104 protein-coding genes (1 of these 104 running past the window's edge) are annotated in these 115343 nt (G+C 71.3%); 48 read left to right on the plus strand and 56 right to left on the minus strand.

The features are described from left to right. Nucleotides 1-1107: alanine racemase (locus tag FXF51_RS42105; RefSeq protein WP_411268422.1), on the plus strand; the 1107-nt coding region annotated here is incomplete at its 5' end. On the opposite strand, the gene FXF51_RS42110 is transcribed toward FXF51_RS42105, so the two are convergent. Continuing rightward, entirely contained in the window at nt 1067-4348 is a 3282-nt protein-coding gene (locus FXF51_RS42110) for an ATP-dependent helicase (RefSeq protein WP_148440382.1), read from the minus strand. The genes FXF51_RS42105 and FXF51_RS42110 overlap by 41 nt on opposite strands. Then, nucleotides 4342-7635 (minus strand): ATP-dependent helicase, encoded by a 3294-nt coding sequence (locus FXF51_RS42115; RefSeq protein WP_148440383.1) that lies wholly within the window; start codon nt 7633-7635, stop codon nt 4342-4344. Before FXF51_RS42115 ends, FXF51_RS42110 begins: the two co-directional genes overlap by 7 nt. A 249-nt stretch (nt 7636-7884) precedes the next feature. Between FXF51_RS42115 and FXF51_RS42120 the strand changes: the two genes are divergently transcribed. Then, entirely contained in the window at nt 7885-8541 is a 657-nt protein-coding gene (locus tag FXF51_RS42120; protein WP_148440384.1) for a class I SAM-dependent methyltransferase, read from the plus strand. A gap of 79 nt (nt 8542-8620) precedes the next feature. Next, nucleotides 8621-9247, plus strand: coding sequence for an NUDIX domain-containing protein (locus tag FXF51_RS42125; RefSeq protein WP_148440385.1), 627 nt, complete (start codon nt 8621-8623; stop codon nt 9245-9247). A 3-nt stretch (nt 9248-9250) separates the two neighbouring features. Here the strand turns inward: FXF51_RS42125 and FXF51_RS42130 are convergent, their stop codons facing one another. The 9 genes from FXF51_RS42130 to FXF51_RS42170 all read right to left on the minus strand — a co-directional run bounded on the left by FXF51_RS42130 (nt 9251) and on the right by FXF51_RS42170 (nt 19078). Then, nucleotides 9251-11998 carry a CDP-glycerol glycerophosphotransferase family protein gene (locus FXF51_RS42130; RefSeq protein WP_148440386.1) on the minus strand — a complete coding sequence of 916 codons (2748 nt, stop codon included), beginning with the start codon at nt 11996-11998 and terminating at the stop codon, nt 9251-9253. Nucleotides 11999-12206: 208 nt separating this feature from the next. After that, nucleotides 12207-12521, minus strand: coding sequence for an MGMT family protein (locus FXF51_RS42135; RefSeq protein WP_148440387.1), 315 nt, complete (start codon nt 12519-12521; stop codon nt 12207-12209). Further along, the gene (locus FXF51_RS42140) at nt 12509-12880 is read right to left on the minus strand and encodes a hypothetical protein (protein ID WP_148440388.1); all 372 of its coding nucleotides are present in this window, start codon (nt 12878-12880) and stop codon (nt 12509-12511) included. Before FXF51_RS42140 ends, FXF51_RS42135 begins: the two co-directional genes overlap by 13 nt. A gap of 47 nt (nt 12881-12927) precedes the next feature. Next, nucleotides 12928-14082: a S8 family serine peptidase gene (locus FXF51_RS42145; RefSeq protein WP_148440389.1), complete on the minus strand. Its 1155-nt coding sequence runs from the start codon at nt 14080-14082 to the stop codon at nt 12928-12930. Beyond that, on the minus strand, nt 14076-14876 hold the full coding sequence (locus tag FXF51_RS42150; protein ID WP_148440390.1) for a hypothetical protein: 801 nt from the start codon (nt 14874-14876) through the stop codon (nt 14076-14078). Before FXF51_RS42150 ends, FXF51_RS42145 begins: the two co-directional genes overlap by 7 nt. A gap of 158 nt (nt 14877-15034) precedes the next feature. Further along, the gene (locus tag FXF51_RS42155) at nt 15035-16258 is read right to left on the minus strand and encodes a S8 family serine peptidase (RefSeq protein ID WP_262380186.1); all 1224 of its coding nucleotides are present in this window, start codon (nt 16256-16258) and stop codon (nt 15035-15037) included. Continuing rightward, nucleotides 16246-16965, minus strand: coding sequence for a hypothetical protein (locus FXF51_RS42160; RefSeq protein WP_262380187.1), 720 nt, complete (start codon nt 16963-16965; stop codon nt 16246-16248). The genes FXF51_RS42155 and FXF51_RS42160 overlap by 13 nt, the downstream gene beginning before the upstream one ends. Before the next feature lie 38 nt (nt 16966-17003). Beyond that, nucleotides 17004-18185: an adenylyltransferase/sulfurtransferase MoeZ gene (gene moeZ, locus FXF51_RS42165; RefSeq protein ID WP_148440391.1), complete on the minus strand. Its 1182-nt coding sequence runs from the start codon at nt 18183-18185 to the stop codon at nt 17004-17006. 44 nt (nt 18186-18229) lie between these two features. Continuing rightward, nucleotides 18230-19078, minus strand: a complete 849-nt coding sequence (locus FXF51_RS42170) for an alpha/beta fold hydrolase (RefSeq protein ID WP_262380188.1) — start codon at nt 19076-19078, stop codon at nt 18230-18232. 204 nt (nt 19079-19282) lie between these two features. Between FXF51_RS42170 and FXF51_RS42175 the strand changes: the two genes are divergently transcribed. From FXF51_RS42175 to FXF51_RS42185, 3 genes are all read left to right on the plus strand, one after another. Next, the gene (locus tag FXF51_RS42175) at nt 19283-19588 is read left to right on the plus strand and encodes a hypothetical protein (RefSeq protein ID WP_148440393.1); all 306 of its coding nucleotides are present in this window, start codon (nt 19283-19285) and stop codon (nt 19586-19588) included. A 491-nt stretch (nt 19589-20079) separates the two neighbouring features. Continuing rightward, nucleotides 20080-20427, plus strand: a complete 348-nt coding sequence (locus FXF51_RS42180; RefSeq protein WP_148440394.1) for a hypothetical protein — start codon at nt 20080-20082, stop codon at nt 20425-20427. A gap of 434 nt (nt 20428-20861) precedes the next feature. Continuing rightward, entirely contained in the window at nt 20862-21188 is a 327-nt protein-coding gene (locus FXF51_RS42185; RefSeq protein WP_148440395.1) for a hypothetical protein, read from the plus strand. A gap of 1022 nt (nt 21189-22210) precedes the next feature. On the opposite strand, the gene FXF51_RS42195 is transcribed toward FXF51_RS42185, so the two are convergent. Next, nucleotides 22211-22528 carry a hypothetical protein gene (locus tag FXF51_RS42195; RefSeq protein WP_148440397.1) on the minus strand — a complete coding sequence of 106 codons (318 nt, stop codon included), beginning with the start codon at nt 22526-22528 and terminating at the stop codon, nt 22211-22213. 472 nt (nt 22529-23000) lie between these two features. Then, on the minus strand, nt 23001-23912 hold the full coding sequence (locus tag FXF51_RS42200) for a Ku protein (protein WP_148440398.1): 912 nt from the start codon (nt 23910-23912) through the stop codon (nt 23001-23003). An 82-nt stretch (nt 23913-23994) separates the two neighbouring features. On the opposite strand from FXF51_RS42200, the gene ligD (FXF51_RS42205) reads away from it, so the two are divergent. The 5 genes from ligD (FXF51_RS42205) to FXF51_RS42225 all read left to right on the plus strand — a co-directional run bounded on the left by ligD (FXF51_RS42205) (nt 23995) and on the right by FXF51_RS42225 (nt 27228). Next, a complete protein-coding gene (ligD, locus tag FXF51_RS42205) occupies nt 23995-24876 on the plus strand; it encodes a non-homologous end-joining DNA ligase (RefSeq protein ID WP_262380189.1) in 882 nt (293 codons plus the stop codon). Then, nucleotides 24873-25745, plus strand: coding sequence for a non-homologous end-joining DNA ligase (gene ligD, locus FXF51_RS42210; RefSeq protein WP_148440400.1), 873 nt, complete (start codon nt 24873-24875; stop codon nt 25743-25745). The genes ligD (FXF51_RS42205) and ligD (FXF51_RS42210) overlap by 4 nt, the downstream gene beginning before the upstream one ends. A 44-nt stretch (nt 25746-25789) precedes the next feature. Further along, nucleotides 25790-25996 carry a hypothetical protein gene (locus FXF51_RS42215; RefSeq protein ID WP_148440401.1) on the plus strand — a complete coding sequence of 69 codons (207 nt, stop codon included), beginning with the start codon at nt 25790-25792 and terminating at the stop codon, nt 25994-25996. Between the two features lie 290 nt (nt 25997-26286). After that, complete coding sequence (locus tag FXF51_RS42220; protein WP_185100948.1) at nt 26287-26907, plus strand: TetR/AcrR family transcriptional regulator; 621 nt, start codon at nt 26287-26289, stop codon at nt 26905-26907. A gap of 87 nt (nt 26908-26994) precedes the next feature. Continuing rightward, entirely contained in the window at nt 26995-27228 is a 234-nt protein-coding gene (locus tag FXF51_RS42225; protein ID WP_148440403.1) for a DUF3107 domain-containing protein, read from the plus strand. A 416-nt stretch (nt 27229-27644) separates the two neighbouring features. Here the strand turns inward: FXF51_RS42225 and FXF51_RS42230 are convergent, their stop codons facing one another. Then, the gene (locus FXF51_RS42230) at nt 27645-28289 is read right to left on the minus strand and encodes a ferritin-like fold-containing protein (protein ID WP_148440404.1); all 645 of its coding nucleotides are present in this window, start codon (nt 28287-28289) and stop codon (nt 27645-27647) included. Nucleotides 28290-28640: 351 nt separating this feature from the next. On the opposite strand from FXF51_RS42230, the gene FXF51_RS42235 reads away from it, so the two are divergent. Then, a complete protein-coding gene (locus tag FXF51_RS42235) occupies nt 28641-30530 on the plus strand; it encodes a DEAD/DEAH box helicase (RefSeq protein WP_222871707.1) in 1890 nt (629 codons plus the stop codon). Between the two features lie 100 nt (nt 30531-30630). Here FXF51_RS42235 and FXF51_RS42240 read toward each other — a convergent pair whose 3' ends face one another. After that, a complete protein-coding gene (locus tag FXF51_RS42240) occupies nt 30631-31197 on the minus strand; it encodes a GNAT family N-acetyltransferase (RefSeq protein ID WP_148440405.1) in 567 nt (188 codons plus the stop codon). Between the two features lie 82 nt (nt 31198-31279). Here FXF51_RS42240 and FXF51_RS42245 point away from each other — a divergent pair, with 82 nt between their 5' ends. Together FXF51_RS42245 and FXF51_RS42250 are read left to right on the plus strand one after the other, a co-directional pair. Beyond that, the gene (locus tag FXF51_RS42245) at nt 31280-32170 is read left to right on the plus strand and encodes an alpha/beta fold hydrolase (protein WP_148440406.1); all 891 of its coding nucleotides are present in this window, start codon (nt 31280-31282) and stop codon (nt 32168-32170) included. 13 nt (nt 32171-32183) lie between these two features. After that, a complete protein-coding gene (locus FXF51_RS42250) occupies nt 32184-33080 on the plus strand; it encodes an oxygenase MpaB family protein (protein ID WP_187414881.1) in 897 nt (298 codons plus the stop codon). Here the strand turns inward: FXF51_RS42250 and FXF51_RS42255 are convergent. From FXF51_RS42255 to FXF51_RS42270, 4 genes are read right to left on the minus strand one after another with little or no spacing between them, the layout of a single operon-like run. Continuing rightward, a complete protein-coding gene (locus FXF51_RS42255) occupies nt 33037-34215 on the minus strand; it encodes an MFS transporter (protein ID WP_187414882.1) in 1179 nt (392 codons plus the stop codon). The genes FXF51_RS42250 and FXF51_RS42255 overlap by 44 nt on opposite strands. 16 nt (nt 34216-34231) lie before the next feature. Next, nucleotides 34232-35107: a RecB family exonuclease gene (locus tag FXF51_RS42260; protein ID WP_148440409.1), complete on the minus strand. Its 876-nt coding sequence runs from the start codon at nt 35105-35107 to the stop codon at nt 34232-34234. Nucleotides 35108-35135: 28 nt separating this feature from the next. Then, entirely contained in the window at nt 35136-35846 is a 711-nt protein-coding gene (locus FXF51_RS42265; RefSeq protein WP_148440410.1) for an MBL fold metallo-hydrolase, read from the minus strand. A 40-nt stretch (nt 35847-35886) separates the two neighbouring features. Further along, complete coding sequence (locus FXF51_RS42270) at nt 35887-36546, minus strand: DUF6758 family protein (protein ID WP_316247666.1); 660 nt, start codon at nt 36544-36546, stop codon at nt 35887-35889. A gap of 41 nt (nt 36547-36587) precedes the next feature. Here FXF51_RS42270 and FXF51_RS42275 point away from each other — a divergent pair, with 41 nt between their 5' ends. Continuing rightward, nucleotides 36588-36986 (plus strand): NUDIX hydrolase, encoded by a 399-nt coding sequence (locus FXF51_RS42275; RefSeq protein WP_148440411.1) that lies wholly within the window; start codon nt 36588-36590, stop codon nt 36984-36986. A 2-nt stretch (nt 36987-36988) separates the two neighbouring features. On the opposite strand, the gene FXF51_RS42280 is transcribed toward FXF51_RS42275, so the two are convergent. Both FXF51_RS42280 and FXF51_RS42285 read right to left on the minus strand, forming a co-directional pair. Beyond that, nucleotides 36989-39985 carry a hypothetical protein gene (locus tag FXF51_RS42280; protein WP_148440412.1) on the minus strand — a complete coding sequence of 999 codons (2997 nt, stop codon included), beginning with the start codon at nt 39983-39985 and terminating at the stop codon, nt 36989-36991. A gap of 339 nt (nt 39986-40324) precedes the next feature. Then, nucleotides 40325-41311, minus strand: coding sequence for a CPBP family intramembrane glutamic endopeptidase (locus FXF51_RS42285; RefSeq protein WP_148440413.1), 987 nt, complete (start codon nt 41309-41311; stop codon nt 40325-40327). A 99-nt stretch (nt 41312-41410) separates the two neighbouring features. Between FXF51_RS42285 and FXF51_RS42290 the strand changes: the two genes are divergently transcribed. Beyond that, entirely contained in the window at nt 41411-42100 is a 690-nt protein-coding gene (locus FXF51_RS42290) for a hypothetical protein (protein WP_148440414.1), read from the plus strand. Continuing rightward, nucleotides 42097-42645 carry a DUF6529 family protein gene (locus FXF51_RS42295; RefSeq protein ID WP_148440415.1) on the plus strand — a complete coding sequence of 183 codons (549 nt, stop codon included), beginning with the start codon at nt 42097-42099 and terminating at the stop codon, nt 42643-42645. Before FXF51_RS42290 ends, FXF51_RS42295 begins: the two co-directional genes overlap by 4 nt. Here the strand turns inward: FXF51_RS42295 and FXF51_RS42300 are convergent. Continuing rightward, nucleotides 42635-43567 carry an HpcH/HpaI aldolase/citrate lyase family protein gene (locus FXF51_RS42300; protein WP_148440416.1) on the minus strand — a complete coding sequence of 311 codons (933 nt, stop codon included), beginning with the start codon at nt 43565-43567 and terminating at the stop codon, nt 42635-42637. The two genes, FXF51_RS42295 and FXF51_RS42300, sit on opposite strands and share 11 nt — an antisense overlap. Nucleotides 43568-43605: 38 nt before the next feature. On the opposite strand from FXF51_RS42300, the gene FXF51_RS42305 reads away from it, so the two are divergent. Then, nucleotides 43606-43983: a hypothetical protein gene (locus FXF51_RS42305; RefSeq protein WP_148440417.1), complete on the plus strand. Its 378-nt coding sequence runs from the start codon at nt 43606-43608 to the stop codon at nt 43981-43983. Here the strand turns inward: FXF51_RS42305 and FXF51_RS42310 are convergent. After that, complete coding sequence (locus FXF51_RS42310; RefSeq protein WP_148440418.1) at nt 43958-44932, minus strand: EamA family transporter; 975 nt, start codon at nt 44930-44932, stop codon at nt 43958-43960. The two genes, FXF51_RS42305 and FXF51_RS42310, sit on opposite strands and share 26 nt — an antisense overlap. 96 nt (nt 44933-45028) lie before the next feature. Between FXF51_RS42310 and FXF51_RS42315 the strand changes: the two genes are divergently transcribed. Both FXF51_RS42315 and FXF51_RS42320 read left to right on the plus strand, forming a co-directional pair. Further along, nucleotides 45029-46240 (plus strand): magnesium transporter MgtE N-terminal domain-containing protein, encoded by a 1212-nt coding sequence (locus tag FXF51_RS42315; RefSeq protein ID WP_411268423.1) that lies wholly within the window; start codon nt 45029-45031, stop codon nt 46238-46240. Continuing rightward, nucleotides 46230-46790 (plus strand): DUF1003 domain-containing protein, encoded by a 561-nt coding sequence (locus tag FXF51_RS42320; protein ID WP_148440419.1) that lies wholly within the window; start codon nt 46230-46232, stop codon nt 46788-46790. The genes FXF51_RS42315 and FXF51_RS42320 overlap by 11 nt, the downstream gene beginning before the upstream one ends. On the opposite strand, the gene FXF51_RS42325 is transcribed toward FXF51_RS42320, so the two are convergent. Next, the gene (locus tag FXF51_RS42325) at nt 46759-47241 is read right to left on the minus strand and encodes a MarR family winged helix-turn-helix transcriptional regulator (RefSeq protein ID WP_148440420.1); all 483 of its coding nucleotides are present in this window, start codon (nt 47239-47241) and stop codon (nt 46759-46761) included. The genes FXF51_RS42320 and FXF51_RS42325 overlap by 32 nt on opposite strands. 159 nt (nt 47242-47400) lie before the next feature. On the opposite strand from FXF51_RS42325, the gene FXF51_RS42330 reads away from it, so the two are divergent. After that, nucleotides 47401-48537 (plus strand): Mrp/NBP35 family ATP-binding protein, encoded by a 1137-nt coding sequence (locus tag FXF51_RS42330; RefSeq protein ID WP_148440421.1) that lies wholly within the window; start codon nt 47401-47403, stop codon nt 48535-48537. An 80-nt stretch (nt 48538-48617) separates the two neighbouring features. Here FXF51_RS42330 and FXF51_RS42335 read toward each other — a convergent pair whose 3' ends face one another. The 4 genes from FXF51_RS42335 to sigE form a co-directional block, all read right to left on the minus strand. Next, on the minus strand, nt 48618-48986 hold the full coding sequence (locus FXF51_RS42335) for a sec-independent translocase (protein WP_148440422.1): 369 nt from the start codon (nt 48984-48986) through the stop codon (nt 48618-48620). Nucleotides 48987-49145: 159 nt separating this feature from the next. Then, nucleotides 49146-50963, minus strand: a complete 1818-nt coding sequence (locus FXF51_RS42340) for a S1C family serine protease (RefSeq protein ID WP_187414884.1) — start codon at nt 50961-50963, stop codon at nt 49146-49148. A 165-nt stretch (nt 50964-51128) separates the two neighbouring features. After that, nucleotides 51129-51656 (minus strand): anti-sigma factor family protein, encoded by a 528-nt coding sequence (locus FXF51_RS42345; protein ID WP_148440424.1) that lies wholly within the window; start codon nt 51654-51656, stop codon nt 51129-51131. Nucleotide 51657: 1 nt separating this feature from the next. Next, nucleotides 51658-52290, minus strand: coding sequence for an RNA polymerase sigma factor SigE (sigE, locus tag FXF51_RS42350; RefSeq protein WP_148440425.1), 633 nt, complete (start codon nt 52288-52290; stop codon nt 51658-51660). 172 nt (nt 52291-52462) lie between these two features. On the opposite strand from sigE, the gene FXF51_RS42355 reads away from it, so the two are divergent. Continuing rightward, nucleotides 52463-53101, plus strand: coding sequence for an O-methyltransferase (locus FXF51_RS42355; RefSeq protein ID WP_148440426.1), 639 nt, complete (start codon nt 52463-52465; stop codon nt 53099-53101). An 88-nt stretch (nt 53102-53189) separates the two neighbouring features. Here FXF51_RS42355 and FXF51_RS42360 read toward each other — a convergent pair whose 3' ends face one another. Both FXF51_RS42360 and FXF51_RS42365 read right to left on the minus strand, forming a co-directional pair. Continuing rightward, nucleotides 53190-54593, minus strand: a complete 1404-nt coding sequence (locus FXF51_RS42360; RefSeq protein ID WP_187414885.1) for a leucyl aminopeptidase — start codon at nt 54591-54593, stop codon at nt 53190-53192. Between the two features lie 81 nt (nt 54594-54674). Next, nucleotides 54675-54842 carry a DUF3117 domain-containing protein gene (locus FXF51_RS42365; protein ID WP_020545024.1) on the minus strand — a complete coding sequence of 56 codons (168 nt, stop codon included), beginning with the start codon at nt 54840-54842 and terminating at the stop codon, nt 54675-54677. 159 nt (nt 54843-55001) lie between these two features. On the opposite strand from FXF51_RS42365, the gene FXF51_RS42370 reads away from it, so the two are divergent. Further along, nucleotides 55002-55796 carry a PaaX family transcriptional regulator C-terminal domain-containing protein gene (locus FXF51_RS42370; protein WP_262380192.1) on the plus strand — a complete coding sequence of 265 codons (795 nt, stop codon included), beginning with the start codon at nt 55002-55004 and terminating at the stop codon, nt 55794-55796. A 78-nt stretch (nt 55797-55874) separates the two neighbouring features. Then, entirely contained in the window at nt 55875-58133 is a 2259-nt protein-coding gene (locus tag FXF51_RS42375) for a polysaccharide lyase 8 family protein (RefSeq protein ID WP_222871709.1), read from the plus strand. Here FXF51_RS42375 and FXF51_RS42380 read toward each other — a convergent pair. From FXF51_RS42380 to FXF51_RS42405, 6 genes are all read right to left on the minus strand, one after another. Continuing rightward, nucleotides 58090-58611: a DNA-3-methyladenine glycosylase I gene (locus FXF51_RS42380; protein WP_262380199.1), complete on the minus strand. Its 522-nt coding sequence runs from the start codon at nt 58609-58611 to the stop codon at nt 58090-58092. The genes FXF51_RS42375 and FXF51_RS42380 overlap by 44 nt on opposite strands. Before the next feature lie 29 nt (nt 58612-58640). After that, nucleotides 58641-59390, minus strand: a complete 750-nt coding sequence (locus FXF51_RS42385; RefSeq protein WP_148440429.1) for a hypothetical protein — start codon at nt 59388-59390, stop codon at nt 58641-58643. Between the two features lie 94 nt (nt 59391-59484). After that, entirely contained in the window at nt 59485-60069 is a 585-nt protein-coding gene (locus FXF51_RS42390) for a TIGR00730 family Rossman fold protein (protein WP_148440430.1), read from the minus strand. A gap of 11 nt (nt 60070-60080) precedes the next feature. After that, nucleotides 60081-60878, minus strand: a complete 798-nt coding sequence (locus FXF51_RS42395) for a TIGR00730 family Rossman fold protein (protein ID WP_148440431.1) — start codon at nt 60876-60878, stop codon at nt 60081-60083. Between the two features lie 228 nt (nt 60879-61106). Then, nucleotides 61107-62162, minus strand: a complete 1056-nt coding sequence (gene dapE, locus FXF51_RS42400; protein ID WP_148440432.1) for a succinyl-diaminopimelate desuccinylase — start codon at nt 62160-62162, stop codon at nt 61107-61109. Continuing rightward, nucleotides 62162-62995: a 2,3,4,5-tetrahydropyridine-2,6-dicarboxylate N-succinyltransferase gene (locus FXF51_RS42405; protein WP_148440433.1), complete on the minus strand. Its 834-nt coding sequence runs from the start codon at nt 62993-62995 to the stop codon at nt 62162-62164. The genes dapE and FXF51_RS42405 overlap by 1 nt, the downstream gene beginning before the upstream one ends. Between FXF51_RS42405 and FXF51_RS42410 the strand changes: the two genes are divergently transcribed. Continuing rightward, complete coding sequence (locus tag FXF51_RS42410; protein WP_262380193.1) at nt 62994-63845, plus strand: hypothetical protein; 852 nt, start codon at nt 62994-62996, stop codon at nt 63843-63845. The two genes, FXF51_RS42405 and FXF51_RS42410, sit on opposite strands and share 2 nt — an antisense overlap. A gap of 5 nt (nt 63846-63850) precedes the next feature. Here FXF51_RS42410 and FXF51_RS42415 read toward each other — a convergent pair whose 3' ends face one another. The 3 genes from FXF51_RS42415 to fdxA form a co-directional block, all read right to left on the minus strand. Next, nucleotides 63851-64510, minus strand: a complete 660-nt coding sequence (locus tag FXF51_RS42415) for a DUF4178 domain-containing protein (RefSeq protein ID WP_262380194.1) — start codon at nt 64508-64510, stop codon at nt 63851-63853. Between the two features lie 93 nt (nt 64511-64603). After that, complete coding sequence (gene dapC, locus FXF51_RS42420; RefSeq protein ID WP_148440434.1) at nt 64604-65674, minus strand: succinyldiaminopimelate transaminase; 1071 nt, start codon at nt 65672-65674, stop codon at nt 64604-64606. A 95-nt stretch (nt 65675-65769) separates the two neighbouring features. Then, on the minus strand, nt 65770-66096 hold the full coding sequence (gene fdxA, locus FXF51_RS42425) for a ferredoxin (protein ID WP_080047500.1): 327 nt from the start codon (nt 66094-66096) through the stop codon (nt 65770-65772). 106 nt (nt 66097-66202) lie between these two features. Here fdxA and FXF51_RS42430 point away from each other — a divergent pair, with 106 nt between their 5' ends. From FXF51_RS42430 to FXF51_RS42465, 8 genes are all read left to right on the plus strand, one after another. After that, complete coding sequence (locus tag FXF51_RS42430) at nt 66203-66439, plus strand: hypothetical protein (RefSeq protein WP_148440435.1); 237 nt, start codon at nt 66203-66205, stop codon at nt 66437-66439. 11 nt (nt 66440-66450) lie between these two features. After that, complete coding sequence (locus tag FXF51_RS42435; RefSeq protein WP_262380195.1) at nt 66451-67524, plus strand: ABC transporter substrate-binding protein; 1074 nt, start codon at nt 66451-66453, stop codon at nt 67522-67524. 102 nt (nt 67525-67626) lie between these two features. Beyond that, nucleotides 67627-68403, plus strand: coding sequence for a class I SAM-dependent methyltransferase (locus tag FXF51_RS42440; protein WP_148440436.1), 777 nt, complete (start codon nt 67627-67629; stop codon nt 68401-68403). Between the two features lie 226 nt (nt 68404-68629). Next, nucleotides 68630-70660, plus strand: coding sequence for a hypothetical protein (locus tag FXF51_RS42445; RefSeq protein WP_148440437.1), 2031 nt, complete (start codon nt 68630-68632; stop codon nt 70658-70660). A gap of 4 nt (nt 70661-70664) precedes the next feature. Next, on the plus strand, nt 70665-72485 hold the full coding sequence (locus FXF51_RS42450; RefSeq protein ID WP_148440438.1) for a UvrD-helicase domain-containing protein: 1821 nt from the start codon (nt 70665-70667) through the stop codon (nt 72483-72485). 117 nt (nt 72486-72602) lie between these two features. Next, entirely contained in the window at nt 72603-74378 is a 1776-nt protein-coding gene (locus FXF51_RS42455; RefSeq protein ID WP_262380196.1) for a sigma factor-like helix-turn-helix DNA-binding protein, read from the plus strand. Nucleotides 74379-74398: 20 nt separating this feature from the next. Then, nucleotides 74399-75769 carry a cysteine--tRNA ligase gene (gene cysS / locus FXF51_RS42460; RefSeq protein WP_148440440.1) on the plus strand — a complete coding sequence of 457 codons (1371 nt, stop codon included), beginning with the start codon at nt 74399-74401 and terminating at the stop codon, nt 75767-75769. Between the two features lie 82 nt (nt 75770-75851). Beyond that, nucleotides 75852-78338 (plus strand): penicillin acylase family protein, encoded by a 2487-nt coding sequence (locus tag FXF51_RS42465; protein WP_148440514.1) that lies wholly within the window; start codon nt 75852-75854, stop codon nt 78336-78338. A 9-nt stretch (nt 78339-78347) separates the two neighbouring features. Here FXF51_RS42465 and FXF51_RS42470 read toward each other — a convergent pair whose 3' ends face one another. Beyond that, nucleotides 78348-78758, minus strand: a complete 411-nt coding sequence (locus FXF51_RS42470; RefSeq protein WP_148440441.1) for a hypothetical protein — start codon at nt 78756-78758, stop codon at nt 78348-78350. A gap of 75 nt (nt 78759-78833) precedes the next feature. Between FXF51_RS42470 and FXF51_RS42475 the strand changes: the two genes are divergently transcribed. Continuing rightward, the gene (locus tag FXF51_RS42475; protein WP_148440442.1) at nt 78834-79727 is read left to right on the plus strand and encodes a hypothetical protein; all 894 of its coding nucleotides are present in this window, start codon (nt 78834-78836) and stop codon (nt 79725-79727) included. A 37-nt stretch (nt 79728-79764) separates the two neighbouring features. Here the strand turns inward: FXF51_RS42475 and FXF51_RS42480 are convergent, their stop codons facing one another. The 3 genes from FXF51_RS42480 to mshB are packed head-to-tail and all read right to left on the minus strand — an operon-like array spanning nt 79765 to nt 81611. Next, entirely contained in the window at nt 79765-80259 is a 495-nt protein-coding gene (locus FXF51_RS42480; RefSeq protein WP_187414887.1) for a flavin reductase family protein, read from the minus strand. 9 nt (nt 80260-80268) lie between these two features. Then, nucleotides 80269-80694, minus strand: a complete 426-nt coding sequence (locus FXF51_RS42485) for a DUF6113 family protein (RefSeq protein ID WP_148440443.1) — start codon at nt 80692-80694, stop codon at nt 80269-80271. A gap of 11 nt (nt 80695-80705) precedes the next feature. After that, entirely contained in the window at nt 80706-81611 is a 906-nt protein-coding gene (mshB, locus tag FXF51_RS42490; RefSeq protein ID WP_148440444.1) for an N-acetyl-1-D-myo-inositol-2-amino-2-deoxy-alpha-D-glucopyranoside deacetylase, read from the minus strand. Between the two features lie 33 nt (nt 81612-81644). On the opposite strand from mshB, the gene FXF51_RS42495 reads away from it, so the two are divergent. From FXF51_RS42495 to FXF51_RS42505, 3 genes are all read left to right on the plus strand, one after another. Continuing rightward, the gene (locus tag FXF51_RS42495) at nt 81645-83708 is read left to right on the plus strand and encodes a S9 family peptidase (protein ID WP_148440445.1); all 2064 of its coding nucleotides are present in this window, start codon (nt 81645-81647) and stop codon (nt 83706-83708) included. A gap of 130 nt (nt 83709-83838) precedes the next feature. After that, nucleotides 83839-85227 (plus strand): alpha/beta fold hydrolase, encoded by a 1389-nt coding sequence (locus tag FXF51_RS42500; RefSeq protein WP_148440446.1) that lies wholly within the window; start codon nt 83839-83841, stop codon nt 85225-85227. Between the two features lie 111 nt (nt 85228-85338). Further along, nucleotides 85339-86175 (plus strand): class I SAM-dependent methyltransferase, encoded by an 837-nt coding sequence (locus FXF51_RS42505; RefSeq protein ID WP_148440447.1) that lies wholly within the window; start codon nt 85339-85341, stop codon nt 86173-86175. A gap of 406 nt (nt 86176-86581) precedes the next feature. On the opposite strand, the gene FXF51_RS42510 is transcribed toward FXF51_RS42505, so the two are convergent. Continuing rightward, entirely contained in the window at nt 86582-86950 is a 369-nt protein-coding gene (locus FXF51_RS42510; protein ID WP_148440448.1) for a nuclear transport factor 2 family protein, read from the minus strand. Between the two features lie 75 nt (nt 86951-87025). Here FXF51_RS42510 and FXF51_RS42515 point away from each other — a divergent pair, with 75 nt between their 5' ends. Continuing rightward, nucleotides 87026-89836: a helix-turn-helix transcriptional regulator gene (locus FXF51_RS42515; RefSeq protein WP_148440449.1), complete on the plus strand. Its 2811-nt coding sequence runs from the start codon at nt 87026-87028 to the stop codon at nt 89834-89836. Nucleotides 89837-89874: 38 nt separating this feature from the next. On the opposite strand, the gene FXF51_RS42520 is transcribed toward FXF51_RS42515, so the two are convergent. After that, complete coding sequence (locus FXF51_RS42520) at nt 89875-90498, minus strand: LysE family translocator (protein WP_148440450.1); 624 nt, start codon at nt 90496-90498, stop codon at nt 89875-89877. A gap of 83 nt (nt 90499-90581) precedes the next feature. Between FXF51_RS42520 and FXF51_RS42525 the strand changes: the two genes are divergently transcribed. Beyond that, complete coding sequence (locus FXF51_RS42525) at nt 90582-91910, plus strand: PLP-dependent aminotransferase family protein (RefSeq protein WP_148440451.1); 1329 nt, start codon at nt 90582-90584, stop codon at nt 91908-91910. Between the two features lie 7 nt (nt 91911-91917). Here the strand turns inward: FXF51_RS42525 and FXF51_RS42530 are convergent, their stop codons facing one another. From FXF51_RS42530 to FXF51_RS42540, 3 genes are read right to left on the minus strand one after another with little or no spacing between them, the layout of a single operon-like run. Continuing rightward, nucleotides 91918-93681 carry an ABC transporter ATP-binding protein gene (locus FXF51_RS42530; RefSeq protein ID WP_148440452.1) on the minus strand — a complete coding sequence of 588 codons (1764 nt, stop codon included), beginning with the start codon at nt 93679-93681 and terminating at the stop codon, nt 91918-91920. Further along, complete coding sequence (locus tag FXF51_RS42535) at nt 93681-95369, minus strand: ABC transporter ATP-binding protein (protein WP_148440453.1); 1689 nt, start codon at nt 95367-95369, stop codon at nt 93681-93683. Before FXF51_RS42535 ends, FXF51_RS42530 begins: the two co-directional genes overlap by 1 nt. A gap of 49 nt (nt 95370-95418) precedes the next feature. Then, nucleotides 95419-96600, minus strand: a complete 1182-nt coding sequence (locus FXF51_RS42540) for an MFS transporter (RefSeq protein ID WP_148440454.1) — start codon at nt 96598-96600, stop codon at nt 95419-95421. Between the two features lie 45 nt (nt 96601-96645). On the opposite strand from FXF51_RS42540, the gene FXF51_RS42545 reads away from it, so the two are divergent. The 6 genes from FXF51_RS42545 to FXF51_RS42570 all read left to right on the plus strand — a co-directional run bounded on the left by FXF51_RS42545 (nt 96646) and on the right by FXF51_RS42570 (nt 104471). After that, nucleotides 96646-100110, plus strand: a complete 3465-nt coding sequence (locus FXF51_RS42545) for a nitrate reductase subunit alpha (RefSeq protein ID WP_148440455.1) — start codon at nt 96646-96648, stop codon at nt 100108-100110. Further along, nucleotides 100110-101690 carry a nitrate reductase subunit beta gene (narH, locus tag FXF51_RS42550; protein WP_148440456.1) on the plus strand — a complete coding sequence of 527 codons (1581 nt, stop codon included), beginning with the start codon at nt 100110-100112 and terminating at the stop codon, nt 101688-101690. Before FXF51_RS42545 ends, narH begins: the two co-directional genes overlap by 1 nt. Then, nucleotides 101687-102241 carry a nitrate reductase molybdenum cofactor assembly chaperone gene (narJ, locus tag FXF51_RS42555; RefSeq protein ID WP_148440457.1) on the plus strand — a complete coding sequence of 185 codons (555 nt, stop codon included), beginning with the start codon at nt 101687-101689 and terminating at the stop codon, nt 102239-102241. The genes narH and narJ overlap by 4 nt, the downstream gene beginning before the upstream one ends. A gap of 14 nt (nt 102242-102255) precedes the next feature. Further along, nucleotides 102256-102969: a respiratory nitrate reductase subunit gamma gene (gene narI, locus FXF51_RS42560; protein WP_222871710.1), complete on the plus strand. Its 714-nt coding sequence runs from the start codon at nt 102256-102258 to the stop codon at nt 102967-102969. Further along, on the plus strand, nt 102966-103589 hold the full coding sequence (locus FXF51_RS42565) for a phosphotransferase (protein WP_148440459.1): 624 nt from the start codon (nt 102966-102968) through the stop codon (nt 103587-103589). The genes narI and FXF51_RS42565 overlap by 4 nt, the downstream gene beginning before the upstream one ends. Nucleotides 103590-103664: 75 nt before the next feature. Next, the gene (locus tag FXF51_RS42570) at nt 103665-104471 is read left to right on the plus strand and encodes an SDR family oxidoreductase (protein WP_148440460.1); all 807 of its coding nucleotides are present in this window, start codon (nt 103665-103667) and stop codon (nt 104469-104471) included. Between the two features lie 2 nt (nt 104472-104473). Here FXF51_RS42570 and FXF51_RS42575 read toward each other — a convergent pair whose 3' ends face one another. From FXF51_RS42575 to FXF51_RS42590, 4 genes are all read right to left on the minus strand, one after another. Next, nucleotides 104474-105148: a phosphotransferase gene (locus FXF51_RS42575; protein WP_148440461.1), complete on the minus strand. Its 675-nt coding sequence runs from the start codon at nt 105146-105148 to the stop codon at nt 104474-104476. A gap of 9 nt (nt 105149-105157) precedes the next feature. After that, entirely contained in the window at nt 105158-105697 is a 540-nt protein-coding gene (locus tag FXF51_RS42580; RefSeq protein WP_148440462.1) for a DUF305 domain-containing protein, read from the minus strand. Nucleotides 105698-105758: 61 nt separating this feature from the next. Then, on the minus strand, nt 105759-106595 hold the full coding sequence (locus tag FXF51_RS42585; protein ID WP_148440463.1) for a DUF1996 domain-containing protein: 837 nt from the start codon (nt 106593-106595) through the stop codon (nt 105759-105761). 20 nt (nt 106596-106615) lie between these two features. Then, nucleotides 106616-108307, minus strand: a complete 1692-nt coding sequence (locus FXF51_RS42590) for a discoidin domain-containing protein (protein WP_148440464.1) — start codon at nt 108305-108307, stop codon at nt 106616-106618. Between the two features lie 300 nt (nt 108308-108607). Between FXF51_RS42590 and FXF51_RS42595 the strand changes: the two genes are divergently transcribed. Together FXF51_RS42595 and FXF51_RS42600 are read left to right on the plus strand one after the other, a co-directional pair. Further along, complete coding sequence (locus FXF51_RS42595; protein ID WP_148440465.1) at nt 108608-109597, plus strand: LacI family DNA-binding transcriptional regulator; 990 nt, start codon at nt 108608-108610, stop codon at nt 109595-109597. 121 nt (nt 109598-109718) lie between these two features. Then, a complete protein-coding gene (locus FXF51_RS42600) occupies nt 109719-110705 on the plus strand; it encodes a YncE family protein (RefSeq protein ID WP_148440466.1) in 987 nt (328 codons plus the stop codon). A gap of 60 nt (nt 110706-110765) precedes the next feature. Here the strand turns inward: FXF51_RS42600 and FXF51_RS42605 are convergent, their stop codons facing one another. Beyond that, complete coding sequence (locus FXF51_RS42605; RefSeq protein WP_148440467.1) at nt 110766-111953, minus strand: RtcB family protein; 1188 nt, start codon at nt 111951-111953, stop codon at nt 110766-110768. Nucleotides 111954-112226: 273 nt separating this feature from the next. Between FXF51_RS42605 and FXF51_RS42610 the strand changes: the two genes are divergently transcribed. After that, the gene (locus tag FXF51_RS42610; protein ID WP_148440468.1) at nt 112227-113078 is read left to right on the plus strand and encodes a hypothetical protein; all 852 of its coding nucleotides are present in this window, start codon (nt 112227-112229) and stop codon (nt 113076-113078) included. 9 nt (nt 113079-113087) lie between these two features. Here the strand turns inward: FXF51_RS42610 and FXF51_RS42615 are convergent, their stop codons facing one another. From FXF51_RS42615 to FXF51_RS42625, 3 genes are all read right to left on the minus strand, one after another. Then, entirely contained in the window at nt 113088-113411 is a 324-nt protein-coding gene (locus FXF51_RS42615; RefSeq protein WP_148440469.1) for a cupin domain-containing protein, read from the minus strand. A 74-nt stretch (nt 113412-113485) separates the two neighbouring features. Then, on the minus strand, nt 113486-114259 hold the full coding sequence (locus FXF51_RS42620; RefSeq protein ID WP_148440470.1) for an SDR family NAD(P)-dependent oxidoreductase: 774 nt from the start codon (nt 114257-114259) through the stop codon (nt 113486-113488). Then, nucleotides 114256-115343, minus strand: the 3' portion of a protein-coding gene (locus tag FXF51_RS42625) for a DHA2 family efflux MFS transporter permease subunit (protein WP_148440471.1). It continues 304 nt past the right edge of the window; only the last 1088 of its 1392 coding nucleotides appear in the window; its start codon lies beyond the right edge, outside the window; the stop codon is at nt 114256-114258. The genes FXF51_RS42620 and FXF51_RS42625 overlap by 4 nt, the downstream gene beginning before the upstream one ends.

Genomic DNA, 115343 nt, shown 5'->3' on the forward strand with positions numbered 1-115343 from the left:
CCGGGCCGCCGGTTACGTGCCGATCGCGAACCCGCTCGCATGATCGGCTCCCGGGTCCTGACGGCCGCCGCCGCTCTTCCCGAGGTCCCCGCCTACCTCTATGACCTGCCGGCGCTGGACGAGCACGTGGCGGCCGTACGGCGCGCGCTGGGGCCCGTCGAGCTGTACTACGCGGTCAAGGCCAACCCCGACGCCGAGCTGCTGCGCGTGCTGGCCGGGCACGTGGACGGGTTCGAGGTGTCGTCGGCGGGCGAGCACGCGCACGTGAGAAGGCTGTTCCCGGGTGCGCGGGTGGCGCTGGGCGGGCCCGGCAAGACCGACGCCGAGCTGCGCCTGCCGCACCACCGGATCCACGTCGAGTCGCCGAACGAGCTGCGCCGCCTGATCGGCACGGGGCTGGAGGCGGACGTGCTGCTCAGGCTCAACCCGGACCTGCCGGTCGAGGGGGCGGCGCTGACGATGAGCGGGCCGTTCGGGATGGACGAGGACGCGGTGGCGCAGTGCCTGCCGCTGTTCGGGGACCGCGTCCGGCTGCGCGGACTGCACACCCACCTGGCCAGCGGGCTCGACGCCGGGCCGCTGCTGGGGCTGGCGCGGCGGTTGCTGGACCACGCCTGGGAGGAGGTCAACCTGGGTGGCGGGATGGCGGTGTCGTACGAGACGCCCGAATCCCGCTTCGACTGGGAGGCGTACGGAAAAGGGCTGGCCGAGCTGGGACGGGACAGAAGGCTGCGCATCGAGCCCGGCCGGGCGCTGACCGTCTACTGCGGCTACTACGTCACCAGAGTGGTGGACGTGAAGCGGGTGCGCGGCCAGGCGTACGCGATCCTGCTGGGCGGCACCCACCACCTGCGCACGCCCGCGACCAAGGGCCACGACCAGCCGTTCACCGTGCTGCCTGCGGGCAGGCCGGACGTGGCCGGCGAACCGGTCACGCTCGTCGGCCAGCTATGCACCCCGAAAGACGTTTTCGCCAGAAATATCGTGACCTCGGTGGGTGTGGGAGACACGGTGGTGTTCGAGATGGCCGGGGCCTATGCCTGGAACATCTCGCACCACGACTTCCTCATGCACCCGAAGCCGGCTTTTCACCATCTAAGAGCCTGACCTTCTCGATCAGCGCCACCAGGCCGTCGGCGTCCAGCAGGTCGACCGGGCGGACGGTGCGGTTGGCGCGCACGTAGTGGAAGGCCGCCCCCACCTCCTCCAGCGGCACCTCCGCCAGATGCGACCAGGCCAGCCGGTACGCGGCGAGCTGCACGGAGGCGGCCTTGGCGGCCTTCTTGCCCCTCGGCGGCTGCCCGGTCTTCCAGTCGACGACCTCGTAGCCGCCGCCGGGCCGCTCGAAGACGGCGTCCATGCGCCCGCGCACCAGCCGGTCGGCGATCATGGTCTCGAACGGGACCTCCAGGTCCACCGGCCGCCGGTCGGCCCACTCGCTCTGCTCGAACCGCTCCTGCAGCTCCGCCAGCCGCACGTCGGCCTCTTCGACCTCCTCGTCGTACAGCTCCAGGTCGTCGATCAGCCGCTGCTGGTCCCACCGCGTCTCCAGCCACTTGTGGAACGAGGTGCCCCGGCGGGCCAGCGGCGCGGGCTTCTTCGGCACCGGGCGGCGGATCTTGCGGGCCAGCTCGCGCGGGTCGGCGGCCAGCGTGACCAGCGAGGACACGGTCAGCTTGGTCGGCAGCTCGACCGTGGTGGCGGGCTTGCGCCGGTGCAGCTCGCGCTCGCGCAGCAGCAGGTCGGTGTCGCGCTGCCAGGCCCGCAGCCGCTCCTCCTCGTACGCCTTGACGGGCTCATCCTCGTACGGGCCCAGCGTGCCCGCCAGCGCGTCCTCCACGAGCTGGGCGCCGTCGAGCACGGACTCGTAGCGCAGCCCCTCGGGCTCGACCGGCCAGGTGGCCTGCGCGGGCTCGGCCAGCAGCGGGTTCGTGGCGCCCTCTTCGAGGTCGTCCGCCCAGAAGGAGATGCGGTCGGCGGTGTCGCGGATCTCCAGCAGGAAGTCGGACGGCTCCAGCGGCTTGGTCGCGCTGCCCCAGCGGTAGCCGGAGGCGATCAGGTGGTAGTGGGCGCGGGTCACGGCCACGTACGCGAGCCTGCGCTCCTCCATCAGGTCACGCTCGCGGCAGTGCTCGTCGAACGCCGCCAACTCCTCCTTGCTCAGCCCGGACAGCCGGGGCAGGTCGGCGGCGTCGCCGCGCAGCGGGTACGGGAGCTTGCGCGGGTTCTCCGTCCACCGGCTGTTCATCACCGGCGTGGCGGGGAAGATGCTGCCCGTCGCGATCGTGCCCTTCGAGCTGACGAGCTGCGACAGGCCCGGCACCACCACGACCGGCCACTCCAGGCCCTTCGAGGCGTGCACGGTCATCAGCTTGACGCTGTTGCTCTCGCCGACCCGGCCCGCCTCCAGCCCGAACTCCTCGCTCTCCGCCGCCTGGAGGTAGGCCAGGAACGCGCCCAGCGTCGGATCCTCGGCGTCGCCCGCGAACCTGGAGGCCGCGTCGAGGAACGCGTCGAGGTCGGCCCGCGCCGCGAACGCGCCCACCGTGCCGCTGCGCGCCGCCACCTCGATGTCCAGGCCCAGCCTGCGCTCCACCTCGCTGATCAGGTCGGGCAGCGGCTGCGCGGTGTGCGCGCGCAGGTGCCGCAGCTCCTGGGCGAGCGCCACCAGCCTGGTGCGGGCCAGCGGCGAGAACGGCTCCAGCCACCCCTCCCTGTCGGGCAGCTCGTCCAGGGCGTCCACCAGGCTGCCGCGCTCCTCGGCCAGGTCGGCCACCACCTGGTCGAGCGGGTCGTCCTCGCGGTGGCTCTCGCTCAGCTCGCGGGCCAGTGTCCGGGCGTGCTCGCCCAGCACCCGCAGGTCGGCGGGGCCGATCCGCCAGCGGGGCCCGGCCAGCAGCCTGGCCAGCGCGTCGCCCGCCGTGGGGTCGTACAGGACGCGCAGGGTGGCCACGATGTCGTTCACCTCGGGCACGGTCAGCAGGCCGCCCAGGCCCACCACCTCGACCGGGATGTCGCGCTCCTCCAGCGCCCTGCGCAGGGCGGGGAACTGCGAGCGCTTGCGGGCCAGGATGGCGACGTCCTGCGGCTGCAGGGCGAGCGTCTTCTTGCGCTCCTTCTCGCCCCACGGCATGCCGTCGGGGGCCGTCTCCTGGCCGAGGAGCTTGGAGACGCCGTCGGCGATCCACTTCGCCTCGTCCTCGGCGGTCTCGTGGAAGGCGCAGGTGACGCGGCCGCGCTCGACCCGGTTCGGGCCGGGGATCAGCACCGGGACCTCGCGGGCCTCCATGCGCAGCGCGAGCTGGACGCGGGCGGCCACGTCGAGCACCCGGTCGCCGTTGCGGAAGCTGACGCTGAGCTGCCGGACCGGCGCCTGGTCGCCGGCGGCCGTGCGGAAGTCCTTCGGGAAGCGCCGCAGGTTGCCCGCAGAGGCGCCGCGCCAGCCGTAGATGGACTGGCACGGGTCGCCCACGGCCGTGACGGGATGGCCGCCGCCGTAGAGCGAGCGCAGCAGGACGAGCTGGGCGTGGCTGGTGTCCTGGTACTCGTCGAGCAGGACCACCGAGTAGCGGCCCCGCTCGATCTCGCCGACCTCCTTGTGGTTGGCGGCGATGCGGGCGGCCAGCGACATCTGGTCGCCGTAGTCGATGACCTCGCGGGCGCGCTTGAGCCGCTCGTACCGCTCCACCAGGGGCAGGAGCTGCTCCCTGGCCGCGTGCACGCTCAGCGGCTTGCGCTGGGCCAGCGTCGTCCGGCCGGGCAGCACGGCGTGCCTGCCCTCCAGCCACTCCCCCACCCGCCGCACGTCGGCGGCCGAGCGCAGATGCTCCGACAGCTCGCCCGCCAGCTCCAGCAGCGCGGCCGTGACCGACGGCGGGCCCAGCTCGATCCGGTCCATCGGGCCGTCGTACATCGCCACCACCCGCGAGGCGAGCTGCCACGACACGGCGGGCGTGACCAGCCGCATGGTCGGCTCAAGCCCCTCCCGCAGGGCGTGGTCGGTGACCAGGCGGGCGGCGTAGGCGTGGTACGTGGACACGGTCGGCTCGTTGTCGAGCGTGCCCGGCTCGACCAGCCCGGCCTCGGCCAGGCCGTTGAGCCTCTCCCTGACCCTGGTGGCCAGCTCGGCGGCGGCCTTGCGGGTGAACGTCAGGCCCAGCACGTTCTCCGGCTTGACCAGGCCGTTGGCGACCAGCCAGACCACCCGGCCCGCCATGGTCTCGCTCTTGCCCGAGCCGGCGCCCGCCATGACGACCATCGGCTCCAGCGGGGCCTCGATGACCGTCGCCTGCTCGGGGGTGGGCGGGAGGATGCCGAGCTTGCCGGCCAGTTCGGCGGGGGTCAGCACACCTGGCCCCCGTTGTCGTTGACCGGGCAGCTCGCCCTGGCCGCGCAGGTGCGGCAGCCGTCGTTCACCTTGGCCTGGAAGAACGGGCCCGACATGCCGACCGCCACCGTGTCGACCAGGTCCTTGGCCCAACCCGGGTTCTTGTCGTCGGCCAGCGCGCCCTGCGACTGCTCCAACGCGTCGTTCTTACCCGCCGCCTTGCCGAGCTGCACCAGTGCCGCGCCGCCGGGCTCGGTCATGCCGTGCCTGGCGAACGCGCCCAGCAGCGCCGCGAGCTGGTAGACGCCGAGCTGCGGATGGCGGTCCAGGTCGCCCGCCTTCGGCTTGGAGCCGCCCGTCTTGAGGTCGATGATCACCGCGCGGTTGTCGGAGTCGCGCTCGACCCGGTCGACGCGGCCCTTGATCTGGACGCCCTCCGACACCATCGCCGTGAACGCCTCCTCCAAAGCCACCAGCTCGCGCGGGTTCTCCTTGTGCCAGCGCAGGAACTTGCCGATCATCTGCTCGGCCACCTGGCGCTGCTTGCGGTTGTACCAGACGCCGCCGAAGTCGAGGTCGTTCCAGATCTGGTCGAGGCGGTCGCCGAGCAGGTCCTCGCTGGGCAGGTCGGTGGCCGCCAGGACGGCCAGCGCGTGAATGATGTTGCCCAGGCCCTGCGCCGTGCTGGTGCCCGCCGCGCCGACCGCCGTCTCCAGCAGCCAGCGCAGGCCGCACTTGGTGAAGCTCTCCACCGCCGACGGCGAGATGCTCACCACCCCGTCCGGCCAGCTCAGCGGACGGTCGTCGGAGATCGGGGTGAGCGCGTACCAGTCGTTCGGGTGGGCGCCCTGCACCCCGGCGGCGGCCAGCCTGGCGAGCTGCTTGGCCGCCTCGTGCCGCAGCCTGCGCGGCTTCGTCGGATCGGTCACCGCGCTGCGCAGATCGGCCACCAGGGCGGACATGTTCAGCCAGCGCGCCCTGTCGTCCACCGTGGCCGATTCCACCGCGCCCGGCATCAGCTCCGACAGGAACCTGGACGGCCGCTCGTCGGTGTCCTCGCCGCCCACCGCCGTGACCACCAGCCTGCGCCTGGCCCTGGTCGCCGCCACGTAGAAGAGCCTGCGCTCCTCCGCGAGCATCTTGGACACCAGCGACGCCTTGTTCGGCTCGCCGCCCTCCACCACGTCGATGAGATCCTCGATGCCCAGCAGCGACCCGCGCAGCCGCAGGTCCGGCCAGACGCCCTCCTGGACGCCCGCCACGACCACCACGTCCCACTCCAGGCCCTTGGCGCGGTGGGCGGTCAGCACCCGCACGGCGTCGCCGTCGGGGGCGCGGTCGGCCAGCGTGTCGCCGGGGATCTCCTGGGCGGCCAGGTCGTCGATGAACACCTCGGGGCCCGCCATCGGCATCCGGTCCACGAACCTGGCGGCGTGGTCGAACAGCGCCACCACCGCGTCGAGGTCGCGGTCGGCCTGCGCGCCCCTGGGGCCGCCCGACAGGCTCAGCTCGCTCCAGCGGCGGGCCAGGCCGCTCTCGTCCCAGATCGTCCACAGCAGGTCCTCCGCCGTGCCGCCCTGGCGCGCGGCGTCGCGGGCCGCCGCCAGGAGCTTGGCGACGCGCTCGGCGGGGAACGCCACGTGCGGCTCGACCCGGGTCAGCTCGCGGATGTCCTTGACGGCGGCGACGAGCAGCTCGCCGGACGAGCGCGCCTTGAACGGCAGCCCCTCGACCTCCTCGGCTATCCCCCCACCCGCCTCCGCACCGGGGCCGGCGGCCCGCTCACCCGCGTCCGCCTCCTGGTCGGCGGCCTCGTCCGGGCTGGCGGTGTCGTCCGGGCTGATGGCCTCGTCGGCGGCCGCGCCCATGGCCTCGTTCTCGGCGATCTTGAGTGCGCGGCGCAGGCGGCGTACACCGATCATGTCGGTGCCCCCGAGCGGCCCCGTCAGCAGTTCCTCCGCCACCCCCTCGTCGAGCTCGGACGGATCCAGCGCCACCCGCAGCATCGTCAGCAGCGGACGCACGCCCGGCTCCTGCGCGATCGGCACCTCGTCGCCCGCGATCATCGTAGGCACGCCGGCGTTGGTCAGCGCCCGCCGCAGCAGCGGCACCTGCCGCCTGGCCGAGCGGACCAGCACCGCCATCCGGTGCCACGGCACCCCGTCGATCAGGTGGGCGCGGCGCAGCGTGTCGGCCACGATCGCGGCCTCCTGGCTGGTGCTGTCGGCCAGCAGCACCCGCGTCTCGCCCGGGTCGGCGTCCAGCGGCGCGACGAGGTCGCGGTGGCCGTGGCGGTGGTCGGGCCGATGGTCGGGCCAGTCGTCAGGGTCCTGGCCGGGCTCCCGGGTCGGCGCAGGGGCGACGGGCAGCTTGGCCGCCACTCGCCGCGAGGCCTCCAGCAGGTCGGCCCCGCTCCTGCGGCACACGCGCAGCGCCAGCACGGGCGCCTCGCGGCCGTCGAGTGTCCTGAACCGCTCGGGGAACTTCATGATGCCCTGGACGTCGGCGCCCCTGAACCCGTAGATCGACTGGTCGGGGTCGCCCACCGCGACCAGGTCGCGGCCGTCGCCCGCGAGCTGGGTCAGCAGCAGCTCCTGCGCCGGGTCGGTGTCCTGGTACTCGTCGACGAACACCACGTCGTGCGCCGCCCGCTCGCGCTCGCGCACCTCGGGGTCGGCCAGCAGCGCGGTGGCGGCGCCGACCAGCTCGGCGTAGTCGTAGGTCTCCTCGGGGGCCAGGTCGAACCTGTCCTGGTAGCGCTCGGAGAAGCGCCCGGCCGCCGCCCAGTCGGCCCGCCCGTGCAACCGGCCCAGGGCGATCAGTCGTTCGGCGTCGAGCCCCCGCTCGTTGGCGCGCGACAGGAAGTCGCGCAGCTCCTCGGCGAAGCCCCGCGTCTTGAGCGGCTCGCGCAGCGACTGCGGCCAGTCGGGCGCGCCGCCCTCCAGCTCGCCGTGCAGCAGCCGCCGGATCTCCAGGAGCTGCTCGGGGCCGGTGAGCAGGCGCGGCGGCGCCTTGCCCGCCAGCACGGACTCGCGGCGCAGCAGCGCGTACGCGTAGGAGTGGAAGGTCATGGCCACCGGCGTGCGCGTGGTGCGGCGCAGCCGGCCGGTGACGCGGCGGCGCAGCTCCTCGGCGGCCTTGCGGCTGAAGGTGAGGATGAGCACGCGCTCGGGGTCGACGCCGCGCCGCTCGATCCTGTCGACCACGCTCTCCACGATGGTGGTCGTCTTGCCGGTGCCGGGACCTGCGAGAACGAGGAGGGGGCCGCGCTGGTGCCCGACTACGGCACGTTGATGCTCATCGAGCACAGGAGGCACATCGGGCCCCCCGCTGCCTCTTCGCACCAACCGCCAGGTCTGAGCACTCACAGCACTAGATTCCACCAGACCACAGGGGTAGATCGTGCCGACTTGCCCGGTCTCCCCTAGCGATCCGCCTACCGTATCGAGGCAAAAGTCAGATTTTCTTGCGACACGCCGGGCACTTTGTTCGCCAGGAGCTTCACGGGTACCGCGATATATCTTGACTTCTCCTCCTCGCGACATATCGTGTTTCGCATGACCGACAAGGGTTACAAGGGCATCAGCATGGAAGGCGCGCTCGCCCGCTGGTACGACGCCAGCAACGCCAAGGCCGCCTCCCGCTACGACGAGCAGGTCGCCATGGTGCGGCAGCGCGCCCCCAAGGGCGCCAAGGTCCTGGAGGTGGCCCCCGGCCCCGGCTACCTCTCGATCGCCCTGGCCGCGACCGGCGACTACACGGTCACCGGCCTCGACATCAGCGAGACGTTCGTCTCCATCGCCCGGGGCAAGGCCCTGGCGGCCGGCGCGCCGGTGGACTTCCGGCTCGGGAACGCCTCCGCCATGCCGTTCGACGACGACACCTTCGACTTCCTGATCTGCTGCGCCGCGTTCAAGAACTTCTCCGACCCGGCGGGGGCGCTGCGGGAGATGCGGCGGGTGCTGCGGCCCGGCGCGGGCGGGCTGATCCTCGACCTGCGCAAGGACGTGTCCAAGCAGGCCGTGGACGCCGACGTGGCGCGGATGCGGATGGGGATGGTGTCCAAGCTGTTCACCAGGCTCGCGCTGCGGTCGTTCCTGCCGAGGCGGGCGTACACGAAGGCCGAGTTCGAGGCGCTCCTGTCGGGGGTGGGCTTCGGCTCGTACGAGATCAGGCAGACGCCGCTGAGCCTTGAGGTCGAGTTGCGCAAGTGACTTCGGCGATCCGGCCACGTACGGAGCGTTCGGGCTTGTAACGTAGGGTCAACATTTCCCTTGCGCGGGGGTTGATCGCATGCGCTGGCAGGTCCACTCCGAGAGGTCGGTCTATCGCGATCCGTGGCTCGACGTGCGGATCGCCGACGTGGAGTTGCCCGACGGGCGCCATCTCGACCATCGGCTGGTCCGTACGGCGCCGGGGGCGGGGGCCGTCGTCACCGACGACAAGGGCCGGGTGCTGCTGATCTGGCGCCACCGCTTCATCACCGACAGCTGGGGCTGGGAGATCCCGCTCGGCCAGGTGGACGAGGGCGAGTCGCCGATGGCCGCCGCGGCGCGGGAGGTCGAGGAGGAGACCGGCTGGCGTCCCGGGGCCCTGCGGCCGCTGCTGGCGGTGCAGCCCGGCAACGGGTTCTCCGACGGGCTCAACCACATCTACCGGGCGCACTCCGCCACCCGCGTCGGGGAGCCGGCGCATCCGTGGGAGGCGGAGCGGGTGGAGTGGGTGCCGCTCGCGCACGTCCGCAAGCTGATCGGCACCGGCGACATCGCCTGCGGCACCAGCATCTCGGCGTTGCTGCACGCCTACGTCGAGAGCCTGCCCGACGACGTCGTGCTCAGGACGTCGGACCTGGGCTTCCTGTACGACTACGACCCCGGCAAGGTCTATCCCTTGCCGGGGAACCTGCCCGACCTCTTCTGAACCTCAGGAGAAGAGCCGGTCCACCACCCTGGCCGTGGCCTTGCCGTCGTCGCGAGGGGCGAAGGTGGCGCGGAAGGCGTCGTAGCGGTCGGCGTGGGCCGCCGCCACCTGGTCGATCGAGCGGAGCGCGTCGACCACGTCGGCCGACGTGGACAGCAGCGGACCTGGCGCCTGCTCGGGCAGGTCGATGTAGAGGCCGCGCTTGGACGAGTACTTGGCCAGGTCGTAGCCGTACAGGACGATCGGCTTGCCGGTGCAGGCGAAGTCGAACATGACCGAGGAGTAGTCGGTCACCAGGACGTCGGCCACCAGCAGCAGATCGGCGATGTCCGGATAAGTGGTGACGTCGCGGGCGATCTCGGGGACGGCGGGCATGGCCTGCATCGGGTGGGCGCGGACCAGGATCTCGTGGTCGGCGCCCAGCGCCTCGCGGGCCTTGGCCAGGTCCAGCTTGACCATGGCGTTCTTGCGGTCGTAGTCGCGCCACGTGGGCGCGTACAGCACCACGCGCTTGCCCTCGGCCAGCCCGAGCCGCTCGCGCACCGCCGCGGCGCGGGCGTCGCGGTCGGGCGAGTTGAGCACGTCGTTGCGGGGCAGGCCGCTCTCCAGGATCTCGCCCTTGTAGCCGAACGCCTTGCGCAGCACCGGCGTGGCCCACGGCGACTGCGACAGCAGCAGGTCCCAGCCGCGCACCTCGGCCGCCTGGCGGTGCCAGATGGGCGGCCTGGGGTCGCGCTGCATGTGCGGCTGGTCGTTGCCGATCAGCTTGGCGGGGGTGCCGTGCCACGTCTGCAGCACCACCTGGTCCTCGCGCGCCCTGAACCAGGCGGGCAGGAAGGAGTTGGTGACGATGTGGCGGGAGCGGGCCAGCGCCTCGTGGTGCTCGCGGCTGCCCGCCCGGATGACGGTGGCGCCGCCGGGCGGCACGAAGGCGCCGTCCTTGACGATCCAGAGGTGTTCGCGGTCGTCGCCCCTGCGCAGCCGCTCCTCGTAGATGGCGCGGACGCTGTCGGCGTAGTGGCGGCCGTCGTTGACGACGTACACGGTCGTGTCGCGCAGCGGCTCGGTGCGCTGGGCCGGGTAGAAGACGCGGCGCAGGACGTGGGTGCCCGCGACGCCGCGCTCCTGCGCGGGCCTGTCCTCCTCCACGGTGATCACCGGCACGTCGAAGCGGGTCGAGATCATGCGGAAGACGTGGCCGGCGAGCGTGCGCGGCTCCTCGTCGAGGCCGCCCAGGGCCGCGTGGTCCATCCGCAGCGGGACGATCTCGCCGGACGGGTGGCGCAGCGACATGTTCCAGGTGCCGGACGCCAGCGGCACGGACTCGCCGAAGCGGTCCATGGACCCCGGCTCCACGCGTACGGAGAACGCGTCGCCGGAGCGCTCCATCGGCAGCAGGTAGGACAGCCCTGACCGGTGGCGCAGCGTGAGCGTGCGCGGGCCGGGCGCGTCGGGGTAGTGGCCGCTCAGGACCAGCTCGGAGCCTTGCCAGACGGCCGAGGTGAGCACCGGGCGGATGCGGTGCGCCGAGACGACGACGCGGTCGCGGCGGTCGCCGAGCACGGTGATCTCGCGGTCGCCGACGGGCGTGCGGGTCTCGACCAGGTCGGCCAGCATGACGGAGGCCGCCGGGTCGCCCTTGGGCTCGACCCAGAGCCGCCGGCCGTCCTTCTCCTGGAGCAGGGCGGGCACGGCCAGGCCGACCACGACCTGGGTGCCGTCGCCCGACGGGGTGAACTCGGCCGCGATGCGGTGGCCGCCCAGCCGGGCGTGGCCCTTGGTGACCTGCCGGCCGGGCAGGTAGATCTTCAGCTCCAGCCGCTCGCCGTCGAGCGTCACGCCGGTCAGCTCGGCCCTGTTGGGCTGGAGCACGACCTGCAGCGCCCGGTCTGAGGTCCAGACGGGGCGCACCCACCAGCCGGGCTTCAGCTTGAGCCCCGCGGGCCGCTCGGGCCGGCCGATCGAGGAGCCGCGCAGCAGGCCGGTGGCCCGCGCGCCCCGGCTCCAGAACACGATCTCGGCGCGCCACGTCGTGGCGTCGGGCACGGAGGGGCGGTGCCGCATGTGGCGGCGTACGCCGGACACCACGCCGCGCACGGCGCCGCGCCAGCGCAGCGGCCACGGGCTCAGCTCGGCGGTGAAGCCGGACCAGTCGTAGTTGCAGCCGGGCTCGCGCGCGCCGTGGGTGGCCTCGGGGGCCAGGACCCTGCGGGTGCGCAGCCGGATCGGCGGCAGCCAGCGGGGCCCGCGCAGCACGACCGTGGCCATGTTGAACCTGCGGCTGCGCACCGACAGGCCCGCCAGGTAGGCGAAGCCGCTCACCCGCAGCTTGCCGTCGGCCCACACGATGTCGTCGATGTGGGTGACCGGCACCAGGTCGGAGCGGCGCAGCCGGTAGAGGTCGGGCGGCAGCTCGTCGCGGAAGGGCAGGTCGGCGTACCAGCTCAGGCCCTTGCGGATGCGCTTGGACGGCTCGGCCGCCGCGGTGACCACTTTGGTGAGCGTCTCGCCCTCGACGAGCTCCTCGTCGGGACGGTGCTCGATCAGGTGGCAGATGACGCGGCGCGCGACCGGCAGGTCGCGCTTGACGCGCGCGTCGACGCCCTTGAGGTAGGGGCGCACGAGGTCGAGCATTTCCCGCCGTCGCGGGGCGCCGCGCTTGACCGCGAGGTCGATGCGGGCCCCGAGGGGGCCGCTGAGCACCTCGGTGTCGAACGCCGCGTCGCGACCGCCTGGGCCGACCGCTCGCATGACCGCTTCGAAAGGCTCGCCACGATCGCAGAGATCCTGGACAGCCTTCAGGCGGTCGGCGAGCGAATCGCCGCCCTGGCTTCGGGCTGTGACGCCGGTGGCCATAGGGGTGGCACCGCCTTTCGGGCCGCCATCAGTGTTCTGCCCATGGTAATGGGAGTCACATGTCACAGAATCGCCCGTTCGGCGAAAGTGCAGGTCAGCTGGGTTACTGAAAATCCCCTGAACGCCCGTCCCAGCGTGCCAGGCGCATGTCCGCACGTTCGCCGCGCAGCGGGGTGCCTTCCTCGCGCCAGTGCGCGAGGCATCGTCGCAGGTGGTCGGGGGCGGCGGCGGTGCCGTCCGCGTGGACGACGCGCCACCACGGCACGCCGCCTCCCCACGTGCTCATGACCTTGCCCACCTGACGGGGGCCGCCCTCGCCGAGGTACTCGGCGATGTCGCCGTAGGCCATGACCTTGCCGGGCGGGATGCGCTCGACCAGGTCGAGCACCCGCTCGGCGAACGGGTTCACGGGCTCCATGCGGCCGGCCCCGCGTCGATGATCTCCTCGAACCTGCCGATCTCAACCGTGCCCGCCGCCGCGCCGCCGGCCGCCGAGACCTCGATGACGCCCTCGTTCAGCAGGTACTCCTCGCCGTCCTCGCCCATCAGCCGGCCGCCGAGCGCGGTGGACAGCCGCAGGAGCTGCGCGACCTGCCAGTCGGAGCCGGGCTCGCCGACGAGCTGGCCCTCCCAGCGCGCCACGGCGTGCACGCCGCCCCGGTGACCGGTCACGATCTCCTCGGAGTCGCGCAGCTCGAACCCGGCCGGCGCGATGGCCTTCGCGAGCTCCGCGAAGGCGAGTGGTGACTCACGCACCACCCGCAGCTCGTATCCCATGGAGCGGGACCATAGCGGATCTTCCCGCCGAACGAGAATCGGCTTCATCACTCCTGCTTGCGCTGGTTGAGCACGATGATGGCGCCGCAGAAGGCGACCAGCGCGACCAGCACCCCGCCCCCGTACAACCACAGCCGCAGCGGGTCGGGCCCGGGCCGCGACGGCACCGGGGAGTCCTCGCCCTGGCCGAAGTGCTCCATGCCGGGCGCGATGCTGCGCTTGGCGCCGGTCAGCCGCTCGGCGACGTTCAGCGCGGCGGCGGCGTCCACCACCCCGAAGCCGGTCTGGTCGTCGTACCCGGCGGCGGGCCGCCCCCTCGCGCTGGACGACAGCGCCTGGGCGACCTGCTCGGGCGCCAGTTTCGGGTAGCGCGACTTGATCAGCGCCGCCACGCCCGCCACCAGCGCGGCGGCCGAGCTGGTGCCCTCGGACAGCTCGTAGCCGCCCTCCCGCTTGAGCACGGGCACCCCGACGCCGGGCGCGGCGACCAGCACCGACAGGTTGTCGCTGCTGAACGTGGCCCGCCTGCCCTGCTTGTCGGTCGCCGCCACGCCGATGACGCCCGGGTAACCGGCGGGGAAGCTCCAGTAGGAGGTGCCCTTCTCCTTGGTGTACGGGGTCAGGCCGTCGTTGCCGACCGCGGCCACGAGCACGACGCCCTTGCCCAGCGCGTACGAGACGGCCTCGCGCTCCGACCGCAGCGGCCCGTACGAGCCGATCGACATGCTGACCACCTGGGCGCCGTGGTTGGCGGCGTACCGCAGGGCGCGGGCGAGCGGGCTCTCGGCCGCCATCCCCTCCGCCTCGACCGGCGGCACGGCGAAGCCGGGCTCGTCGTCGATCACCATGGGCAGCGACAGGACGCGCGCGCCAGGAGCGACGCCGATGAGGCCGTCGTCCGCGCCGGACGCGGCGATCAGCCCCGCCATGGCGGTGCCGTGCCTGCCGGGCGGCAGCTCCCGCTCGATCGTGCCGGAGGTCATGTCGGGGCCGCTGTCCACGCGGCCCTTCAGCTCCTTGACCCCGGTGTCCACGGCGCTGTCGACGACGGCGACGGTGACGCCCTCGCCCTTGGTGACCGACCACGCCTGCTCGACGTTGAGCGCGTCCAGGACCCATTGCTGCTGGTCCCTGACAGGGTCGGGAGCGGTTCCCGAGAACGCGAGTATCGCGGCGGTGAGCACGCGCACGGCCGTCAGCACACGTTCCCCTGAGTGCAGGGCGGCACCTTGGGCGGGTCCGCCAGGAAGTAGGCGATCTGGTTGCCGATGGACTTGGCGGCCGGCCACAGCTCGCTGTGCAGGATCTCCTCGGGCGGGATCGCGGCCCTGGTGCGCCCGTCGGCGTAACCGCCCGTCGAGAACACCAGGTACGGGCCCGCGCCCACCCAGCCGGTGCGCTGGCGCTGGTCGGGGCCGAAGCGCTCGCTCACCGTGCCGGGGAAGGAGACCGGCAGCACGCCGACGCGGTCGTCCTGGGTCAGCTCCTCGCCCGCCGAGATGCGCGACGCCTCGTCCTTCAGCACGGCCACGCCGACCGTGAACACGAAGGAGGCCGTCTGGTCCATGTACGTGGCGCGCAGCATCGTGACGCAGCCGTGGCTCTGCAGCACCCCGGCCACCGAGGCGTCCGCGGCCTTGCCGCAGTCGGTCTCCGGGGCGATGCCGATCCGCCTGGCGTACTGCTGGGCGCGGTCCAGCCCGAGATACTTGACCTCCTCGGGGAAGACCCCGGTGGCGGGCCAGGCCTGCCAGCGCCGGGCGATCTCCTCCTGCTTGTACTGGTTCTGCTCGTCGGGTGTCAGCGGGCGCGAGCGCGTCTCGGCGAACAGGCCGACGGTGCCGAGCAGCACCACGACGGCCGAGACGGCGATGATGACGCCGAGCAGCGCCACGAAGAGGCGGCGGTACCTGATGCCCTGCCGCAGGGCGAGCAGCTCGGCTCGTTCCCTGGCGGCCGTGCGCCTGCGCGAGTCCGCCGCCGGCCACGAGCGCACGCGTGATCGGCGGCCGGTGGGGGCGCCGAGCGGATTGCTCCGCCCTTGCGTGGCTTCTCCCCCGGCGCGCGGTAGCCCTGAGGTCGACCTACGTGCCTTCACCACCGCCTCGTTCCCGCAATCGCTCCGTGTCTATTTCGTCCCCGTAAGGAGCCGGATCATGCCTGTTGTGAGATGTGCACCCGTCGCACGCGTCTGACCAGGATGAATATCACCGCCAGGGCGGCGAGCGCGCCGGCGGCGGCTCCCCCGGCGATCGCCGCGTACGTCGTGATCCGCCGCTCGTCCCTGACGACGACCTTCACCGGCCCGGCGGGCCCGCCCGCGACCGGCAGGGCCGGATCCGCGGCCTGCGTGCCGGTGGCGGTCTCGGTGTGGCCGGCCAGCCTGGACGCCTCGGCGAGCGCCCTGGCGGCGTTCACGACCCCGAACCCGGTGGCGGTGTCGTAGCCGCCGGGCGGCCGGTCGCGCGCGCCGCCCGCCATGGCTCGCGCCACGAGCGGCGGCGACAGGTCCGGATATTTGGCCTTGATGAGGGCGGCGACCCCCGACACCAGCGCGGTCGCCTGCGAGGTGCCCCTGCCCACCCAGTACTCGTCGCCGGGGCCCGCGCCCATGATGTCCACGCCGGGGGCGGCCACCAGCACCGAGGAGTTCCAGTTGGAGAACGAGGCCCGCCGCAGCCGCCGGTCGGTCGCCCCGACCGAGACGACGCCGGGGAAGGCAGCCGGATAGGAGTAGGGCGCGAAGTCGCCGATCACCCGCCGGTCGCCGTCGTTGCCCGCGGCGGCGACGAGCACGACGCCCTTGGAGATCGCGTAACGGATGGCCGCGCGCTCCTCCCTGGTCGCCAGCTCCTTGGAGATCGACATGTTGATCACGTCCGCCCCCTCGTCGACCGCGTACCTGATGCCCCGGGCCACCACGTTCTCGAAGCGCTCGGCCGAGTTGAACTCGCGGAAACCCGGCTCCTCGTCCTCGAGGATGACCCTTACAGACAGTACGTCCGCCGCAGGCGCGACGCCGATGATCCCTTGTTTATTCCCGGGGCCGTGACCGTGCCCGGCGATCAGCGAGGCCATGTACGTACCGTGCAACCTGCTCGGAGGCGTGCCGGGCGGGTTCGCGCCCGCCGTGAAATCCTTGCCCTCGCGAACCGAGCCGCTCAGGTCGCGGTGGCCGGGATCGACGCCGGAGTCGAGCACGGCCACCGTCACACCGGCGCCCGTGCTGGTCCGCCAGGCCTGGGTCAGCGCCAGCGTCCTGATCACCGCCTCCTGCCCGCCGCGTACGTCGTCGGCCCGCGCCGGCGCCGCCGCGAACAGCAGCATCCCCGTCGCCGCGACCGCCACCACTCGCCTGCCCGCTCTCAGCACTGCCACTCCCGGGAGCCGCAGTCGGGCATGGCGGGCGTGCTCAGCTCGGTCAGCACGCGCTCGGCCAGCTCGGTGGCGAAGGCGAAGATGGCGGGACGGGGCTCGCCCGCCGCGTCCGCCGGCCGGCCGTCCACCTGACCGGCCGTGGTCAGGACGAGGTACGGGCCCGCCTGCCGTACGGAACCGGCCTGCCGCACGCCCGCCGTGAACCGGTCGGACAGCGTGCCGCGGAAGGCCAGCGGGCGCAGGCCGGGAGAGGGTTTGCCGGTGTCGGAGAAGGCGGACTTGGCGCGTGCGGCGCCCGGCTCGTCCCGGAGCGCGACCACGCCGACGGTGACGAGCACGCCGCGCAGGGCGTCCACGTACGTGGCCCGCAGCACGCCCTTGCAGCCGGCCCCGCGCAGGGCCTTGACCGCCTTCGGATCGACCGAGTCGCCGCATGAGGTGCGCGGTGAGATGCCGATCCTGCTGGCACGTTCCCGCCCGCCCTGCTCGGCGGAGTACGGCAGTGTGGCGGGGAAGATACGGCCGGTGGGCCAGGTGCGCCAGCGGCCGGCCACCTCGCGCTCGGCCGCGGCCCGCAACTCGGCCGCCGTGGGGCCGCGGGTCAGCTCCGTGCCCGCCGCGCTGCCCGCCACCCCGGCGGCCACCGCGCAGATCAGCGTCAGCGCGGAGGCCACCACGAGTGTCGGCCACGGGCGGGCGGAGTTCACGGCAACGACCTTAACCGGGGCGTCCCGGCCGAAACCCCTTAATAGCTGGGCAGGCTCGGATCGACGGTCTTCACCCAGCTCAGCACGCCGCCGCCGACGTGCACCGCGTCGGCGAAGCCCGCGTTCTTGACGACCGCGAGCGCCTCGGCGGAACGGGCGCCGGACTTGCAGTGCAGCACGATCTTCTTGTCCTGCGGCAGCTTCTCCAGGGCGGAGCCGTTGAGGAACTCGCCCTTCGGGATCAGCGTGGCGCCGGGGATCGAGACGATCTCGTACTCGTTGGGCTCGCGCACGTCCACGACGTAGATGTTCTCGCCGCGGTCCATCATGCCCTTGAGCTCCAGCGCGGTGATCGTGGAGCCGCTGGCGGCCTCGGCGGCCTCGTCGGAGATCGCGCCGCAGAACGCCTCGTAGTCCTCGAGCAGCTCGGTGACCGTCGGGTTCTTGCCGCACAGCACGCACTCGGGGTCCTTGCGGACCTTGACGTCGCGGTACTTCATCTCCAGGGCGTCGTAGATCATCAGCCGGCCGACCAGCGGGTCGCCGATGCCGGTGAGCAGCTTGATGGCCTCGTTGACCTGGATCGAGCCGATCGACGCGCACAGCACGCCGAGCACGCCGCCCTCGGCGCACGACGGCACCATGCCGGGAGGCGGGGGCTCCGGGTAGAGGCAGCGGTAGCAGGGGCCGTGCTCGGCCCAGAACACGCTCGCCTGACCGTCGAAGCGGTAGATCGAGCCCCAGACGTACGGCTTGCCGAGCAGGACCGCCGCGTCGTTGACCATGTAACGCGTGGCGAAGTTGTCCGTGCCGTCGACGATGAGGTCGTAGCCGGAGAAGATCTCCATGACGTTCTCGGTGGTCAGCGCCGTGTTGTGGATCACGACGTCGACCAGCGGGTTGATCTCACGGACCGACGCCGCGGCGCTCTCGGCCTTCAGCCTGCCCACGTCGGACTGGCCGTGGATGATCTGGCGCTGCAGGTTGGACTCATCGACCACGTCGAAGTCGATGATGCCGAGGGTGCCGACGCCCGCCGCCGCCAGGTACATCAGCGCGGGCGAGCCCAGGCCCCCGGCGCCCACACACAGCACCTTGGCGTTCTTCAGCCGCTTCTGCCCAGCCATGCCCACGTCGGGAATGATCAGGTGGCGCGAGTAGCGGCGCACTTCGTCGACGGTCAGCTCATCGGCCGGCTCGACCAGCGGTGGCAACGACACTTTTCTACGCTCCCGTTTCAGGGGGTCTTATCTCGTAGTGAAACCTAGCCCGGCAGTGGGGCATTCCCCAATCGAGTCTCACCGATCAGACGGCGTGCTTCCGCCGCCACGACCTGTGGCGTCTCCATCATCGCCACGTGCCCCGCCGTCGGCAGCAGCACCAGCCTGACCTGCCGGAACGTACGGTACGCCTTCCTGGCCATGGCCGGGCGGACCAGGCGGTCGTGGCGCCCGTGAATGATCAGCGTGCGGGCCCGCACCATCGCCGCGTGGTGCCACAGCGTCTGCTTGCGGCGGAAGTACTCGGCCACGATGCCCCGGGCCGAGCGGATCATGGCCTCACCCGAGTACGGCAGGTCGTCGCGCCGGCGCTGCTCCTCGATGGCGTCGCGCAGGCGCAGCGGGTGCACGGCGTCCATGTTGGCCCAGACGACGGCCATGGAGGCGGTGATGCGCTGCTCGGCGGGGATCAGGCGCAGCCGGGAGGCCACCCACTCACCCAGGACGGGCACGGCCGCCGCGGCGACGCGGATCGGGCCGTACCGGGGCAGCAGATCGGGCAGGGCCGGGGAGATGAGCGTGAGCGAGCGGACCAGCTCGGGCCGCGTGGCGGCGACCTTGACGGCGACGGCGCCGCCGAGCGAGTTGCCGAACAGATGGGCCGGTCCTGTGTGCTCCAGCAACTCGATGACCGCTTTGGAGTGGCCCTCTATCGAGTAGTCGCCGTCGGCGGGCGCGGGCGAGAACCCGGCGCCGGGCAGGTCGAGGGCGTGGCCGGTGACCGTGTCCTTGAGCTCGCCCATGAGGTCGGTCCAGTTGGTGGCGGAGCCCGCCAGCCCGTGCACGAACACCGCCTGTTCGGCGGGGCCGTCCGGAGTGGATCGTACGTGCACCGAGCCGATCATTCGTCCTGGCCAGTGTGGGATCGGCGCCGCGCTCATCTCGTCTCCCCCTTGTCGCTCTTCGAACGTCTCTTCCCGTTCATCAACGATAACCATCGCCTCCAGAAGGGGTCTGGATTCCGTACAGACCGGTTATTTGCCGGAGGTTTCTGGCAGCAGGGAGATACGTCACACACGTGCACTGGGGGTACCGCCATGCTCACGTCCCGTATCGTCGCCGCCCTCGTGGCCGTGGTGCTCGCCACGGGCGGGCTCGCGGCCGTCGCCCCAGCTCCGGCGGACGCCGCCGCGGGGTGCACGTACCGCGTCGTGCGGATCAAGACCCGGCTGAACGTACGGGCCGAGCCGCGGGGGCGGATCGTGGACAAGCTGTATCCGGGGGATCGGACGTGGGGAAGCTGCAGGAAGGCTGCCGGGGCGTGGCGGCGGATCCACGGGACGGAGATCGGGCGCAGAGGCTTCTCCTTCGGCCGCTACCTGAAGAAGATCGGCAGACGGTAGGCATACGACACCCCAAGAGTGGGACAAAAGCCGCTTCTGATCGTTTAGCACCGCTACTCTGGGGAATCAACAGGACACCGATTGTGACGCTGCATTTCTTCGCGCGTCACCAGGGGGCTTTTATCTTCGCCCTCTCCACGTGCTTTTTCATGGCGGGCATTTCCTTTTCCGCGCCTGAGCACTGCGCCGCCGTATTCGTCGCACCACCTTCGCCGACATCCACGGATGCGCCCGGCGAGCCGCTCACACCCACCCGCCCACCCCCTCCATATGCGGCACAATCGGACATATCCTCTCATTTCATTTGATAAATGTTTAATGCGAGCAATAAGATTGTTAATGCAGAGCAAAATGGAGGCGTATCTGTTTGCCCGCGCACCGGCCCGGAAATGTCTTTCGGTGGATGAGCCTTCAGCAGCCGTCCAAGATCTGTTTCCTGGCAAACCGGAAACGCCGAAAACGGGGCAATCGATCCTTCAGGGGGAAACACAATGCCCAAGCTCAAGAGTGTCATCGCAGGCCTCGCCATCAGCACGGCTCTGACCGGCGGCATGGTGGGCGCGGGCGCGGCGACGACCGCGGCCAGCGCGACCACCCAGTTCAGCACCGGCACGTCCATCCGCACGGACGACGGCTGGGGCTGGGGCCGTCGTCACCACCACCACCACAACCGCCACCACAACCACCGCTGCGGCCGCGGCGGCCACCACGGCGGCGGCGGCTGGGGCTGGGGCTGGGGCGGCCGTCGCCACCACCGTGGCCAGGTCTGCATCGTCATCCGCAACCACAACCACAACGACAACGGCGCCCGCCACCACGAGGGCGGCGAGCGCTGGTAATTGACCGTGCGTCAATGGCGCTAGGAGTTCTCGGGGGCGGCCTGATTTACCGTCGCGGCTGGGCCTGAGGTTCATTTCTCCTCGTCTCCACGGCAACCTTGGTGAGGGCTCTCCCGGCATCGGCCGGGGGGCCCTCGCTGCGTCGTATCCCGGCTCGTTCGCGGGCCGGGATTTCGGCGTTCGGGGGGTCGGGATTCCGACCTTCGGCGGCGCGGCACTCCGGCGCTTGGCGGGCCGGGATTCCGACGTTCGACGGCCGGGATTCCGGCGGCTCGGCGGCCGTCGGCGAGGCATGCTTTATGCACGGGTTTCGTAACGGGAAAAAACGGACAATTCCCGTTTGTCGCCCTTTAGGTGGGAAATATGCCCTGTGTGGATGACTTGCTACTCGTCATCCGCAACGGGGCAATCGAATCCTTTAGGGGGAAAACGCAATGCCCAAGCTCAAGAGTGTTATCGCAGGCCTCGCCATCAGCACCGCGCTGACCGGCGGCGTGGTGTCCGCGGGGGCGGCCACCACCGCCGCCAGCGCAGACGCCGCCACGCAGGTCAGCACCGGCACGTCCGTCCTCGCGGGCAACCACTGCGGGTGGGGCTGGCGTCGCAGCTCCTGCGGTCGCGGCTGGGGTTGGGGATGGGGGTGGAACCGCGGCAAGCGCTGGGGCCACCGCCACCACGGCCACGGTCGCGTCCGGATCGTCATCGTCAACAGGAACTACAACAACAACGGTCACCATCACCGGGATCGTGATCGGTGGTAGAACCTCTGGCTGACGAGCGCGCCGATGGGTGATGAGCTCGGGCCGTAGTTCGGGGAGTGCCTGTGTTCACCGGGACGCCGGTGGATGCGGGCACTTCTCATGTTCCGGCCCTCGCCCCGACCTCTGGCTCCTGCGCCGCGGACGCGCTCATGCCGGCGGCCCACCCGCTCCCAAGCCCGTCACGGCGCGACCCGGCGCGACCCGGCGCGACCCGGCGCGACCCGGCGCGAGGCACTGGCCCGGCACTGACTCCCCGACTGCTCTGGCACCGCACAGCAGGCACCGGTCAAGGGACTCTGCACGCGACACCTCCCCTGCGCCGCGCCACCACACCCCGCCCGCCGCAGGCCAACGCCACGCTGCGCCACCCCGCCCCGCCCACCGCACGCTGCGCCACGCCATGCCGCCATGCCATGCCGCCACGCCATGCCGCCACGCCACGCTGCGCCACGCCATGCCACGCTGCGCCACGTCATGCCGCCATGCGCCACCGCGCCATGCACCACGCACGCCCGCGCCGTCGCCGCGCCACGCTGCTCTCTCCGCCCGTGCACCGCGCTCGCCCGCGCCATGTCACCGCGCGACCGTGCCACGCCACAGTGCCGTACCCCCACGCGCCCCACCACGTCCCCGCGCCGCGCTGCCGCGCCACGCCGCATTGCCGCGCCACGCCACGCCGCGCTACGCCGCCGTGCGACCGGCCACCGCGCGACCGTGCCAACGCGCCACGCTGCGGTGCGGTGCGCCCCCGACTCCGTGCCGTCGCGCCGCGCCTCGATGCCGCTCGCCATGCGCCGGCCCCCCGCACGCCCACGCCCGCACGGCCGCACGGCCGCACGGCCGCACGGCCGCACGGCCGCACGGCCGCACGCGAGCGCATATCCCGCCCTTTACCCGCCACAATCCCCCGTCCAAAAGCCGACCAGAACCGCAACGAGGGCCCTCCGGCCATTCGCCGGAGGGCCCTCGCAGAAAGCGCCACGAGACGAGGAGAAATCCTGCGCCATTAACGCCCGGTCATATCAGTCCGTGTTGGTGTCGTCAGTAGTCCGACGCTCCGACCGCGGCTCGTGGTGTTGCGGGTTGCGGTTGTAGTTCTTGTTGTAGACCTTGATCTTCACGCGCATGCGGTGGTGGCGGTGGCCACGGTTGCCCCAGCCCCACCCGCAGCGGCGCCAGCCCCAACCGCAGTGGTTCCCGGCAAGGACGGACGTGCCGGTGCTGACCTGGGTGGCAGCGTCGGCGCTGGCCAGAGTGGTGGCCGCACCAGCGCTCACCACACCACCGGTCAGGGCGGTGCTGATGGCGAGGCCTGCGATAACACTCTTGAGCTTGGGCATTGCGTTTTCCCCCTAAAGGATCGATTGCCCCGTTCTCACCGTTTCCGTATTATCCCGAAAACGGCTTCTGGATGTTCCGTGAAGAGCCATCCACGATGTGTCATTTCCGGCAGATGGGCGGGCAAACAGGCACGACTCCTTTTTGCTCTGCATTAACAATCTTATTGCTCGCCTTAAAGATTTATCCAATGAAAAAACACTACTTATCCGCATATGTCCCTTTCGGCCCCTACTGCCCCCACCGAAGCCCCGGCCCGCCATCCGACGACCGGACGATTCCCGGGGCAACAAGCTCACGACGAGGCGATCGCCGGACATACGGCGTTGCTGAAGGACACGGCCCGCGAGTTCAGCCGCACGGTGCCGGCCCCGTACAAATGCGTCATCCGACTCCCACCCACAGCGGAAAGCCAGGCAGACCTCTGGCTGGAGAGGTCGCGGCGCGCGTTCTATCTGTGGGCCTGAGAACCGATCAGGCGGACTTGCGGGTCTTCCGCTTGGGCGCGGCCTTCTCGTCCTGCTCCTTCGACTCCTTGGAGTCCTTGGAGTCCTTGGAGTCCTTGGCCGCCGGCTTGCCCGCCGCCTTCCGCGGTTTGGCGGACTCGCCGCCTCGCTCCCGCTTGGCCGCCTCCACGCTCGCGCGCAGGGCCGCCATGAGGTCCACCGCGGGCCCGGCCTCTTCCTCCTCGCGGGCCGGGATGACCTCCTTGCCCGCCACCTTCGCCTCGATCACCTGCTGCAACGCCTCGCGGTAGGTGTCGTGGTACTCGGCCGGGTCGAAGTCGGACTCCATGGTGGTGATCAGGGACTCGGCCATCTTGAGCTCCTGGGCGCGGACCTCGATGTCCTCCTCCAGGAAGGCGAACTCGGGCGCGCGGATCTCGTCCGGCCAGAGCATGGTCTCCAGGACGAACACGCCGTCCCTGACGCGCAGCGTGGCCAGGGACTCGCGCTGCCGCAGCGCGACCTTGACCACGGCGACCTGCCCGGAGCTCTCCAGCGCGTTGCGCAGCAGCACGTACGGCTTCGCGCCCTGCGCGTCGGGCTCCAGGTAGTACGACTTGGCGAAGTAGATGGGGTCGATCTGCTCGGCCGGCGTGAACTGCAGCACGTCGATCCTGCGGGACGTGCTGAGCGGCAGGTCCTCGAAGTCCTCGTCGGTGAGGACGACGATCTCGCCCGAGGCCAGCTCGTAGCCCTTGGCGATGTCGGCGTAGGGCACCTCTTCGCCGTCCTGGGTGCAGACCCGCTTGTAGCGGATGCGGCCGCCGTCTTCGCGGTGGACCTGGTGGAACGTCACGTCCTTCTGTTCGGTCGCCGAGTAGAGCTTGACCGGGATCGTGACCAGCCCGAAGGAGATCGCGCCCTTCCAGATGCTGCGCATGGGGCACCCCTCAGCTCTCAACCGGCCCGGCAATGGGCACATACCCGTCATGGGGCAACCAATGCCATACCCAATCGAACCGATGCTGGCCGTACCTGGGGAACTACCGTCCGAACGCGATCAGTACGGCCTCGAGGTCAAGTGGGACGGCATCCGCGCCCTCATCCATCTTGACGGTGGGATGAGGGTGACGGGGAGGCATGGAGCCGAATACACGCGGAGATATCCGGAAATTTCCGGGTTCGGGCTGAAGAACGCGATCATCGACGGCGAGGTCGTGGCCCTCGACGAGCAGGGCAGGCCCAGCTTCGAACGGCTCCAGCGGCGCATGCACATGATCGACCCCGAGCCGGTCATGCTGGAGCTGTACCCGATCACGTACGTGCCGTTCGACCTGCTCTACCTCGACGGCATGCCACTGTTCGAGCTGTCCTACCGCGACCGCAGGGCGCTGCTGGACGAGCTGGACATCGGCGCGCCGCCCTACTTCCCCGGCGAGTCCGACCTGCTCTCGGCCACGTCCCAGCAGGGCCTCGAAGGCGTGATCGCCAAGCGGCTCGACTCCCCCTACCGGTCGGGCGTCCGCTCACCCTGGTGGATCAAGGTCAAGAACCTGGCCACCCGCGAGGTCGTGATCGGCGGCTGGAAACCCGGCAAGGGGCGGCGTTCCGGCGGGGTCGGCTCGCTGGTCATGGGGATGTTCACGGACAGCGGGCTGACGTACGTCGGCCACGTCGGCACGGGCTTCACCGACGCGGTGCTGGACGAGCTGTACCAGTTGCTGCGACCGCTGGAGATCCCGCGCAGCCCGTTCTGCAACGAGGTTCCGTGGAGGAATCGGTGGGTTAGGCCGGATCTGGTCGGGGAGGTGGCCTACACGATGTGGACCGACGAGCAACGGCTGCGCCACCCCGTGTGGCGCGGTCTGCGCCCCGACAAGCTCCCCGCGGAGGTGACGCGATGAAAGTGCCGGTCAAGGTCGACGGGCGCGAGCTCACCCTGAGCAACCTGGACAAGGTCCTCTACCCCGACTACGGCTTCACCAAGGCCGAGGTCATCGACTACTACAGCCGGATCGCCCCCGTCCTGCTCCCCCACCTGCGCGGCCGCCCCCTGACCGTCAAGCGCTACCCCAACGGCGTCGCCGGCCAGTCGTTCTTCGAGAAGAACGCCCCCGACCACACCCCCGGCTGGGTCAGGCGCGTGACCCTGCCCGCCCCCGGCAGCACCAAGAACCGCGAGACCATCGACTTCGCCGTCGTGGAAGACCTGCCCACGCTCGTCTACTACGCCAACCTCGCCGCCCTGGAGCTGCACGTGCCGCAGTGGCGCGTGGACGAGGACGGCCAGGCGCTGCCGCCCGACACGCTCGTGTTCGACCTCGACCCCGGCGCGCCCGCCACGATCGTCGAATGCACCCGGGTGGCCGTCCTGCTGCGCGACGTGCTGAAGCAGGAGGGCCTGAGGGCCCTGCCGAAGACCAGCGGGAGCAAGGGCATGCAGTTGTACGCGGACTGGGACTGCCGCGAGGAGCCGTCCGCGTACGCCAAGAGGCTGGCCCAGCTCCTGGAGAAGCAGCACCCTGACCAGATCGTCAGCGTGATGACGAAGAAGCTGCGGCCTGGCAAGGTGTTCATCGACTGGAGCCAGAACAACCCGGCCAAGACCACCGTCGCCCCGTACTCACTGCGGGCCAGGGAGCAGCCGACGGTCTCGACCCCGCTGACGTGGAAGGAGGTCGAGAGCTGTGAACACCCCGACGACCTGGTGTTCACCGCGCCCGACGCCCTCGCCAGGGTGGAGAAGCGCGGCGACCTTTTCGGCCGGGCGTAGGCTGGGTCCGTCCGCACCGAGAGGGGGACCTGAACATGTCGGAGATGGACATACGCGGGGACGAAGGCCCTTACGCCGACGAGGAGGAGGAGAGGTCGATCGAGACGCCGGAGGCCGACGCGGCCGAGCAGCGGCGCGAGGTGCTCCAGACCGTGGGGCGGCTGCGTCGCGAGCTGCCGCTGGACGTCGACCCGGCCGACGCGGCCGATCAGGACCGTGTGGTCGATCTCGACGACGACGACTACCGCTGAGCCGTTGCGCGGGCGACTTCTGCCGGACGCCGGTCTCACACGAGATCGACGTAGGCCGGACGCCGGTCGTAGGCCCAACGCCGCTCCGGCGCGAGGGTCGTGTCGGCGCGGCGCCCGTTCGATGCCGGTTCCGTACCGGCCCGATGCCCGGCTCGGCGCCGATGACCTGCACTGGAGCGGTCCCGCGCCGGCGACCGCCGCCGACGCGTGACCTACCGGCACGTAGGATGTGCGCTGCGTGGGAACGCCTGACACCCACAGCCCGCCTGACGAGATCAATGGAGACCCGCGTGACCGCAACCCCGGATGCCAAGCCCCGGGGCACCCGGCTGCCCCGACTGGCCCGACGCCGGCAGCTCCTGAGCGCCGCGCAGGAAGTGTTCGTGGAGAACGGCTATCACGCGGCCGCCATGGACGAGATCGCCGAGCGGGCCGGGGTCAGCAAACCGGTGCTCTACCAGCACTTCCCCGGCAAGCTGGAGCTCTATCTGGCGCTGCTCGACCTGCACGTCGACGACATGGTCAACCGGTGCCGCGAGGCGCTGGCCTCCACGCACGAGAACAAGCTGCGCGTCCAGGCCACCTTCAGCGCGTTCTTCGACTTCGTCTCCAGCCAGGGCGAGGCGTTCCGCCTGGTCTTCGAGTCCGACCTGCGCAACGTCGCGCCGGTGCGGCAGCGGGTGGAGCGTTCGCTGCGCGAGTGCGCCGAGATGGTCAGCGAGCTGATCCAGGAAGACACCGGGTGCACCAGTGACGAGGCGCACCTGCTCGGGGTCGGGCTGGTGGGCATGGCCGAGGTGAGTGCCCGCTACTGGGTGACCACGCAGGGCTCGATCCCGAAGGACGCTGCCGAGCAGCTCATGGCTCGGCTGGCGTGGCGGGGCATCAGCGGATTTCCGCGTACGGCATAACCCGTTCGCTTGGCGCGATCATCGGCCCTCTCGGGGGGCCGACCGGCGACGATGGGAGTGAGCAAGCCCGTCGACTAGGGAGCCACGATGGAAGTCAAGATCGGCGTACGCTCCGTACACCGCGAACTCGTTGTCGAGACCGACCTCAGCGCCGAGCAGGTCGAAGAGGAGATCAGGAACGCCCTGTCCGTCGATCGCGGCGGTGTTTTCGCGATCACCGACGTGAAGGGCAGGCGGGTAGTGGTGCCGGTGGCATCGCTCGGGTTCGTCGAGATCGGCGAGGACGAGTCCAGGCCGGTCGGCTTCGGCGGCACGCTCTAGCGGCCCGGCGGGGCGGGGGGTACGGCTGACGCGCCGTACCCTTCACGAGCGTCGCCCTTCTGACGAGCGCCGTTCTGTCCCGAAGCGCCGTTCTGCACGGGCGCTGCACGGGCGCCGCTCCTCACGGGGCGCTGCCGGGCGCTGCGCGAGCCGTCGTCGTGCCCTGTACGGGACGTGGCGGCGCGTCAGGGGCGGGATGAGGTCAGGCGGCACCCGCGGGGCCGCCGAGGCCGGATGACCGCATCGCACCTCGGGTCGGAGGCCGGGCAGCGAACGCCCTCCCTCCGCAGCACGGCCCGGGTGGTCCAGCGATTCGGTCCACATCTCGTCAGGGAACTGCCGTAGCGGCGCGAGGCCCTCATGACGGCACGCTACAACCGTCGCGTGCCCGCGCGCCGCCCGATGCCAAGACCCGTTCAGATGCCCATGGCCGCCATGCGCTTGTTGTGCTCCTCGGTCAGCTTGGCGAAGAGCCGGGAGATGTCCGTCTGGCCCTCCTGCTGCGACTCCATGAGCAGCAGGGCGAGCTCCGGCCGCGCGGAGGCGACCTGCTGGCCCTGGCTCAGGGCCTCGCCGACCAGCCGCCGCGCCCACAACGCCAGCCGTCCGGCCGCCGCGGGCTCGGCCTCGATGCCGGCCCTGACGCGTTCGACGGCGAACTGCGAACGTTCCTCGTCGACCAGCACCTCGTCCACCAGCTTGACGATCGACGGGTCGAGCAGCCTGGCCGCCTCGCGGTAGAAGTCGAGCGCGATGCCGTCGCCCACGTACGTCTTGACCAGCGCCTGGAGCCAGTCGGCCGGCTTCGTCTGGGTGTGCCAGGCGTCGAGCGCGCCCACGAACGGAGACATCGCCGCGCCGGGATCGGCGCCGAGTTCGGCCAGCCGGTCGCGCAGGAGGCGGAAGTGGGCGTACTCGGTCACGGCCAGCTCACTAAGCGCCGCCCTGTCGGCGAGGGAGGGCGCCAGGGTGGCCGCGTCCTCCGTCATGCGCGCGTACGCGCTGAGCTCCGCGTAGGCCAGCACACCGAGCAGGTCGACGACTCCAGAGGACTCCTTCATGGAAGGCAGCGTACTTCGCAGAATCTACGGGAACATACGCAAGCTCGGTCAGCGTTGTGGTATCGAGTACACTGCTCTGTGAAAGTGCGACCGCACTGTGTTAATTCGGGGGAATCCCCCGATTACCCCCCGATTCCCCGGGTGCGCGGTCGCTGATGACGCGAGAGGGCTGGCTCTACCGCGAGGACCCACACAACGGGGGCGTTTTCCGCCCGTCGGTCCCGGCAGGCCCGCCTTCATTTGAGACTGAGGCAGGCCACGCTGACGACTTTCCGAGACCTCGGAGTCACACCAGAGATCGCCGATGCCCTCGAGACCGAGGGTATCGTCACACCGTTCCCCATCCAGGAGATGGCGCTACCGCTCGCGCTGAGCGGCCAGGACCTGATCGGCCAGGCGCGCACGGGCACGGGCAAGACCTACGCGTTCGGCATCGCGATGCTGCAGAGCATCGGCAAGCCGCGCAAGAACCGCAAGAAGCCCCGCGGGCTGGTCATCGTGCCGACCCGTGAGCTCGCCACGCAGGTCAGCGAGGACCTCGTGACCGCGGCGGGCAAGCTCGGCTCAAGGGTCCTCACCGTGTACGGCGGGCGCGCGTACGAGCCGCAGATCGAGGCGCTCAAGGCCGGGGTCGACGTCATCGTCGGCACCCCCGGCCGTCTGCTCGACCTGGTCAAGCAGAAGCACCTCGACCTGAGTCAGATCACCACGCTCGTCCTCGACGAGGCCGACCGGATGCTCGACCTGGGCTTCCTGCCGGACATCGAGCGGATCTTCAAGCTGATCCCCGAACAGCGGCAGACGATGCTCTTCTCGGCGACGATGCCGGGTGAGATCGTCGCGCTGTCGCGCAAGTACCTCAACCGCCCGACGCACGTACGCGCCGAGCACGAGAGCGGCGAGGGCGAGGCCACGCCGCAGGTGCGCCAGATCGTGTGGCGCACGCACCGCATGGACAAGATCGAGATCTTGTCGCGGCTGCTGCAGGCCGACGGCCGCGGGCTCACCATGGTCTTCTGTGAGACCAAGCGGGCCTGCGACATGGTCGCCGAGCAGCTCGACACGCGCGGCTTCGCGGTCGCGGCCGTCCACGGCGACCTCGGCCAGGGCCAGCGCGAGCAGGCGCTGCGCGCGTTCCGCAACGGCAAGATCGACGTGCTGGTGGCCACCGACGTGGCCGCCCGCGGCATCGACATCGACGACGTCACCCACGTGGTCAACTACGACTGCCCCACCGACGACAAGACCTACGTGCACCGCATCGGCCGTACCGGCCGGGCCGGGCGCACGGGCATCGCGGTCACGTTCGTGGAGTGGGAGGAGCTGACCCGCTGGAAGATGATCAACCAGATGCTCGGGCTCGACTTCGCCGAGCCCGAGGAGACCTACTCCACCTCGCCGCACGTCTACTCCGAACTCGCCATCCCCGAGGGCACCAAGGGCGTCCTGCCGCATGCCTCGCGTTCGCGCGCGGGACTGTCGGCCGAGCGCATCGAGGACCTCGGCGAGACCGGCCGGACCCGCACGCGTGGCGGGCGACGCCGTGAGGAGCGCGAGGAGCGCCCTGCTGCCCGTACGCCCCGCCAGCGTCGCCGCACCCGCGGCGGCAGGGAGCTGGCGGAGGCCGGACCCGTCGAGAGGCCGGAGGTCGAACTCGTGAACGCCAAGACGGAGGAGACTCCGGCGATCTTCACCGCGGACGAGATCCAGGCGGCGGCCGAGCCCAAGCGCGCCCGTACGCGCAGGGGCGCCGCTTCCTCAGCCATCGAGCAGGCGCTCTCCGACGCCCCTGAGGCGGCGCCGGTCAAGCGCACCCGCTCGCGCAAGGCCGAGGCCGCCGTCGAGGAGACCGAGGCGCCGGCCGCCACGCGCAGCCGTACGCGGCGGGCTCCCGCCGAGGAGACCGTGACCGAGCCAGCGCCTGTTACCGGGCCCGTGGCCGAAAGTCGTACCGAGAATGTCGCCGAGAGTGTGGAGGAGGCGCCGGTGAGGCGTACGCAGTCGCCCGTCGCTCAGCCCGAGCCCGAGCCGAGTTTCCTGGCGTCGCCGCCTCCGCCGGTGCGCAGGGAGCCGGAGCGCATCATCCCGGCCAGCCCGTTCACGGTGATCTTCCAGTCGCCGGATCTGGCGACGGACGACGACGACATCGCGCCGTCGGCCGCGACCGAGCGCAAGCAGCAGCGCCGCCAGTCCCGTGGCGGTGGCCACGGTGGCGGCGGCAACCGGCGTCGCACGGGCTGACGTCCGGCCGGTAGGCACGTCCAGAGGGGCGCGCACCCATGCGAGGGTGCGCGCCTTTCGCATGCCCGGGTGTGCGCCCCCGCGCGGGCGCACGCCCGCGTCACGTCAGCGTGCGCCGCATGATGGGCCGGGTCGGCGACCGTCGCTCGACCTCCTCGAACCCCGCACCCTCGAACAGCGCCCGCCACCCGTAGTACAGCTCTTCGGCCCCCACCCGCTTCCCGGAGTCCTTCGGATACCCCTCGACCACCCGAGCCCCTTGCGACCCGGCATACTCCACGGCCCCTTCGAGCAGGGCAGCCGGCAACCCGCGCCCGCGCCCCTCCCGCCGCACGTAGAAACAGGTCACCGACCACACCCCCTCCTCCCCAGGGGAGGCGGGCCGCACGACGGGGGAGCGGAGCAGCCGTGCGTGCTCCTCACGCGGCGCCACGGCGCACCACCCCACCGGAGCCCCCGACAGGTACGCGAGCACCCCAGGCGCCCTCTCAGAGCCCTCCACGAGCCCCTGGAGCCGCTCCCTCCGCCCGTCGGCGGGTGTGTCGCGGAATTCCGGCCCTGGGAGCCGGAACCACATGCACCAGCAACCGGAATAGGCGCCCCGTGGCCCGAAGACCGTCCGCACGTCGTCCCACGAGGTGGCGGGCCGAATCTCGAGATCGCGCATACCTCACAACTCCTCAGAACTCGCACCAGCGTAGTGGACATGCCGGTGTCGAGGCGCTGACCTCTGGGTATTGTTGCCCCACGTGAGTACGCCGCGATTCCTCGACCTGCCTCCTGGCGTCACACCGCAGAAGATCGAGACGTCACAGGGCACGTTCGCGGCCCTGGAGGCCGTTCCGGTCAGCGGTGTGGTTGAGCGCTGGCCCGCGCTCCTGGTTCCCGGGCTGACGGGCAGCAAGGAAGACTTCATCGCGGTCCTGATGACCCTGGCGCAGTCGGGCCGCCGGGTGGTGGCGATCGATCTGCGCGGCCAGTACGAGACTCCCGGCCCCGACGATCCCGCCGCCTACACGTGCGCGGCCCTCGGGTCCGACGTGGACGCGCTCGCCCAGGTCATCGGCGCCGGCGACCCCGTGCATCTGGTGGGGCACTCGTTCGGCGGGCTGGTGGGCAGGGAGGCGGTGATCGACGGGCGCACCCGGTTCGCCTCGTTCACGTTGATGGGCTCGGGCCCCGGGGCGATCGAGGGCAGGCGGGCCGGCAACGGCAGGAAGATCATGGAAGAGGTGCCGTCGCTGGGCCTGGAGGCGATCTGGCACGCCAGGTTCGAGCCGGAGGCGCTGGCCCAGGACGTGTCCGACGAGATCCTGCGGTTCCTGCGCAAGCGCCTGCTCGCCAACTCCCCCACGGGCCTGTCGTGCATGGCCGAGCAGGTGCTGTCGATGCACGACCGCACCGACGAGCTGCGTCAGATCGAGGTGCCGACCCTCGTGCTGTACGGCGAGCACGACGACGGCTGGCCGCCCGAGTCGCAGTCGGAGATGGCGGCCAGGCTGGGCGCCGAGTGCGTGGTCGTGCCCGGTGCGGTGCACTCCCCGTCCGTGGAGGCGCCGGAGACGACGGCGGCGGCTCTGGTGAGGTTCTGGAACGCGGCCGAGAAGCATTTCTTGGACATCAGGTCCAATACGGTGTAACCATATACTTACTATGGAAGAACTCGCCGTCCAGCCGCCGCGGAGCGCGACCTGGCAGGTGCACCTCGACCGCTCGATGTGGGTGGGCGGGGTGCGCGGCCTCATGCTGCAGGCGCTGCACCCGCTGGCCATGCTGGGCGTCTGGCAGAACTCCAACTTCCAGGACGACCCGTTCGGCCGCCTGCGCCGCACCGCCGACTTCGTGGGGCGGGTGACGTTCGGCAGCCCGCGCGAGGCCGACGAGATCGGCAGGCGGGTGCGCGGCATCCACAGATCGCTGCGCATCCGCGACCCCGAGACCGGCAGGACGCACCGGGTGGACGATCCGGAGCTGCTGCTGTGGGTGCACTGCGCGGAGGTGTCGTCGTACCTGGAGGTGGCCAGGCGCGGCGGGCTGGGGCTGAGCGAGCGCCAGGCCGACCGCTACCTGTACGAGCAGCGCAAGAGCGCCACCTACGTGGGCCTGCACCTCGACGACGTGCCCGGCTCGTGCGCCGAGATGGACGCCTACTTCAAGGGGATGCGGCCCAGCCTGCGGGTGACGCCCGAGGCGGCCTCGACCGTGCGGTTCCTGCTGTGGCCGCGGCTGCCGCGCGAGCTGCGCCTGCTGTCGCCGGGCAAGCCCGTCTACTTCCCGTTCGGCGCGCTCTGCTACTACACGCTGCCCGGCTGGGCCAGGCGGATGTACGGCGCGCTGCCCGAGGTGCCGGGCGCGGCGGTCACGGCGGCGCTGAAGGCGTTCAGGCTGGGCCTGAACTCCCTGCCCGAGCCCGTGCACGACCGGGCCTTCACGCCCGGCACCCGGCGGATGCTGCGGGCGTCCAGGGACCGCCTGGGCGCGGCGGGCTACGACGTCGGCAAGGGGCTCAAGGGTGTGACCGATCCTCGCCGCTGGCCGCGCGGCGCCTGACCGGCAGCAGCACGGCCCCGGCCAGCGCCGCCGCGGACGCGCCCGCCATGAGCCAGGCGCCGCCGCCCAGCCCCGCCCGTTCGAACAGCACGCCGAGCAGGGCCGACGCGGTGCCGGCGCCGACGTACCTGGACGCCTGGAAGACGCCCACGGCGGCCCCGGTGTCGCGCCGGTCGGCGTGCACGAACACCAGCGAGTTCAGCGCGAACTGGGTGAAGGCCGCCGACACGCCGAGCAGCGCCGCGGCCACCAGCACGAGCCACACCGTACGCGCGGGCACCATCAGGCAGGAGCCGGCGAGCAGCAGGGCCGAGCCCGACACCAGCAGCACGCGCAGCCCGGCCCGCCTGGCCAGCGACACCGCCAGGGGCGTGGCCACGATGCCGAGCCCTGCCAGCGGCAGCACGAGCAGCCCCGCCACATGCGCAGGCAGCCCCGCCGCCGTGCGCGCCCACAGCGGCACCGCGAAGAAGGCCAGGTAGAAGACCACGTTCCCGAGCGCGAACTGCCCGCAGGTGGCCAGCAGGCCGCCGCTCAGCCTGGGCAGCATCGCCTCGCGGGCCCCGTCCACGCGCACCTTGGGCATCCAGCGCAGCGCCGCGGCGAGCGCGACGGCGGCGAGCGGCACGTTGACCAGGAAGATCGCCCGCCATCCCCACGCCGCGACGAGGAACCCGCCGAGCACGGGCCCCGCGGCGGCGCTGGCGGTGAGCACCATCGAGATCGTGGCGATGACGCGCGGCGGCGGCCTGCCGTCCTCGCCCGGCATCACGGCCTGGATGACGGCCATGCCCGCGGGCATCGTCGCGCAGCTCCCCAGCGCCTGCAGCAGCCGGACGGCCACCAGCACCGGGTACGACGGCGCCAGCGCGGCCAGCACCCCGGTGACGCCCATCGTGACCAGCCCGGCGCAGAACACCAGCCGCGGCCCGAACCGGTCCGCCAGCGAGCCCGTCACCGGCGGCACCCCGATCCCGACCAGGTAGAACCCTGCCGCGAGCCAGGTCACCGCGGCGATCCCGACGTGGAACTCGGCCTCGATGTCGGCCAGCCCGACGGAGATCATGGACGAGTTCAGCGGGTTGAACAGCGAACCCAGCGCCACCACCGCCGGTAACCGGCCCACAGGTTTCACATAGGGTGCATAACCGCTATTCGGCCAGACCATCCCAGGGCTGGCGTTCCGGACCGGCGGCCAGGCCCTCGGGGCAGTGGCGGCGGAAGTCGCACCAGGAGCAGATCGGCCCCGGGCTGGGCGCGAACAGCTTGTCGACGTCGGCGGGCACCTCGGCGGGGCCGACGGTCTGCCGCTCGCCGGCGGGGCGGCGCGGCCCCGGCCGCTCGCCCATGGCGGCGCGGTAGCGGTCGTCGGCCTCGGACGCCTCCATGGCGACCTCTTCTGCCCTGCTCAGGTGCCGGGCCAGGGACTCCTCGGTGTGCCGCCACTCGACGATCTCGCCGGTGGGCAGGTGGTGCAGCTCGACCGCGCGGCACGGGGTGCGCATCATGCTGGACGCCGCCACGGCGTAGACCGCCAGGGCCAGCGAGGAGCGGGCGTCGTCCTGGGTGAGCGGGCGGCGGCCGGTCTTGTAGTCGACCACGACCAGCTCGTCGCCGCGCCGGTCGAGCCGGTCGATGCGGCCGGACAGGGCGATGACCTTGGTCCGCGTGGCGACCGTGCGCTCGACGCCCACCGGGTCGTCGGACGGATCCAGAGTCGCGACATATCCGGACACGAGGTCGCGGGCGCGGCCCAGCCAGCGCCCCGACTGCTCCGCGTCCCTGAACCCCTCGGTGATCCACCCGTTCGTGAGCAGGATGGACGCCGTCAGCGGGGTCCTGCGGTCGTACGGCTCCCGCCACCAGCCCGCCAGCGCGTTGTGCACGCTCGCACCCACGCTGTTGTGCGCCCACGCGGGCCCCTTCGACGGCTGCGGCCGGTCGAGGTAGGTGAACCGGTAGCGGCGGCGGCAGTCGAGCCAGGTGTTCAACCGCGACGGCGTGCACGAGTAGAGCCGCCGCGGCATCCCTTCCAGCGGTAGCTGGCCCTGCACCTCAGTCGTCGCCCAGCTTGATCCCGGAGATCCTGGTGCCGTCGGTGAGCGGGCCCTCGCTCTCCGCCTCGGTGTCGACGCGGGTCAGCGAGCCGGAGACCCAGTCGTCGAAGTGCGGCTCCAGGTCGCCGATGGTGACCTCGTCGCCGTGCGCGGCCAGCACCCGCGTGTCGCCGGGCAGCGTGAACAGCCGCCCGCCGATCGAGGTGAGCTGGTCGGCCAGGGCGGGATACTCGCCGCCCAGCTTGCCGGGGCCGTCGGCCTGGAGTGCCTTGCCCGTGAACACGGCCCCGAGCGCCTCGCAGTAGAGCGAGACGCCGCCAGGCGAGACGCCGGGCGTCTCCATGACGTCGAGCTGGACGTCGGCCACGCCGAAGATGCCGTCGTCCTCCATGTCGATGTCGGGCCAGGTCTCGCGCCAGGTCTCCCGCCACAGGGGCTTGTCCTTGGGGTGCAGGGCGACGACTGCCTCATCCCTGCTGGCCACCTCGATCGCGGCACCCACGTGGTCGGGAAGGCCCGCCGTGCAGATGACGGCCAGCACCTCCCGCTCGCCGACCTGTTCCAGGATCTTGTCGGCGTCACGCGAGGCGTCGATGACGATCACCTCGTCGTCGTCACCCACGATCCAGGTGTTGTTCTCGACCTTGTGCTCGGTGCCGTCGATGTCGACGACTCCCTCGGTCACCACTCGCTCGATACGCGCTGTCACGCCTCCGCACTCTAGTCCGTTCCCCTGACAGCGCGAATCGCTAATCTTCGAGTCTCGGAGAAAACGCCCCGAAAGGGACGTCCAGCTCGTGATCGCGGACGTCGAGCAGCGACAGCTCGGCGAGCGCGATCATGCAGCCCGCGTCGGCCGGCCAGGCGATCGCCCACAGCCAGTTGCCCATCGCCTCGCCCGCGTAGACGGCCCGGTCGCTCTGGCCGTCCACGCACCACAGCGCGGTGGGATGGCCCAGCACGGCGATCTTCGCGTTCGGCGGGCCCGAGTCGAACCCCTCGCCGGGGTCGGGCCCGTCGAGCCCGGCGAACGCGGCGCCCAGCCCGATGCCCGGTTCCTCGGCGATGACGAGGAGGTCCGCCGGCCCTTCCATCAGCGATGGCCCGGTCAACGCGACCAGGCTGGCGCGCGCGCCGGTGCGCTGGTCGCCGACCTCGCCGAAGCCGGTCACCAGCCAGCCGGCGGGCAACGGCCATGGCAGCCACACGGGCACGACGGAGCTCTTGCGTATTGCCTCGAGCGCGGTGCTGGTCGGCGGCCACGGAGGCTGATACGGCAGGACATCGCCGTGCGAGTCACATCTGAACGCAGACGACCAGGCGCTCGGCCCGTGAAGCGGGCCAAAGCACCGTGGACAGGTTGGAGCCGCTCTCACAACTACCCACGGTGCTTTCTCCGGCACGGCCACGTCAAGGCCGGTGACCGTTATCCCGTCGTAATCTTGGTCATGTGCGCGTAAATTGTGTCGGCGCGATCATTTTCGACGCCTTCGACCGCCTTCTGCTCGTGCAGCGGGGCCGCCCGCCCGGCAAGGGATTGTGGTCCGTTCCCGGCGGGCGCCTGGAGCCCGGTGAGGACGATGAGGCCGGCGTGCGGCGTGAGGTGCTGGAGGAGACAGGGCTGCACGTGACGGTCGGCCGCCTGGCCGGCGTCGTGGACCGGCCTGGGCCCGGAGGGGTCACGTACGTGATCCGCGACTACCTCGCCACCGCGTCCGCGGGGACGCCCATCGCGGGGGACGACGCGGCGGACGTGCGCTGGTGCGACCAGGCGGACCTGGAACGGCTGCCGCTGACGGACGGCCTCCTGACGGCCCTCACCGAGTGGGGGGTGCTCCCCCGGCCGTAGGACTACCTGTTCGAGGTCAGGCTGGAGGTCCACAGGATCAGGTGGTCGGCGCTGTACGTCGTGGACCGGCCGAGCGCCACGACCTCCGCCCCGTCCAACGCGACCGCCGACAACCACTGCGTGCCCTGGCCCGCCAGGCGGTCCCTGGTGAGCGCCACGCGGTTCCACGACAGCCCGTCCTGCGACGTCCAGGCCGCGCTGTCGCCCTCGCCCGGCACGCCGTGCCAGCCGACCGCCACGAGGCCCTCCGACGCCGCCGCCAGGTCGTACACGGCCGCCGCCTGGTCCGCGGGCAGCCACGCCGTCTCCCAGCTCTCGCCGTCGTCCTCCGAGACGGCGGCGAACGCGCGCCGTGACCCGTTCGTCTGCGCTGTGCCGATCGCCACGAGCTTGCCCTGGTACGAGGTGATCCGCCGGAGCCCGGCCGAGGTGGTGTCCGGCGGGGACACGCTGTCGCGGGCGGTCCAGTTGACGCCGTCCGCCGAGTACCAGACCACCGTGCGCTCCTGGTCGGCGCCGCCCGAGCCGCCCACGGCCACGTACCCGTCGCCGCTGGCGACGGCGTCGTGCACGCGCACGCCGACGCCGCCCTGCGGCAGCTTGTTCGACCGGGTGTACTTGCGCATGTCGGGCGTGAACCACATGGCGGCACTGACCGTGCCCGCCTGGTCCTTCGACTCGCCGGCCAGCACGTAACCCTCCTTGCCCGCGGTCACCACGTCGGTGCGCAGGTAGGGCTGGTCGGAGCGGCGGGCCAGATCGCCCGTGACGCTGACCCGCTTCCAGCTCTCACCGTCCGTGGAGGTGACGAGGAGGGGGTCGGTGACGCCGACGTTCGGCTCGGTGCCGCCGACCGCCAGCCAGCCGCGGCCGCCGTGCGTGACGTCCTCCAGCGTCTGCCTGCCGGTGCCGCCCAGGCTCATGGACTTCCAGCTCTGCCAGTTCTTGACCGTCCACAGCCCGGCGTCGCCCGAGGCGGAGCCGACGGCCACGTACCGGCCGTCGTGGCTGCTCAGCGCGTTCGTCTCACGGGCGATCCTGGTCAGGCCCGCCACCTCGCCGAGCTGCACGCGCGAGGCGTCGCCGCGCGGCGGCGCGGCCATGAGCACGAGCTGGTTGTCCACGTCGGACGCCGCCCGGTCGCCGCCGGCGAACAGGGTGCCGCCGTCGGAGATCGTGAACCCGCGCAACGTGGCGCCCGTCAGGTCGCCGAGATCGGCGCGCTTGCTCCACGAACGCCCGTCCGTGGAGGTCAGCACCGTGTACGAGCCCATCGCGCCAGGACTGATCGCGGCGACGCCCGTGGGATGGGAGATCACCGACTCCACGCCCGGGCTCTCGGCCGGGAGGCCGCCGATGGACCCGCACTGCGACCACTGCGCCCCGGTCGGGGAGCAGTAGACACGCACGTCGCCCTCGACGGTGCGGCGCCGCGTAGGCACCAGCACGAACTGCTTGGGCAGCACCGCCACCGTCCCCGCACGGGGATCGGTGGCCTCAGGGAGCTGGAAGCCGGTCGCCTGCCAGTCACGCCCGCCGTTCGCCGAGCGCAGCACCCGCGATCCCTCGCCGTCCGCGGGGACTCCGATGGCCACGGCCGTGTCGCCCTTGGCGACCACGGCCTTCAGCTCCCGTACTCCCAGCTCCCTCGTCTCCACGCGCTCCCAGGCCCGGCCGTCGTCCGAACGCCAGGCCGCCGGGCCCGTGCCGCCGTCGTCGCCCGTCGTGCGCCCGACCGCGACGAACCCCGACCCGGTCCGCGCGATGTCCTCGATGCGGTCACCTGGGCGGAACGCGGCCAGCCCCGACGACTCCACGGCCGTCCAGCTGTAACCGTCGGTGCTCGTCCACAGGCCGCGCTCGCCGGTGCTCTCGTCGCCGCCGCTGGCCAGCCACTTGCCCTCGCCGCCCACCACGCGCCGCACGATCGCCGTGGAAGCGCCGTTCACCTGGCCGAGCCGCCACGTCTTGCCGCCGTTCGGGGAGAACAGGAAGAGCGGGCGCGGGGTCGGGCTGGTCGTGTCGCTGCCCACCGCCACCACCGCGCGGCCCACCGACGTCATGTCGTTGAGCTTCTGGTCGGTGCCGACGCCCGCGGCGGGGATCGTGAACAGCTCGTCGCCCGAACGTCCGGTGCCCGCCTCCAGACGCAGGCCCGTGGTGTCCTCGTCGTTCCACTGCCAGACGAGCACGCCCGTGGCGACCAGGACCGCCGCGGCCACCGTCAGAACGATCGGGATGGCCCTGGTGCCGCGGCGGGCGGGGCTGGACCTGCGGACGGCGGCGGGGGCCGGGCCGCGGTGGTGGCGGCCGCCCTGGGGGGTGGTGGGGCCCGTCGCCACCAGGAGGTCCGGCCGGGTGGGACGGCCTGCCGGGGGGCGGCCGACGCGCCGCACCTCGAGCTCGTCGCCGGGGGTGGCGGGCTGCTGCTCGGCCTCGTCCCCCGGAACCTCTTCCCTCGTGGCCTCTCCGCTCGGGGCCTCTTCCCTCGTGGCCTCTCCGCTCGGGGCCTCTCCGCTCGGGACGGGGTACACGAGGCGGTACGGGGGCGTGCGGTCCTTGCGCTCGCCGTTGCCCGTCACAGGGTCCCTGGCCGGCTGGTCGGGCGCCACGGCGTCGCCCTCGGGGCGTGGCCGGGGCACGTGGACGTCCGATGCGGCGGGCTCGAACCTGGGCTGGGGCACGTCACCGGCGTCCCGCTGCTCGGAGCGCGGCACGTCCGGACTCGCCGCCTCGAAGCGCGGCGTGTCGGGGACGTCCGCCTCGGACGCCTCGGACGCGGCGGCGGCGTCGGGCCGGGCCTCGCCGGAGGCGTCCGGCACGGCGTTCTCGGGCCGCAGCGTGCCGCCCGCCACCAGCTTGTCGGGCCGGTTGACCACGCGCCGGGTCCGGCGCCGCGGCTCGTCCTCGGCCTCCGCCGTCGGCGACGTGTACGGCCGCCGCCCCTTGGGCGGTTCCTGCGGCTCCTCGTCGGGGATCGGAGCGGCGAACGGCGGCATGCCCCAGGGGGAGGTCAGCGGTAAGCCCCTGGCCCGGTCGTCGGTGGGACCGGGCGGCGAGTGGCTGATCCTGGGCTCTTCGGAAGGGGAATGGGGCTCGGACGGACCCTCGGAGCGGGGGTCGTCTTCCGGCGGTCGCCGTGGCGGTTCGCTGGGGCCGGAGGCCACGCGCCGTACCTCCTAGTCGAGCTCGTCGTACAGGTCGATCCCGGCCGCTCTCGCGGACCGTTCCAGGGCGGCGTGGCCGATTCCGTGCCGCCCTGACAGCATCCAGACCAGCATGACTCGGCCGGAATTACGAGACCTCTCTAGCGAGATTCCCCCCACCTTGCGCCAGATTTATTCCGAAATAGTGCGGATTGACTGCTTTTTAGCTAGATACATCACACCAAACGCATACACCCCGAGCTGCACCACGGTACCGGCCAACGCCTGCCACGGCACCGGCATCTTCCCCTGATCCAGCGAGTCCTCCAGATCGCCCGCCGCGGCGCTGAGCCCGAAGGCCACCACGTTGTTCACGACGTGCAGCGCGATGGGCGCCTCCAGCCCGCCGGTCCGCACGGCGAGCCACGCCATCACGGCCCCGAACGCGAACACGTCCAGCAGGCCCGCCCACGAGTACCCGTGCAACGACGCGAACAGCGCGGACCCGATGAGGATGGACCAGATCGGGTTGCGCACGTGCGCCCCGACGGCCTGCGTGAACCAGCCGCGGAAGACGTACTCCTCGGCCGCCGCCTGAAAAGGCACCAGCAGCAGGATCACGATGATCAGCGGCAGGAACGCCGACCATCCGGCCCATCCGAACATGCCGGTGTCCAGGCCGGAGACCGACAGGGCGAGCCACTGCGCCGCCTGCCCGAGCACCAGCGCCAGCACGGCCAGCGCCGCGCACCGCGCCATCCAGGACCAGCGCAGCCGCCCCGCCACGGACGAGAGCGTCCCGGGGCGGCGCCGCTGGACGAGCGCCGCCGTCCCCAGCACGACCAGCAGCACGGGCGCGATGGACAGCAGCGTCATCGCCAGGCCGTAGGCGTTGCCCCTCGGCAGGCCCGTCTCGGGGTCCACGGCCTCGGGCAGGCCGAGCAGCTCCGTCCCCAGCATGAACATGATCACGACCACGACGCCGATCGCCAGGAACCCGGCGCCGACGATCAGCGTGCCGACGATCGCCCGCCACGGCCGGACGCCCGGGATCGCGGCGAGGTGGTCGAACCGAGCCCCACGCGGGGTGGCCACGAACCACGGCGGCGCCGGCTGCGGGTACGGATACCCGGCCGCCTGAGCGCCGGACGGAAATTGGGGCCCCGGATTTTCCTGCATAACTCCATTCTGTCCGCTTGATGCGCATAAGTTCACAGACGGTCCACCGTTTTAGGCGGATGCTCGGAGTCGTAGGCAATTCGACCCTGGGAGCAGTCCATGTCAAGGCTGGGACCTGTCATCACCCTCACGGCGGGAGCAGTGCTCGCCCTGGGGCTGGGTGTCGCCAGCACGATCGCGACACCGGCGGCCGAGGAAACGGCCGCCAGCACCGCTGCCGAAGCACCACCCGCGGAGCAGAACACCGCGGCGCCGGAGCCCTCCCCCTCGCAGACGGCGCCCAAGAGGATCGCCAAGGCCGACTACGGCGGCCGGGTGAAGGGCAACGGCGCGCTCATCGCCATCTCGGTCAGGAACGGCAAGGCCATCGGCTACTTCTGCGACGGCAAGACCGAGGCCTGGTTCAAGGGCTCGGAGGCCGACGGCGAGCTCCAGCTCAAGGGCGTGGCGAACGCCGGCTCCAAGGTGACGGCCGAACTGGGCGGCGGCCGCGCCGAGGGCTGGGTCTCCGTCGGCGGCAAGAAGTGGGACTTCACGGCGCCCACGGTGGTCAAACCGTCGGGCCTGTACCGGGCCACCGCCATCGTCAGGGGCGCCAAGCTGCGTGCCGGTTGGATCGTGGTCAAGAACCCGAACGGCGGCTACTACCAGGTCGGCGCCGCCCTGGTCGGTGAGGAACTGGTCGGCGTGCCACCGCTCGACAGCGCGCAGCCCACCGCACCCGTGACCGTGGACGGCGCCACTGTCACCCCGCAGGACGTCGACGGCTTCATCGAGGAGATGCAATGACCGCCATCAACCAGCAGCGGCGTTCCCCCAGCGTGGCCTCGTTACTGGTGCCGCTGGCCATCGGCGGCCTGGTGGTGCTCGCGCTCGGCGTGTACGGGCGGGCGCACACGCCGACGGGGTTCGCCGTCGGCGTGGCGGGCTTCTCCGCGGCGCTGCCGATGAAGGTGTGGCTGACCACCGGCGCGTTCCTGCTGGCGATCGTGCAGGTGGTCTCGGCCCTGTCGATGTGGGGCAAGCTCGGGATCAACATCCCGGCCGCCGTGCACCGCTGGTCGGGCCGCCTGGCGTTCGTGCTCACGATCCCGGTGGCCTTCCACTGCCTGTACGCCCTGGGCCTGCAGTACGACGTCCCGCGCGTGCTCGCGCACTCGCTGCTCGGCTGCTTCTTCTACGGCGTGTTCACCGCGAAGATGCTGGCCCTGCCCAAGCGCGACACGCCGGGCTGGACACTGCCGGTGCTGGGCGGGCTGGCGTTCACGGCGCTTGTGGGGCTCTGGCTGACCTCGTCGTTCTGGTTCTTCACCGCTGTCGGCTTCAAGGTGTGAAGCTCTTCGTACGGCTGAGCCCGGCCGCCCGCCCCTTGGCGGCCACGACGAGCGCCATCTTCCTGGAGGCCTCGTCGATCATCTCGTCGCCCAGCATGACCGCGCCGCGCTTCTCGACCGAGGTGTAGTACTCGTACGCCTCCAGGATGAGCTCGGCGTGGTCATAGTCCTCCTGCGCCGGCGAGAACACCTCGTTGGCGGCCTCCACCTGCGACGGGTGCAGCACCCACTTGCCGTCGAACCCGAGCGCCGCCGACCGCTGCGCCACCCTGCGGAAGCCCTCGACGTCCTTGATCTGCAGGTAGGGCCCGTCGATGACCTGCAAGTCGTGCATCCTGGCCGCCATCAGCAGCCGCATGAGGATGTAGTGGTAGGCGTCGCCCTCGACGTAGCCGGGCGGCTGCTCGCCGACGACCAGCGTGCGCATGTTGATGGAGGCCATGAAGTCGGCGGGGCCGAACACGAGCGTCTCCAGCCGGCCGGACGACCCGGCGATGGCGTCGGCGTTCACCAGGCCGCGCGCGTTCTCGATCTGCGCCTCGATGCCGATGCGGCCCACTTCGTAGCCCATGGTCTTCTCGATCTGCGTGAGCAGCGTGTCGAGCCAGACGACCTCGGTCGGGTCCTGCACCTTGGGCAGCATGACGCAGTCGAGGTACGCACCTGCCCCCTCGACGATCTCGATGACGTCGCGGTACGTCCACTGCGTGGTCAGGTCGTTCACCCTGACCACGCGGGTCTTGCCCGTCCAGTCCCCCTCGCGCAGGGCGGCCACGATGTTGGCCCGCGCCTCTTCCTTGGCCAGCGGGGCCACGGAGTCCTCCAGGTCGAGGAAGATCTCGTCCACGGGCAGGGTCTGGGCCTTCTCCAGGAACCGGGGGTTGCTGCCGGGCACGGCCAGCACAGAACGTCGTGAGCGCATGCGGACACGCTACTGGCCGTCCGGTTACAGTCGGATCCGTGAGCGATAACACCACCGTCATCCAGGAGGGCGCCAAGAAGTCCGGCATCCTCTGGCTCACCCTCGACCGTCCGCGCCTGGCGTGGCACGCCTGGCACGACGGCGCGATCTACCTCGTGACAGGGGGCGAGGAGCAGGCGCTGCCCGGCCTCGACGGTCTCGACCGGGTGCGCGTCACGCTGCGCAGCAAGGACAACGGGGCCAGGCTGGTGGAGTTCGAGGCCGCGGTGTCGGTGGTGGACCAGGCGGCGGCGGCCGACGTCGTGGCGGTGCTGGCCAAGGAGCGGCTCAACGCCCGCGACAGCGAGCACCTGACCGAGCGCTGGGCCCGCGAGTCCACGGTCTGGCGCCTCACCCCGTCTCCGGCCGGGAGCTGATCACCTCAGGAGTCGCGACCGCCTCCGGCTGCTCGACGATCTCCGGGTGGCCGCCGGAGGTGGCGGTCTGGGCGAGCAGCGCGCCCGACAGCACGAGCAGGCCGCCGATGATCTGGAACACGCCGAGCGCCTCACCGACCAGCGCCCACGCCACCATCGCCCCGCCGATGACCTCCAGCGACGCCACGGTGGCGCCCACGGCGGCCGACAGCCGCCGCACGGCGTTGACCCCCAGGATGTAGGCGATCACGGTGGCGATCAGCACCATCCACAGGTACGCCCCCAGCACCGGCAGCCGCAGCCCGCCCTCCGGCGCGGCGGTGACGGTGAAGGCGTCCCACGGGATGTCCCACGGCCGGGCGAACGGGATGAGCACCACGGCCGCCCCCGCCATGCCCCAGGCGATCAGGCCGAGCGGGTCGACGTCGTCCCCGAAGCTATCGTTCATCAGGAAATATCCGGCGCAGCACGCGCCGGCCAGCAGCCCGAGCAGCAGGCCCAGCGCGTCCAGCCGGAGCCCCTGCCACGCCTCCACGACGATCCCGAGCCCCACGACAGCGACGACGGCGCCCACGTACGCGGCGCGCGCGAGCCGTACCTTGCGGATGAGCCGCACCCAGGCGACCACCATCACCGGCGCCATGAACTCCAGCAGCAGCGCGACCCCCACCGGCAGCCGCGTGATCGCCACGAAGTACAGCGCCTGCACCCCGGCCACCGCCATGACGGCGTAGAGCGCGAAGAACGGCAGCATGGACCTGGGGATCCGCAGCGCGCGCGGCCTGAGGAGGGCCAGCGCGGCCAGGAGCAGCAGCCCCGCGCCCGCCATGCGCGTCCACACGGCCTCGATGGGCGCCAGCCCGGCGGCGATGAGGTACTTCGCCATCGGCCCCGAGAACGCGAAACAACACGAGGACACGAACGCCAGCGCCAGCCCCGCATACCTCATCGCACACCATCCATCACGTAATCACCGTTTAGCGGGTTTGATACTGACACGGCGGGCGTCAGAAAGGAAAGAGGGCAGCGCTGTTAGCCTGGCCACGTGAAGATCTTCGTGGCCCGGCTTCCCGGGACCCCGGTCTTCGACCCGGCAGGAGACCAGATCGGCCGGGTCAGAGACGTCGTGGTCGGGCTGCGCATCGGCCGGCGCCCCCGGGTGCACGGCCTCGTGGTGGAGGTGCAGCCGCGCCGCCCGGTGTTCCTGCCCATCACCCGGGTACGCCGCATCGAGTCGGGATCCGTGGTCTTCACAGGACGGCTCAACATGCGCAGGTTCGAGCAGCGCGCCACCGAGACGCTGGTCATCGGCCAGATGCTCGACCTCACGGTGAGCCTCGGCGACCAGCCGATGACGGTCTACGACGTGGCCATGGAGGAGCTGAAGCCGTCCGCCTGGGAGATCACCAAGGTCGCCGTCTACAAGGGCAGGCGGCGCGAGCCGCGCACGGTCGACTGGGGCGAGGTGTCCGGGTTCGACACGCTGCAGAAGGACCAGGGGGCGGCCGGGCTGATCGCCGCGTTCGAGTCGCTGCGCGCCGCCGACATGGCCAGCGCGCTGCACGACCTGCCCATCAAGCGGCGCGTCGAGATCGCCCGCGCGCTGCGCGACGACCGGCTGGCCGACGTGCTGGAGGAGCTGCCGCCCGACGACCAGATCGGCATCCTGGGCAGGCTGGAGCCCGAGCGGGCGGCCGACGTGCTGGAGGAGATGGGTCCCGACGACGCCGCCGACCTGCTGCACGACCTGCCGGAGGAGCAGGCGGCCGAGCTGCTGGCGCTGATGGAGCCTGGGGAGGCGGCGCCGGTGCGGCGGCTGCTGACGTACCCGGAGACCAGCGCGGGCGGCGTGATGACCAGCGAGCCGGTGATCCTGCCGCCCAACGCCACCGTGGCCGAGGCGCTGGCGCACATCAGGCAGCAGGACCTGACGCCCGCCGTGGCCTCGCAGGTCTACGTGACCAGGCCGCCGACCGAGACGCCGACGGGCGCGTACCTGGGGGTCACGCACTTCCAGCGGCTGCTGCGCGAGCCGCCGTCCACGCTGCTCGGCGCCGTGCTCGACCCGTCGATCGACCCGATCAGGCCGGAGTTCACGCTCCGGCAGGTGACCTACTACCTGGCCCACTACAACCTCGTCGCCGCGCCCGTGGTGGACGAGCTGGGCCGCCTCGTCGGCGCCGTGACCGTGGACGACGTGCTGGACCACCTGCTGCCCGAGGACTGGCGCGAGAGGGCCGACGACCGTGACGACTGACCGCCTCGACCAGCCCAGGGAGCTGCGGCGCACGCTGCGCCCGCACTACGACCCGGAGGCCTTCGGCCGCCTGTCGGAGCGGATCGCCCGCTTCCTCGGCACCGCCCGGTTCCTCGTCTACATGACCGTGTTCGTGGCGCTCTGGGTGATCTGGAACGCGGTCGCCCCGCAGGGTTGGAAGTTCGACCCCTACCCGTTCATCTTCCTCACGCTGATGCTGTCGCTGCAGGCGAGCTATGCCGCGCCGCTCATCCTGCTGGCTCAGAACCGGCAGGACGACCGCGACCGTATCCAGTACGAGCAGGACCGCGAGGCCGCCGAGCGCAACCAGGCCGAGATCGAGTACCTGACCCGCGAGATCGCCGGGCTGCGCCTGGCGATCAACGACGTGGCCACCCGCGACTACCTGCGCGCCGAGCTGGGCAGGCTGCTGGAGGAGATCAGGGAAACCGGCCAGGCCGCCGAACCCGGCCGCCCGCTCAAGGGCGCCGGCCAGGCCGCCGAGCCTGCCCGTCCGCTCAAGGGATCCGGCCGGGACGCGGAGCGCTGAGCCCGTCCTCCAGCCTGGCGAGCAGGCGGCGCACCTGGGCCATCTCCCCCGCGCCGAGCAGGTCGACGAACTGTCTCCTGATGCCGCGCAGGTAGGTCGGCGTCGCCTCGGCCAGCCGGGCCGCGCCCCGGTCGGTCAGCACCGCGAACAGGCCGCGCGCGTCGTCGGCGCACGCCTCGCGGATCGCCAGGCCGTCGCGTTGGAGACGGTCGATGAGCCTGGTCAGGCCGCTGCGCGAGAGCAGGACGCGCTCGGCCAGGTCGTTCATGCGCAGCCGCCGGTGCGGGGCCTCGGCGAGCTGCGCCAGCACCTCGTACGAGGCCAGCGGCAGCGCGTGCGCGACGAGCAGCTCACTCTCCAGATGGCGGGTGACGCGCACCTGCGCACGCTGCAACATGCGCCAGACCTCCAGTTCCCCGGCGGTCAGGCTCTCGTCGCGCAGAAGAGTCACGGAGTAACCTTAGACGTTGCCGCACAGACATCTAACAGTGCGGATTAACCCAGCGCGCGCTCCGGTTCATACCATGGAGGGGCATCCTCGCTGGCGCTCAGCGCCTGTCACACCCATACCGACAAAGGAGGGACGGCACTCCCTCGTGCCGAGACTTCGATGGCACCAACCCAGGAACTCGTGACGGCGGCTCTGTCCACCGTCATCGACCCGGAGATCCGTCGCCCGATCACGGATCTCGACATGGTCAAGAACATCGAGATCGCTCCCGACGGGGCGGTGCGCGTAGGCGTGTACCTGACCGTGGCCGGCTGTCCGATGAAGGACACCATCACCCGCGACGTCACCACCGCCGTCTCCAAGGTCGAAGGTGTGACGGGCGTCCAGATCGAGCTCGACGTCATGAGTGCCGAGCAGCGCAAGACGCTCCAGACCAAGCTGCGCGGCGACCGCGGGCCGGAGAAGGAGATCCCGTTCAACCAGCCGGGCTCGCTGACCCGCGTGTTCGCGGTGGCCAGCGGCAAGGGCGGGGTCGGCAAGTCGTCCGTCACGGTCAACCTGGCCGCGGCCATGGCCGCGAGCGGCCTCAAGGTGGGCATCGTCGACGCCGACATCTACGGTCACAGCATCCCTCGCATGCTGGGCGCCGCCGAGCGGCCCACCAAGGTCGAGGACATGATCATGCCGCCGGTGGCCCACGACATCAAGGTCATCTCGGTGGGCATGTTCAAGCCGCCGGGCAACACGCCGGTGGTCTGGCGCGGCCCCATGCTCGACCGGGCGCTGCACCAGTTCCTCGCGGACGTCTACTGGGGCGACCTCGACGTGCTGCTGCTCGACCTGCCCCCGGGCACGGGCGACATCGCCATCTCGGTGGCGCAGCGGCTGCCCGGCGCGGAGATCCTGGTCGTGACCACGCCGCAGATGGCCGCCGCCGAGGTGGCCGAGCGGGCCGGCTCGATCGCCGCCCAGACCCACCAGCAGATCGCCGGCGTCATCGAGAACATGGCCTGGCTGCCCTGCCCGCACTGCGACGAGCGCATCGCCGTCTTCGGCGAGGGCGGCGGCCAGACGGTGGCCGACGCGCTGACCCGCACGCTGGGCGCGCGCGTCCCGCTGCTCGGCCAGGTGCCGATCGACATGCGCCTGCGCGAGGGCGGCGACGAGGGCAAGCCGCTGGTCCTGACCGACCCCGACTCGCCGGCCGCCGCCGAGCTGTCGAAGATCGCGGCCGGGCTGAGCAAGCGTTCCTCCAGCCTGAAGGGCCTGCAGCTCGGCCTGGCGCCGCGCCGCTGACCCGGCTGTTCCACGCGAAAGCCCCCTCCTTCGACGGGAGGGGGCTTTCCATGCCTCCTGAAGGGCCGTGTACGGCTGTGTCAGGTCGCTTCGGCGTCGTAGGGCGGCAGCTCCCCGTAGCTGAGCTCATCGACCGGCTCAGGCGCGTACGGGGCCGCGGCGACGGGCTCCAGCTCGCGCGGCTTGTCGGGGTTGTTCCAGTCGTCCTCGAGGTCGTCCAAGAGGTGCTTGCGGACGAAGTTGCGCGGGTTGAGGTCGGCCGGGTCGAAGTTCTGGAACTCCGGGCCCAGGCCCGCCCGCAGGTCGTCGCGTGCGTTGTTGGCCATCCGGCGCAGGTTGCGCAGCGTCTTGCCGGCCTGCGCTGCGGCCTGCGGCAGCCTTTCCGGACCGAAGACGAGCAGCGCGATCACGATCAGCGCTCCGATCTCCATCCACCCGAGTCCGAACACCGTGAGCTCCTACCGCAGTCAAACCTCTCCGAGGACAACCCCGGCCTATCCACAGACTAAGGGCTCCATCGGGTAGGTCGGTCGTCTCTCCCGGGTCATATCATCCACGGCCCGGAGAAGGCGTCCCGCCGCAGGGCCCCCCGCGGCGGGACGGAAGGCTCAGGAGGGCGAGGGGGTGGGCTCGTCCTCGGCCACCACGGTGAGGGTGGCGGTGCGTTCCTGACCGGCCCGCTGGTACTTGATGTTGATCTTCGAGCCGGGCGTCTTGCTGCGGATCAGGGCGATCAGCTCGTTCCCGTCCTGCAGCGTCAGGCCGTCGATCTCCAGGATCACGTCACCGGCCTGCAGCCCGGCCTGGTCGGCGGGACCGCCCTTGGTGACCGGCTGCTGCCCGCCCGCGGGCTCCGAGGCGATGCGGACGCCCTGGCCCTTGTAGTCCTTGTCCAGCACGATGCCGATCTTGGGCCGCTTGGCCTTGCCCGTCGTGATCAGCTCTTCCGCGACCCGCCGCGTCTGGTTGACCGGGATCGCGAAGCCCAGGCCGATGCTGCCGCCCTGGCTGCTCACCGAGCGGCCCAGCGTGGCGATGGCCGAGTTCACACCCACGACCTCGCCCCTGCCGTTCACCAGCGGGCCACCGGAGTTGCCCGGGTTGATGGCGGCGTCGGTCTGGATGGCGCTGATGTAGGCCGGCTCCTCCGAGCTCGTGCCCGTCTCGTCGCCGGCGATCACCGGACGGTTCAGCGAGCTGACGATGCCCGTCGTCACCGTGCCGGTCAGGCCCAGCGGGGAGCCGATCGCGATCACCGGGTCGCCCACCACCACCTGGTCGGAGTTGCCGAGGGTGATCTCCGGCGTGCCGAACGTCTCCTCAGGCTTGACCACCGCCAGGTCCGAGCCCGGGTCACGGCCGACGATGCGGGCCGTGGTGGTCTTGCGGTTGTTGAACATGATCCGGATCTCGCCGCCGTTGGCCGCCAGCGAGACCACGTGGTTGTTCGTGACCACGTAGCCGTTCTTGATCAGGAAGCCGGAGCCCGTCGCGCCCTCGGTGTTGCTGCCGTTGCCGACCTCCAGCGACACCACGCTGGGCAGCACCCGCGCGGCCACGCCCGCCACCGAGTCGGGCTCGCGGCTGGTCGCTCCCGTCGGGAGCGGGCCGAGGCTGTAGGAGGGGTCGTTGCCGCTGCTGGGCTTGGTCAGCAGGTACGTGCCCACGCTGCCGAACAGCGAGGCCACCAGGGCGATGACCACGGCCATGGCGATCAGCAAGCCGGTGCTCGGGCCCCGCCTGGCCGCGCCCGCGCCGCCGGGAGGCGGTGGGGCCCAGCCCTGGCCCATGCCGAGCGCCTGGCGCGGGGGTGGCGGCTGGCCCGGGCCTCCGGGGCCTCCTGGGCCGCTCGGGTTGCCTGGGCCGCCCGGGCCGCCGTAGTGCGGTGCGCCGCCGCCGAACGGCGGGCCGTCGTAGGAGCGGGCGCCGCCGTCCGGCGAGCCGAAGAACGGGCTGTCGTAGGCGCGCGTGCCGTTGTCGGGCCGCGAACCGCCCTCGGGCGGGCCGAACGAGGGACCGTCGTACGAGCGCGCCGGCCCGTCGGGCGACCCGAAGGAGGGCGCGCCGTACTGAGGGCCGGTCTGCGCGGGGCTGGGCGGGCCGTAGGAGGAGCCGTTCGAGGGCGAGACGTCGCCGGACGGGGAGCCGCCCGACGACCCGCCCGTCGACCCGCCCGATGACCCGTAGGGGGAGCCGTAAGGAGCGCCGTACGACGGCTCGTACGAGCGCGACTCGTACGGCGGCGAGCCATGGACCTCGGGACGCCCGGACGGGTCGCCCCACGTGGTGCCGAACGAGGCGGGCGGCTCGGGCCGCCTGCCGTCCTGTTCGGGCCTGTCGTCAGCGGGCAGGAATTCCGGCCGCCCCTGTGGCTCGGGGGAGTCCGACGGTGTGCGTCCTTCGGTGGACCGCGTCTCGTCGGTCATCTAAGTCTCACCACTCCTTGGCTCGGCCACCGCAATCCTCGCTCTTGCGGCATACGAGGGTTATAAAGGTTTTGTCAGGACTTGCTTGTGACAATTCCCGAACCCAGATCGTATGCCCCGCGCGCCGCCGACTACGCCAACCGTTCGCTGCCCGGCATGAGCCGGTCAAGGGGTGGCGGTCGAAGAGCCGTTCGTAGGCGTAGTACGGGCCTGCTGCTGGAACAGTTCAACCGGCGGGGCCGGGTTGTTCTGGCCGATGCCGGTGGTCGCGAAGAAGGTGCCGATCGCCACGGCCGCCGAGACCACCCCGACGGCCACGTACGCCGATCGCCTCCTACCACCGCGGCCAGGGCCCGAGGCTCCACCGGTGGCGTCCCTGCGCGGGCGGTTGTCCAGGGGTGCGATCGTGTGCGGCCCAGGGATGGGCACTCCCCCGAACGTACGGCTGGGGAAAGGGCGCTCCCTCGGCGGCAGCGGCCCGCCCGGCTCCGCCATCCGGAGCAGGGACATCGTCAGGTCCATCGGCATCGCGGGGGTCTCAAGGGAGCGCAGGCGCGTCTTCAGCGCGCGTACCGACTCGACCTCCCGCCTGCAGTCAGCGCAGAATGTCAGATGCGCGAGCGCGCGCTCGCGCTCGGTGTGGTTGAGCTCTCCGTCGACCAGCGCGGAAACACGCTCTCCAAGATGGGACATATCAGACTTCCTCCCCACGGATCACGGTCGGGGGGAGTTGAGAATTACGGGGGGCTCGATGGTCGAGAGCCTCCCGCAACTGCGCCCGGCCACGGTGAATACGGCTTCGGACCGTACCCAGCTTGACGCCGAGCGTGGCCGCGATCTCCTCGTAAGACAGGCCCTCGATGTCACACAGCACGATCGCGGCCCGGAACTCCGGGGCGAGCGCGTCGAGGGCGGCCTGGATGTCGGGCTCCAGGTGGGCGTCGTCGAACGCCTGCGCCGGAGACGGCTCACGGCCGCGCAGCCGTTCGGCCGCGTCGTCCGCGAGACCCTCGAACCTGATGCGCTGCTTGCGCCGCGCCATGTCGAGGAACAGGTTGGTCGTGATCCGGTGCAGCCACCCCTCGAACGTGCCAGGGGTGTAGCTCGACAGCGACCTGAAAACCCGGACGAAGACCTCCTGAGTGAGGTCCTCGGCATCGTGGACATTGCCGGTCAACCGGTACGCCAGCCGATACACACGCGCGGAGTGCGTCCGCACGACCTCCTCCCACGTAGGAGGAGTCCAATCAGACGACACGGGAGTATCGGTCTGGTGGTCGCTTTCGTCCACCAGAACTCCTCTCTCTGGGACCACCGCTACCGCCATAGTGCCTGGTTTCGTCCCTTCGTGCGCACTGCCTGCCTTCCGGACCGGCAAAGCCCGTTTAAACCTGCAACGCCTTAGGTCCCTCCTGAGTTCCCGTCCCGGCGCGTCTCCCCTAGGCTGCGATCGGTGCCAATCTCGCGGACCAATCGCACGAAAGTGGGGAGGGAGGCCGATGACCACTCCGGTAGAGGCCACTCTGGCCTATGCGGAGCAGTTCCATCACGAGGACGAGCTCCTGCACGCGGCGCGGCAGCGCGGGCTGGAGATGGGGGCGACGCCCGTCCTTCCCGGCGCGGGGGCGGCGTTGTGCTTCCTCGCGACCGCCGTCAACGCCAAGTCCGTCGTCGAGATCGGCACGGGCTGCGGCGTCTCCGGGCTGTGGCTGCTGCGCGGCATGCGCACGGACGGCACGCTGACGAGCGTGGACGTGGAGCCCGAGCACCAGCGGCTGGCCAGACAGGCGTTCACGGAGGCCGGCTTCTCCGGCAGCCGGGTGCGGCTGATCTCCGGCCGGGGGCTCGACGTGCTGCCGCGGCTGTCCGACGGCGGCTACGACATGGTGTTCGCCGACGGCGCGAAGTACGAGTACGCCGACTACCTGGCCGAGGCGGTCCGGCTGCTGCGCGTGGGCGGCATCGTGGCCTTCGACAACATGTTGTGGCACAACCGCGTGGCCGACCCCGCGCAACGCGACTCGGAGACGGTGGCGCTGCGCGAGGTGGGCAAGCTGGTGCAGTCGGACGAGCGGCTGCGTTCGGTGCTGATGCCGCTGGGCGACGGCCTGCTCGCGGCCATCAAGATCGGCTCATAGCTCAGCTCGCAGCTCAGCTCACGGCGCAGCTCGCAGCAGCTCAGCTCACGGCTCAGCTCGCGGCTCAGCCCGTAGCTCAGCCGGCGGATCAGCTGGTGGTCAGCCACTCCAGCAGCAGGCGCACGCCGAAACCCGTGGCGCCCTTGGTCAGCACGCCCTCGTCCACCGTGCTGCGCCCGACACCGGCGATGTCGAGGTGCGCCCACGGCCGCTCGCCCGCGAACTCGCGCAGGAACAGCGCCGCCGTGATCGACCCCGCCCCGAACGTGGAGCCCGACTCGACGTTGGCCAGATCGGCGACCGACGACTCCAGCGCGGGCGTGTAGTCCTCGATCAACGGCATCCGCCACAGCCGGTCGTCCGCGGCCTGCCCCGACTCCACGAGCTGCTTGGCCAGCACGTCGTCGGAGGCGTAGACGGCGCCGACGTTGCGGCCGAGCGCCACTGTGATCGCCCCGGTGAGCGTGGCGATGTCGACCACCGCGTCGGGGTCGAGCTCGGCGTCGGCGTAGGCGAGCGCGTCGGCCAGCACCAGGCGGCCCTCGGCGTCGGTGTTGAGCACCTCGACCGTGCGCCCGCCGTAGTGCGTGATCACGTCACTGGGCCGCTGCGAGGTGCCCGAGGGCATGTTCTCGGCCGCCGCGATCAGGCCGGTGACGCGTACGGGCGCCTTCAGCGCGGCCAGCGCGCCGAGCACGGCGATGACGACGGCCCCGCCCGCCATGTCGGTCTTCTGGAACTTCATGTTGGCCGTCGGCTTGAGCGACAGCCCGCCCGAGTCGAACGTGATGCCCTTGCCCACCAGCACCACGTGCCGCTCGGCCGGCTCCTGCGGCGTGTAGGAGAGCTGGATGAGCCGCGGCGGGCTGACCGAGCCCCTGCCCACGGCGAGGATGCCGCCGAAACCGCCGGCTCGCAGCTCGTCCTCGTCCCACACCCGCACCGGCAGGCCGCTCCCCGCGGCCTGCTCCGCCAGCCACGCGGGGTTCTTCACGGAGGCGGGCGTGTTGGCCAGGTCGCGGGCGAGCGCCACCGCGCGCGCCACGGTCTCCGCGCGCCGCACCCGCTCCTCGTCCGCGCCGGCGAACACCAGCTCCCGCACGGCCTTGCGGCCCGCGCCGCCGATTCTGAACGTGTACGCCGCCAGCAGCGCCGCCTCCGCGAACGGGGCCACGTCGGCGTCGGGCGTCACCACGGTCAGCGTGTCGCGGCCCCTCGCCTTCCTGGTCAGCCCGGCGGCGGCGGTGCGCAGCGCCTTGGGCGAGCCGTCGCCCACGCCGTACAGCAGGACCCGCCCGACCCCGCCGGCCCGTGCCACCGGAACCTCGACGATCTCGCCCGCTTCCCCCTTGGCCTCGTAGTGGGCCAGCAGGCCGGACACCGGCAGGGGCAGCTCGACCCCCGGGCTGAGGTCTGAGGCGTAGGGCACGGCCAGCAGTTCGGCGTCGTCGGGAACCTCGGCGACCACCGTCGCAGTGGTCTCAATCGGCACGGGAATCTCTCCTCGAACGTCAGCGACCCTGGCGCCGGTCTACGCCAGGGTCGTGGAACAAGTTGTCTGTCTCGGGAGCGCTCAGCCGACGACGTTCTTCAACGCCTCGCCGAGCGCCTTTGCCTCGTCGGCGGAGATCTCCACGACGAGCCGGCCGCCACCCTCCAGGGGGACCCGCATGACAATGCCGCGCCCTTCCTTGGTGACCTCGAGCGGACCATCGCCGGTCCGCGGCTTCATCGCCGCCATGCGTGCATCCCTTCCTGCCTTGGGCTCCCGCGGCCCGCGATTTCCGACCTCCCGAGGGGGTGGTCGGCGCATTCACGTCTTCTGTGATGTCCTATTCTCCCGCATCGAGAGCCCTCATGGGTAACGATCTCCTCCCAGAATGCGTTGTCGAGGCGTGCGATGACGTCCAAACTGGACTTCGTGCACGCACGCGCCGCTCTGTTCGATCTCTACGGGGACCACCTGCGCTCGCGCGGTGGCCAGGCGTCCGTCGCCGCGCTCGTCCGGCTGATGAAACCCCTGGAAATCGCCGCTCCAGCGGTACGCACGGCGGTTTCGCGCATGGTCCGGCAGGGCTGGCTGCAGCCGCTGAGGCTCCCCCAGGGCGCCGGTTACGGGCTGACTCCGAAGTGCGTCAGGCGGCTGGATGAGGCCGCCCTGAGAATTTACCGAGCCGGGACACTCACCTGGCACGGCCGCTGGCACGTGATCGTCTTCGAGCCCGTGAAGGAGCGCCCGCGCAGGGAACGGCTGCGCGCCGATCTGACGTTTCTCGGGTACGCGTCGCTGTCGGAGACCACCTGGATCGGCCCCCGCTCCTCCATCGAGCTGGACAACCTGCTCGAAGGCGAGGGGGTGCGCGCCGACAGGTTCGACGCGGCGCTGGAGGGCGACCCCCGCGAGCTGGTCGCCCGCGCCTGGGACCTGGCCGCCATCGGCGAGGCGTACGAGCACTGGCACGCCGAGGCCGTCACGCTGATCAGCACGCTGCCCGAAGGGGCGCCGCCCGACCAGGTGTTCGCCACGCGCAGCCGGCTCGTGCACGGGTGGCGCAACTTCCTGTTCCGCGATCCCGGGCTGCCGCCGGAGCTGCTGCCGGCGGGCTGGCCCGGCGAGAAGGCCAGGGCGTACTTCGAGCAGGAGGCCGCCCGGCTGCTGCCCGCGGCCGCGGCGTTCGTCGACAAGGAGCTGTGAAGCGCTCTCCCGAAAGAGTTGCCAACATTCAACGCTGAGTAACTGATCGACCACGCCCCCATGAGACATGCTGGCGCCATGCGTTCTTCTGACGCCTCGTCGCCTGCCGCGTACGACTTCGAGGCCCTCCGCGCGACCGCCACCGACCTCCTCACCGGCGGAGACCTCGACCTGACCGACCCGGCCTACAGCCGGCCGCTGGCCGCGCTCAGCGAACGGGCCGCCACCTGGCTGGCCCAGATGGTGCCCGGCCTCATCTGGCCGGACCTGCCGCTCGAAGGCCGCCCTGGTCACGTGACCGGCAGCTACGGGCGGCTGCGCGCCATCGCCACCGCGTGGGCCACTCCCGGCACGGATCAGCACGGCGACGACGCCGTGGCGGCGAAGGTGATCGAGGCGCTCGACCTGCTGTACGAGCGGCACTACAACGAGCGGCTGCCCGAGACGGGCAACTGGTGGTTCTGGGAGATCGGCACCCCCGCCGAGCTGAGCCGCGCCTGCGTGCTGCTCGGCGACCGGCTCGACGCGGGCAGGCTCGACGCCTACCTCGGGGCGATCGACCGCTTCTGCCCCGACGCCGACCGCCGCGCCGGCTGGCCCGACGCCAGCGAGAGCGGCGCCAACCGGGCCGACAAGGCCGCGATCGTCGCCTTCCGCGGCGTGGCGGGCCGCCACGCGGGCAAGCTCGCGCTGGCCCGCGACGGGCTCTCCGACGTGCGGGACGGCGGGCGGCACAGCGTCTTCGGGTACGTCGACTCGGGCGATGGCTTCCACCGCGACGGCTCCTTCATCCAGCACGCCGTCGTCGCCTACACGGGCTCGTACGGCCTGTCCCTGCTCATCGCCGTCGCCGAGACCGTGGCGCTGCTGCACGGCTCGCCCTGGGAGGTCTCCGACCCCGGGCGGCGGGTCGTGCTGGACGCCGTGGAGCGCTCCTTCGCGCCCTTCATGTACGACGGGCTGCTCATGGACACCGTCAGGGGCCGGGCGGCCACCAGGCAGGCGTTCCCGGACAGCGTGGCGGGCCACGCGGCGATCGGCGCCGTCCTGCTGCTCGCCCAGAGCGCGCCCGAGCCGTACAGGAGCCGCTTCGAGGAGCTGGCCAAGGGGTGGATCGAACGGGGGAAGTCGCTGCCGTACCTGGAGCACGCCGACGTCGCGGAGACCCGGCGGGCAGTCGCCGTGCTGGACGACAAGACGTCCGAGGCCGCGCCAGGGCCCTCGGGGCACTTCGTGTTCCCCGCCATGGACCGGGTCGTGCACCGGCGTCCCGGCTGGGCGCTGGCGATCAGCATGTCGTCGCACAGGACCGCCGCCTACGAGGCCATCAACGGCGAGAACCGGCACGGCTGGTACACCGGCGACGGCATGACCTACCTCTACGCGAGCGACCACGACCACTACGGGCGCGACTTCTGGCCCACCGTGAACCCGTACCGGCTGCCGGGGGTCACGGTGGACCCGCGCCCGCGCGCGGACCTCGACTTCCAGGTACACCGCCCGCCCACCGCGTGGGCGGGCGGCGTGGTGCTCGACGGCCAGTACGGCGTCAGCGCCATGGAGCTGATCAGCGACGGCGCGAGCCTGCGGGCCCGCAAGTCGTGGTTCTGCCTCGACGGCGCCGTGGTGGCGCTCGGCAGCGGCATCACCAGCTTCGACGGCCGCACCGTCGAGACCGTCATCGAGAACCGCGCCACCGACGTCGAGCCGCACCTCGGCGACGGCTGGGTGCACCTGGCCGGGGTGGGCGGCTACGTGTTCGAGGGCGGCAAGATGCTCGTCGAGGCGCGTACGGGCCGCTGGCGCGACATCAACACCGGCGACGACACCGCGGGCGCCTTCGAGCCCGTCACGCGCCGCTACGTGACCTTCTGGTTCGACCACGGCGTGAACCCGTTCGACGCCGGCTACGCGTACGTTCTGCTGCCGAACGCCTCCCGCGAGCGCACCCGCACCTTCCGCGGCGCCCGCCCCGCGCGGGTCCTGTGCAACACCACCGAGCTGCAGGCCGTGCGGACGCGGTCGCTGTTCGGAGCAGTGTTCTGGACGGCGGGCAGCGCGTGGATCATGAGCGCGGACAAGCCGTGCGTGGTGATGGCGCGCCGGGCGAGCCGGCGCCTCCTGCTGTCCGTGGCCGACCCCACCAGGACGGCGGACGCCGTCACCATCACGTTCGACCGCACCATGGGCGGGGTCGTCCGCGCCGACGACACCGTCACGGTGCACACCGGCAGGAAACCCACCATCGTGGTCGCGGTCGGCGGGTCGATGGGGCGCTCACACAGCGTGGAGCTCAGCGACTTCGGCGGGCCACGCAGCCTTGGATGTGATCGTTGACCAGCCCGATGGCCTGCATCAGCGCGTAGGCCGTGGTCGGGCCGACGAACTTGAAGCCGCGCTGCTTCAGCTCCTTGGCCAGCGCCTTCGAGCCGGGCGTGACGGCCGGCACGTCGGCCATCGACCCCGGCACCGGCGCCCCGGGGTCGGCGTGCCGCCACACCAGCTCCGACAGGCCGCCGGGCAGGTCGAGCGCCGCCCTGGCGTTGCTGATCGCCGCCTCGATCTTGGCGCGGTTGCGGATGATGCCCGCGTCGGCGAGCAGGCGCCGCACGTCCTGCTCCGTGTACGCGGCCACCTTCGGGATCGAGAAGCGGTCGAAGGCGGCGCGGAAGTTCTCCCGCTTGCGCAGGATCGTCAGCCACGACAGGCCCGACTGGAACGCCTCCAGCGAGACCCGCTCAAAGACCGCGTCGTCGCCCTGGACCGGGACGCCCCACTCCTCGTCGTGGTAGGCGAGGTACATCGGGTCGGCCATGCCCGCCCAGGTGCAGCGGATCGGGTCGGTCACCGGTGCTCGTCACCGTCCTTGGCGGCGGCGGCCCGCACGGGCTGCTCACCGTCGCCGGCCTCGGGCTCCTTGGCCGCCTCGGGCTCCGGCTCGCTCCCGTCCTTCGCCTCCTGGGCGGGCGCGTCGGCGGGCTTGTCAGCAGGCGAGTCGGCGGCGGGCGAGGAGGCGGGCGAGTCGGCGGCCTGCTCCTCGGCGGGCGTGTCGTGGGGCGTGTCGTCGGCCTTGCCGTTGGTGGCCGGTTCGGTGGCGCCGGGCTGGGGCACGCGCCACTCCGCCTCCTCCGGCAGGTGGTCCAGCTCCGCCCCGCCGTTCCAGTCGACCGTGGCGCCGCTGACCGACACAGGGTCGCCCGACTCCGGCAGCTCGCGAGGCGTGGCGGGAGCCTCGGGCGTGTGCTCGGTGCGCGGCCCCGCCCCCGGCGCGGCGTAGATCTCCTGCCGCGCGTGCAGCCGGCTGGACAGCAGCTCGGAGACGCGCTGCTCCAGCACCGCGATCCGGGTGTCGCGCGCGCTGATGGCTCCGGCGGCCCTGCGCAGGGTCTCGTCGACGCTCTGCGTGTGATAGCCGACCAGGTTGACCGGCAGTTGGAGCGCCATGAAGTCGACCGCCGTGAGGTGACCGGCCTCGGGCAGGTCGAGCGGCGGCACGTCGGGCGGGAACTCGGTCAGCTCACCGCCCCTGCCCAGGGAGACCAGGACGACGCAGGCCAGAATGGCGACGGCGGCGATGGCGAGTATGACCAGCACATTGGCATCGTACTCACACGGTGGACCACATTCTCGCGGTCCACCGCAAGTCGCGCATACCGCGCGTACCGCCTCGGCAGGGCGGCGCCGCAGGTCAGCCGGTGGCCTCGCCGAGCTCGGCGACGCTGGGCCGGACCGGCTGCGCGGGCGATTCGAGCGCGGCGAACGCCTCCTCGACGGTGGTGGTCCACGAGATCGCGTCGAAGACGTCGGCGCGGGTGAAGCCCTGCTCGTACATGCCGTCGACGAGCTGCCGCAGCGGGTCGTACAGGCCCCAGGGGTCGAGCAGCACCAGGGGGCGGTCGTGCAGGCCGAGCACCCGCGCCGTCCAGATCTCGAACAGCTCCTCCAGCGTGCCGAGGCCGCCGGGCAGCACCAGGAACGCGTCGGAGCGGGCGTCCATGACGCCCTTGCGCTCGCGCATGTCGGAGGTGACGATCAGCTCGTCGGCCTCCTCGTCCGCCACTTCCATGTCCACGAGGGCCTGGGGAATCACGCCGACGGTGTGGCCGCCGGCGGCGCGGGCCGCGGCGGCGACGGCGCCCATGCAGGAGACGGAGCCGCCGCCGCTCACGAGGGTGTGGCCGCGCTTGACCAGCTCGGTGCCGACGGTCGCGGCAAGCTCGATGTACTTCTTGTCGATCTTCAGGCTGGAGGCGCAGTAGACGCAGATGTTCACGGCGCAGAAGCCTATTGGGGCTCCGCCATCTGGGCCTCGGTGGCCTCGATCTCCTCTTCGCGCTGCTTGGACCGGGCCCGGTCGGCGTCCACGATGATGCGGACGGCCTCGTCGACGTCGTCGGTGACGCTGATCAGGTCGAGGTCCTGCGGCGCGATCTTGCCGCTGCTCAGCAGCGAGCCCTTGATCCAGTCGAGCAGCCCGCCCCAGAACTCCGAGCCCATCAGCACCACGGGGAAGGAGGTGACCTTGTGGGTCTGCACCAGCGTGAGCGCCTCGAACAGCTCGTCGAGGGTGCCGAAGCCGCCGGGCAGGGCGATGAAGCCGCAGGAGTACTTGACGAACATCGTCTTGCGCACGAAGAAGTAGCGGAACTCGATGCCCAGGTCGACGTAGTCGTTCATGCGCTGCTCGAAGGGCAGCTCGATGCCGAGCCCGACCGACACCGCGCCCTCGACGTCGCGCGCGCCCCGGTTGGCCGACTCCATGACGCCGGGGCCGCCGCCCGTGATCACGGCGTAGCCCGACTCGGCCAGCCGGCGGCCGAGCGCGCGGCCCGTCTCGTACTCGGGAGTGTCGGGCCTGGTGCGGGCCGAACCGAAGACGGTGACCGCCTGCGGCAGCTCGGCGAGCTGGCCGAAGCCCTCGACGAACTCCGCCTGGATGCGCAGCACCCGCCACGGGTCCATGTGCACCCAGTCGGAGGACCCCTGGCGCGCGAGCAGGCGCTGGTCGTGGGTGGAGGTGGGGACGAGGTTGCCGCGGACGACGGCCTGCCCCTGACGGCGCTCCCGGCGATTCTGTTCCATGCGGATCACGCTAGCTCCTCCCGATCGCGGCCGTTTTCCCGCCCGTCCTGGCCCTCAGACTGCTCTCTGGAGGCGAATCCCCTGGTAGCGGGGGTGGAACAACGGCCTAAAAAATCTTGAAAGAAGCGTGGAACCGAATTTCGACCCACCCGCGTCTAACCGCATGAGGGTGCTGCTCGGGACTGAAAGTGGTCTTCCCCGCCAAATGGCCGGCGAGGAAGGCCACTTTCATATTGTCAGCCAGTCGAGCATCGCCCGCTCGCTCTCGACGATCTTCGGCAGTGACACGTACTCGCCCTGCTGATGCGCGAGATTCGGATCCCCCGGGCCGTAGTTGACGGCGGGGACGCCCAGCGCGGAGAAGCGGGCGACGTCCGTCCAGCCCAGCTTGGCGCGCGGGGTGCCGCCGACGGCCGCGGTGAAGGCCGCCGCCACCGGATGCGTGAGCCCCGGCCTGGCCGCGGGCGCGGCGTCCACGAAGCTGATCGCGAACCCGTCGAACACCTCACGCACGTGCTCCTGGGCGTCCTCGATCGACAGGTCGGGCGCGTAGCGGTAGTTGACCGTCACCACGCACAGGTCGGGGATGACGTTGCCCGCCACCCCGCCGCGCACGCCGACCGCGTTCAGCCCCTCGTGGTACTCCAGCCCGTCGACGACCGGCCGCCGCGGCTCGTACGCGTTCAGCCTGGCCAGCACCGGCTCGATGCCGTGGATGGCGTTGACCCCGAACCACGAGCGCGCGGAGTGCGCCCGCTTGCCGGTCACCGTGACCTCGGCGCGCAGCGTGCCCTGGCAGCCGCCCTCGATCACGCCGTCCGTGGGCTCCATCAGCACCGCGAAGTCGGCCGCCAGCCAGTCGGGGTGGTCCCTGGCGACCCTGGTCAGGCCGTTGCGCTCGGCCTCGACCTCCTCGCAGTCGTAGAAGACGTAGGTGACGTCCCTGTTGGGCGCGGGCACGGTGGCGGCCAGCTTGAGCGCGACCGCCACGCCGGCCTTCATGTCGGAGGTGCCGCACCCGTACAGCAGGTCGCCCTCCACCCTGCTGGGCAGGTTGCCCGCGGTGGGGACGGTGTCGAGGTGGCCGGCGATCAGCACGCGCTCGGCGTGCCCCAGCTCCGTGCGGGCCACGATCGTCTCGCCCGAGCGGGTGACCTTGAGGTGCGGCAGCGCCGACAGCGCTCGCTCGACCTCGGCGGCCAGCGCCTGCTCGGCGCCGCTCACCGACTCGATGTCCACGATCGCCGCGGTCAGGTCACGTACGTCCTGGGTCAGGTCGAGCATCAGGTGTTCACCCCATGTGCGCGCAGCGTCTCGTTGATCGCCGCCTTGTCGTGCCGCCGCCCCGGCTCCAGCCGCTTGATCACCAGCACGCACGGCAGGCCGAACGTGCCTCCGGGGAACTCCTTCATCCGCGTGCCCGTCACGGCCACGCACCACGGGGGGATCTGCCCGCGGGCCAGCTCCTCACCCGTCTCGGTGTCGATCACCGGGATGGACGCCGACAGGATCGTCCCCGCGCCCACCACCGCGCCGTCGCCGACCCGGGCGCCGTCGACGATCATCGACCGGCTGCCGATCAGCACGTCGTCGCCGATCACCACGGGCACGGCGCCGGGCGGCTCCAGCACCCCGCCGATGCCCACGCCGCCGGACAGGTGCACGTTCCTGCCGATCTGGGCGCACGATCCGACCGTGGCCCACGTGTCGACCATTGTCCCCGCGTCGACGTACGCGCCGATGTTGGTGAACGAGGGCATGAGCACCACTCCTGGCGCCAGGTACGAGCCCCAGCGCGCGATCGCCCCCGGCACCACCCGCACGCCGTCGAACGAGCTCTTCAGCGGATGCCTGTCGTGGTGCTGGAAGTCGCCCACCTGGGAACGTGCCAGGCCGAGCACCGTGAAGCTGAGCAGGATCGCCCGTTTGGCCCGCTCGTCCACGACCACCTCGTCGCCGACGACCCTGGCCACCCTGGCCTCGCCTCTGTCGAGCAGGTCGACCGCGCCGACGACCAGGTGACGCGCCTCGGCGTCGGCCGGCGACAGCTCCGCGCGGCGCTCCCACAACTCGTCCACCACTGGAGGGAGCGGTGACGAGGTGCTCACTTGACTCATGGCCACGGAGCTTATCCGGCCGGGTAGGTTCTTCAGGGTGCGCCTGCGCTTCTCACGTGGAGTCATCACCATCGCGATCATCGTCGTCGTGCTCGCCGTTGGTGTGTCCGTGGGCCTGTACCAGCTCCTGAAGCGATTGCCCCCAGCCAGAGTGCCCGACGCGTCCTGCTCCGTGACCACCCCGGAGGGCGCGCGCACACTCCTGCCCGAGCAGGCCCAGATCGCCGCCACCATCGCGGCCGTCGCGGCGCGCCGCAAGCTGCCCGAGCGGGCCGTGGTCATCGCGTACGCCACCGCGATGCAGGAGTCGAAGATCCAGAACCTCGACTTCGGCGACCGCGACTCCGTCGGCGTGTTCCAGCAGCGCGAGTCGCAGGGCTGGGGCAGCAAGAAGCAGCTCATGGACCCCGTCTACGCCACGAACAAGTTCTTCGCCGCGCTGGTGAAGGTCAAGAACTACCGGAAGATCCCGCTCGCGGAGGCGGCGCAGGCCGTGCAGCGTTCGGCGGGCGGGTACGCGTACGCGCCGCACGAGACGGAGGCCAAGATCCTCGCCGGGGCCTTCACCGGCCGGGTCCCGAAGTCCGTGCACTGCTGGTACCCGCCCAGCAAGACGCCCGCGCCCCGGCCGCGCGCCGACGAGGCGCGCGAGCAACTGGCCAGGGCGATGGGCAGCACGGCGATCACCACCAAGAAGCGCGGCTGGCTGGTGGCGGCCTGGTCGGTGGCCCACGCCGAGAAGTACGCGCTGAGCAAGGTGGGGTACAACGGCGCGACCTGGGTCAACGACCTGGAGGCCGAGGGGTGGCAGAGCGGCTCGGCCGGGGCGCGCAAGGTCGAGCTGACGTAGCGGCCTTACGAGGCGCGGCGGACGATGGAGATGGAGCCGGGCGGCAGCGGCTGGGCGTAGCTGGCCGTCCACGAGCCGCCCTGGATGCGCTCGAACGACAGCAGCCGCCCGTCGGAGGCCCGGTAGTCGGCGAAGTCCAGCAGCCCGCGGTCGGGGTTGCCGGTGTCGCCCTCGCTGCGGAAGGCGGCCGTGCCCCGGTCCATCGGGAAGAACTCCACGCCCTCCATGATGAGCATGCTCTTGGCCGGCACCATGCCCTGCGTGGGCACATCGTTCCAGAGCTGCACCTCCAGGTGCGGCGGGTCGCCCGCCCGCACCTCGACCGACAGCCACTGGAACCGCCGGGAGGCGTCACGCAGCAGGAACTCGGTCCACTGCGCGCCCTGCCAGGAGATGTGCATGGCGCCCAGCACGCGTGCCGGAGCTCCGAGCACTTCGATCCGGTCGCCGATCCGGATCGTGCGAGGGTCGGTGTAGTCGGTGCCGACATGGCCGGGTGCGCTCACCGGCGCGGCCAGCGGGGTCTCGATGGCGGTGACCTCGGCGGGCGGCGCGCTCGTACGGCGGCCCTTCCTGTCTTGCCGCAGCGTGGCCCAAAAGGCCCCGAGCAGCAGCAGGACGGTGGCGATGCTCAGCCCGAGTACGACCATGGAGGTCACGCTCATCGATCAGCTCGCTCCACTCGCGGTCTGCCTCGGCGTTAGCCCTTATTTATGTGTGGGGAGCCCCTCAGCGTGGCTCGCTTTTGACGGGCGATCCTACTGGAGGCGGCGCACCGCCGCACCGATCCGTTCGTCAGTGGCGGTGACGGCGATGCGGATGTGGCGCTTACCTGCTGATCCGTAGAACTCGCCCGGCGCGACCAAAATCCCGATTTCGGAAAGCTTGCCTACCTGATCCCAGGCACTCTGCCCGTTCGACGCCCAGAAGTACAGACCGGCCGTCGAGTGGTCGATGCTCCAGCCGGCCTTCTCCAGCGCGGGGCGCAGCACGGCGCGGCGGGCCGCGTACAGCTCGCGCTGCCGGTCGGCGTGCTCGTCGTCGGCCAGCGCGACCGCCATGGCCGCCTGAACGGGCTGGGGCATCAGCATGCCCGCGTGCTTGCGGATCTCCAGCAGTCGCTTGACCAGTGCGGGGTCGCCGGTCACGAACCCGGCGCGGTAGCCCGCCAGGTTGGAGCGCTTGGAGAGCGAGTGGACGGCGAGCAGCCCCTCGTGGGAGCCGCCGCACACGTCGGGGTGCAGGATCGAGACCGGCCGTTCCTCCCAGCCGAGCTCGATGTAGCACTCGTCGGAGGCCACGACGGCGCCGCGTTCGCGCGCCCAGGCCACGACCTTGCGCAGGTGCTCGGCGGGCAGCACCCGGCCTGTGGGGTTGCCCGGCGAGTTGACCCAGATGAGGTCCACCGGCTCGGGCCCGAGCGCGAGCGTGCTGTCGGAGGCCGTGCCCGCCGCTCCGGCCAGCCTGGCGCCCACGTCGTAGGTGGGGTAGGCCAGCTCGGGGAAGACCACCCGCTTGGCGCCCAGGTAGGTGGGCAGCCAGGCGACGAACTCCTTGGACCCGATGAGCGGCAGCACGTCCTGCTGGCCGACCGTGACGCCGTGCCTGCGGCTCAGCCACCCGGCGGCGGCCTCGCGCAACGCCTTGGTGCCGTGAGTGAAGGGGTAGCCGGGGCTGTCGGCCGCCTGGGCGAGCGCGTCCTGGACGAGCCCGGGCACGGGATCGACGGGCGTGCCGATCGACAGATCGACGATGCCCTCGGGATGTGCCAGCGCGCGCTCCTTGTAGGGCTCCAGCCGGTCCCAGGGGAAGTCAGGCAGCTTGTTCACGATTCTCCAGGGTGTTGCGTCGCCGTACCGGGGCGCGCGCGAACGGGGCGCATCCATCCTCGCCGGATGCCCCCGTGCACGGCGCGACAGAACTCTTAGTGGTCCTCGCCCTGCGGCGGCAGCGCCGCCACGACCGGGTGGTCCTTGTCGATCTTGCCGACCTTCGAGGCCCCACCGGGCGAGCCGAGATCCTCGAAGAAGTCCACGTTCGCCTTGTAGAAGTCCTTCCACTGCTCAGGAAGGTCGTCCTCGTAGAAAATCGCCTCGACGGGGCACACAGGCTCGCACGCGCCGCAGTCCACGCACTCGTCGGGGTGGATGTAAAGCATGCGCTCGCCCTCGTAGATGCAATCGACGGGGCATTCCTCGATGCACGCCTTGTCCAGGACGTCCACGCAAGGCTGCGCGATGACGTAGGTCACCTCGAGCTCCTTCTTCTCCAGCACCATGGCATGACTCTGACCGCGGTTTGCTACGCCCTAGTATTGCCGTGCTTGCCAGCTGGCCGAAACGGAGGGTGGCAAACTCGTGGTCGCACGCCTCGTGATCGCCATTACAACTCAGGACATCGGCGCACGGATCACCACACGAAGACGGGTCCCCGGCGGGTTCAGCGACGTGGTGGGCATCCTCGTGTCGTGGGCGGACGGAGTGCTCGAAATCCGGAAAAAGGACGGCACGGTGGTGACGATCCGGGAAGAGAGCCTGGTGGCCGCCAAGGTCGTACCGGCCGCGCCTCCTCGACCTGGGCGAATGCAACAGTAAGTATTCGTTGTGTGACTGTACGTACTTGCGCCGCCGCAGCAGCCATCCTCGCCAGCGCCGGATGCGGCGCGTCGTCCACCGACTCCGCCACCACTACGGAGACCAAGAACCTGCCGCCGGTCAACGCCCAGGCCGGCTCGCTGAAGGCCGGCTTCGGCACCATGGAGCGCCTGGCCGAGACCGCACAGCGCGAGGGCGAGCTGAACGTGATCGCCCTGCCCCGCGACTGGGTCAACTACGGCGAGATCATCGACACCTTCGCCGACAAGTACGACATCAAGGTCAACCAGCTCGAACCGACGGCGAGCAGCGCGCGGGAGCTCGACATCGCCGCGAAGCTCAAGCCCGACGTCTTCGACCTGACCATGGACGTGGCCGTCTCGGGGGCCGACCGCTTCGCGCCGTACAAGGTGCAGGGCTGGCAGGACCTGCCCGACCAGGTCAAGGACCCGTCCGGCGCCTGGTACGCCGCCTACGGCGGCTACATGTCCATCGGGTACGACCCGCGCGAGGTCAAGCCGCCCGCCACGTTCTCCGACCTGCTCAAGCCCGGCCACCGGGTCGCACTCGACGGCGACCCCCTGCGCTCGGCCGCCGGGTTCGGCGGCGTCATGGCCGCCTCGCTGCGGGCCGGGGTGCCGCGCCCCGAGCAGGGCGTGGCGCTGTTCGCCAAGCTCAAGCAGGAGGGGCGGCTCACCGAGCCGGCCAAGGCCAACGTCATCGTCGCCTGGGACCACCTGAACGCGGCGCGCGGCGCGAACCACCCCGACGCCTGGAAGGTCACCATCCCGCGCGACTCCGCGCTCGGCGGTTACCACGTGCAGGCGATCAGCAAGGCCGCCCCGCACCCGGCCGCGGCCCGGCTGTGGCAGGAGTTCCTGTTCTCCGACGAGGGCCAGAACCTGCTCCAGAAGGGCTTCGCCCGGCCCGCGCGCGGCGAGGCGATGCTCATGAAGGGCACCCTCGACGCCGAGCAGGCCGCGAAACTGCCCAGGCCGCCCGGCCCGCCCGTGCTCATGACGATTCCGCAGGCCGACGCCGCGAAGGCGTACCTGAGGAAGGAGTGGACGAAGAGTGCGGGATGAGTCCGAAGTGACTTGATATGTCGTAGGGACGATCAGGCTCTAAAGTGAACAGACAGCACGGCCACGGGGGCCCGATGTCTGATCGAATGTGAGCTGATCGTCTTGCGATACGACACACCGAGCTTGGAGCGGTGGAACAGTCGCGCCTACGACAGCAGCTTCGGCTACGTCTCCACACAGGGCGCGCCACTGGTCGACCTGCTCGACGCGCGCGCCGGCGAGCGCGTGCTCGACCTCGGCTGCGGCACCGGGGTGCTGACCGCCCAGATCGCGTTCAGAGGCGCCGAGGTCCTCGGGATCGACGGCTCCGCCGCGATGATCGAGAAGGCGATCGCCCAGTACCCCGGGCTGAACTTCATCGTCGGCGACGGGCACGACTTCACGGTCGTGGACCCGTACGACGCGGTGTTCTCCAACGCCGCGCTGCACTGGATGAGCCGCGAACCCGCCGCCGTGATCGCCAGCGTCCGCGAGGCACTCAAGCCCGGCGGGCGCTTCGTCGCGGAGATGGGCGGAGCGGGCAACTGCGCCGAGCTGACCACCGCGATGCTGACCGCCTGGCGCGAGTACGGCCTGCGCGAGCCCGAGCTCCCGTGGTACTTTCCCACGCCTGCCGAGTACGCCCGCCGCCTCGAGCAGGAGGGGTTCGTGGTCAGGTTGCTGGAGTACTTCGACCGGCCGACGCCCCTGGACGAGTGCCCCGGCGGGGCCGCCGACTGGGTGCGCATGTTCGCCGCCTCGGTGCTCGAAGGGCTTCCCCCCGAGATCGTGGAACCCCTGCTCCGACGCGTGAACGAGCTCGCCGCGCCCGCACTTCGCAGGGAGACTGGCTGGATGGCCGACTACGTGCGTCTACGCTTTGCCGCTGTTCGGCGTTGATGCGTCGAGCATGATGCGTAGGGCTGATTTGCCGGACTATGGTCTGTTCCGTGGGCGGCGAGATTATGGCTGCACCGCTGCGGCGGCGTGAGGGGCTGGTGAACGGAACGGGATGAACTTCTGCCTGAGCGACCTCGTACCACCGTTGAGGTGGAGCGACTCGTCGACGATCACGCTACTCACCGGGCAGCCGGACCTGCCGGATGCGTGGTGGCGCAGTTTGCCCATGCCGCGTGTCCTGGCGGCGATCGGTCCCGAGTCGCTGGGCGAGCTGTTGACGGAGATCGCCCTTGAGCACTGGCCCGCGGCGGCGGTCGGCGACGTCCTGCCCGCCCTGCACGTCCTGGACCCGGAGGAGGCCGACGAGCCCGCCGTCGCGATCGCGCTCGACCGCGCCGGGTCGTGGGCCGGGCTGCTCGCGCTGACCAGCCGGGAGCTGGTGGACCAGCCGTTCATCCAGGCCCGGCCGGTGCTGAACACGCTGTTCTCGGCCGTCCTGGTGCGGCTCGCGCATCCGCACGGCGACGACGCGCCCGCGCCTGTCGCGCCTGCCGGGCATGGGCCCGGGGTCGTGGCCGAGCATCCGCACGCCGCCGACGAGCCTGAGGCGCCCGCTGCGGCGCTGGGGCGCGAGGGGGTGGGCGAGGAGGAGGTCCCGGAGCCGGTCGCCGTTCAGCACGCCGCTGAGGGCGTCGAGGAGGCTGCCGCCGCGCACCTCGAGAGCGCCACTCTGGACGAGGAGCTCGAGTGGGACGAGCGTGAGCCGGTCGTGGACGCCGACGACGAGCCGGTCGCCGACGAGGCTCCCGAGCCGGAGCCCGAGCGCGTGCTGGACGCCGCCGACGAGCCCGCCCCAGAACCGGCCGCCCAGGAGGCCGAGGCGCTCCAGGCGGAGGCGTTCCAGGGCCAAAGCGAGGGCGAGAGCGAGGCCGACGCCAGAGCCGAGGCCGTGCTCGACGCCGACGCTGATCACGACGCCGACGCCGACCGCGAGCATGACGCCGAGCACGACGCCGAGCACAGCGCCGAGGCCGACCGCGAGGCCGAGGCCGAGCAGCACGCCGAGACCGACCAGGGCGCTGAGGCCGACCACGGGGCCGAGGAAGACCACGGGGCCGGGGAAGACCAAGGCGTCGAGGGCGAGCCTGAGCCGGACGGGCAGGACCGCCCGCTCCCCCAGCTCATCGAAGCCGCCTTCGCCGGCCTGGACGACAAGAGCTGGGCGGTCGCCCAGAACCGGGTCTTCACCGACGAGCCCTCAGCCGTGGACCAGCTCGCCAAGCTGTTCGCCGTCCCCCCGGCCGAGATCTCCGCCACCGAGGACGAGCTGCGCGCCCGCCTGGACCGCTGGCTGTCGAGCGACGAGGCCGCCCCCTACCGGGCGCACCTGGACGAGCTGACCAGAACCCTCGGCCCGGCCGCCCCCAAGGAGCAGGTCATCAACGCGGCCGACTGGCACAGCGTGGAGATCCAGGCCCTGGAGGTCCCCGCGTGGCAGTTCGTCCTGACCACGCTGGCCCCGCCGCCGCCACCCCCGCCGGCGGCGGAGCTGCCGCCACCGCCGCTGCCACAGCGCAAGCCGTACCAGCAGCAGCCGCAGCCGCCGGTGGAGCTGGTGCCGTCGGCGTTCGGCCCGGTGGGCATGACGCCGCAGCCGCCTCCCGGCCCGCCGCAGTTCCAGGCGTTCACGCCGGCCGCCCAGCCGATGCAGGAGGCGAACGGCGAGCAGGACAAGCCGTACCAGCCGCTGAAGGACGTCTCCCAGACGCGGCGCTGCTTCAGGCAGCCCGACGGCCGCTGGTGGTTGCGGATCGACGTCACGGCCGAGCAACTGGCGGGCGGTGAGTGCGTGCTGCCGACGGGGTTCGCCTCGTACCTGGGGCTGTCGCCGGGCGAGAGCAGGACGGTCAGGAGCGCCGCGGGCGAGCTGTCGATGGTCTGGCACGGCAAGCCGATCCTGCAGAGCATCGAGCGGCTCCTGGTGGACGTGGGCGCCCGTGAGGGCGGCCATCTGTTCCTGACGCTGTCGGACGAGGGAGTGCTGAGAGCCAGGCACCTCCCGGTCGCCGCCCAGGGGGCCGAGAAGATCACCAAGGCGTTGCGCCTGGTGGGGTACACGGCTCCGGGAGGCACCAGGGATCAGGCGGCCAGGGTGATCGCCACCAGGATCGGCATGACGGGGCCCGTGGCCCTGCCCGACCTGCTGAACAGGCTCCGTGAGCGCGGGGATCGCGACCTGCTAGAGCTCCTGGACTGAGCCGGTGCCGCGGCTCGCGATCGGCCCTGAGTTTCCCAGGGAGCTCAGCGCACTGGCACAGCCGGTGCGCAGGGACGCCGTGGTCGCGCTGCGCCGGTTCCTGCTGAACGTGTCGGGCGCCCCGCACCCCGAGCGGGTCAGGGGCGCCAGGGATCCGCGGGTCGCGACCCTGCGCCTGGCCGAGGGCCATCGCGGGGTGATGGTGCGGCAGCGGGACGTGTACTGGCTGCGTACGCTGCTGCCCGACCCGGAGGCCTGGTCGTACGCCCGCCGCCACCGCTACGGCGTGAACCCCGCGATCGGGGTGGTCGAGGAGTGGGACGCCGAGGCGCTGGACCGGGTGGAGCCCGCGTTACGGCGGTCGGCCAGGTCCTCTCGGTTGTTCGCGCCGATCTGCGACGGCGATCTGCTGGGGCTGGGCCTGGACGGCGCGGCGCTGCCGCTGTTCCGCCTGATCACGACGGAGGCCGACGTGGCGGCGCTGGAGCCGCTGCTGCCGCCCACCCAGTACGTCCCGCTGGCGGTGCTGGCCAGGGGCGGCTCGCTGTCGGAGGCGTGGCGTGAGCTGAACGCCTGGCGCGCCACCGAGCAGGAGCCCGGCCCGATCGACCCGGAGGACCTGTACGCGGCCCTGCGGCGCAGCCCGGACCGGGCGGTGTTCGTCTCCGACAAGGTCACGCTGGACCGGGTGCTGGGGGCGCCGGGCTGGTGCACGTTCCTGTATCCGCCGCAGCACCGGCTGGCCAGGGCGGCCAGGTACGAGCATCCGGTGCTGGTTGTGGGCGGCGCGGGCACCGGCAAGACCGTGGTCGCGCTGCACAGGGCGGCGCATCTGGCGGCGCGCGGGGCGGGCCCTGTGCTGCTGGTGACGTTCTCGCAGAGCCTGGCCGACGACCTGTCGTCGAGGCTGGACGTGCTGATCGAGGACGAGGTGGTCCGCAAGCGGGTGGAGGTGGACAACGCCGAGCGGCTGGCGGTCCGCATCGTGGCCGGCGCGGAGGGCCGCCGTCCCGCGCTGGTGGGGCCGGGCGCGCGGTCGCTGGCCCAGCTCACGGAGGACGCGCTGCGGTTGCTGTCGATCTCGACAGGTGATCTGCTCGACGATGTGGATCCGGGGCGCAAGCCGTACCGTCACATGGTTGTGGACGAGGCTCAGGACATCAGCCCCGCGCAGTGGCGGCTGCTGCGGGCGGCCGTGCCGCGGGCGCGGGACGACCTGTTCATCGTGGGTGATCCGCACCAGCGCGTCACCGACACGAAGGTGGCGCTGGGCGCGATGGGCATCCCCGCCGTCCAGCACTCGCTCGGCCGCTCCCACCGGCTGCCGCAGGAGCTGCTGTCCTTCTCGGTACGGCTGCGCGGCGGCGGCCCCTCGCCCGGCCTGGTCATGGGGGTGACCGATATGGCGGACTTCAGCGCCGCGCGGCACGGCGAGCGGCCGGTCGTGCGGGCGTACGACACGCGTGAGGCGGAATTGTCGGGGCTGCGCGGCACCATAGACGCGTGGCTGTCCGACGGTGTGCCCGCGAGCGAGATCGCGGTCGGCGCGCGCAACCAGCGGCTGGTGCGCGACGCCAGGCGGGCGCTGACCGGCCTCGACGTGCGCGCCTCGACCTTCCAGCAGCTCAAGGGCCTGGAGTTCGAGCGGGTGGCGCTCATCGGGGTGGCGGAGGGCGTGGTGCCCGAGCCGCCGCCGGAGGAGCCTTACGCGCGGGCTCGTGCCCTGCAACGCGAACGGAGCATACTGTTCGTCGCCTGCACCCGGGCCCGTTCGATGCTCTATATCTCCCATTCCGGAAGAGGCAGCCCGTTTCTACCCCTCTGATCACATAGTCTGAACTGCGGATATCTTCCCTTTGCCGGTTGGACCTCAATGAACCTCAGCCTGAGCGACCTCGCGCCACCCCTGCGCTGGACCTCCCCTGGTCTGATAGCGCCGATCGTGGAGGAGCCCCAGCTGCCCGAGGCCTGGTGGCAGGCGATCCCCCTCGACCGCGCGTGTGCCATCGTCGGCACGCAGACAGTCGCGGGCCACCTGGCCGACCTGGCCGTGGCCTCCTGGGGGCATCTCATGCTCGGCGACATCCTGCCGCTGCTGCGCTTCTCCGACCCCGCCGAGGCCGAGCGGACGCCGGAGACGCTGGGCAAGGACGTGGTGCAGAAGCTGTTCAGCGGCGTGTTCGAGCGGCTGCTGGAGCCCGCCCCCGAGGCGGTGGCCGCGCCGTCCAGGCCGGACAGGCCGCTGCCCGAGCTGATCGACGAGTTGTTCGGCGCGCTGGACGAGCGGCAGCGGGCCATCGCCCGCGACCGCCTGTACGCCACGCAGCGGGCCACCCTGGACGAGCTGGCGCAGCGGTTCTCCGTGACGCGGGAGCGGATCAGGCAGATCGAGCGCGACCTGCGCGACCACGTGGACGCCTGGCTGAGCAGGCCGGAGGCCGCCCCCCTGGCCGCGCACGTCACCTGGCTGCGCGGCCGGCTGGGCTCGGCGGCGCCGGCCGACGACCTCCAGGCCACCGTGCCGTGGCACCGGACCGAGCTGCGGACGCTGGGGATCCCCGCGTGGCGCTTCGTGCGCACGCTGCTGACCGGCTACGAGCAGGCCGACGGCTGGCTCGTGGCGGGCGGGGCCGACGAGCTGAGGGAGAAGACGCGCCAGCTCTTCGCCGACGGGCCGCACCCGCTGGGCGAGGCCGTGTCCATGGTGTCGCAGCTCGGCGTGCGCGAGGACGTCGCCGAGCGGTGGATCCTGGCCGTGCCGCAACTGCGCGTGCTGGGCCAGCACGTGGTGCCGTGGCCGCGCAGCATCAACGAGAAGGCCGAGGCGGTGCTCGCGGTGGCGGGCGCGCCGCTGTCGCCGGAGGAGATCCAGGAGCGCATCGGCGAGGACTACAGCCTGGTCGGCATCCGCAACCAGCTCACCGCCGACGAGCGCTTCCGCCGGGTCGACCGCAACAAGTACGGGCTGACCAGGTGGGGCGGCGACGAGTACCTGGGCATCAGGGAGATGATCGCCAGGGAGATCGAGCGGGCCGGCGGCGAGGCCTCGGTCAGCACGATCGTGGCCAACCTGACCTCGCGCTACGACGTGAGCGAGAGCTCGGTGCGCGCGTACTCGGGCGGGCCCGGGTTCGAGCGCACGCAGCGCGGCTGGATCAGGGTGGCGGGCACCGCCCCCGGGGGCGAGGCGGAGCCGTACCAGCCGCGCAAGGACGTCTCGGAGACGCGGCGCAGCTTCCGCTCCCGCGACGGCCGCTGGTGGCACCGCGTGGACGTCAACGCCGAGCACCTGCGCGGGTCGGGGTCGCCGCTGCCGACGGGGTTCGCGGCGTACCTGGGGATGGCGCCGGGCGGGCAGCTCACGGCGTCCGCGCCCTCGGGCGACGTGGTGATCAGCTGGCACAACCAGCCCACGATGGGCTCCATCCGCAACGTGCTGGCCGAGTACAAGGCGCAGGAGGGCGACCACGTCTTCCTGACCGTGTCCGACGGCGGCGAGCTGCTGACCCGCTACCTGCCTGCCGCGCCCGTCGGGATGCCGCCCATCAACCGCGCGCTCTACCTGTTCGGCTACACCGCGCCCGTCAGCTCGGAGATCGAGGGGCTGCGGCTGATCGGGGCCAGGATCGGGCTGCCCGACACCGCCACGCGCGAGGAGGTGCTCGGCAGGCTGCGCGAGCGCGGCGACCGGGACATCCTCGGTTTCCTGGGCGGATGACGCCGGGCTAAGCTCGCTGAATGTTGCGGATCTACGACACGCGTGCCAGGCAGGTCGAGGAGATCGCCGCCGGGCGCGCGGTGCGGATGTACACGTGCGGGCCGACGGTCTACCGGCACGCGCACGTGGGCAACCTGCGCACGTACCTGCTGTCCGACCTGATCAGACGGGTCCTGGAGCGGCGGCGGGTGCGGGTCGTGGCCTGCCAGAACATCACCGACGTCGGCCACCTGATCGACGAGGGGGCCGATGACGAGGGGGAGGACAAGGTCCTCGCCCAGGCCCGCGCTGAGGGGCGTTCGCCGCTGGAGCTGGCGCGCCACTACGAGGAGGCGTTCAGGGCCGACACGGCCGCGCTCAACCTCCGGCCGCCCGAGCACATGCCCAGGGCCAGCGAGACCGTCGACCTGATGGTGGAGCTGATCGCCAAGTTGGTCGAGCAGGGGCACGCCTACGCCGTGCCCGACGGCTCGGTCTTCTTCGACGTACGGACGTTCCCCTCGTACGGCGAGATCTCCGGCAACCGGCTCGACGCGCTCAAGCCCGCCCACCGCATCGACACCGTCGATCCGCGCAAGCGCTTCCACGCCGACTGGGCCCTGTGGAAGCCCGGCGAGGGCGAGCTGACCTGGGAGACGCCGTGGGGGCGCGGCTTCCCCGGCTGGCACGTGGAGTGCTCGGCCATGTCGCTGCGCTACCTCGGGCCGCGCTTCGAGATCCACACGGCGGGCATCGACCTGCGGTTCCCGCACCACGAGGACGAGCGCGCGCAGTCGAACGCGGCGACCGGCCACGAGGTGGTCGATCACTGGGTGCACGGGGAGCACCTGCTCTTCGACGGGCAGAAGATGGCCAAGTCCACCGGGAACGTGGTGCTGCTGTCCGACGTGGTGTCGGCGGGGCTCGACCCGCTGGCCGTGCGGATGGCGTTCCTGGAGCACCGCTACCGCCAGCAGCTCAACCTCACCTGGGACACGCTGAGGGCCGCCGACCGCACGGTGCGCAGGTGGCGCTCGCGGGTGGCGGAGTGGGCCGAGTCGGTCAGCGCGCCGCTGTCGCGGGAGCACGTGGACCGGGCCGAGTCGGCCTTCGACGACGACCTCGACACGCCGGCGGCGCTGCGGGTCCTGCGGGAGCTGGAGCGCGACGACTCGGTGGCGCCGGGGGCGAAGTTCGAGACGTTCCTGCATCTGGACCAGGTGCTGGGGCTCGACCTGTCGATCGACATCGGCAAGCCCAAGGTGCTGCCGCCCGGGGCCGCCGAGTTGCTGGAGGCGCGGGCCAGGGCGCGCGAGTCGGCCGACTGGGCCGCCTCCGACCGGCTGCGGGACGAACTGGCGGAGCTGGGTGTGCGGGTGTCCGACACGGCGGAGGGGCAGACCTGGGCCTGACGCGTCCGGAGGAGTGATCACGAACTGCCAGACTTGATGTCGGTTCGGCATGAAGGAGGTGGCGGTGAGGCCCTATGCGTGGATGCCGTGGCCGTTGCGGTGGTCCGCTCGGGTGTTGACCGTGCTTCTGGCACTGGTGGTGGTGCTGGCCGGGGTGGTCGTCTACACGGTGCGCAAGTCGTTCCCGCAGGTGGACGGGACGCTGCGGCTCCCCGGCCTGACCGGCAACGTCGAGATCTACCGGGATGAGTCGGGGATCCCCCACATCTATGCCGACAGCGCGGCGGACCTGTTCATGGCGCAGGGCTTCGTCCACGCCCAGGACCGCTTCTACGAGATGGACTTCCGCCGCCACCTGACGGCCGGACGCCTGTCCGAGCTGTACGGCGCCTCCACCCTCGACAACGACAAGGCCCTGCGCACCATGGGCTGGCGCCGCGTGGCCGAGCGGGAGGTGCCCGAGCTGTCGCAGGAGACGCAGGGCTACCTCGACGCGTACGCCAAGGGGGTCAACAACTGGCTCAGCGCCAACCCCAACGCCTCCGACCGCAGCCTGGAGTACTCCATCCTGAAGCTCCAGGGCGGCGGCGGCGCGCCGGAGAAGTGGACGCCGGTCGACTCCGTCGCCTGGCTGAAGGCGATGGCGTGGGACCTGCGCTCCAACGTCGAGGACGAGATCGACCGCGCCCTGGCCCTGACCAAGCTGCCCAAGGAGCGGGTCGAGCAGCTCTACCCCGGCTACCCGTTCGACCGCCACCTCCCGATCGTCAGCGAGGGCGCCGTCATGCGGGGCCGCTTCGACCAGCGCGCCGAGCCGCGGCTGCCCGGCGATCGGGCGCTCGCCGACGCGGCCGGCACGCTCGACGACGTGCCCAGCTCGATGGGCTCGGGCGACCGGTCCGGCCTCGGGTCGAACTCGTGGGTGATCTCCGGCGAGTACACCGGCAGCGGCAAGCCGCTGCTGGCCAACGACCCGCACCTGTCGCCGCAGCTCCCGTCCGTCTGGTATCAGGCGGGGCTGCACTGCCGCAAGATCACCGAGACGTGCCCGTACGACGTGACCGGGTTCACCTTCTCCGGCGTGCCAGGCGTGATCATCGGGCACACGGACAAGATCGCGTGGGGCTTCACGAACCTCGGCCCCGACGTGGCCGACCTCTTCCTGGAGCAGGTGGAGGGCGACACGTACCTGTACAAGGGCTCGCGGCTGCCGCTGGAGACCCGGCAGGAAAAGATCAAGGTGGCCGGGGGCAAGACCGTCACGCTGACCGTGCGCAGCACCCGGCACGGCCCGCTGATCAACGAGGTCATCCCCACCGCCAAGCCCAGCGGCGAGGCGAACGCGGTGGCCCTGCAGTGGACGGCGCTGACGCCGGGCAAGACGGTCGACGCGATCTTCGCGCTGAACAGGGCCGGTGGCTGGCAGGAGTTCAGGACGGCGGCGTCCCTGTTCGACGTGCCCGCGCAGAACCTCGTCTACGCCGACACCTCCGGCAAGATCGGCTACCAGGCGCCGGGCCGCGTCCCCGTGCGCGCGAACGGCGACGGCACCTGGCCGGTCCCCGGCTGGACCGGCGAGTACGACTGGAACGCCGCCCCCATCCCCTACGACCAGCTCCCCTCGGTCGAGGACCCGGCCGACGGCTTCGTCGTCACGGCCAACAACGCCGTCATCGACCCCCAGCGCTACAAGCCGCTGCTCACCCGGGACTGGTCGTACGGCTACCGCTCGGAACGCATCCGCACGCTGCTCAAGGAGGCCATCAAGAAGGGCCCCGTCGACGCGGCCACCATGTCGGAGATCCAGCAGGACACCCACAACGGCTTCGCCGAGACGCTCGTCCCCGCGCTGACGCGGGTGGACCTGGCGGGCCCGTCCGTCGAGGCCAGAGACCTGCTCAAGACGTGGGACCGCACGCAGGGCACGGGCTCGGCCGCCGCCGCCTACTTCAACGCCGTCTGGCGTCACCTGCTCACGCTGACGTTCGACGACGACCTGCCGGAGTCTGCCCGCCCCGCGGGCGGCGACCGCTGGTACGAGGTCGTCAGGCGGCTGCTGGAGGCGCCGGAGGACCCGTTCTGGGACGACGTGACCACCCGCGAGGTCAAGGAGACCCGCGACGACATCCTGCGCCAGGCCATGGCCTCGGCGCACCAGGAGCTCGCCGACCTGCTCGGCGCGGACGTCAAGGCGTGGCGCTGGGGCGACCTGCACCAGCTCGAACTGGTCAACGGCTCGCTCGGGACCTCGGGCATCGCGCCGGTGGAGGCGCTGTTCAACCGGGGGCCGCTGCAGGTGGCAGGGGGCAAGGACGCGGTGAACGCGACGGGCTGGAACGTCCGGAGCGGTTACGCGATCACGGCGGTGCCGTCGATGCGGATGGTGGTCGACCTGTCGGACCTGGACAAGTCCCGGTGGATCAACCTGACCGGCGCCTCCGGGCACGCCTTCCACGACAACTACTGGGACCAGGCCGAGGCGTGGGCGCGCGGCGAGCTGATGCCGATGTACTCCAAGCCGGAGTCGGTCAGGAAGGCCGCGGTGCACACGCTCAAGCTGACCCCCTGACGCCGGGGGTCAGCGCCGGCGCCACCACAGCCGTTGGCGCGGATATCCGCCGTCGTCCAGACCCGCCAGGCGTTCGAAGACGTTGTACGACGCCTGATGACCGCAGACGACCACCGAGCCGAGCATGGCCAGGAGGTAGAGCGGCAACATCGGCAGCCCGAGGCACCACGCCCACTGCGTGGCGTGTCGCCCCTCGTGCGCGATGAGCCGCTCGTCGAGCGCGTCCCTCCTGGTCAGAACCACGTTCCCGACGGTGAACGCCCCCGCGATGGGGAAGCGGTAGCGGTATCCGAAAGCGAGAATGAGCCCGTCAGGACCGGACATTCTGGACGCGCCGCCCACGACGGCGAGCAGCAGGCCGAGCGGCGTCGAGAGGTTCACGTAGTTCGCCGCGCGGCGGAACCGGAGTCGCCTGTTCATGCGTCTGAACCTTGACTCATCTTGACAAGTCGGAATAATGATCCCCGTCCTGAAATCTCCCACAAGAGCAGGATTATGAGATTCTCCATCCTGGGCGCGCTGCTCGGCACCGTCGCACTGGCAGGAGCCGGCGGAGTTGCGATCACCCAGACGTCAGCGACCGATTCCCTACGATTCACCGACACTCCTCTCAACGCGCAGGTGGCGTTAGCCGGCGACCCGACCACGTCGCCGCCCCCCACGACGTCGCCGACCCCGACCGAGACCACCAGCCCCCCTACTGAGGGGGAGTACACCGCGCAGACGCGGGTGGTCAAGAGGCGAGGCGTTTCCTACCTCGACGTCTCGGTCACCTACGAAGGGGCGGCGTTCTTCAACGTCGAACAGCGAGTGTGCAAGAGGAGAGCGTGTAAGACCGCGAGCGTCGACCTCACGGTCGTCGGGGGCGAATCAAGCGCCACCACCCGGCTGGGCCGGGGCACGTACAAGAAGCGAGGGCAGCCGGGTGTCAGCATGGCGCCGCTGCCGACCGTCACCATCCGCGAGACGGTCACGGTGACCGAGCCAGGTCCCACGGTCACGGTCACCGAGCCGGGGCCGACGGTCACCGAGACGTTCACCTGTCAGCCGTACGTCGAGCCGACTCTTCCGCCCTCCGAGGAACCACCCACGGACACTGTCTCCCCGACGGCCACCGTCTCGGAGACCCCGACGCCGACGCCTACCGTCAGCGAAACCCCGACCGACACCGTGTCTCCCACCGTGTCCCCGACCGTGTCCCCCACGGTTACCCCGACCGAAACTCCGACCGAAACCCCGACCCCCACCGAGATCCCGACCTGTCCGCCGCCGTCCGAGCCTCCCACGGAGTTGCCCACGGACAGCCCCACGCCGACGGACACCAGCGTTCCCACCGACACCGCGACGACCTCACCGTCCGAGTCGGTCAGCGCACCCGCCGCACAGTAGCGGGGTTCGGGCCAGGCCACGTGCCTGGCCCGAATCGCTACAGGGACTTGTAACGGCCCTCGTGGTACAGCAGCGGCGGCCCGTCCGACGGCATGCCCAGCGCCGTAACCCCGCCCACCACGATCGAGTGGTCGCCGCCGTCGTGCACCGCCGTGGTCGCGCACTCCACGGTGGCGATGGCCCCGTCGAAGAGCGCCACCCCCGACTCGCCCCGGTGGTGCGGCCACCTGGCGAGCTGCCCGTTCAGCGGCCGTCCACGGTGGGCGAAGAACCGCGAGGCGTCCTCCATGGACGCCGGCAGGATCGACACGCCCCACACCCCGGACTCCAGCACCGCGTCGTGGAAGCGCGCCACCTTCTCCGCGCAGAACAGCACCAGCAGGGGATCGAGGGACACGGAGGTGAAGGAGTTGATCGTCATCGCGTGATCGACGTCGTCCAGCCTGGTCGTCACGATCGCGACTCCGGTGGCGAAGCGGCCGACGACCTTCCTGTATGTACTGGGGTCCGCGTGCCGCTCGATGGAATGCACCTAGCTACTTTATGCCTCTACGTCTGGTTTTTCGGAGGGGTACCCCCGCAAGAGCCACGAACCCCCTCCCGACGAGGGCGAAAACAGATAAGCCCCGACGAGAGCCACCAACCCCCCGTACAGGTAGACGTACCCGGAGGGACCTGACGCGATCACCAGGTCGCCCATCCCCAGCTCCAATGTGAACGGCATGGTCACCAGCAGCCAGCCGATCGCCGTCACCATGGCCCCCAGCCTGGCGCGCATCAGCCTGCCCGCCGCCAGGCAAACCCCGAACAGCGCCAGCGCCCAGCCGATCGCCGACACCGGCACCGCGCCCCACTGCCACGTGGGATGCGTGAAGCCGCCCACGACGGCCATGACGACCCCGAGCACGAACAGCATGCCGTACGCCGCCCCGCCCAGCGCCGACTCGGCCTGGCTGCGATGTTCCATGTCGAATGAGGTTAGTGGATGCCCGCGAAGAGATCGTTCTCGCGGGTGTGGGGTTCACCGAGGCCGCCCGCGTCCACCGGGGCGCCGGGAACCGCCGGGCCGGGGACGCCGATCGCCAGCGTGTAGTGCTCGACGGCCGCCACCTCCTGGCCGATGTTGTTCGACAGCGCGAACCAGGGGGCCCGGACGCTGATCTGCGTGGCGTGCGCGCGCAGCGCCTCCAGCTTGTCGCCGACCCACGGGCGGGCGTCGATCTCGGTGGTGACGTCCTCGTCGGGGCTGCCGAACGGCATGTCGTCCACGTTCTCCGTCAGGAAGCCGGCGTCGGCCTCCGCCAGCGCCTCCGCCGCGCGCCGCATCACCGACCTGGCCACCGCCGTGTGGTAGAACTTCGCGATCTGCCAGGGCTCGCCCTCGCCGAAGCCCGGCTTCGCCGCCAGCTCGAACGCCCTGCGCGAGACCCGGTGCGCCTGGATGTGGTCGGGATGGCCGTAGAAGCCGTTGGCGTCGTAGGTGACGAGGACCTGCGGGCGTACCTCACGGATGACCTTCACCAGCTCGCCCGCCGCCTCGTCGAGGTCGGCGCCCCAGAACGCGCGCGGGTGGTCGTTGGAGGCCGCCCCCATCATGCCCGAGTCGCGCCAGCGGCCCGGCTCGCCCAGGAAGCGGTGGTCCTCCACGCCGAGCGCCTGGCAGGCCGCCGCCAGCTCGCCGATCCGGTACTGGCCCAGCGTGTCGTCCTGGTCGGCGGCCAGGTGCGCGAGGTCCGCGGGGATGATCTCGCCCTCCTCGCCGAGCGTGCAGGTCACCAGCGTGACGTGGGCGCCCTCCGCGACGTACTTGGCCATGGTCGCGCCGGTGCCGATCGACTCGTCGTCCGGGTGGGCGTGCACGAGCAGGAGCCGTCGATCAGTCATGCCCATGAGCGTAGCAATGGCAGGATTGAGGCCATGAGCGAGAGCTTCCCGCGCCTGTCAGCCCGCACCCGCCGATTCACCCTGGGGGTTCCCCGCGGCTTCACGATCTCCCCCGACGGCGGCCGGGTGGTCTTCCTGCGGACGAAGACCGGCACCGATCCGGTGACCTGCCTGTGGGAGCTCGACACCGACACCCACGTCGAGCGCCTCGTCGTCGATCCGCGCGCCCTCGACGCCGGCGAGGAGAACCTGCCGCCGGAGGAGCGCGCCAGGCGCGAGCGCAGCCGCGAGGCCGCCGGCGGCGTCGTCGCCTACGCCACCGACGCCGCGCTGACCAGGGCCTGCTTCGCGCTGTCCGGCAAGCTGCACGTGGTGGAGCTGGCCGCCGGGCAGACGCGCGCGCTCGCCACGCCCGGCCTGGTCATCGACCCCCGCCTCTCGCCCGACGGGCGGCACGTCGCCTACGTCTGCGACGGCGCCCTGCGCGTGCAGAGCCTCGACACGGGCGACGACCGCGCGCTGGCCACGCCCGAGTCGGAGACGGTGACGTACGGGCTGGCCGAGTTCATCGCCGCCGAGGAGATGGACCGCATGCGCGGCCACTGGTGGTCGCCGTCCGGCGACGCCCTCCTCGTCGAACGGGCCGACGAGGCGCCCGTGCGGGTCTGGCACATCGCCGACCCCGCCAACCCCGACCGCACGCCGGTCGCCCAGCGCTATCCCGCCGCCGGCACCCCCAACGCCCGCACCGAGCTGTTCGTGCTCGGGCTCGACGGGTCGCGGGTGGCGGTGCCGTACGAGGAGGAGTACCTCGCCGCGGCCGCGTGGGACTCCCACGCGCTGTCCATCGTCACGCTGACCCGCGACCAGCGCACCATGCGGCTGTTCTCGGCCGACCCCGCCACCGGCGCGACCAGCCTCGTCCGCGAGGACACCGACCCGGCCTGGGTCGACATCGTCGGCGGCGTCCCCGCGCACCTCGACGACGGCTCGCTCGTCTGGGTGGCCAACGCCGACGGCGGCCACCGCCTGTACGTCGGCGACCGCGCCGTCACCCCGCCCACTCTGCAGGTGCGCGCCGTGCTCGACGTCGACCACGACAGCGTGCTGTTCAGCGCCAGCGGCGACCCCACCGAGATCCACCTGTGGACCTGGGACGGCCACTCACTCCTGCCCGTCTCCACCCGATCCGGCGTGTTCTCCGGGCGGATGGCGGGCGGCGTCGGCGTGCTCAGCGAGCAGAGCATCGACGACGAAGGCGTCTCCACCACCGTCGTCCGACGCGACGGCATGGCCGTCCCCATCCCGTCCTTCGCCGAACGGCCCGGCCTCGACCTGCGCGTCTCCCTCGGCCGCTCCGGCCGCCGCGAGCTGGCCACCGCCGTGGTGCTGCCGTCCTGGTACGAGCAGGGGTCGGGCAAGCTGCCCGTGCTGATGGACCCGTACGGGGGGCCGCACGCTCAGCGTGTGCTCAACCGGCGCGGCGCCTTCCTGGAGAGCCAGTGGTTCGCCGAGCAGGGCTTCGCCGTCATCGTCGCCGACGGCCGCGGCACCCCCGGCCGGGGCACCGAATGGGAGCGCGCCGTACTCAACGACCTGGCCACCCCCGCTCTGGAGGACCAGATCGACGCGCTGCAGGGCGTCGCCGAGCAGTACCCCGACGACCTCGACCTGACCCGGGTCGCCATCCGCGGCTGGTCGTTCGGCGGCTTCCTGGCGGCGCTCGCGGTGCTGCGCCGTCCTGACGTGTTCCACGCCGCCGTGGCGGGGGCGCCTGTCACCGACTGGCGGCTGTACGACACCTGCTACACCGAGCGGTACCTGGGGGACCCTGGGCGGCAGCCGGAGGTCTACGACAAGTCATCGCTGTTCGGCGACGCGGGGAAGCTGGAGCGGCCGTTGTTGCTGGTGCACGGGCTGGCTGATGACAACGTCGTGGCCGCTCACACGTTGCGGTTGTCGTCCGCGTTGCTGGCGGCGGGGCGACAGCACAGTGTGCTGCCGTTGTCGGGGGTCACGCATATGACGCCGCAGGAGGTGGTGGCGGAGAATCTGCTGCTGCTTCAGGTGGAGTTCCTCAAGAAGGCGCTGGGCTGATCCGGGCGGCGCGCGGGGCTCTGCGGTGGGCCCCGCGCCGCCGCATCAAACCGTGGTCGGACACCCGCCCCCCAAAGACCAAACCCTGGTCCGACGCGCACCGGCCCCCGTCTTCGGCATCGTCTAGGCCATGCGCAAGCCCGTCACCCTCACCCTCATCCTCACCCTGCTCACCACGGCCTCCCAGCCCGCCCAAGCGACGACGACCGTTGCCTGGCAGCCCTGCCCGAACGACACCATCGGCATGGAATGCACCGACCTCCAAGTGCCCGCCGACTGGCAGAAACCCGAAGGCCGCAAGATCACCCTCAAGATCGGCCGCCTCAAGTCCGCCGGCACCTCAAAGGGCTCGGTCCTGATCTCCTACGGCGGCCCCGGCGCCCCGGGCATCGCCACCACCCAGTCCCTCCAGTCCTGGTGGACCGACCTGCGCAAAACCATGGACATCATCACGTGGGACACCCGCGGCTACGGCCCCGACCCGTTCCAGGGCCTCAGCACCGGCCTGCCATGCACCTGGACCCGCATCCCCATCGCCGGCCTCCCCCAGGACGACGCCGACTTGGGCCGCCTGTCCGACACGAACCGCGGCTACGCCGAGGCCTGCCGCCACAAAGACCCTGAACTGTTCGCCAACATGAGCTCAGCCGACCACGCCCGGGACATGGAAGCGATCAGAAAGGCCTTGGGCGACGCCAAACTCAACTACTACGGCGCCTCCTACGCGGGCTTCTACGGCCAGGCCTACGCCCGCCTCTTCCCGAACAGCGTCCGCACGATGGTCCTCGACGGCACGTGGAACCACAGCACCGCCGACTGGCCACGGGAGCTGGAGGCCATGGCGAAGGCGAACGAGCAGTCGATGCGCCGCTTCTTCACCTGGTGCGCCGCCAACGACTGCGAGGACGTCCCCGCCCTCTGGCGCAAGCTGATCACCCGGGCGACCGGCACCCCCGTCCCCACCACGACGGCGAACGTCGCCTACAAGGCCGGCGACCTCCAGTCCTTCGCCATAGCCATGGCCCGCCAGGGCACCCCGGCCTGGCCGAAGCTGGCCACCGCGATCCGTAAGGCGAGCAAGGGCGACGCCTCCGACTTCGTACCGGCCAGGGGCGCCCGCTACCCGGACCAGGCCACCCCGGTGACGGAATGCACCGACTGGCCCCGCTTCGCCAACCTCAAGCAACTGACGACCACGATCAACCGCCTCCGCAAGGTCGCCCCGAACGCCGGCGCCGCCAACACCTTCGCCACCGGCACCCTCAACTGCATCGGCTGGCCCGTCACCGTCACCAACCCGCCCGCACCTCTCCCCCGCGCCCTCCCGCCACTGCTCGGCGCAGGCGCATGGGGCGAGTCCGACGCGACGGAACGCGTCCTGTCCCAAGTCCCGAACAGCGTCACGATTCACCACGACGGCCCGGGCCACACCCTCTACGGCGTCAACCCGTGCGCCCGCGACCACATCAACCGCTATTTCACCGACGCCACCCTCCCGCCCCGCACGACGACCTGCTGAGCTCCCCCGATCAACAACTCACCACCCATGCCCTTGACGCGCGCTTCTCTATAGTTTAACTCTAGTAACTGTCACTAGAGTTCAACTCTATCAACGAAGCGAGGCGGCACCATGCCCAACATCGTCAACACGCAGCAAGCCGAAGCCTGGAACGGATGGGAAGGCCAGACCTGGGCCGACAACCCGGACTACTACAACGGCATGCTCGACGGCTTCAACGAGGCACTCTTCACCGCCGCCGCGATCGAGGAAGACGACCAGGTGCTGGACGTCGGCTGCGGCACGGGCCGCACCACGCTGCTGGCGGCCGGCAGGGCAGCACGGGGCACCGCCCTGGGCATCGACCTGTCGGCCCCGATGCTGAAGCGCGCCCGCGCCGACGCCGCCGGACAAGGCGTGGCCAACGCCGTCTTCGAGGAGGGAGACGCCCAGGTCCACCCCTTCGGCGACGGCAAGTACGACGTCGCCATCAGCCGTGGCGGCGTGATGTTCTTCGCCGACCTGGTCGCCGGCTTCACCAACATCGCCCGCGCCCTGCGCCCCGGAGGCCGCCTGGCGATCATCACCTCGGTCCCCGGCTCCCCCGACAGCGACTACGCCCGCGCGACCGCCGCTCTGCGCGACCACATGCGGCGCCCCTCCCCCGCCGCCCAGGGCATGATGTCCATGGTCGACCCCACCCGCATCAACGACGTACTGACGGACGCCGGCTTCACCAACATCGACATGCAGATCATCGAAGCCATGGAGAACCTCGGCCGCACCGCCGACGAGGCTGCCACCAACATCTGCGCCATGGGCCCGGTCCGCTTCAACCTCTCCGACCTCGACGAGCCCACCATCGCCGCTCTCCGCGACGCGGTACGCGACGGCCTACGCCCGTACGAGACCCCGGAGGGCGTTCAGCTACGCGCGAGGGTGCGCCTGACCACCGCCACCCGCCCATAACAACCGCCACTCGCCCATAACCAGCGCCACCCCACCCGTAGCCGACGCCACCTCCCCCTGACCGCCATGCCGAGAGGGACAGCGAGCCGTGCAGCAACCGGCGGGAGCGGCCGAGCGAGTCGATGGCCTTGCCGTGGATGAGCCGCCCGGCCGCCTCCCAGAGGGTCGCGTTCTCGGCGGACATCGTGCCGTAGACCTTGACCCGCCCGATACGGTCACCGGTCGGCATGGAGCCAAACCGCTTCTGCCGGTCGATGAAGGTCCGGGCCTGAGGGCTGATCGTGCCCTCGATGAGCGGGCCGTCCGCCCGCCGCGCCTGTGCGGGCGCGGCGAGCGTGACGAGCGGTAAGGCTGCCAGCAGGGCGGCGGTCAGGATGCGTCTGCTCGTCGCCTTGGGGGCACGGGCTCACGCACCCGTCGGGATTTTGTCGAGGAAGCCGTGCACGCGCTCGATGCGTCCCCCGGCGGTGAGCACGGCCACGTCGAACCCGACGACCAGGGCCTCGGCGCCGTCCTGGGCCAGCTCCCAGGTGAAGCGGGCGATGTCGTGGTGGGCGTCCACCGGCCCCGCCAGGCTGAAGGTGAAGCCGGGGAACTGCTCCTGGACGGCCGCGATGGTGGCGTCGATGGCGTCGGTGCCGGCGGCGACCGCCAGCGGGTCGGTGTAGACGCCGTCGGGGGACCACAGCTCGTCGATGGCCGCGCGGCGGGTGTCGGCGTCGGTCTCGTTCCAGGTGGCGATGTAGCGAGCGATGAGCTCGTCGATGTTCTTCATGAGCAAGAACGCTAGAGAAACCGCCCATAGCGAACATCTGTCGCGAATAGGTACTTCTACCGGTAGAAGGAACGCATGCTGTACGGGAGAGAAGCCGAGACATCGGTCATCGACGAGCTCCTCGCCGCCGTGCGATCAGGGCGCAGCGGCGCTCTGATAGTCAAGGGCGAGCCGGGAATCGGTAAGACCGCGCTGCTCGACTACGCCGCCGAACGCGCCGATGGCATCCAGGTCATCCGGCGCGTCGGCGTCCCGTCCGAGAGCGAGCTGGCGTACGCGGGGCTGCACCTGCTGCTGCGCCCCGCACTGGACCGGGCGGACAAGCTGCCGCCGCCGCAGCGGCGCGCGCTGGAGGCGGCGCTCGGCCTGACGGAGACGCAGGGCGCCGACGCGCTGCTCGTCGGCCTGGCCACGCTGTCGCTGCTGGCCGAGCTGGCCGAGGACGGCCCCGTCCTGTGCCTCATCGACGACGTGCAGTGGCTCGATCCCGGCTCCCGCACCGCGCTGGCCTTCGCCGCCCGGCGGCTGGACGCCGAAGGCCTGGCCCTGATCATGGCCACCCGGGACGACGACACGCACGGGCTGCCCGAGATCACGCTGACCGGCCTGGCGTCGTCGGCCGCGGCGGCCCTGCTGAAGGGCAGCAGCCTGACCCCCGGCCAGCGCTACCGGGTGCTCGCCGAGGCGCAGGGCAACCCGCTCGCCCTCATCGAGCTGCCCGCCGCCCTGCGCCAGGATCCCCACGGCTCCGGCGCGCTCCCGCTGGGCAGCCGGTTGCAGGCCGCCTTCCACAGCCAGGTGGACCACCTGCCGGAGGCGACCCAGACGCTGCTGCTGGTGGCCGCCGCCGGGGAAGGCCTGGACGAGGTGCTCGCCGCCGCCGCGCTGCTCGGCGTGAGCGCCGCCGACCTGCGCCCCGCCGAGACCGAGGGCCTGGTGACCACCGCCGGGCAGCACGTACGCTTCCGTCACCCGCTGATCCGCGAGGCCGTCTACCAGCGAGCCCCGATCAGCGCGCGCCTGGCCGTGCACGGCGCCCTGGCCCGGGCGCTGACCAGAGACCACCACGCCGACCGGCGGGCCTGGCACCTGGCCGCGGCGACCGTCGGCCCCGACGAGGACGTGGCGGCGGAGCTCGAACGCACCGCGCAGCGGGCCGCGCGCCGTCACGGGTACGCCGCGGCGGCCACCGCGTACCGGCGCGCCGCCGCACTCACCCACGGCGAGGACGAGACCCGCGCCCGTCGCCTCACCCTGGCGGCCGAGTCCGCCACCGAGGCGGGCAGGCTCGACTGGGGGCAGTCGCTCGCGGACGAGGCCGGCGCGCTGACCACCGACCCCGCGCTGCGTTCGCGCATCATCCACACCCAGGCCACCACCCACTTCGGACGCGGACAGTACGGCGAGGCGCACCGCCTGATGACCGAAGCCGCCCGGCTGAACCCGGCGCTGCTGGTCCGCGCCTGCCAGACCGCCTGGTACGCCGGTGAGGCCGAGCTGTCCGAGGTGGTCGCCTGCCTGGTGCGGGCCCTGTCGGAGGCCCGGCTGGACGAGCCCGCCGCCGCCCTGGCCCGCCTGGAGACGGCCGCCTTGACCCGGCTGTTCGGCGGCGACGCGACCGGCCAGGCTCGCTTGGGAACCGCCACCGGCGAGCCGACCGGCCTGATGCCGCTGGACCAGGCCGTGGCAGAGGCCGGGCACGCACTGGACCAGGCCGTGGCAGAGGCCGGGCACGCACTGGACCAGGCCGTGGCAGAGGCCGGGCAGGCGCTGGACCAGGCCGTGGCGGAGGCCGGGCACGCACTGGACCAGGCCGTGACAGAGGCCGGGCAGGCGCTGGACGCTTACCCGCCGGGCCTGGCGGCCATGGTCTGCGGCGCGCCGCTCATCGCCGGCCAGGACGCCGCGACCCTGCACCTGTCCACCCGCCTGATCGCCCGCTGCCACGCCGAGGGCAGCATCGGCGTCCTGCCCATGGTGCTGTACTTCCAGGCGCAGGCCGAGCTGTTCCACAGCGGCCGCCACCACGAGGCGGGCACCGCCGCGACCACCGCCCTGCGCCTGGCCGAGAACACCGGCCAGCACCAGTGGGCCGCGCTGAACAGGGGCTTGCTCGCTTACCTGGCCGCCGTCGAAGGGGACGAGGACGCGCACGGCCGGCTCACCGCGGAGGTGGCGCGGAGCCCGGCCGTCCCCATGCAGGGCGCCATGTGGGCCGACTGGGCCAGGGCCATGCTGGACCTGGGCCAGGGCAGGGCGGAGACGGCGCTCGGCCGGTTGGAAACCCTCACGAAGGGCCCGGGCTGGTACCACGTCTCGGCCATCCGGTGCGTGCCCGACCTGGTGGAGGCCGCCGTACGCAGCGGTGAGCCCGACAGGGCCAGGCCCGCCCTGGCCAGGTACCTGCGCCTCGACCAGCGTCACCTCATCGAGCGCTGCCTGGCCCTGCTCGCCGGGGACGATGCCGAGGCGCACTACCTGGCGGCTCTGGAAGCCGGCGGCCCGGCCTTCGAGCACGCGCGGACCCGGCTGCTGTACGGGGAGTGGCTGCGCAGGACCCGCCGCCGCGGCGTCGCGGCCGGTCACCTGCGTGAGGCGCTGGAGACGTTCGAACGCCTGGGCGCCGCCCCCTGGGCCGGCCGGGCCAGAACCGAGCTGCTGGCCGCGGGCGGTCCGGCCACCGCGCCGGCACCCGGCAGACCGACCGGTCTGACGTCGCAGGAACGGCAGATCGTCCAGCTCGCCGCGCGGGGGCTGTCCAACAAGGACATCGCCGCCCAGCTCTTCCTGAGCCCCCGCACGGTCGGCTACCACCTGTACAAGGCCTATCCCAAGCTGGGTGTGGCCTCCCGCGGCGAGCTGGCCACGCTCGCCACCCTCGGCTGAGCGCACTCGGAGAAGTGCGAAGGAGAAGCTGAGCGCACTCAGGAGAGCGCGAGGCCGACGGCGAGCACGGCGAGCAAGGAGCCCATGGCCATCCGCTGAAAGCGCAGCCAGGCGGGGCGGGCGGCCAGGAAGCCCGCGATGCCACCCGCCGCCACCACGATCGACAGGTTCACCAGGAGCGCGACCGTCACCTGCACGCAGCCGAGAACGAACCCCTGAAGCAGCACGTCTCCCCGCTCCAGGTCGACGAACTGAGGGATGATCGAGACGTACAGAAGGGCGATCTTCGGGTTGAGCAGGTTGGTCATCAGCCCCATGGTGAAGAGCCTGCGCGGCGAGTCGGGCGGCATCTCACCGGCGGCGAAGACGGAGGCGCCGCCGGGCTTGAGCGTCTTCCAGGCCAGCCACAGCAGGTACAGGGCGCCGGCGATGCGGATGGCGGTGAGGAGCCCGGGAAACGCCGAGAACAGGACCGCCAGCCCGAGGTTCGCCCCCACCAGGTAGACGAGGAAGCCGGCGGCGACTCCGGCCAGGGAGATGATCCCGGCCCGCCGGCCCTGGCTGGTGCTGCGGGACACGAGGTACAGCATGTTCGGCCCCGGGGACAGCACCATGCCGAGTGCTACGAGCACGACGCCGAGCACCGCACTTTGTTCGACCATGACAGCGAAGCTAGCGACGCTCCCGATCTCGGTGCAATAGGTGCGATTGCACTCGGAGCAATGTTGTGCTTGGATGCTGCCGCATGGAGGACTACCGGCGCATCGCGGACTCCATCGCCGCCGACATCGCAGCAGGGCGGCTGCGGCCAGGAGACCGGCTGCCGCCGCAGCGGAGCTTCGCGCGGCGGCACGGCATCGCCGGCTCCACGGCCGCCCGCGTCTACAGGGAGCTGGCCGGTCGCGGGCTGACCGTCGGAGAGGTGGGCCGGGGCACGTTCGTACGGGCCGCCCCGCCCCGGCCGGGCCCGGCGCTCGTCGAGCCGACGGGCAGCCGGATCGACCTGGAGCTCAACTATCCCGTCGTGCCCGAGCAGGCCAGGCTGCTCGCCGACGGCATCGGGCCGTTGCTGCGCGCGGATGTCCTGGAGTCGTCCATGAGACCGGTCGGCGCGGCGGGCACCCCGGCGGCGCGGCGCGTCGCCGCCGGCCTGCTGGGGCGCGGGGAGTGGCGGCCGGATCCCGAGCGGGTGCTGTTCGCGGGGAACGGGCGCCAGGCGATCGCGGCTGCCCTGGCCGCGCTGCTGCCCTCGGGCGGGCGGCTCGGGGTGGAGGAGCTCACGTATCCCGTGCTCAAGGGGCTGGCGGCGCGGGTCGGGGTCACGCTCGTGCCGCTGCGGGTCGATGAGGCCGGGCTGGACCCGGCGGCTGTGGCGGCCGCCGCGCGGAAGGCGCCGCTGAAGGCGATCTACGTGCAGCCGACGATGCACAACCCGCTGTCGGTCAGCATGCCCGTGGAGCGCAGGGCCGAGCTGGCGGGCCTGCTCGAACGCCTGGACGTGCCCGCGATCGAGGACTCCATCTGGTCGTTCCTGCGCGACGACCTGCCGCCGCTGGCCGCGTTCGCGCCCGGGCGCACCATTGTGGTGGACAGCCTGTCCAAGCGGCTCGCGCCCGGCCTGTCACTCGGCTTCGCCGTAGTGCCAGGTCAGGCCGTGGCGGGCATGGCGGCGGCGGTGCGGTCGGGCGGGTGGACGCCGATGCGGTTCGCGCTGGAGGCGGCGACCCGGTGGCTGACGGACGACACCGCGCGGTCGGTGGCCCGCGCCAAGCAGCGGGACGCGGCCATGCGCCAGGAGATCGCCGCCGGGTGTCTTGCCGGGTTCGGCGTGCGCAGTGATCCGCGTTCCTACTACTGCTGGTGGGAGCTGCCGCCGCCGTGGCGGGCCGAGACGTTCGTGGCCGCCGCCGCCCGGTACGGCATCGCCGTCACGCCCGCCGCCGCCTTCGCCGTGGGGCGGGGCAGCGCGCCGAACGCCGTCCGGCTCGGGCTGGCCTCTCCCCCGCCGGACGTTCTCGCGCGCGCCCTGACCACCCTCGCCGAGCTCGCCCGCGCCACACCTGAGGACGAGTAGCGGAAGCTCAGGACGGCGCCGAGGTCCTGCTCGGGCTGCCGTGCCAACTGCTCCACAACGCCGCGTACGATCCCCCCTGGGCCACCAGCTCCTCATGCGACCCCAGCTCACTGATCCGCCCATCCTCCACCACGGCCACCCGATCGGCATCGTGCGCCGTGTACAGCCGGTGCGCGATGGCGATCACCGTCCGCCCTTCCAGCACAGCGGCCAGCGACCGCTCCAGGTGCCGGGCGGCACGCGGGTCGATGAGGGAGGTGGCCTCGTCCAGGACGAGGGTGTGCGGGTCGGCGAGGACCAGCCGCGCGAGCGCGAGCTGCTGCGCCTGCGCGGCCGGCACCGCGACCCCGCCGGACCCCACCTCGGTGTCGAGCCCGGCCGGCAGCCCCCGCACCCAGTCGAGGGCGTCCACGGCCTCCAGGGACGAGAGCACGGCGGCGTCGGTGGCGTCGGGCCGGGCGATCAGCAGGTTGTCGCGCAGCGTGCCCTTGAACACGTGGTGTTCCTGGGTGACGAGCGCGACGTGCCCGCGCAGGCCGTCGAGCGGCAGGTCGACCAGCGGCACGCCGCCGACGGTGACGGAGCCGGTGCGCGGCCCGTGGATGCCGGCCAGCAGCCGCCCCAGCGTGGACTTCCCGGCGCCGGACGGCCCCACCATGGCGAGCCGCTCACCGGGCTGGACGGTCAGGGACACGTCGTGCAGCACGTCGCGCCCCTCCCGGTAGGCGTAGCGGACGTGGGAGGCCTCCAGCAGTTCGCCGGAGGGCCGGGCCGCGCCGGCCGCCCGGTCGTCGGGGACGTTGGCGACGCCGAGCAGCCGCGCCATCGACGCCGCGCCGACCTGGAGCTCGTCCACCCACATGAGGAACCGGTCGAGCGGGTCGATGAGCTGCTGGGCGTAGAGGGCGGCGGTGACGACCTGTTCGAGCGTGACCCAGGAGTTGGTGTAGAAGAGGCCGCCGACGAGCAGGGCGGCCACCACGGGGATGACGTAGCCCAGCTCGACGGCCGGGTACCAGGTGGTGCGCAGGCCGAGGGTGTACCGTTCTGCGGCGTAGGAGCGGGCGATGTCGCCGTCGGTGCGCGCCCTGCGCCGCTCACGCAGGCCGAGCGCCTCCACGGCCCTGGCGCCTTCGACGGTCTCGGCGAGCCCTTCCGTGACGTCGGCGTAGGCGGCGTTCTCGCGCAGGTAGCCGTCGCGGGCGCGGCCCAGGTACCACCGGGTGGCGATCCACAGCACCGGCCCCGCGGCCAGCATCGGCAGCATGAGCAGCGGGCTGACCAGCAGCAGCGCACCGATGGTGATCACGAAGGTGACCATCGCGATGAGCGTCTCCGGCACGGCGTGCCGTACGGTGCGTGACAGGGCGTCCACGTCGCGGGAGGTGCGGGTGATGAGGTCGCCGGAGCCGGCCCGCTCGACGGTGGACAGCGGCAGGGCGAGCACCCGGTCGACGAACTCCTCGCGCAGCTCGGCCAGCACCTTCTCGCCGAGCCTGGCGGAGGCCAGCACCGCGTACCGGATGAGGACGCCCTGCAGCAGCAGGAAGGCGCCGATGGCGGCGGCCACGACGGCGACGTTCACCTCGTGGCCGTACTGGACCTTCTCCACCAGGTCGCCGAGCTGCCACGGGACGGCCAGCCCGGCGACGGCGGCCAGGCCGTGCAGGACGAGGGCGAGCGCGAGCGAGCGCGGGTACTTCAGGGTGAGCCGCCTGGCGTAGGCCCGCACCTGTTTGCGGTCGGCGATCGGCAGGATCTCCCGGGCCATCAGTCTTCCCCTCGGGTCACGGTCGCGGCGTATTCGGGGGATCCGTCGAGCAGTTGCCGGTGTGTCCCCTCGGCCAGGACGCGGCCGTTCTCGACGTAGATCACGTGCTCGGCCCGGTCGAGCACGAGCGGGCTGGTGGTGCAGACCATGGTGGTACGCCCGGAGCGCGCCTTGGCCAGGCGTTCGGCGATGCGGGCCTCGCTGTGGGCGTCGACGGCGCTGGTGGGCTCGACGAGGATCAGCACCTCGGGGTCGGTCACCAGCGCCCTGGCGAGCCGCAGCCGCTGCTGCTGCCCGCCGGAGAACTCGCGCCCCGCCTCGGCCACGTGCGCGTCGAGCCCGTCGGGCAGGGCCTCGACGACGTCGGTGGCGCAGGCGGCGTCCAGGGCCTCGCGGATCCGCGTGTCGGTGGCGGTGCCGCGCACGTCGAGCTCGTCGCGCAGCCGTCCGTTGAACAGGCGGGCGCCGTTGTCGGCGACCAGGATGCGCGACCGGACCTGCTCCAGCGGCAGGGTGCGCAGCTCCACGGCGCCGAAGGTGACGTCGCCCTCGACGTAGCGGCCGAGGCGGTCGGCGATGGCGATGGCGTCGTCGGGGGCGTCGGCGGCTACGGCGGTGAGGGCGCCTGGCTGGAGCGTGACACCGCTGTAGGAGTCGCGCAGCACGCCGCCCTCGCCGGTGCCGGTGCCGCCGGTGACTTCGGGCTCGATGGACAGGATCCTGATCACCCGGCCGGCGGCCACGTGCCCCTTGGTGAGCTTGTCGGCGGCCTCGGTGAGGGTGCGCATGGGGCCGATGAGGAACACCGCGTACAGGTAGAAGGCGACGAGCTGGCCGGTGGGGATGTCGCCGGCGACGGCGAAGGAGGCGCCGACGCCGGTGACGATGGCGATGAGCAGGCCGGGCAGCACGATCTGGGCGCCTTCGAGCACCGATTCGACGCCGGAGACGCGCACCCCGGCGTGGCGCACGCGCTGCGACTCGGCGCGGTAGCGCGCGGCGAACACCTGCTCCCCGCCGATGCCGCGCAGCACGCGCAGCCCGGCGACGATGTCGGCGGCGCGGGTGGACAGCTCGCCGGCCAGCTCCCGCTGCGCCTGCTGCCGCCTGTGCAGGGGTCGCAGCAGCGGCCCGACGGCGACGGCCATCAGCGGCACGCCGAACAGCACGAGCAGGCCGAGCGGCAGCGAGGTGGAGAAGAGGATCACGGTGACGGTGACGATGGCCAGGATCGACCCGACGCCGCGCAGCAGGATGTCCATGGAGCTGCCGATGTGCGCGATGTCGGAGTTGCCGACGCTGACGACCTCGCCGGTGGACAGCCGTTTGGGCAGCGTGGCGCCGAGCCTGGCGGCCTGCCGGGAGGTGAGCTGCACGGTGCGGTACGCGGCGGCCAGCCAGTTGAAGACGGCCATCCGGTGCCGCATGATGCCGGTGAACGCCTGCACCAGCCCGAGCCCGAACAGGATCGCCGACCAGGTCAGCAGCGAGCCGGTGTCCTTGGCGGTGACGGCCTCGATGCCCCTTCCGAGCACGGCCGGCATGAGCGCCTGCACCAGCCACCAGAGGCTGGCGTAGCCGATGCCCGCGAGCAGGGGAACCGCCTGGCGCCGCGCGTTCCACCACAGGTAGCGGAGCGGGCTGCGGATGTCGGGCATGCCGGGATCGGCCTCAGGAAGGGAGCGCATAGCCTGACAACATTGACAAGGCGGCACCCGGCCCGGCAAACCATTTTCGTCACCTCGGGAAGGCCCGCCAGGTGTACACCAGCGCGACCGCCGCCGTGACGGCCAGCAGGACGTAGCCGATGGTGTAGGCGCCGGTGGCGGTGTAGACGGCCCCCATCACCAGCGGCGGGAAGTAGCCGCCGAGCCCGCCCGCCGCGCCGACCAGCCCGGTGACGGTGCCCACCCTGGACGCGTCCACCAGCTTCGCCACGAGCGCGAACACCCCGCCGGTGCCCAGCCCGAGGAAGAACGCGATGAGCACGAAGCTGAGCCCGGCGGGCACCTCGACGGGCGGGTTGAGCGCCAGCACGAGCGCCATCAGCACGGTCCCGGCGAACGAGATGGCCAGCACCTTGACGGGCCCGATCCGGTCGGCGACCGTGCCGCCGAGCGGCCGGGACAGCACGGCGGCGATGGAGAACCCGGCGGTGCGCAGCCCGGCCTCGGTCTGCGCGAAGTGGTAGACGTTCTGCAGCAGCGTGGGCAGGTAGGTGGAGAACGCCACGAACCCGCCGAAGGCGACCGCGTAGAGGAACGCGCACTGCCAGGTCGCCTTGATCTTCAGCGCCTCCCGCATGCGGGGCAGCGCGGAGCCGGTGGCGGGCGTCCAGCGGGGCGAGTCGCGGCTGCCGCCCAGCATGACGATGCCCATCAGCGCCAGCACCGCCGCCATCAGTAGGTGCGCGCCCGGCCGCCCGAACTCCTCGACCAGGCGCGGGGTGAAGAACGCCGACAGCGCGGTGCCGCCCATCCCCGCGCCGAACACGCCGGTCGCGAAGCCGCGGCGGTCGGGCTCGTACCAGGCGTTCACGAACGGGATGCCGATGGCGAACGACGTACCGGGGATGCCCAGCAGGAACCCCCAGAACAGCAGCCAGCCGTAGGAGTCGGACCAGCCCACGAAGAGCACGGGCACGATGGACACGAAGCAGATGATCGCGAACATGCGGCGCCCGCCGAGCCGGTCGGCCAGCATCCCCATGGGGATCCGTCCCAGCGAGCCGACCAGCACCGGGATGGCCACCAGCAGCGAGGTCTGCGTCGGCGACAGGTTCAGCATCCTGTTGTAGCTGCCGGACAGCGGCCCGATGAGGTTCCACGCCCAGAACGTCACCGCGAAGGCCACCGTGGCCAGAGCCAGGTTCCGCACCTGACCCCTGCGCAGCTCGGAACCTTTACGAAGCTCAGACATACACCCTGTGTAACAGAGGGTCACCTTCTGTGATGAAGTGGGGGTATGACCGCCGAGGATTTCCTGCTGAAGACCGGCCGCTTCCTACGCCGGTCAACCACCAGCGGCGACCTGCACACCCTCTTCCTGAAGGGCGGCACGGAGGGGGACGCCTTCTACCGCGACCGGTGGAGCCACGACAAGGTGGTCAGGTCCACGCACGGCGTGAACTGCACGGGCTCGTGCTCGTGGAAGGTGTACGTCAAGGACGGCATCATCACCTGGGAGACGCAGGAGACCGACTATCCGAGCGTCGGCCCCGACCGCCCGGAGTACGAGCCGCGCGGCTGCCCGCGCGGCGCCGCCTTCTCCTGGTACACCTACTCGCCGACCCGGGTCCGCTTCCCGTACGCCAGGGCGGTGCTGGTCGAGATGTACGCGGAGGCGCGCAAGCGGCTGGGCGACCCGGTCGCCGCCTGGGCGGAGATCACGACAGATCCGGAGAAGCGGGAGAGGTACCAGTCGGCGCGGGGGCACGGCGGGCTCGTCCGCGTCTCCTGGGAGCTGGCCACCGAGCTGATCGCCGCCGCCCACGTCCACACCATCAAGGCGTACGGCCCCGACCGGGTCGCCGGATTCTCCCCCATCCCGGCCATGTCGATGGTCTCCCACGCCACCGGCGCGCGCTTCGTGTCGCTGATCGGCGGCACCATGCTCTCCTTCTACGACTGGTACGCCGACCTCCCGGTGGCCTCCCCCCAGGTGTTCGGCGACCAGACCGACGTGCCGGAGTCGGCGGACTGGTGGGACGCCGCGTACCTGGTGATGTGGGGCTCCAACGTGCCGGTCACCCGCACCCCGGACGCCCACTGGATGGCCGAGGCCCGCTACCGGGGCCAGAAGGTGGTGGTGGTCTCCCCCGACTACAGCGACGCGGCCAAGTTCGCCGACGAGTTCCTCTCGGTGCGGCCGGGCACGGACGGGGCGCTGGCCATGGCGATGGGGCACGTGCTGCTCAGGGAGTTCTTCGTCGATCGTGAGACGCCGTACTTCACGGACTACGTCAAGCGCTTCACCGACCTGCCGTTCCTCGTCACGCTGGAGGAGCGCGACGGCGCGTGCGTGCCGGGCAGGTTCCTCACGGCGCGCGACCTCGGCTCGCGGGAGGAGGCGGCCGAGTGGCAGACCGTGCTCATGTCGGAGTCCGGCGAGCCGGTGGTGCCGAACGGCTCGGCCGGTTTCCGCTGGACGGACTCCGGCATGGGCCGGTGGAACCTGCGCCTGGACACGTCCCCGAGGCTGACCCTGCGCGGCGGCGAGGAGGCGGAGGTGCTGTTCCCCCGCTTCGACGGCGGGCACTCGACGCGCAGGAGCGTCCCCACCGCGCGGGTGGCGGGCCTGACGGTGACCACCGTCTTCGACCTCCTGCTGGCCCAGTACGGGGTGGGCAGCGACTACGCCGACCCGGCGCAGCCCTACACCCCGGCCTGGCAGGAGCCCATCACGGGCGTCCCTGCGGCCAGAGCGATCAAGATCGCCAGGGAGTTCGCCAGGACGGCCGAGGCCACCGAGGGCCGCTGCATGATCATCCTGGGCGCGGGCACCACCCAGTGGTTCCACGGCGACACGATCTACCGCGCGTTCCTGTCGCTCCTCCTGCTGACCGGCTGCCAGGGCCGCAACGGCGGCGGCTGGGCGCACTACGTCGGCCAGGAGAAGTGCCGCCCCCTGGCGGGCTGGCAGCTCATGGCGGGCGCGCTCGACTGGGCCAGGCCGCCCCGGCAGGTCCCCGGCACCACGTTCTGGTACCTGCACACCGACCAGTGGCGCTACGACCACTTCGACGCCAGTGAGCTGACCAGCCCGCTGGCCAGGGGCGGCTTCCGCGGCAAGCACACCGCCGACCTGGTGGTGGAGTCGGTGCGCAACGGCTGGATGCCGATGGCCCCCGCCTTCGACCGCAACCCGCTCGACCTCGGCGACGCCGCCGACCCCATCGCCGCCACCAGGGCAGAGCTGGAAGCGGGCACGCTGAGGCTCGCCGCGGAGGACCCCGACGACCCGCGCAACTGGCCGCGCGTGCTCACCCTGTGGCGCTCGAACCTGCTCGGCTCCTCCAGCAAGGGCAACGAGTACTTCCTGCACCACCTGCTCGGCGCCCGCTCCAACCTGGACAATCCCGATCCGCGCGCCCCGAAGGGCAAGCTGGACCTCCTGGTCACCCTGGACTTCAGAATGACCAGCTCCACGGTCTTCTCCGACGTCGTGCTCCCCGCCGCCACCTGGTACGAGAAGTACGACCTCTCCTCCACCGACATGCACCCGTTCGTGCACGCCTTCAACCCGGCCATCAACCCGCCCTGGGAGACCAGGACCGACTTCACCACCTTCCACGCCATCGCCCGCTCGTTCAGCGACCTGGCCAGGGACCACCTGGGCGTGCGCAGGGACGTCGTGGCGGTGGCGCACCAGCACGACACGCCCACCGAACTGGCCGGGCGCTCGGGCTTCGGCCTGAAGGTGGTGGAGCGCGACTACGGCGCCACGGCCGAGCAGCTCGCCGCGCTGGGCCCGCTCACGGAGCAGCTCGGCATCCCGGTCAAGGGCGTGACGTTCCTGCCCGACCAGGAGGTGGCCTGGCTGGGCCAGCGCTGCGGCCTGGTGCCGCGCGGCGTGGCGAAGGGCAGGCCGGAGCTGGACACCGCGGCCAAGGCGTGCGAGACGATCCTGGCCCTGTCGGGCGTCAGCAACGGCCGGCTGGCCGCGCAGGGCTTCCGGCAGCTCGCCCAGCGGACGGGCGAGAGCTTCGACGGCCTGATCCACGAGGACCACCGCATCGTCTTCGGCGACACCCAGGCCAGGCCCGTGCACGTCGCCGCCAGCCCCGAGTGGTCGGGCAAGGAGGCGCACGACCGCCGCTACTCCCCCTTCACGATCAACGTCGAGCAGGGCAAGCCCTGGCACACACTGACCGGCCGCATGCACTTCTTCCTCGACCACGACTGGATGCACGAGTACGGCGAGGCCCTGCCGATCTACCGGCCCCCGCTCGACCTGGCCGCCCTGTACGGCGAGAGCGGCACCCTGCGCTACCTCACCCCGCACAGCAAGTGGTCGATCCACTCGGAGTACCAGGACAACCTGCTGATGCTCTCGCTGTCCAGAGGCGGCCCCACCATCTGGATCTCCACCGAGGACGCCGCCGGCCTCGGCATCGCCGACAACGACTGGATCGAGGCGGTCAACCGCAACGGCGTGGTCGTGGCCAGGGCGATCGTCTCGCACCGCATGCCGAAGGGCACCGTCTACATGCACCACGCCCAGGACCGCCTGATCGACGTGCCGAAGTCGGAGGCCACGGGCCGGCGCGGCGGCATCCACAACGCCCTGACCAGGGTGCTGATCAAGCCCACCCACCTGATCGGCGGCCACGCCCAGCTCTCCTACGCCTTCAACTACCTGGGCCCCACCGGCAACCAACGCGACGAGATCACCGCCATCCGGCGCAGGTCTCAGGAGGTGCGGTACTGATGAGGCCGATGGCCCAGATCGCCATGGTGATGAACCTCGACAAGTGCATCGGCTGCCACACCTGCTCGGTCACCTGCAAGCAGACCTGGACGAACAGGCCGGGGGTCGAGTACGTCTGGTTCAACAACGTCGAGACCCGCCCCGGCCAGGGCTACCCCAGGCGCTACGAGGACCAGGAGCGCTGGCGCGGCGGCTGGAAGCTCACCCGCCACGGCTTGAAGCCGCGCGCCGGAGGCCGCCTGCGCAAGCTGGCGACCATCTTCGCCAACCCGCTCATGCCCTCCATCCAGGACTACTACGAGCCCTGGACCTACGACTACGAGAACCTCACCAACGCCCCGCTCACCGACGACGTGCCCGTCGCGCCGCCCAGGTCCCTGATCTCCGGCGAGCCGGTGAAGATCGGCTGGAGCGCGAACTGGGACGACAACCTCGGCGGCGACCCCAGCCCCGACCCGGTGCTGCAGAAGCTGTCGGAGCAGGTCACGCTGTCGTTCGAGCAGGCGTACATGTTCTACCTGCCGCGCATCTGCGAGCACTGCCTGAACCCGTCGTGCGTGGCCTCCTGCCCGTCGGGCGCCCTGTACAAGCGGGCCGAGGACGGCATCGTGCTGGTCGACCAGGACCGGTGCAGGGGCTGGCGGATGTGCGTGACCGGGTGCCCGTACAAGAAGGTGTACTTCAACCACAAGACCGGCAAGGCCGAGAAGTGCACGTTCTGCTACCCGCGGGTGGAGGTGGGCCTGCCGACGGTCTGCTCGGAGACGTGCGTGGGGCGGCTGCGCTACCTGGGCGTGCTGCTGTACGACGCCGACCGCGTCACGGAGGCGGCCTCGGTAACGGACGAGCGCGACCTGTACGAGGCGCAGCTCGACCTGTTCATCGACCCGCACAGCGCGGACGCCGAGGCCGCCGGGCTGCCGTCCGACTGGCTGGAGGCGGCCCGCAGGTCGCCCGTCTACGACCTGATCAAGAGGTACCGCATCGCGCTGCCCCTGCACCCGGAGTACCGCACGCTGCCCATGGTCTGGTACGTCCCGCCGCTCTCCCCCGTCGTGGACGCCCTGTCGAGCACCGGCCACGACGGCGAGGACGCGGCGAACCTGTTCGCCGCCATCGACGCGCTGCGCATCCCGATCGACTACCTGGCCGAGCTGTTCACGGCGGGCGACCCGGCGCCCGTGACGTACGCGCTGCGCCGGCTGGCGGAGATGCGGTCGTACATGCGGGCGGTCAACCTGGGCGAACGGCCGCCCGAGGATGCCGACCTGGAGGCCATGTACCGGCTGCTCGCGATCGCCAAGTACGAGGACCGCTACGTGATCCCGACCGCGTACGGCAACGTGCCGGGCGTCGTCGAGGAGGGCGGCTGCAGCCTCGACTACGACGGCGGGCCCGGCATGCAGCAGCCGTTCGGCGAGGCGTCCGGGCGGCCCGTGCCCGTCTCGATCGAGACCTTCCACGGCCTCAAGGAGCGGCAGACGAGCAGCGAGGTCACCCGCGACCGGGTGAACCTCCTCAACTGGGACGGCCGCGGCACCCCTGCCGGGCTCTTCCCACCGAAACGGAGGCACCCATGACGCGCCCGGTGATCTGGCAGGCCGCCGCGCACCTGCTCGCCTACCCCGACGAACGTTTCTGGCGCCGCCTCCCGATGATCAAAGAGGCCGCCGAGCCGCACTTCACCCCGTTCCTCGACCACGTCGGCGACCTGGGCCCCGGCGAGCTGGCCGCGCACTACGTCGACACGTTCGACCTGCAACGGCGCTGCTGCCTCTACCTGACCTACTACACCGACGGCGACACCCGCCGCCGCGGCGAGTCGCTGGCCGCGCTGAAGCAGCGCTACCGCGCGGCGGGCTGGGAGCTGATGGACGACGAGCTGCCCGACTTCCTGCCCGTCATGCTGGAGTTCGCCGCGTGCGACCCCTCCGGCGCCGCGCTGCTGGCGGAGCACAGGGCAGGGCTGGAGCTGCTGCTGACCGCCCTGACCGAGCGCGACTCGCCGTACCGGCACGTGATCGGCACGGTCTGCGCCGAGCTCCCTCCGATCAGCGCCGCCGACCGGGCCACGGCGGCCAGGCTGGCCGCCGCCGGGCCGCCGGCCGAGAGCGTGGGGGTCTACGGGTGAACTGGGGCGAGAGCATGCTCTGGATCGTCGCCCCGTACGTCACCTTGGTGATCTTCGTGGGCGGCCTGATCTGGCGCTACAGGTACGACAAGTTCGGCTGGACGACCCGCTCCTCGCAGCTCTACGAGAGCCCGCTGCTGCGGGTGGCCAGCCCGCTGTTCCACTACGGGCTGCTGTTCGTGATCGTCGGCCACGTGACCGGCCTGCTGATCCCGCTGTCGTGGACCGACGCCATCGGCCTGTCCAACGAGGCCTACCACGCCAACGCGCTCGTCTGGGGCGGCCTGGCGGGCGTGGCCACGCTGGTGGCGCTGGTCCTGCTGATCTACCGCCGCCGCACGAACGGGCCCGTGTTCCTGGCGACCACGGTCAACGACAAGGTGATGTACGTGGTGCTGGCGGCCTCGATCATCGCCGGCGTGGTGACGACGGTGGCGGGGTTCGTGCCCACGGAGGTGAGCTACCGGACCACGGTCGCGCCCTGGTTCCGCGGGATCTTCGTGCTGCGGCCCGACGCGACGGCGATGGAGCACGCGAGCGGTCTTTACAAGGTGCACACTCTCATCGGGATGGTGCTGTTCGTACTTTTCCCGTTCAGCCGCTTGGTGCACGCGCTTTCCGCCCCGTTGGGCTATTTGTTCCGTCCTTACATCGTGTATCGGAGCCGCGCGGATGGCGTGCCGAGGCGCCCGGCAGCGGTGCGGATGCGCCAGAATCGTCCCTTGTGAAGCACGGGTACACCAACAGCACGTTCGGCGACGGCGCCCTGGTCGTGAAGTGCTACGAGGGGCCCGAGGCGGCGTTCAGGCTCAGCACGGAGAGCAGATACCTGCGGCGCCTGCGCGGACGCCTCCCGGTCCCGCGCGTCCACCAGGTCACCTCGACGAGCCTGACCACCCGCTTCGTCGACGGCTCCCACGGCCAGGACCTGCTCGACGACGGCCGGGCGGTGGAGGTGCTCACCGAGTGCGGGCGGATGCTGGCGCGCATCCACCGGCTCGGCATCGTGCACGGCGACTACGGGCCGCAGAACATGCTGTTCCACCCCGACACGTTCGAGACCGCCGCGATCCTCGACTGGGAGTGGGCCCACCCGGGGCGGCCGGTCGAGGACCTGGCCTGGGTGGAGTGGATCGTGCGCAGCCACCACCCCGAGCACGTGCCGCTGCTGCCGCACTTCTTCTCCGCCTACGAGGAGCCCGTCCCGTCGTGGGCCGAGCGGCACGCGGCCATGCTGGAGCGCTGCCGGGGGCTGCTCGACTTCTGCACCCGCTGGGAGCCGGGCGGCGGCGGCGAGAAGCTGTGGCGCGAACGCCTCGACGTCACGGGGGCCTGGACGCAGCTCTGACACGTTCTGTCGGTATTCGTACTACACAGAGTGGCTTTGACCGGTTCTGTCGGTGCCCTTTGCTTGGCTGGGGGCATGACACACGATGTGATGATCCTCGTCCTCGGTGCCACAGGCTCCACCGGCCGCCGCGTCGCGGAGCAACTGCGTGCCGCCGGCCACACCGTGCGGGGCGCCTCCAGGAGCGGCCAGGCCACGTTCGACTGGTCCGAGCCGGGCACCTGGGAGCCGGCCGTGTCAGGCGCGTCGGCCCTCTACCTGATGGCGCCCGACGGCGTCCCCGTCGATCCCGCGTTCGTCACGCTGGCCGTGGAGCGCGGCGTCGAGCGCATCGTCCTGCTGTCGAGCGGGGCCATCGAGGCCATGGGCGACGAACGCCTGATGGCCGCGGAACGCACCGTGCGCGACAGCGGCGCGGAGTGGACGATCCTGCGGCCGAGCTGGTTCAACCAGAACTTCGACGAAGGCTTCTTCCAGCCGGCGATCATGGCGGGCGAGGTGCTGATGCCGCTCGGCGACGTACGCCAGGCGTTCGTGGACGCCGACGACATCGCCGCCGTCGCCGTCGCCGCCCTCACCCAGGACGGTCACGCGGGGCGCTCCTACGAGATCACCGGGCCCGGCTCGCTGGCGTTCGGCGAGGCCGTGGACATCATCGGCCGGGCCGTCGGGCGCGAGGTGCGTTACCTGGGCGGCGACGAGGACTACATCGCGGCCAACGGCTTCTCCGGCGAGTCGATCCACGCGGCCAAGGCCTTCGGCGCGCTGCGCGCCCTCGGCGACCAGCCGGTGGCCGACACGGTGAGCGACGTGACGGGGCGCGCCCCGAAGACGTTCGAGACCTTCGCCCAGGAGGCCGCCGCCAAGGGCGCCTGGAGCTGACCTCAGCGTGCGGCCAGCTTTCTGATCAGCGCCACCGCGTCGCCGAGCAGGCTCACCTCACGCTCGCTCAACCCGCGGTCGGCGGCGCGCCGGGCCTGGGCGTCGTCCAGCGGACCACCCGGATCCAGGTCCTCGCCCAGCTCGGCGACCAGCACGCCGGCCGCCTCCCGCCCCGCCGCCGCCAGCTCACTGGCCTCGTCCACCGCCACCTGCGCGAGGATCAGCACCGACAGGGCGCAGTCCAGCGCGGGCCGCCCCTCCCTGGCGTTGGACCAGTCGATCACCACGGGCCCGTCCGGCGTCAGCATCACGTTGTCCGGATGCAGGTCCAGATGCAGGATCCGATCGCGGGGATCGCCGGACACCCGGGCCGGGATCTCGTGCAGCCGCCGCAGCAGCGCCGCGAGCGTCCGGCCCGCCTCCTCGATCCCGACCTGCCCGGCCAGCATGGCGTGCAGCAGCGTCGGCCCGGACACCCGCCGCATCACCAGGTCGGTGGCGCTGCTCTCGCCGGGGAAGACCTCGGGCACGGGGAACCCGTGCGCGGCCACGTACGCCATGATCTCCAGCTCGCGCCTGGCGTCCACGTCGACCCGGTAGCGGCGCAGCACCCGCCCGTCACCGAGGGCGTAGACGTCGGCGCTGCGTCCCGCACCCACCAGCTCCCCGATCTCCATGCCCCCAACCTATGCGGCGACCGCCCGCTCCAGCTCGGCGAGATCGCCGGCGTGCTCGCGGGCCATCGCCCGCGCCAGCTCCCGCGCCCGAGCCTCGCCGCCCGCGTCCTGCTCGCCGTCCGCGACCAGCACGAGCTGCTCCAGGTACGCGCGCAGCAACGCGGCGAAACGCCGGTCGAACGCGCCCTCCCGCAGCCCGGCCAGGGCCTTGAGGTCCGCGGCCGTGGGCATGCCTGGCATGTCGTGCTGGGTGTGCGGGTTCTCGCCGGTGATCCCGGCCTCGGCGAGCAGGGCCCGCAACCGGCCGCGGCCCGTCTCCTGCGCCTCGCCGAGCCGTTCGGCCAGGCGGGCCAGCGATCGGCTGGCGGCCCGCTCGGGGGCCAGTTCCAGCATGGGCCGCGCCCGCGCGTGCAGGGCGTCGGTGAGCTGCAGCCACGCCACGTCGGTGGTGCTGAACTTCGCAGTGGCGGCCTCTGTCGGCCGTTCAGCGGAGGAAGGGGAACACCCCACCAGCGCCATGACCACCAGAAAGATCGCGAACCAGCGCATGACCACCCTTCCCGTGAAACGTCCGGGCGGGCGCGCACGCCCGCCCGGACAGGACGACCGCCTACGAGGGACGTCCGTCGGCGCCGCACTTGATGATCGGCCGGATGCAGTCACGCACCCGCCGCTCCATCTCGGCCGCCGGCCAGGCGTTGAAGAAGTCGCCGTGCATCGTGAACCCGCCGCCCGACGACAACCGGAAGCGGGACGGATCGCCGCTCACCGGGTACCGGATGACCTGCCGCAGCTTGGGCACCGGCACCGGATGCGTGCTCGGGCAGGCGCCCGCCACCGGGTAGGCCATGTGGCTCTTGTGGTCGGCGGAGTCCAGGTCCCGCCCGTTCCAGCACTGCGGGAAGTCCAGGTACGACTCCAGCATGGTGCCCGACGGGCAGTTCACGAAGTCCTTGGAGGCCCCCACGTGCCCGGCGTGCAGGCAGGACCACCTGGAGATCGTCGTGTTGTCGGGCCCGGTCGCCTTGGCGTTGCCCGCCACGATCCGCAACCCCAGCGGGAGCGGCTGGATGCGCGCGATGATGTCGTCCCGCACCCCTTCCCCGAGGTAGTAGAACGTGACGATGGCCGGCTCCACGGGCGCGCCGTCCCGGTAGAGGGTGGGCACCCAGTACGACGACTTGTCCACGGCCGGGTTGCAGTTGGTGGCGCCGTTGAGCAGGTCGTTGAGCTGGGTGTGGGCGTTGGTGACACGGCTGCCGAAGAAGCTGTGCATGTGCGAGGCGCCCGGCAGCCCGGGGAAGACGATCGGGTCGTCGGGCAGCCGGTGGCTGAACGGGCAGTCGGCGAGGAACTCCGCCACCCGTACGGGCGCGGCCGCGGCAGGCGCCGGAGCGGCCACCACGAGCGTGCCGAGTAGCAGGGACAACAGGGCTAAGATCCGCATGGCGGCTCCCTTGACGGGGGTCACTGGTAGACCCGCACGTAGTCGACGAGCATTCGTGACGGGAACGGCGTGGCGGCGTTCGGCGGCCCCGGCCAGTCGCCGCCCACGGCGAGGTTCAGGATGATGTAGAAGGGGTGGTCGAAGATCCACGGGCCACGGGTCTGCTCCACCTGGTCCTTGCTGATCGTGAACACCGTCCGCCCGTCGAGCGTGTAGACGATGCCCTTGCTGTCCCAGTTGGCGGCCCAGACGTGGAAGTCGTCGGAGTAGTCGGCGCCGTTCGGCAGCGTGTACGGCGACCCGACGCCGCCGCCCCCGTTGTAGGCGGGCGCGTGCACGGTCGAGTAGGACGTCTTCACGTCCTTGCCGAGGACCTCCATGATGTCGATCTCGCCGTTGTACGGCCACGGCCGCCCGGTCAGGAAGTCGGCGCCCATCATCCAGAACGCCGGCCAGAGCCCGTTGCCCTTGGGCACCTTGATCCGGGCCTCGACGCGGCCGTAGGTGAAGTGGAACTTCGTGCCGGTGTTCATCCTGGCGGAGGTGTACTGGCAGGTGGTGCTGCCGGTGAGCGGGTCGGGCGGGCAGGCGGAGCCCGGCGTGGCCTGCTTGCGGGCCTCCATGACCAGGTGGCCCTGGCCGTCCATGGCGGCGTTGGCGTGGTCGGTGTAGTACTCCAGCTCGTTGTTCGGGCCGGTGCCGGGGTCGGCGCGCCACTTGGCGGCGTCGGGCTTGGCGCCCGCGGCGCCGTTGAACTCGTCGTTCCACACCAGGGCCGGCGGGTTGGCCGGGTCCCTGGGCGGGGCCGGCGGGGTCGTGGGGTTGCCGCCGGTGCCGTACACCTGGAACTCCCACAGGCTGTAGCCGTAGGCGCCGGCCCGCTGGGTGCCGTACATGCGGACGTACCGGCCGGTGCCGCTGACGTTCAGCGTCTGCTTGAAGCCGGCACCGCTGGTGGTGCTGTAGATCGTGGTCCAGGTGTTCGCGTCAGGGGAGGTCTGGAGCTGGTACGACCTGGCGTAGGCCGGGTCCCACTGCAGCACGACCTTGCTGATCTGGGCGGTGGCGCCGAGGTCCACGTAGATCCAGCCGGGGTCCGACCACGCGGCGGTGGCCCACCTGCTGGCCGGGTCGAGGTCGAACGCCCTGGCCGGGGTGCACTCCCAGCAGTTCCCGTCGTGCTGCGAGCTGGAGGCCACGCCGGGCTTGCCGTACGACAGCAGCCGCTCGCCGCCGGAGCCGCCGCCGTTCCCGTACACCTTGAACTCCCAGAGGCTGTAACCCCACTGGGTGGCGCGCTGGGTGCCGAGGACGCGGACGTACCGGCCACTGCCGGACACCGACAGGGTCTGGTTCCCTCCGGTGCCGGCGGCCGTGGAGTGCAGGTTGCTCCATGAGGTGCCGTCGGTGGACGCCTGCACCTGGAAGGCGGTGGCGTAGGCGGCCTCCCAGCTCAGCTCGACCTGCGTGATGGCGGCGGTCGCGCCGAGGTCCACCTGGATCCACTGCGGGTCGGAGAACGCGCTGGACCAGCGGGTGCCGGCATCGCCGTCCACGGCGGCGGAGGCGGGGAAGGCGGCGGCGCTCTCGGTGGAGGACGCGGTGACGGGCCTGCCCTGCGACAGCAGGGGGTCGGCGGCGTGGGCGGGCAGCGGGAACAGGGGGATCGCGAGGGCGACGAGCGCCACGAGACGACGTAACAGTGGACTCACAACGTCTCCGTCAAACTGGGGGAAGGTTCGAGGGAGCGCTCCCTGAGTAGGAGACTGCTCGCGCCCGTAATCTCTGTCAAGCCTCGGGTTAACCTCCCCGACACGCAAGAGAGCGCTCTCCAGAACACTTCCGTTAGGCTGCTTCGGCCCCGCTACCTGCCACTACGCATCCAACGCCGGACCCAGAACCCGAGCCCCGGCCCGGACACCGAGAAACATTGCGTTTCCCCGCCACCTTGACTGCTCCGCGCCCCTGACCCCACCCTCATGGGGAAGCGCTCTCTCACACCGAGGAGGGAAGTGGCCAGACCCACCCTGGAAGCCGTGGCCGCCCGCGCCGGCGTCTCCAAGTCCAGCGTCTCCCGAGTGATCAACGGCGCCACCACCGTCGCCCCGTCCATCCGCGAGGTCGTGCTGCGCGCCGTCAGGGAGCTGGGCTACGTCCCCCACGCCGCCGCCCGCAACCTCGCCACCCGCCGCACGAACGCCGTCGCCCTCGTCGTATCCGACCCACCCAAGGGCCTCGTCTCAGACGACCCGATGTTCTCCGCCGTGGTCCGTCAGGCCAGCAGGAAACTGGAGGCGGCCGGCAAGCAGGTGGTGCTCATGCTGGCCGGCTCCGAGGACAGCCGCGCCCGCGTCGCCCGCTACGTGGCGGCCGGTCACGTGGACGGCGTCATGCTCGTCTCCATGCACGGCGCCGACTCACTGCCCGCCACCCTGGCCCGCAAGGGCATCCCCATCGTCTCCCTGGGCCGCACCAACCCGGCCGTCCCGTACGTCGACAACGACAACCCCGGCGGCGCCGACCTCGCCGTCCGCCACCTCCTGCGCCAGGGCAGGCGCCGGGTCGCCACCATCACGGGCCCGCTCGACATGATCGCCTCACAGGAACGCCTCACCGGCTACACCGACGTCATGCGCGAGACCTGCCACCGCTCCATCGTCGCCATCGGCGACTTCACCCGCGTCTCCGGCGCCGACGCCATGCGCCAGCTCCTCCAGGACGACCCGGCCCTCGACGCCGTCTTCGCCGCCAACGACCTCATGGCCATCGGCGCCCTGCGCACCCTGCGCGAGGCGGGCCGCAGGGTGCCGGACGACGTGGCGGTGGTGGGCTTCGACGACATCGAGGCCGCCCGCTACACCGCCCCCGCGCTGACCACGGTTCACAGCCCGATGAGCGACTGGGCCAGCGGGACCGTGGAGTTGTTGCTGGGGTTGTTCGAGGGCGGGCCCGACGAGCCGGTACTGCTCCCGGCCGAACTGGTGGTACGGGAGTCAGCTTGATCATAATGGCGGGGATTCGTTTCTCGCTCGGAGCGGAGTACACGTGCGCTTATCCCCCTCAGAACGGCTGAGCATCATCCGGCCCTTTCGCCGCCTAGCTGCCTCGCTGAGCACCTTGACCATGACGATCGGCCTGGTCCTCGCCGGAGCACCCGCGGCCTCGGCCGCAGATTCGGTCACCAACCTGGGCCTGGTCCCTTACACTGCCTCGTCCGAAGTCGAGATCGTCACGGACGGTGACAGGCTCTTCACTTCCGCCCGCAACCGGATCGTGGTCACAGACACCAGCGGCACGCTGATCAGCTACATCACCGATCTGTCCTACGTGGTGGGCCTCACGGTGGCATCCGACGGAACCCGGCTGTACGCGGCACTGCGTGACTCGAACGAGGTCGTTGAGATCGACACCTCGACTCTCACGATCACCCGGCGGTTCGACTTCGCGGCGTACACATGCCCGTACCGCTTGTCGCTGTCCGGCAATACGCTGTGGACCGGGCACGGGTGTGGACCGGGGAATGGCGGGGTTGCAAGCCTCGACCTGTCGGCCCCGGCCCCGCAACCCGTCACCGCCTTGACGGGGCTGGCCTACGCGCCCATGCTCGCCGCCGCGCAGAACACACTCGTGCTCGGCTACTCCCGCGTCTCCCCGTCCAAGCTGATGTCCTACGACGTGAGCACCGGTTCTCCGCAGCTTCGCGGCGAGATCGACGGCCTGCCCTACCTCTCCGACTTGTCCATCACACCGGACGGCTCGACGGCACTGGCGGCGTTCCCGACCCGGCTGGAAGCCTGGGACACCTCAAGCCTCACGATGGTCCGCCAATACGGCGAGAACGCTTCGGCCCAGGGCAGTGCCGTGGCCGTGACCGTCACCCCGGACGGCGCCAAGGTCGTCGGCGGCTGGACCGTCCGGGGCGTCGAGGTGTACGACCTGGTGACGGGCGTGATGACCTACGCGAAAACGAGTCCCACCGGTTGGTCGAGCCCCATGGTCGACACCGGCACCATCACCACCGTCGGCGATGAGGTCTTCAGCGTGCTGCGGACCAGGGGTTCCACTGTCCTGCGGCTGTGGAGACTGGAAGACGCCACTCTGACACCATGACGTGCCCCGGCCGGGCGTAGGCCACCCCTCCCTTACGGGGGGCGGCCTACGGCCCATGGTTCAGCCCTTGATGCAGATGAGCTGCCGCAGGTGAGCGACCACCTGCACGAGATCCGTCTGAGCCGCCATCACCGACTCCAGATCCTTGTACGCCCCCGGAATCTCATCCAGCACCCCGGAGTCCTTACGGCACTCGACCCCTGCCGTCTGCTCCTCCAGGTCCTTCACGGTGAACGTCTTCTTCGCCTTGTTCCGGCTCATCTTCCGGCCGGCCCCGTGCGAGGCCGAGTTGAACGCCGCCGCGTTCCCCAGCCCCTTCACGATGTACGTCCCGGTGGCCATCGAGCCAGGGATGATCCCCAGCTCCCCCGCACCGGCCCGGATCGCGCCCTTACGGGTGACGAGCACGTCCACCCCGTCGTACCGCTCCTCCGCCACGTAGTTGTGGTGGCAGGAGATCGGCTGCTCGAACGTGATCTCAGGCAGGTGCCGCCGCAGCACGTCGCACACCAGCCCCATCATCAGCGCCCGGTTGCGCCGCGCGTAGTCCTGCGCCCAGAACAGGTCGCGCCGGTAGGCGTCCATCTCCGGCGTGTGCCCGAGGAAGACGGCCAGGTCCCGGTCCACCAGCCCCTGGTTGTGCGACAGCCCGCGGGCCACCCCGATGTGGTGCTCCGCCAGCTCCTTGCCGATGTTGCGCGAGCCGGAGTGCAGCACGACCCACACCCAGCCCTCGTCGTCGGCGCACACCTCGAGGAAGTGGTTGCCGCCGCCGAGCGTGCCCATCTGGACCTCTGCCCGCTCGCGCCGCGCCATCACGGCCGGCGCCAGCTCGTCGAAGTCCTTCCAGAACCGTGCCCACCCGGCCGGCTTCATCCCGGACACGGTGTCCGGATCGACCGGCCGCTTGTGGTGGCTGAAGCCGACCGGCACGGCCTGCTCCAGCCTCCCGCGCAGGTAGGCCAGATTGTCGGGGAGCCGCGAAGCCTGGTACGAGGTCTTGACGGCCGTCATGCCGCAGCCGATGTCCACGCCGACGGCCGCCGGCGAGACCGCGTCCCGCATCGCGATGACCGAGCCGACGGTCGCACCCTTGCCGTGGTGCACGTCCGGCATGACGGCGACACCGTGGACCCACTCCAGGTTCGCCACGTTGCGCAGTTGCTGCATCGCCTGCGGCTCGACCGACTCCGGCTCCGCCCACATCCTCAGCGGACGCCGCGTTCCGGTCACCTCGTTGTACGTCATCTCGTATCGCCTCCTCCCGGTCACACTCCGAACGCGATCTATCAGGCCAGAGTTCCCATACCCCCGCAACCGATTTATGTGTCTCGACCCCTCTGAAGTCACCGGGCAATATCGTGTCAGCGTCGGCGGGAGGAGATGGCGATGCCTTCCAGGAGAGAACGCGGGCCGCGTTCGATGAGGCCGCGCGCAAGGCTGTCGTCAACGCGACGTGCGCCTTGGTGGAAGGGATCCAAGCTCCGATGGGCGGGAACTGCGCTCATTGTCCCGGTCGTCGTGGCAGTGGTTGCGAGCCTGGCTTCGAAGGGTAGCGAAAAGGCTCTGGGCTGGAACGACAGCAAGCCGACGAGCCTATCCCCCAGCACAGCGAAGAGCGTCTCACCCGCACCTTCCGGAGAGGCGGTGAAGGTGAATGCCATTACCTTCGTGCCCAAACGGAATGACAATACGTTCGTCGTCGCGGGGATCGTCGCGCCGGACGCTGTGCACAAGCTCAACGCCTCGTTCGACCCGGAGAAGGATCCGGAAGGAGCAGCAGCGGCTCTGCGGACTCTGGGCGGCGTGGAGACAACGCAATCCACGTACGAGCTGGAGCTGGAGGGTAACCGTCAGAAACCTGTCCGCATCACCAACATGAGACTCGACGCGAACTGCCGCGAGCCTCTGACGGACACGCTGTTCTTCTCGCCACCCCAGGGCGACGCCCCGACCGTGAAGATCGGCTTTGATCTGGACAGCCCCAATCCGATCGCTCAGTACGCCAAGGAACACGAAGATGGCCCGGGATTTCCGTATCGCTTCACCGGCGACTATTTCGCCGACCAGAAGTATGAGCTGAAGAACGGCGAACAGGCCACGTTCCGTGTCACCGCTAGAACGTTCAAACACTATTGCGAGTTCAGAATAAGGCTGTCCCTGTTGGCGGACAGCAAGCCCGCCACGCAGATCATCGACGACATGGGCAGGCCGTTCCGCATCTCGGCCAAGGTCGCCTCTAAGGATTCCGTCGGCCACGTATGGGCGGACTGCTCAGCGTACAAGCGCGTCTACGGGGGAGGCGCCGTGAACGACGAGCAGCCCACGCCCTCGGGCTGGTGGTCGGCCAGACCCGGCACACGATTCTGCTGACCGCGCTCGTCAGTTGCCGAACTGCTTGGTCTCCGGCTTCTCCACCATGAGCGCGTGCGCGGGCTCGTCCGCCACCGGACGGTGCCGCAGCCCGCGCGGGACGACGAAGACGGATCCGGGCGTCATGACGACCGGATCCCGGCCCTCCAGCTCCAGCCGGAACGTGCCGTCCCAGCACAGGAACAGCTCGTCCTCGTCGTGGTAGTGCCAGGGGAACTCGCCGTGGAGCTGGGCCAGCCGCACCACGGCGTCGTTCACCTCGGCGAGCTGCCGCTGCTGCCAGGGGCCCGGCAGCGTTGCGATGACCTCGGGGACCGACACTGCGACAGTCATGTTCTTGCCTCCTTGATGTGTTGGACAGGTCCCATCAAAGCGGCACGTAAAGGCAGGTCACAGAGCCAATGCCGCTAAATTGGTCCGCCTCTTGGGCCAATCAGCTCCAGGGTCCGCTCGTACAGCCGCTCGGCCGCCCGCGGATCAGGGGACAGGCGGATCGGACGGTCCCGTAGATAGGCGGTGAGGGGTGCGGCGGGCGGGTCGTCGATGCGCGCCACGATGGGCTTGATGCCCTCCTCGACCGGGACGCCGTACCGCTTGAGCGCCGCCACGTGCGCGGCGGTCGCCGCGTCGTACTCGCCCGCGACGCTCGTCGAGACCCCGCCGGGATGGATGAGGACATATCCGGTACGGGCGCCGTGGCGGGCGGCGAACGCGACTCCCAGCAGGTCGTTCGCCTTCCCCGCCTGAAACTGGGCCGTCATGCCGTCGTACGAGCGTTCCAGCATCAGGTCGCCCCAGTGGATGCGTCCGTCCGGCTGTCCGGGCCCGGACACGTTGACGATCGTGCGCGGCGCGGTGAGGCCATGGCTGAGCAGGAAGCGGCTCAGGTAGTCCAGCGCGAACGTGCCCTCCAGCCCCTCCTCGGTGACGAACCGGTGCGTGCGGAAGAACCGCGCGCACAGCACCAGCGCGTCCACGACCGGGAAGCGGGCGTTGACCTCCTCGATCACCCGCCGGTTCTCGCGCACCAGGCTCAGGTCCGCCTGGATGAACACCGCCCCCGGCAGCGCCTTGGCCGCGTCCCTGCCGACGACGGCGACCGTGTCGCCGCGCTCCAGGTAGGTGCGGGCGAGCGCCCTGCCCATCCCGTCCGTACCGCCGGTGATCACGAGCGTCCTCATGCGGGCGCCCCTTCCCGTACGGGCTGCGGCGCGTCGGCCTTGCCGGGCAGGAGCGGGATGAGGGCCAGCACGGCCAGGTTGGAGACCACCGCCACCCAGAACACGCCGATCGTGCTGTCCGCGGTCTGCACGACGAGCGTCACCACGGCGACGCCGAGCGCGGCCCCGAGCTGGTTGAGCATGTAGAGCACCGAGCTGCCCTGCGCCACCATGGGACCGGGGAGCGTCCGGTAGAGCGAGCCCATCGTCGGGGCGCTGAAGCAGCCGCTGCCCAGCCCGAACGTGAGCGCCGCCAGCGCCGGCCACACCTCCGGAGTGTCGGGGCCGATGCGCGTGAGCGCGAGCACGCTGGCGATGGCCACGACCGCTCCGCCGACGGCCAGGCCGCGCGCGCCGAGCCGGTCCGACAGCCGCCCGGCCAGCGGCATCGCGATGGATCCGCCGATCCCGAGGGGGGCCATGAGCAGCCCGGCCGCGAGCACGCCGTGCCCGTGGGCCTGCTGGTAGTACAGGGGCAGCGCGAACAGCCCGGCGAACAGGCCCATGCCGCCGAGCCCCATGATCGCGACGCTGGCGCTGAAACTCCGGCTGCGGAAGAGCCCCAGGTCGATCAGCGGGCCAGGACGGCGGGCGTGCACGGCGTACCCGATGAGCAGCACCGCCCCCAGCCCGAGCGGTGCCAGCACCTGCCACGCCGCGAACGCCCCCTGCTCGGCCGTCTGCGACAGCGCCAGCACGACGGCGGCGAAGCCGGGCCCGAGCAGCGCCAGCCCCAGCACATCGAGCCGACCGCTCTCCCCGCGAGACGACACCGGATCGTCGGCGGGGATGACGCGCACCGCCAGCACCAGCGCCACGAGCCCGACGACCACGCTGATCAGGAACATCGCCCGCCACGACAGCGCGCCGAGTATCGCGCCGCCGGCGATCGGCCCGAGCACGGGGCCGAGCGACAGCACCACCCCCATCAGCCCCATCACCCGCCCGGCCCGCTCCGGCCCGGCGGCCCTGGCCAGCAGGATCAGGACAAGCGGGTCGAGCAGCCCCGCCCCCACGCCCTGCACGGCCCTGAACGCGATCAGGC

This window comes from Nonomuraea sp. PA05 (assembly GCF_008086045.1).
GTDB lineage: Bacteria > Actinomycetota > Actinomycetes > Streptosporangiales > Streptosporangiaceae > Nonomuraea > Nonomuraea monospora.

Coding starts and splice junctions, on each gene's coding strand:
- FXF51_RS42120 (WP_148440384.1), top strand. CDS start 7,885: ATGACCGACAAGGGTTACAAGGGCATCAGCATGGAAGGCGCGCTCGCC.
- FXF51_RS42125 (WP_148440385.1), top strand. CDS start 8,621: ATGCGCTGGCAGGTCCACTCCGAGAGGTCGGTCTATCGCGATCCGTGG.
- FXF51_RS42130 (WP_148440386.1), bottom strand. CDS start 11,998: ATGCGAGCGGTCGGCCCAGGCGGTCGCGACGCGGCGTTCGACACCGAG.
- FXF51_RS42135 (WP_148440387.1), bottom strand. CDS start 12,521: ATGGAGCCCGTGAACCCGTTCGCCGAGCGGGTGCTCGACCTGGTCGAG.
- FXF51_RS42140 (WP_148440388.1), bottom strand. CDS start 12,880: ATGGGATACGAGCTGCGGGTGGTGCGTGAGTCACCACTCGCCTTCGCG.
- FXF51_RS42175 (WP_148440393.1), top strand. CDS start 19,283: ATGCTCACGTCCCGTATCGTCGCCGCCCTCGTGGCCGTGGTGCTCGCC.
- FXF51_RS42180 (WP_148440394.1), top strand. CDS start 20,080: ATGCCCAAGCTCAAGAGTGTCATCGCAGGCCTCGCCATCAGCACGGCT.
- FXF51_RS42185 (WP_148440395.1), top strand. CDS start 20,862: ATGCCCAAGCTCAAGAGTGTTATCGCAGGCCTCGCCATCAGCACCGCG.
- FXF51_RS42195 (WP_148440397.1), bottom strand. CDS start 22,528: ATGCCCAAGCTCAAGAGTGTTATCGCAGGCCTCGCCATCAGCACCGCC.
- FXF51_RS42200 (WP_148440398.1), bottom strand. CDS start 23,912: ATGCGCAGCATCTGGAAGGGCGCGATCTCCTTCGGGCTGGTCACGATC.
- ligD (WP_262380189.1), top strand. CDS start 23,995: ATGCTGGCCGTACCTGGGGAACTACCGTCCGAACGCGATCAGTACGGC.
- ligD (WP_148440400.1), top strand. CDS start 24,873: ATGAAAGTGCCGGTCAAGGTCGACGGGCGCGAGCTCACCCTGAGCAAC.
- FXF51_RS42215 (WP_148440401.1), top strand. CDS start 25,790: ATGGACATACGCGGGGACGAAGGCCCTTACGCCGACGAGGAGGAGGAG.
- FXF51_RS42225 (WP_148440403.1), top strand. CDS start 26,995: ATGGAAGTCAAGATCGGCGTACGCTCCGTACACCGCGAACTCGTTGTC.
- FXF51_RS42230 (WP_148440404.1), bottom strand. CDS start 28,289: ATGAAGGAGTCCTCTGGAGTCGTCGACCTGCTCGGTGTGCTGGCCTAC.
- FXF51_RS42235 (WP_222871707.1), top strand. CDS start 28,641: ATGGCGCTACCGCTCGCGCTGAGCGGCCAGGACCTGATCGGCCAGGCG.
- FXF51_RS42240 (WP_148440405.1), bottom strand. CDS start 31,197: ATGCGCGATCTCGAGATTCGGCCCGCCACCTCGTGGGACGACGTGCGG.
- FXF51_RS42250 (WP_187414881.1), top strand. CDS start 32,184: ATGGAAGAACTCGCCGTCCAGCCGCCGCGGAGCGCGACCTGGCAGGTG.
- FXF51_RS42260 (WP_148440409.1), bottom strand. CDS start 35,107: ATGCCGCGGCGGCTCTACTCGTGCACGCCGTCGCGGTTGAACACCTGG.
- FXF51_RS42280 (WP_148440412.1), bottom strand. CDS start 39,985: ATGCCGCCGTTCGCCGCTCCGATCCCCGACGAGGAGCCGCAGGAACCG.
- FXF51_RS42285 (WP_148440413.1), bottom strand. CDS start 41,311: ATGCAGGAAAATCCGGGGCCCCAATTTCCGTCCGGCGCTCAGGCGGCC.
- FXF51_RS42290 (WP_148440414.1), top strand. CDS start 41,411: ATGTCAAGGCTGGGACCTGTCATCACCCTCACGGCGGGAGCAGTGCTC.
- FXF51_RS42295 (WP_148440415.1), top strand. CDS start 42,097: ATGACCGCCATCAACCAGCAGCGGCGTTCCCCCAGCGTGGCCTCGTTA.
- FXF51_RS42300 (WP_148440416.1), bottom strand. CDS start 43,567: ATGCGCTCACGACGTTCTGTGCTGGCCGTGCCCGGCAGCAACCCCCGG.
- FXF51_RS42310 (WP_148440418.1), bottom strand. CDS start 44,932: ATGAGGTATGCGGGGCTGGCGCTGGCGTTCGTGTCCTCGTGTTGTTTC.
- FXF51_RS42330 (WP_148440421.1), top strand. CDS start 47,401: ATGGCACCAACCCAGGAACTCGTGACGGCGGCTCTGTCCACCGTCATC.
- FXF51_RS42340 (WP_187414884.1), bottom strand. CDS start 50,963: ATGACCGACGAGACGCGGTCCACCGAAGGACGCACACCGTCGGACTCC.
- FXF51_RS42345 (WP_148440424.1), bottom strand. CDS start 51,656: ATGTCCCATCTTGGAGAGCGTGTTTCCGCGCTGGTCGACGGAGAGCTC.
- sigE (WP_148440425.1), bottom strand. CDS start 52,290: ATGGCGGTAGCGGTGGTCCCAGAGAGAGGAGTTCTGGTGGACGAAAGC.
- FXF51_RS42355 (WP_148440426.1), top strand. CDS start 52,463: ATGACCACTCCGGTAGAGGCCACTCTGGCCTATGCGGAGCAGTTCCAT.
- FXF51_RS42365 (WP_020545024.1), bottom strand. CDS start 54,842: ATGGCGGCGATGAAGCCGCGGACCGGCGATGGTCCGCTCGAGGTCACC.
- FXF51_RS42370 (WP_262380192.1), top strand. CDS start 55,002: ATGACGTCCAAACTGGACTTCGTGCACGCACGCGCCGCTCTGTTCGAT.
- FXF51_RS42375 (WP_222871709.1), top strand. CDS start 55,875: ATGCGTTCTTCTGACGCCTCGTCGCCTGCCGCGTACGACTTCGAGGCC.
- FXF51_RS42380 (WP_262380199.1), bottom strand. CDS start 58,611: ATGGCCGACCCGATGTACCTCGCCTACCACGACGAGGAGTGGGGCGTC.
- FXF51_RS42395 (WP_148440431.1), bottom strand. CDS start 60,878: ATGGAACAGAATCGCCGGGAGCGCCGTCAGGGGCAGGCCGTCGTCCGC.
- dapE (WP_148440432.1), bottom strand. CDS start 62,162: ATGCTCGACCTGACCCAGGACGTACGTGACCTGACCGCGGCGATCGTG.
- FXF51_RS42410 (WP_262380193.1), top strand. CDS start 62,994: ATGGCCACGGAGCTTATCCGGCCGGGTAGGTTCTTCAGGGTGCGCCTG.
- FXF51_RS42405 (WP_148440433.1), bottom strand. CDS start 62,995: ATGAGTCAAGTGAGCACCTCGTCACCGCTCCCTCCAGTGGTGGACGAG.
- FXF51_RS42415 (WP_262380194.1), bottom strand. CDS start 64,510: ATGAGCGTGACCTCCATGGTCGTACTCGGGCTGAGCATCGCCACCGTC.
- FXF51_RS42445 (WP_148440437.1), top strand. CDS start 68,630: ATGCCGCGTGTCCTGGCGGCGATCGGTCCCGAGTCGCTGGGCGAGCTG.
- cysS (WP_148440440.1), top strand. CDS start 74,399: ATGTTGCGGATCTACGACACGCGTGCCAGGCAGGTCGAGGAGATCGCC.
- FXF51_RS42465 (WP_148440514.1), top strand. CDS start 75,852: ATGCCGTGGCCGTTGCGGTGGTCCGCTCGGGTGTTGACCGTGCTTCTG.
- FXF51_RS42470 (WP_148440441.1), bottom strand. CDS start 78,758: ATGAACAGGCGACTCCGGTTCCGCCGCGCGGCGAACTACGTGAACCTC.
- FXF51_RS42475 (WP_148440442.1), top strand. CDS start 78,834: ATGAGATTCTCCATCCTGGGCGCGCTGCTCGGCACCGTCGCACTGGCA.
- FXF51_RS42485 (WP_148440443.1), bottom strand. CDS start 80,694: ATGGAACATCGCAGCCAGGCCGAGTCGGCGCTGGGCGGGGCGGCGTAC.
- mshB (WP_148440444.1), bottom strand. CDS start 81,611: ATGACTGATCGACGGCTCCTGCTCGTGCACGCCCACCCGGACGACGAG.
- FXF51_RS42495 (WP_148440445.1), top strand. CDS start 81,645: ATGAGCGAGAGCTTCCCGCGCCTGTCAGCCCGCACCCGCCGATTCACC.
- FXF51_RS42500 (WP_148440446.1), top strand. CDS start 83,839: ATGCGCAAGCCCGTCACCCTCACCCTCATCCTCACCCTGCTCACCACG.
- FXF51_RS42505 (WP_148440447.1), top strand. CDS start 85,339: ATGCCCAACATCGTCAACACGCAGCAAGCCGAAGCCTGGAACGGATGG.
- FXF51_RS42510 (WP_148440448.1), bottom strand. CDS start 86,950: ATGAAGAACATCGACGAGCTCATCGCTCGCTACATCGCCACCTGGAAC.
- FXF51_RS42515 (WP_148440449.1), top strand. CDS start 87,026: ATGCTGTACGGGAGAGAAGCCGAGACATCGGTCATCGACGAGCTCCTC.
- FXF51_RS42520 (WP_148440450.1), bottom strand. CDS start 90,498: ATGGTCGAACAAAGTGCGGTGCTCGGCGTCGTGCTCGTAGCACTCGGC.
- FXF51_RS42525 (WP_148440451.1), top strand. CDS start 90,582: ATGGAGGACTACCGGCGCATCGCGGACTCCATCGCCGCCGACATCGCA.
- FXF51_RS42530 (WP_148440452.1), bottom strand. CDS start 93,681: ATGGCCCGGGAGATCCTGCCGATCGCCGACCGCAAACAGGTGCGGGCC.
- FXF51_RS42535 (WP_148440453.1), bottom strand. CDS start 95,369: ATGCGCTCCCTTCCTGAGGCCGATCCCGGCATGCCCGACATCCGCAGC.
- FXF51_RS42540 (WP_148440454.1), bottom strand. CDS start 96,600: ATGTCTGAGCTTCGTAAAGGTTCCGAGCTGCGCAGGGGTCAGGTGCGG.
- FXF51_RS42545 (WP_148440455.1), top strand. CDS start 96,646: ATGACCGCCGAGGATTTCCTGCTGAAGACCGGCCGCTTCCTACGCCGG.
- narH (WP_148440456.1), top strand. CDS start 100,110: ATGAGGCCGATGGCCCAGATCGCCATGGTGATGAACCTCGACAAGTGC.
- narJ (WP_148440457.1), top strand. CDS start 101,687: ATGACGCGCCCGGTGATCTGGCAGGCCGCCGCGCACCTGCTCGCCTAC.
- narI (WP_222871710.1), top strand. CDS start 102,256: ATGCTCTGGATCGTCGCCCCGTACGTCACCTTGGTGATCTTCGTGGGC.
- FXF51_RS42570 (WP_148440460.1), top strand. CDS start 103,665: ATGACACACGATGTGATGATCCTCGTCCTCGGTGCCACAGGCTCCACC.
- FXF51_RS42575 (WP_148440461.1), bottom strand. CDS start 105,148: ATGGAGATCGGGGAGCTGGTGGGTGCGGGACGCAGCGCCGACGTCTAC.
- FXF51_RS42580 (WP_148440462.1), bottom strand. CDS start 105,697: ATGCGCTGGTTCGCGATCTTTCTGGTGGTCATGGCGCTGGTGGGGTGT.
- FXF51_RS42585 (WP_148440463.1), bottom strand. CDS start 106,595: ATGCGGATCTTAGCCCTGTTGTCCCTGCTACTCGGCACGCTCGTGGTG.
- FXF51_RS42600 (WP_148440466.1), top strand. CDS start 109,719: ATGACGATCGGCCTGGTCCTCGCCGGAGCACCCGCGGCCTCGGCCGCA.
- FXF51_RS42605 (WP_148440467.1), bottom strand. CDS start 111,953: ATGACGTACAACGAGGTGACCGGAACGCGGCGTCCGCTGAGGATGTGG.
- FXF51_RS42615 (WP_148440469.1), bottom strand. CDS start 113,411: ATGACTGTCGCAGTGTCGGTCCCCGAGGTCATCGCAACGCTGCCGGGC.
- FXF51_RS42620 (WP_148440470.1), bottom strand. CDS start 114,259: ATGAGGACGCTCGTGATCACCGGCGGTACGGACGGGATGGGCAGGGCG.